Raw genomic sequence first — 115,343 nt, 5'->3', positions numbered from 1 at the left:
GCTTGCCGTGCTCGGCCACCGACTCGCCATTGGCGATCCGCAGCGACTGTTCGAACATCGGATACACGAAGGACGGCCGGTCCAGCTTGATCTTGATCTCGGCGTCACCGGCCATCGGCACGTCGTCACCCGCGACCTCGGGCATCGGCACGGAATTGTCCTGCTCGGTCCACACCAGCCGGCGACCCTGCTTCTTCAGGGCGTTGCGGGTGCGCCAGGTCTCGGCCGCCGAGATCAGCACGACGCCGGCGCGGCCCTGCTGGATGTCCAGGCAGGCCTGGTTGACCAGCGACTGCGGGGTGTTGCCACCGACGCTGCTGTAGCTCGCGGTGAACTTGGCCAGGCCCAGGCGCTCGCCCAACAGCAGCCCCGGGTTGCGGTAGTGCGCTGACAGCATGTGCACCACCCGGATGGAGACTGGGATAGTCCGCAGGGCCTCGATGACCCGGGCATCCGCGGCGTTCCGGGTAGCGGTGACCATCAGATCGACCGGCTCGATGGACGGTTCGCTGGGGTCGGGTTCGTCGCGGTGGTTGACCTGGCCGTAACCGATCAGCACCGGAGTCCTGGGGTCCACGGGCATGCGTCGAACCTATCGCGGCCGGGATGCAGCACCCCGAGGGTCCCCCACGCCCGGCGGAAAAGGGGCCCGGGCGGGTTGGGGTCAGGCCGGTCCCGTCCGGTAGATCGACTTCAGCGTCCGATAGGCCTCCAGGCCCTCGGGACCCAGCTCCCGGCCCATCCCGCTGGCCTTCACCCCGCCGAACGGCGCCCGCACGTCCAGCGCGTAGTCGTTGACGCCGATGGTGCCGGTGTGCACGGCCCGCGCGACGGTGGTGGCCCGGTCGACGTCGGTGGACCAGACGGTGCCGGCCAGGCCGAACTCCGTGTCGTTGGCCAGCGCGACGGCCTCGTCGTCGCTGTCGTAGGCGCTGATGGTCAGCACCGGGCCGAAGACCTCCTCGCGGGCCAGCCGGTCGGAGTTGTCGACGTCGGCGAACACGGTCGGCGCCACGAACCAGCCGCGCGACTGTTCCTTCGGTATCGAGCCGCCGGCGACCAACCTCGCGCCGCTGCTCTTGCCGACGTCGATGTAGCCCAGGACCCGCTCGCGCTGCCGCGAGCTGACCATGGGACCGATCTCGGTGCCGGGGTCCAGCGGGTCCCCCACCGCCATGCTCTCGGCCAGCGCCGCGACGGCGTCGACGACCTCGTCATAGCGGGATTTCGGCGCCAGGATGCGTGAGCTCAGGTGGCAGGTCTGGCCGTTGTTGACGAAGGAGGCGTTGCGCAGTCCGCGCATCGTCGCGTCCAGGTCGGCGTCGTCGAGGATGATCGCCGCTGACTTGCCGCCCAACTCAAGAGTGACCGGGCGCATCAGACGCCCGCAGGTCTCGGCGACCAGGCGCCCGGTCGCAGTGGAACCGGTGAACGCGACCTTGTCGACACCGGGGTGCGAGACCAGGGCGGCGCCGACGGCCGGACCGCCCGACACCACGTTGAGCACCCCGGGCGGTAGCCCGGCCTCCGCCGCGGCCTCGGCGAAAACCAATGCGTCCAAAGCGGTTTCGGGTGACGCCTTGAGCACCACGGTGCAGCCCGCGGCCAGGGCGGGCGCCACCTTCATGGCGGCCAGCGCCTGTGGGTAGTTCCACGGCACGATCGCGCCCACCACCCCGACGGCCTCGCGGCGCACGATCGTGTGCCCGGTCACGCTCGGCCGGATCTCCTCGACCGGGACCTCGGTGACCAGTTGCGCGTAATACCGCAGCAGCAGCGCCGGGAAGGCGCCGTTGGCGCCGCGAGACAGCCGGATCGGCATGCCGTTCTCGCGCGTCACGAGCTCACTGGTCGCCTTGGCGCGCGCCTTGAGCGCATCGGCCATGGCGTTCAGGATTCCGGCGCGATGCTCGGGTGAACTGTTGCGCCAGTCCGGCAGGGCCCGGCGCGCGCCGGCGACGGCGGCGTCGATGTCGGATTCGCTGACAACGGCGCCCTCGCCGAGCGGTTCGCCGGTCGCGGCTTCCACCACCGTTTCGGCGGCGTCGGCGGTGCGGAACTGGCCATCCACGAAAAACTGTGCGGTTGAAGATGTCACGGGCCTGCCTCCGGTTCGTCCGCTGCGAACAGTACGCCTTCGTCGATCCACCGCTGCACCTCGTCAGGGCTCATCCCGAGCAGCTGTTCGCAGATCGCCCGGGTGTCCTGACCCGGCTGCGGGGCCGGACGTTGGCGGGCCGGCGGGATATGCCGGAACGGAGCCGGACCGGTTTCGGCGGGCAATATGCGCGCGATGAGCGGATGTGTCATGTCGCTGAACAGGTTTCGGTGCAGCAGTTGCGGATCCTCCAGAATGTCGGGTGGCCGGTTCATCGGGCCCGCGGCCACCTCGGCGTCCTGCAGTGCCTGAGCCGCCTGCAGCGGTGTGCGGGTGCCGGTCCATCGTTTGAGCGCGGATATCAGCCCGGCCCGGTCTGGTTCTCCCAAAAGCGCTGCCACGGCGTCCCATTCGTCGTCCGAGCCGATAGAGACCACACACCATTCGTCGTCACCGGCGCACGGGCAGACGGCGTGCACGCTGGTGTCGGTGCGGACTTCGGCGACGCCGGCGGCCAGCGCGGCTTCGGTGACGAACAACGTGTCGAGTTGGTTGACCACCACCTCGGCCTGCGAGATGTGCACATGGGCGCCTTGAACAGCGCGTCCGCCGGCGCGGTCGCGGCGGATCAGCGCGGCCAGGGCCAGGGTGGCGGCGATGCGCCCCACCACGTGGTCGGGGAAGATCGTTGTCGCGTCATAGAACGCGTGCCGGGTGCCCTCGGTGGGAGCGTCATCGGACGTCCACGCCCGGGTGGCGCCTGTCGTCGCCCGCACCAGAGGGCCGTAACCCAGCCGGGTACTCCACGGGCCCGTATTGCCGAACGCGCTGCTGCCCGCGAGCACGATCCGGGGGTTCAGCGCAGCCAGCGTGTCGTAGTCAAACCCAAGCGAGGCAAGCGTTCCCGGTTTGAAGTTGGCGAACACCGCGTCGGCTTCGGCGACCAGACGGCCAAAGATCTCCTTGCCGTCCGCGCTGCGCAGGTCGATGCCCAGCGCGCGGTGGTTGCGGTGGGTCCAGGCGAAGGATTCACTCATCGCGTCGCCGGCCCGCGCCTGCCGTAGACCGTCGGGGTACTCGGCCGACTCCACCTTGATGACGTCGGCGCCCAGGTCGCCGAACAGTCGGGCCAGTTCGCCGCCGGCGACGATGATGCCGAGGTCCAGGATTCGAAGACCCTGCAGTGGATAGTCGCCGCCGGTGCCGGACGGTGACAGCGCCGGCGCCGGACCGGCCGGCCAGCGCGGTTCGTCATGCCCGACGGCAGGCGCCGGCGTCCGGAAGCCGCAGTGCGCGCCGTCGACGACGAAGTAACCGGTCGGCACCTGAGTGTGCACGCCGGGCACCAGTTCGGCGTCGGTGATGGCGCCGACCTCGTGAAAGTGCTCCGACTCCAAAATCCTGGCCGGGGTGAGCACCGCGGCGATCGGGACCCCGTGTGCCTGACCGGCGGCCACCAATTCCTTCATGGTCTTCCCGGCGAACAGCGCCTGCACCAGCACGCTGATCTGCGGCCACGCCGCGAACCGCGCGCCGATCGCCTCGTACTTGGGGTCCTGGAAGTCCTCGGGCTCCCCCAGCCAGCGGCGCAGCCCCCGCCATTGGCGCGGCGCCATTACGCACAGCCGGACGTAGCCGTCCTGACACGGATAGATCGGGTACGCGTCCTGGTTCTTGGGGCGGCCCCGCCACCGGCTGCCGCTGCGGACGCCGGCGGCGGCCTGGCCGTGCGCGCCGAACGCCGGGTCGAGCGCCATGACCACCGCATCGAACCGGGAGAAGTCGATGTAATCCCCTGTGCCACAACGTAATCGATTGTAGTAGGCGGCCAGGGCGGCCCACGCGGCCTGTGCCGCGGCTGTTGCCGAGGCGATCCCGGTCGGCGGCAGCACAGGGGTGCCCACGGTGGGGCCGGTGCGCGACAGCGACCCCGACATGGCGTACAGCACCGCGTCGGTGGCCCGCCAGGACGCGCGCGGACCCGTCGCGCCGAAATCGCTGATCGACAGCACGACCAGGTGCGGGTAGCGGTCGGCCAGTTCGGGCCCGGACGTTCCGTAGCCGGCGGCCTGACCGGTGTCGACGAGGATGTCCGCCGCGGCGACCAGCTCGTGTAATCGCCGGCGGTCGCCCTCGTTCGCCGGGTCGAGCACGGTGCTGCGTTTGTTGGCGTTGTGCACGGCGAACGGGATGCTCGCGCCGGCCAGGGTCGGCAGCGTTGTGCGGGCCGGGCTACCGCCGGGCGGCTCCACCTTCAGAACGTCTGCCCCCAGATCGGCCAGCAGACGGGTGACGGAGTCGGCGTCGCCGACGGACAAGTCCACGACCCGGACCGCATCAAGGAGCTTCTCCGGCATGGGCATCACCGTAGTCAAGCCAGCGTGCGGCGGTACCGCACCTCCTCCGCCGGCCGGCCGCCGTACACCCGGCTGCGCTGCGCCCCGTCGGGACGCCAGCCGTCGCGCGCGTAGAACTCCCGCGCCCGGTCGTTACCCCGCAGCACCCACAGGGCGGCGTCGGTGAAGCCGCGCTCCGCCAGGCGCTTTCGGGCGGCGGCGATCAACATCGTGCCGATGCCCGTCCTTAGCCGGCGCGGATCCACGTAGAGAGCCATCAGCTCACCATGATCGGCGAGGTCGTCATCCCGGCACAGGCCCACGCTGGTAAAGCCGCAGACGGCGTTCTCGCGGATGGCGACGAGGGTGGACGGGACCCGCAGGCCCACCCGACCGAAGTCGTACCGGGACACCCATGCTTCGGGCGACAGGGCGTCCAGGTAGTCCTGATCGATCAGGCCCCGGTATGCCGAGCGCCAGGATCGCACGTGTAGCTCGGCGACCTGGAGGGCATCGGCCGGGACGGCGTCGCGTACCTCCGTCATGGTTGCAGTATCCGGCGGCCTAACGTGTCTGCCATGACAGATTCGGGATCGGTCGGGTTGGGGCGTGCCGCAAAGGTCGGCGGCAAGGTCATTGTGGTGACCGGCGGCGCGCGGGGCATCGGGTTGGCGACGGCGACGGCGCTGCACAAGTTGGGCGCCAAAGTCGCCATCGGGGACATCGACGAGGCGACGGTCAAAGAGTCCGGCGCCGACCTCGGTCTCGAGGTGTACGGGAAACTCGATGTCACGGACGCCAATTCGTTCGCCGATTTCCTGGATCAGGTCGAGCGTCAGCTCGGACCGATCGACGTGCTGGTCAACAACGCCGGCATCATGCCGGTCGGCCGGATCATCGACGAGCCCGACGCCGTCACCCGGCGCATCCTGGACATCAACGTCTACGGCGTCATCCTCGGCAGCAAGCTGGCCGCCCAGCGCATGGTTCCGCGCGGGCAGGGCCATGTCATCAACATCGCCTCACTGGCCGGGGAAATGCACATCGTCGGGCTGGCCACGTATGTCGCCAGCAAGCACGCGGTGCTCGGCTTCACCGACTCGGCCAGGCTGGAATACCGCGCGGCGGGCGTGCATTTCTCGTCGGTGCTGCCCACGTTCGTCAATACCGAACTGGTCGCGGGGACCTCCGGGATGAAAGGCTTCCGCAACGCCGAGCCGGCCGAGATCGCCGAGGCCGTCGTCGGGCTGATAGCCCAGCCCAAGCCGCGGGTGCGGATCACGAAGATCGCCGGGGCCATGGTCACGTCGCAGAAATTCTGGCCGCGCCGGGCCGCCGAGGCGCTGAACCGTCTGATCGGCGGCGACCACGTCTTCACCGACCAGATCGACGTCGAGAAGCGCCGCGCCTACGAGGCTCGCGCCCGCGGCGAGGAATGAGCTCGTAAGGCGTAGTTCATTTGAGGGCTCGACAATCGGGTAGATGAGCCCCATGAGTCCACAGACCGCGACCGGAACCCTGTCCAGTGACGAGACCCTGTCCAGTGACGAATTGGCGTTGATCCACGCCTACTGGCGAGCCGCGAACTACCTCTCGGTCGGTCAGATCTACCTGCTGGACAATCCCCTGCTCGCCGAGCCCCTGGCCGCCGAACACGTCAAACCCCGGCTGCTCGGCCACTGGGGCACCACGCCCGGGCTCAACCTGATTTACGCCCACCTGAACCGCGTCATCCGCAACCGCGACGCCAACGTCATCTACATCACCGGGCCGGGCCACGGCGGACCCGGACTGGTGGCCAACGCCTACCTCGAAGGCACCTACAGCGAGGTCTACACCGGCATCGAGGAAAGCACCGAGGGCCTGCGCAAGCTGTTTCGGCAGTTCTCCTTCCCCGGCGGCATCCCCAGTCACGTGGCCGCGCAGACGCCGGGGTCGATCCATGAAGGCGGCGAACTGGGCTACGCCCTGGTGCACGCGTACGGCGCGGCGTTCGACAATCCGGATCTGGTGGTCGCCTGCGTGGTGGGCGACGGCGAGGCGGAGACCGGGCCGCTGGCCGCGAGCTGGCACTCGAACAAGTTCCTCAACCCGGCGGTCGACGGCGCGGTGCTGCCGATCCTGCACCTCAACGGCTACAAGATCGCCAACCCGACAGTCTTGGCGCGGATCCCGGAGCCCGAGCTCGACTCGCTGATGCGCGGCTACGGCTACCGTCCGATCACCGTGGCCGGCGACGACCCGGACAGCGTGCACCGGCAGCTGGCCGCCGCCCTGGACGATGCGTTCGACGACATTGCAGCCATACAGCAGGCCGCCCGCTCCGGTTCGACGACGGAGCGACCGGTGTGGCCGATGATCGTGCTGCGCACACCGAAGGGCTGGACCGGTCCCAAGGTGGTCGACGGCCATCAGGTGGAGGGCACCTGGCGCTCGCACCAGGTTCCGCTGGCCGCCACGCACGAGAACCCTGAGCACCGCGAGCAGCTGGAAGAGTGGCTGCGCAGTTACCGCCCCGACGAGCTGTTCGACGGCGACGGCAAGTTGCGGCCCGAGTTGAGAGCCATTGCACCGCAAGGTGATCGACGGATGAGCGCCAATCCGCACGCCAACGGCGGGGTGCTGCTGCACGACCTGGACCTGCCGGACTTCCGCGACTACGCCGTGGAGGTGGAGCGGCCTGCGGCCGCGACGCACGAGGCCACCCGCGTGCTCGGCACGTTCCTGCGCGACGTCATCAAGCGCAACCCCGACCGATTCCGGTTGATGGGCCCCGACGAGACCGCCTCCAACCGCCTGGACGCGGTGTTCGGCGCCACCGACCGGGTTTGGGTTTCGCGCACGGAGGCCGACGACGATCACCTCGCACCCGATGGTCGCGTGATGGAGGTGCTGTCCGAGCATCTGTGCCAGGGCTGGCTGGAGGGATATCTGCTGACCGGGCGGCACGGGTTGTTCAACTGTTACGAGGCGTTCGTGCACATCGTTGACTCGATGCTCAATCAGCACGCCAAGTGGCTGGCTACAACTTTGGACCTGCCCTGGCGGCGGCCAATCGCGTCGTTGAACTACCTGCTCAGCTCCCACGTGTGGCGCCAGGATCACAACGGCGCGTCCCATCAAGACCCCGGCTTCATCGACCTGGTCGCCAATAAGCGGGCCGAGCTGACCCGGGTGTACCTGCCGCCGGACGGCAATACGCTGCTGTCGGTGGCCGATCACTGCCTGCGCAGTCGCAACTACATCAACGTCATTGTGGCGGGCAAACAGCCCGCGCTGTCCTACCTCTCGATGGAGGATGCGGTCTTGCACTGCACCCGGGGTCTGGGGATCTGGCCGTGGGCCAGTACCGCGACCGCGGAGCCGGACGTGGTGCTGGGGTGCGCCGGCGACATTCCGACGCTGGAAATCCTTGCGGCAGCGGACATTCTGCGACGGGAACTGCCCGACCTGGCCGTGCGGGTGGTCAACGTGGTGGACCTGATGCGCCTGCAGCCGGATTCGGAACACCCGCATGGCTTGCCCGACAACGAATATGACGCATTGTTCACTCAGGACAAGCCGGTGATCTTCGCCTACCACGGCTATCCCTGGCTGATCCACCGCCTGACCTACCGTCGTGCCGGGCACCATCACATGCATGTGCGCGGCTTCAAGGAACGTGGCACCACCACAACGCCTTTCGACATGGTGATGCTCAACGACCTGGACCGCTTTCATCTGGTGATGGATGTGATCGATCGAGTGGACGGCCTGGCCAGCAGCGCGGCCGGCTTGCGCCAACGGATGGTCGACGCGCGCCTGTCGGCCCGTAACTACACCCGTGAGCACGGTGAAGACGACCCGCAGATCTCGGGATGGACCTGGCAGGCGGAGTGAAACCCCTCAGAAGGGTGGGGGTTCGTCGTCGGGTGGGCCGGTCGCGGCTATCCGCGCTTGACGGTTGGCGCGGCGTTCGGCGGTGACGCGGGCGGCGCGGGCTTGGGTGCGGGTGCGCCGGCGGGTGGGCATCATCGCGGTGCGCTCGGCGCAGTAATCCGCCGGTGGGGTTTGGGCTTCGGGGGCGGGCATCCCGCCCACCGCATGGCACAGGCTGGGAAACAGCAACGCGGATCCGGGGGTGGTGACGTGGGTGTCCCCACCCGGGGAGGTCAGGATCAAGGTGCCGTCGGCGAGTTGTTTCTCGGTCCAGCCCCAGAACGTTTTCATCAAATGATGCGTGCGGCAGTAGCACTTGAGGTTGCCCGCATGGGTGGGCCCACCGGAGGCGTAGGGGATGGTGTGGTCGACATCGCAGTGCGTGGCCGGCACATCACAGCCCGGCCAGCGGCACGTCAGGTCCCGGGCCCGCACGAAATCGGCGAGCGCTGGGGAGGGGTGGTAGTGCGGCTCGGGCGGGCTGTAGCCGGGGTGGATCAACGGCACCTGGCGGGCGGTCAACGCCAACTCGGCCAACACCTCGGGGGTGATCAGGTCCTCGGCGCCCAACAGGCACCCCGGCTGATCACTGTGGCCATTGAGGGTGGCCTGTTCGGCGACCACATGAATCACCACCGGCGAGGAGGGCTTGCGCCCGGCGGCGGTGCAATCGGGACGCCCGCACTCACAGCCCAGCCGGGTCGCGTTCGCGGCCAGCGCCCCCATGGCATCAGCGCGGCGCTGAGCCACCGTGCGCGGATCGTGGGGGCAGACCGTGGCCGCCAACGCCGAGATCCGCGCATCGAGGGCTTTGGCATCGGTGCTGCGCAGGCGTCCCTCCACCTGGCACAACCCGTTGAGCTCCTGGCTGATCCACACCTCCCGATCAGCCTGGGCCTCTGTGCGCCGCCGGACGGCATCGGCGTCGGCGTCGGCGACGATCTGGTCGATCTTCTGCGACAACCGCCCCCGGCTCAACGAGGGCCAGCGTGTCACCCGCGCGGCGATCTTGTCGTCCACCGCCGCCAGCACCTGGGGGTCCTCGATCAGATCGGTGCGGAACACGATCGTGGCGAACGCCTCCAGGTCGATGTCCCCGGCACACAACACCGCCGCGACCTGCGGTAGGCGCTCGCGCATCGCCCGGGCATAATGCAGCTTGGTCTCCGCGCGGCCCTGGCTGATCTTCAGCCCCGCGGCCACCTCCCCGGCCACCGCCTTGAACGTGTCGATCGCCCACTGACCCCTCTCAGAGCCCGCCACCGAGCGGTGGGAGAACAACTGCCCGATCCCCACCAACTCCGCGGCCTGGGCCTGATTGACCACCCGCGCCGCCGCACCGATCCGCGTCATCCAGCCCACCGAGTCTTCGGTCTTTTCTAGAAGTGCCCTGCGGTGGGCCACCACCTCCAGGTAGCCGTCATACCCTTCCATCCCGGGTGCGAGTGTCATCTCCCAGGACATCGGTGACAGTTCTGTGTCAGGACATCGGTGACAGTTCGGGCTGTGTTGGTGGTGACATTTCTGCCTCAGGGTTCGGGTGGTGGCTGTTAATGAACCGATCGATCCTCTGGTCCGGCTTGCTATCTCGCAGTGGCCCGATGACGCGCCCCGCGGGGCGGTTTCGACGTTCTGCGCCGAGTACGGCATCTCCCGCAAGTCGTTCTACGAGTTGCGTAAACGCGCCAAGGCCGACGGGCCGGCCGCGGTACTTGAACCCAGGACGAGACGACCCAAGTCGAGCCCATCGAAGTTGAGCGATGCGATCAAGGAGCAGGCTGTGGCAGTGCGTGCCGCACTGGAGGCCTCCGGCCTGGATCACGGGCCGATCAGTGTGCACGAAAAGATGCGCGCGATGGGCCTACAACCGGTACCTTCCACGGCATCGCTGGCGCGCATCTTCCGTGAGGCTGGCGTGGCTCGTCTGGAGCCGAAGAAGAAGCCCCGCTCGGCATGGCGGCGGTTCGTCTATCCGGCGCCGAATGCGTGCTGGCAACTCGACGCGACCGAGTACGTGCTGAGCGGCGGACGAAAGTGCGTAATCTTCCAGCTCATCGACGACCACTCCCGCTACGCGGTCGCTTCCCACGTCGCATTCAGCGAGACCGCCACGGACGCGATCGCAGTGGTGGACAAGGCCATCGCCGCCCACGGAGTGCCCCAACGACTGCTGTCGGACAACGGGCTCGCGCTTAACCCCTCGCGGCGTGGATATCTGGGCCAGCTCGTAGAACACCTCGCAAGCCTGGGCGTGGCGGCGATGACCGGCAAGCCCTACAAACCGACCACCCAGGGCAAGAACGAACGCTTCCATCAGACCTTGTTCCGCTACTTGGACAAGCAGCCTCTCGCGAGCACGCTGGCCGAGTTGCAGACCCAAATCGACGCCTTCGACGACATCTACAACAACGAGCGCCCCCACCAAGGGCTGCCTGGCCGCATCACACCCCGCGCGGCCTGGGAGGCCACCGAGAAGGCGCAGGCTCCCCGCCCCAAACCCGACCAGCCCTTCTTCGTCCAAGCTGCACTTAAGCGGCACCGGCCTGCACCCGCACCCAAAGACCTGCCCGCCGGCACCAGCGTCAGGACACTGACCACCGCCGGAACATTCATGCTCGCCGGGGTCCAGTACAAGGTCGATGGACGACGCGGCTTTGACCAGGTCCTGGTCGTCACCAACGGCGACAAGATCATCGTCGCCGACCTGGACGGCGAAGTCCTCATCGAGCACACAAGACCCGCACCCGGGGTGACTTACGTCGGCAACGGACGACCCCGCGGCCCACACCCCAAAAACGACAAAACGTCACCGAAGTCCTGACACACCAACTGGCACCGATGTCCTGACACAGAACTGTCACCGATGTCCTGAGACATCACACATCCCGGGTGCGAGGAACGGCAGTCTATCGAACATACTTTCGATTATAGCCTCTACCCCTGACCGCGTTGACTCGTCAGAAATGCGCGCGAAAGGGTGATTCGTTGCCTCATCGAGAATGCGCGCGTGGACGGCGCGCCTGCCTGGTCGGGTCAGCAATGAGTTCGGTAGGCCCGGTTGATGGGGTTGACATTGGCAGAGCGCAGGGCGGTGACCCAATCAGCGGCGACTCGTTATCAGCAGGCCGGTAAGCGCGGTAAGACCCGGATTCTTGACGAGTTGTGCGCCAACACGGGCTGGCATCGCAGCCCTGCCCGCAAGGCACTTAAAGCCGCGCTGGCCCCCAGGATCATGTCTGCACGAAGTCCGCGGCCCGTGAAATACGGCGAGGATGTGATTGCTGCGCTGACGATCTGCTGGACGGTGCTGGGCATGCCCGCCGGCAAACGGCTCGCACCCATGCTCACCGAGCTGGTAGCCGTGCTGCGCCACTTCCGGGAGCTGGTCATCAGTGACGAGACGGCGGCACTGCTGGTATCGATGTCGGCGGCCACCATCGATCGCCGCCTGGCCGATGAACGGGCCAGATACAAGATCAAAGGACGCGTGGGCACCAAGCCGGGGTCGCTGATCCGAAGTCAGATCCCGGTGCGCACCTGGGCCCAATGGGATGACGCTGTGCCCGGCTTCGTCGAGATCGACACGGTCTTCCATGACGGCGGCAATCGGGGTGGAGGCCATGCGTTCACGTTGACGGTCACCGATATCGCCACCGGCTGGACCGAAAGCCGCTCGCTACCGGACAGGACGGCCAAACACATCCTGGCCGCCCTCAATCAGATCGCCGCCGCGATGCCGTTCCCGATCCTCGGCGTGGACTGCGATAACGGATCGGAATTCATCAACGACGACCTCTTGGCATGGTGCCAAGACCGGCGAATCACCTTCACCCGGTCACGGCCGGGCAACAAGAACGACGGCTGCCACGTCGAGCAGAAGAACTGGGTGGTGGTCCGCACCGTGGTCGGCTACTACCGCTACGACACAGCGTCAGAACTCTTGCTACTCAACGAGATCTGGCGACTGCAGTCACAGCTGACCAACTACTTCCACCCCCAGCAGAAATTGGTATCCAAAGTCCGCAAAGGCGCCAAGGTATCCAGAAAACACGACACGGCCACCACCCCGTTTCACCGGGCGACCGACCACCCGAGTATGACCCTGGACCGCATCGTGGCGCTCAAGCGGACCTACTCACTGATCAACCCAGCCGCCACCCAACGCCAGATCCAGGCGTTGACCAACCAACTCTTCACCCTGACCACCAGCAAAGCCCCAGCCGGCGTCCCGACTCCACTCACCAAGCGCGCACGTTCACGTGAGGCAACCAACAACCCTTCGCGCGCATCTTGACATGAGCTCCATATCCCTTCCGGGGGACGCCTCGCGGGCGTGAAAATGGGGTCGGGTCGCCTGCCGACGCCGATCTTGCCTTGGGCGTGAGAGCCCGCACATGAGCTTGGCGCCGGGGCCCGACCTTGAAGGGTCACGCACTGTTGCTTCGAGCACGCCGGTCAGAATTTCGGTTCCCTTGACCGAGGCCCCCAGGCGACCCACCCGATGGAATGGATGGATCCGATTGGAGGGCAAGAGAAGTGGCAGAACAACGCAGGCGCAAGCAGAAGCCGGCGGTGGCGGCCGTGCCGGTGGAGATTGCCGACGCGGACCACGAGGTGGTGATCGAGCGGGCCGCGGCGATCGATGTTGCCAAGGCAACCGGCACCGTATGCGTGCGGCTGCCCGGCAAGTCCGGGCGGCGGTTTTCCCGGGTGTGGGAGGTGTCTGCACGCACCGGCATGATCGGTCAGCTGACCCAGCAGCTCATCGAGCTCGACATCGAGAAGGTCACCGTGGAGTCAACTTCGGACTATTGGCGGATCTGGTATTACCTGATGGAGGCGGCGGGGCTGGATGTGCAGCTGGTGAATGCGCGTGACGTCAAGAACGTGCCAGGCCGGCCCAAAACGGACAAACTCGACAGTGTCTGGCTGGCGAAGCTGACCGAGAAAGGCCTGCTGAGGCCGTCGTTCGTGCCGCCGGCGCCGATCCGGCGGCTGCGTGATTACACCCGGCTACGCGAGGACCTGACCCGCGACCGTTCTCGTTACTGGCAGCGGCTGGAGAAACTTCTCGAGGATGCGTTGATCAAGGTGTCGTCGGTGGCCTCGACGCTGGACACATTTTCCACGCGCGACATGATCGAGGCCCTCATCGCCGGGGAACGCGACCCGCGCCGACTGGCCGCGTTGGCGCGCGGGAGGATGAAGGCCAAACGCTCGGAGCTGATCACCGCGCTCGACGGTCGCTTCGATGATCATCACGCCGAGTTGGCGCGGATGCTGCTGGGCCAGATCGATGCGCTTTCCGCCCAGATCGACACCTTGACCGTGCGCATCGAGGAGTTGATCGCTGAGCTGCCCGCCGCGGCTGGGGCCATCGATCACCGCGACCCCGGCACGGGCCCGGGTGCGGGCATCGATGCCGATCGGGACACCAGCGGTAGCGATCCGGACACCGGCGACGGCACCCGGGTCGATCCCGTCACAGTGGCCCGCTGCGCGCCAAGCGTCATCGAGCGCCTCGATGAGATCCCGGGTATCGGCCAACGTGCCGCGCAGAGGATCATCGCCGAAATTGGACTGGAGATGACCCGTTTTCCCACACCCGAGCACCTGGTCTCCTGGGCGAAACTGTGTCCGCGCATCGTCCAGTCCGGTCCCATCAGCCGCGCCGGGAAGACCGGCAAAGGCAACCCCTACCTCAAAGGCGCACTCGGCGAGGCCGCGGCTGCGGCCGCCAAGACCAACACCTTCCTCGGTGAACGCTACCGGCGCATCGTCAAACGCCGCGGCAAACTCAAAGCCCTGGTAGCGGTCGCCCGCTCCATCCTCACGATCATCTGGCAGCTGCTTTCCGATCCCACCGCCCGATTCCACGACCTCGGACCCGACTACCACACCAACCGCACCGTCACCGAACGAAAGATCCGCAACCACCTCGCCCAACTAACCGCGATGGGATTCCACGTAACTCTCCAACCCGCCGCCTAGCCACCGAAATACACACCGCCACACCACCACCGGCCAGCAAGCTGCGCCGCGCCTGTCGCCTGCGCCACTCACCTTGGGTTTTTCCGGTCAGGCAACTTGCTGACACGCTGAACCAGCTCCTGACCTTCACCACCAGCAAAGCTGCACCCGACGCCAAACCGCCCATCAATAAGCGCGCACGTCTACGTGAGGCAACTGGCTGATCTGAGGTTCCTGGCGGGGTCGTGTCTTATGCATAGCCGCGGCGGGATTCGAGGGTTGGTGGTGTCGGTCGTGACGCACTGAAATCTCCGCCGAGAAGAGGTCCGCAGGTAGGCCCGACGAATCTGATGATCGCCGCCCACATCGGCTCGACGAATGCACCGTTCCTATCCGTGCAGGCAGGTGCGAGACTTTGCCGCGTGACGTCCGACAAGTCTCCCGTGGTCCTGCTGCACGGCATCCTGATGTCGGGCAACGGCTGGCAGGACGTCGTGCCACTGCTGGCCGACGAGCACCGCGTGCACACGTTCACCACTGCCGGGCACCGCGGCGGGTCGCCGGCTCCGCAGCGCCCGGCTACCGTCAGCGATCTGGTTGACGACGCGGAGCGATACCTCGACCAATGTGGTCTTGAGCGACCACATGTCGTTGGTCTCTCGTTGGGCGGTTGGATGGCCATCGAGTTGGCCCGGCGTGGTCGCGCGGCAACAGTGTGCGCGTTCGCCCCGGCCGGCTTCTGGTCGCCCGGGGATGCCGCACAGGCCCACGTGCTGAGGCAGATCCACAAATTCGTGGGAATAGGGCGCGTCGCCCGTCCACTGCGTCCGGTGGTCGCCCTCGCGATGAAGTCGGCGGCCGTGCGCCGGCTCGGCTTGCGCGACGCCGCGTGTCACGCCGATCGAATGACCACCGCGCAAAGCATTGACGCGATCGACGACATCATCGGTTGCACGGTCGACGTCGACGACTTTCTCGGTTCCAGTGAACAGATCGCATCGTTGGATCCCCTGCCCTGCCCGGTGACCATCGCCTGGTCGGGGAACGATGCGATTGTTCCAGTCCCGTTGTGCGACAAGATTGCCCGCGAGCGGATACCTCGGGCGTCATTCACGACCCTGCCCGGCGTCGGGCACGTTCCCATGGTGGACGACCCAGGCCTGGTGGCCGGGACGATCTTGGCGGTGACTGGCGCGAGATGAGGCGAGCGTCGGACTAGCGCCGCCCGGCACCCGGCTACTCTGACCAGGTGCCGAAAGTCTTGTCCGTCAACGTGGCCCAGGCCCGGCCCAACCCCGATCCGCGCGCCCGATCGAAGGTGACCGGCATCTACAAGGTCCCCACCGCCGAAGCGGTCATGGTCCAGGCGCCGGGCAAGACAGGCAGCGGGCTGGCCGGCGACGCTATCGGCAACCCGAAGTTCCACGGGGGCGACGATCAAGCCGTCTACGTCTACGCGCGCGAAGACCTCGACGACTGGCAAGCCCAGCTGGATCGCACCCTCACCGACGGGATGTTCGGCGAGAACCTGACCACCCAGGGCATCGACGTCACCGGGACGCTCATCGGGGAACGCTGGCGCATCGGCGCCGAGGGCCCGGTCCTGGAAGTCTCGGCGCCGCGCACGCCATGCCGCACCTTCGCGGCGATGCTGGAACAGCGCGGCTGGATCAAGACCTTCACCCAAGCCGGGATCCCCGGCGCCTACCTGCGGGTGATATCCCCCGGAAACGTCCGCGCCGGTGATGAAATCACCGTCGAGCATCGCCCCGACCACGACGTGACGGTGGGGCTCGTCTTCCGCGCGCGCATGTCCGAACCCACTCTGTTGTCGCGGATTGCCGTGGCCGATGCGCTCTCAGCAGAAATCAAAGCCGAGGTTGCGCAGCGCAGCCGCAGGTAGACTCGCGACGATGCCTGCCCAAACCCAAGCCCTGCCCACCGCGACCCGGCTGCGCCTTCATGCCGACATCGCCGTGGTCGTCGCCGTGCTGGTGCTGACCAACCTGGTCGCCCACTTCACCACGGCGTGGGCGGGCATCGCGACGGTCCCGCTGGCGGCTATCGGCCTGGTAGCCCTGGTTCGGTGGCGCGGGTTGGACTGGGCCGAACTCGGGCTCGGCCGCGAGCACTGGAAGTCGGGCGTGGGCTACGCGCTGGCCGCCGTGGCGCTGGTGGTGTCGGTGATCGCGGTCGGCGTGGCACTGCCGGTCACCCGCCCGATGTTCCTGAACAACCACTACGCGACCATTTCCGGCGCGCTGATCGCTTCGATGGTCATAATCCCGCTGCAGACCGTCATCCCGGAGGAACTCGTTTTCCGCGGCGTGCTGCACGGCGCGCTGCACCGCGCCTGGGGTTTCCGCGGGGTGGCCCTGGCCGGGTCGCTGCTGTTCGGCATGTGGCACATCGCCACGTCGCTGGGCCTGACCAGCAACAACGTCGGGTTCACCCGGCTGTTCGGTGGCGGCGTCTTCGGAATGATGGCCGGTGTGACGATGGCCGTGCTGGCCACCGGTGCTGCCGGTTTCGTGTTCAGCTGGTTACGCCGGCGCAGCGGCAGCCTGATCGCTCCCATCGCGCTGCACTGGTCGCTGAACGGCGTCGGCGCCCTGGCCGCCGCCCTGGTTTGGCACCTGTCGACCTAGACCCAGAGCACCTAGACCAACAGCACCGCGGCGCCCGCGATCTCGCCGGTGCTCAGGTCGGTCAGCGCGCGATCAGCCGCGGCCAGCGGATATTCCGGCGTGGTGACCTCGATGTGGTTCCGTCCGGCGAAGTCCAGGAAGGCGCGGGCATCGGCCCTGGTGTTGGACGTGACCGACCTGACCTGACGCTCCTGAAACAGATGCCGCTGGTAGTTCAGCGACGGGATGTCACTCAAATGAATACCCGCCACCGCGAGCGTGCCGCCCCGGTCGAGGGCTTCCATCGCCGGCAGCACCAGCTCGCCGACGGGAGCGAACAGGATCGCCGCGTCCAGCGGCACCGGCGGCGGATCGGCCGCGCCCTGTGCGGAAGCCGCCCCCAACTCCATGGCCAGCTCGCGCGCCCGGGCGCCGCGCGTCATCACGTGCACCTCCGCGCCCTGGGCCAGCGCGACCTGCGCGGTGATGTGGGCGCTGCCGCCGAAACCGTACAAACCCAGCCGCCCACCGGCGGGCAGCTCGGCCCGCAACAGCGACCGGTAGCCGATGATGCCGGCACACAGCAGCGGCGCCAGCTCGCTGTCGCTGTACCCGCTCGGTAGCGGGTGCGCGAAAGCCGCAGGCACCGTGGTGAATTCGGCATAGCCACCGTCGGCGTCCCAGCCGGTGTAGCGGGACTGCGGACACAGGTTCTCGTCGCCCCGCCTGCAGTACTTGCACACCCCGCAGGTGTGCCGCAGCCACGCGATACCCACGCGGTCCCCGACGTGGAACTCGTCGCCGGCATCGGCGCCGACCTCGATGACCTCCCCGACCACCTCATGGCCGGGAGTCACCCGGTCCCGGTGGACGGGTAGGTCGCCTTCGGTGACATGCAGGTCAGTCCGGCACACTCCGCAGGCAAGAACGGCGACCAGCAGGTCGTTAGGTCCGGGCCGCGGGACCGGGACGGTGACTTGCTCCAGCGGCCGGCTCGTCATCGGTCCGGGTTGGCGCACCTGCCACGCGGTCATGGTGGTGCTGGTCGGTGGGGCGGCCATCACCCCATCATGCCGCGAGGCAGCGCGCCGCGACGGGCCCGCCCGGCTACAGAGTCCGGGTGCGCGACGTGGCGAACTTGTAGATCAGCAGCAGGAGCACCGCACCGACCAGCGCTCCGAGGAACGAGTGGTTGATGGGCGGGGTGATGGTGAACTTGTGCGGCGGGAAGACGACGCTGCCCAGGGTGCCGCCGACGTAGGCGCCGACGATGCCGAGCAGCGCGGTGGCGATCCAGCCCATCGGCTGCCTGCCCGGCACGATGAGTCGCGCGATCAGCCCGACGATCAGTCCAAGAACGATCATTCCGATGATGTGCAGGACCATGACCAGCTCCTTCAGGGGTATTAACTTGTCGAGGGGACCTCGCAGTAATACCCGGTGCGGGTGCCGTCAATCGCGCCCGATCCGCGAATCCTCCCGCCGCGGGCGGGAATTCAGCGCCGCTGCACCATCCCGACGAGCCACAGTAGGATCACCGAACCCAGGATTGCGGTGAAGAAGGTGAACCACCAGCCGCCCGACGCGGTGTCAAAGGCGAAGCTGAGCAGGAATCCGCCGATCAACGCACCGACGATACCGATCACGATATTCATCAGGATGCCCGATCCGGCACCCTTGACGATCTTGCCGGCGATCCAGCCCGCCAGCGCGCCGATGATGATGTAGCCGATCCAGCCCACGCTGGTCAGCGTGGTTGAGCGAGCGAGAAATTCGGTGCTTGCGACGACGTCCATGAGGGTTCCTCTCCGCTGGCTAGGTCCAGTGCAATCACTGGACCGTGCTATCGGTATACGCCTTCCGCGTAACGAATAGAGGAACGATTCGGCCTAGTTTTCAGGGCGGGTTTCAGGCCGGTTTCAGGCCGGTTGGGTGCTCCGAGGTTGCGTCGACGCCGGAGTCTGAGCGGCCGGCGCCTGAGCCGGTGCCGGGGCCGGTGCAGGCGCCGGGGCACCCGGCTCGGCAGGCGCTGCCGGTGCAGGCGCGGGAGCACCCGGGACAGCTTCCGGAGCGGGAGCCGCTGGGGCGGCCGGAGCATTCCAGGGCCGGATCGACTCGGCCAGCGCCTTTGCGGCGTTCTTGTCGACCGGGTTGTTGGACGTGCCCAGCCACACCACGAACCAGCGCTGCGGCGGTCCGGCGGCAGGAGTGGCGCCCGCCGGGGTGCCGACCACGCCGGTCCAGATCTGGCCGTTGGGCTTGCTGGTGTCGCTGAACTTCACCTCGTAGTACGACGCGCTGCCCGAGACGCCGTTGGCGTTGAGGGGAACGGTCTCCTGGTTGACCCGGGTGCCGGGATACGGCATGAAGAACTCGCCCATGTCCGATCCCAGCCGCACGGCGGCCTTCGGGTTGGTGGCTTCGGCGCTGGCGTAGAGCTTCTGGTCCAGCCGGCCCAACACGATGCGGGTGTCGTTGGCCACCGGCTGCGGCTGTCCGGGCATCGGAGCCTCACCGGCTGCCTTGCTCAGTAGCGCCGAGCCGTAGTCCAGGTGCGACGCGTCGGACTCCACCCAGCCGGGCGGCACGATGAAGCTGAACCCGCCCACGGCGTTGGTCACCCGTCCGGCTTCCACCGCGTTGGGGTCCGGCGGCGGCGGTGCATTGGGATCGGCCGGTGGCGGTACCGCGTTGGGGTCGGCGGGCTGGGCGGTCGGCGTGGGACTTGCTCCCGGCGCAGGCGTGGGGCTGGCTCCTGGCGCAGGAGTCGCCGAGGGGCTGGGGGTCGCAGCCGGTGCGGGCGACGCCGGAGCGGGCGACGCGGGCGGCGCGACGGTAGGAGTCGGTGAGGGCGCCGGCTCGGGGTCGGCGCCGGCAGTTGCCGGCAACGCAATGGTGACGGCGGTCGCCGCGGCAATGGCCAGCGACGCCACTAATCCCTTGCGGCGTGTCGGGTTCGGGTCCTCCTGGTACATGGCGACGAACCTACCCTCTCGTCGGCCCGAAGCAAGGAAGGCCCAGCCGGTGTCTCGCAGATAAGGTCGCGGCTCTACCTGCCGTCCGGTGCCGGATACAGCGAAACCTCGGCGGCCTTGACGCTGAACCACACCCGCCGGCCCGGGGCGATGTGCAGCTCGGCCGCGGCGTCCGGGGTGATGCTGGCTGCCAGTCCGGGTGCTCCGTCTGCTTGGTCCGCCCCGCGCACCAGCACCGCCGGGCCGCGGGTGTCCAACTCCGCCACGGTCACCTCGACGGTGTTGCGTGGACTGCCGTGGGGGAGGTCAGGGTAGACAGCCACACTTGCCGGCGCGAAGGCCGCAACCGCCCGCTGGCCTGCCGCGAGCGGTACGTCGGTGGTGCCGTGCCAGCGCAGACCCGACCGGCTGTGCAGCGCGCCATCGGGGCCGATGGTCCCGCCGACCAGATTGACGCCCGCGATGCGTGCTCCGAAATGGCTCCTGGGCGCCGCCAGCACCTCCGCGACCGCTCCGATCTCGGCAACTTTCCCGGACTCGAGCACCAGCACGCGATCGGCCAGCGCGAACACATCGAGTAAGTCGTGAGTGATCAGGACGACGGCGCAGCCGGTACGACCGACCACGTCGCGCAGCACCGCGCGGATCGACGCCGCCGCTGCCACATCGAGCCCGGTCAGCGGCTCGTCGAGCAGCAAGAGTTCCGGTTCGGCGGCCAGGGCTCGTGCGATGGCGACGCGCTGCGCCTGACCGCCGGACAGCTGGCGCGGCCTGCGGTCGGCTAGCTCCTCGGCATCGACTTCCCGCAGCCAGTGCAGCGCCGCTTCCCGGGCCGGACCCGACGAGAACAGGCGGCGACGAGTCCGCGGCCCGAACGCCACATTGGCGCCCACCCGCAGATGCGGAAACAGCAACGGGTCCTGCATCAGCAGCCCCACCCGACGGTCATGGGTGGCCACCTGCACTCCCGCCGCGGTATCGGTCAGCACCCGGTCCCCCAGCCGCACCACACCGGAGTCCGGCCGGAGCAGCCCGGCGATGACATGCAGAGCCGTCGACTTGCCCGCGCCATTGGGGCCGAGGACGGCCAGTACCTCGCCGGCGGCCACCGAAAACTCCACATCCAGACCCCGGGCGGCCAGCACGGCACGCAACTGCAGATCGCTCATCGCCGGCTACCTCACGTCGGCCCCGGTGAGCCGGCGCGCGCCCAGCCCCAGCACCACCACCGCCGCGACCGCCACCAGCAGAAGCGACAGTGCCACAGCCGCATCCGGGTCCCCTACGCGCTGCAGGTAAATCTCCAGCGGCAGCGTACGGGTCACGCCCTGCAGCGAACCGGCAAACGTCAGCGTCGCGCCGAACTCCCCCAGCGACCGCGCAAACGCCAGCACCGCTCCGGAGGCCAGACCGGGCAGCAGCAGGGGCAGGGTGACCCGCCACCAGATCGTGGTCGGCCGTGCCCCGAGCGTGGCCGCCACCACTTCATAGTCGGCTCCCGCGCTGCGCGCCGCGCCTTCCAGCGAGATCACCAGAAACGGCAGCGAGACGAACGTCTGCGCCAGCACGACGGCCGTGGTAGTGAAGGCGATGCTGATGTCCGCCGCTTCGAGGTAGCGCCCGATCAGGCCGAGCCGGCCGAACGCATAGAGCAGTGCGATGCCGCCGACGACCGGGGGCAGCACCAGGGGCAGCAGGATCACCGGCCGCAGCGCCCGGACCAGGCGCAGCCCGCTACGGGCCAGGACCAGCGCCATCGGGACCCCGAACAGCACGCACAGCAGGGTGCTGGCCGCGGCGGTTTTCAGGCTCAGCAGCAAGGCCGTGGTGGCGGATTCGCTGCTGATCAGTGACCAGAAGTGCGGCCAGTCCACCTTGATCGCGACCGCCAGTAGCGGCAGTCCGACAAACAGCGTCCCCGCTGCGGCTGGAACGTAGACCCAGCGAGGCAGGTGGGATGGCGTGGGCATCGGAGCTCAGGGCTTGGCGAAGCCGGCCCGGTCCAATATCTCTCGGCCGGCCGGACCCGTCACCGCGGCCTGGAATTTCCCGGCCAGCTCGGCTTGCGGCGATTTCTTGAGCACCGCAATCGGGTAGACGTTCACCGCCTGCGCGGCTTCCGGGAAGTTGACCGTCGTCACCTTGCTTCCGGCATTCGACGCGTCGGTGACGTATACCAGTGCGGCATCGGCCTGCCCCGTGGTCACTTTGTTGAGAGCATCGCTGACGCTCGGTTCTTCGCTGACCGGGTGCAATTGCATGCCGGCGGCGTCCTCGATGCGGTGGGTGGCCGAACCGCACGGCACCGGTCGCTGGCACACCACCACGCTGAGCCCCGGCCGGGTGAGGTCGGCGAAGGAACCGATGTTCTTGGGGTTGCCGGGCGCTGTGACGATCACCAGGGTGTTGGCGGCGAAGTTGGTCGCGGCACCGGCCAGCAAGCCCGCCTGCGCCACCCGGTCCATCTGCGCGGTGTCTGCCGACGCGAAGACATCTGCGGCGGCGCCCTGGATCAGTTGCGTCGCCAACTCGGACGAGCCCGCGAAATTGAACGTGACCGTCGTACCCGGGTTGTCAGACTTGAACTGCTCGCCGATCGAGGTGAAGACCTGTTTCAGTGACGCGGCCGCGAACACCACGACCGCGCGGGAGTCCTGACCCTGCCGAGACCCCGAACTGCACGCCGTCAGGCTGCCCACCAGCAGCATCGCCACCAATCCGGCCAACACCCGACTGCGACGCATCGGTCAAACCTAGCGCTGCGGCGACGCGGTCGAATAGTTATGCAATTGATCAGCGCGTCGCCGCGGCGCGTGGTTTCGTCGAATAGCTACTGTCCAGTAACATGGACCGCGCTGACGCCATAGCACGAGGAGGTCGTGGCAGTGGAGGTTGTGGTCACCGGTGGAGACACCGATCTGGGACGCGCAGTAGCCGAGAGCTTTCGTGACGACGGACACAAGGTAACCCTGGTGGGTGCCCGCGGTGGCGACCTGGAGGTCGTCGCCAAGGAACTCGACGTCGACGCGATCGTCTGCGACACCACCGACCCGGCCAGCCTCCAAGAGGCCCGGTCGCTGTTCCCCCACCACCTCGACACCATCGTCAACATCCCCGCCCCCACCTGGGACGCGGGCGACCCGCGCACCTACTCGCTGTCCGACACGGCCACCGCATGGCGGCGCACGCTGGACGCGACCCTGCTGTCCGCCGTCCTGACGGTGCAGTGCGTGGGCGACCACCTGCGCTCCGGCGGCCACATCATCACCGTGCTGACCGAGAACCCGCCTGTCGGCAGCGTCGACGCCTCGATCAAGGCCGCCGTGTCCAGTTGGGTCAGCGGGCAGGCCGAGGTCTACGGCACCCGCGGCATCACGGTCAACGCCGTCGCAACCGGCCGCAGTGTGCAGGCCGGCTACGACGGCCTCTCGCGCACGCCGGCACCGGTCGCGGCGGAGATCGCCCGGCTGTCGCTGTTCCTGACCACTCCGGCGGCCCGCCACATCACCGGCCAGACGCTGCACGTCAGCCACGGCGCGCTCGCTCAGTTCGCCTGAACCGCGTCTCGAGCCGGACGCTACGGTAGACACCGTGGCTATTCGGCTTGGATTTCAGATTCCCAATTTCTCTTACGGAACCGGCGTAGAAAACCTGTTCCCCACCGTCATCGCGCAAGCCAGGGAAGCCGAAGCTGCCGGCTACGACTCGCTTTTCGTGATGGACCACTTCTACCAGCTGCCCATGCTGGGAACCCCGGATCAGCCGATGCTGGAGGCGTACACGGCCCTGGGCGCGTTGGCCACCGCGACCGAGCGGATGCAACTCGGCACGCTGGTGACCGGCAACACCTACCGCAACCCGACCCTGCTGGCCAAGGTGATCACCACCCTGGACGTGGTCAGCGCCGGTCGCGCGGTGCTGGGTATCGGGGCCGGCTGGTTCGAACTCGAACATCGGCAACTGGGCTTCGAGTTCGGCACCTTCACCGACCGGTTCAACCGGCTCGAGGAAGCCATGCAGATCCTCGATCCGATGATCAAGGGCGAGCGGCCCACGTTCTCCGGTCAGTGGTACTCCACCGAGTCCGCGATGGCCGAACCGCGTTACCGCGAACGCATTCCGGTGCTGATCGGCGGCGGCGGTGAGAAGAAGACGTTCGGCATTGCCGCGCGCTACGCCGACCACCTGAACATCGTTGCGGCGTTCGACGAACTGCCCCGCAAGATGGACGCCGTCAAGGCGCGCTGCACGGAAGTCGACCGGGACCCGGCCACGCTCGAGACCAGCATGATGCTGACGGTGATGGTCGATGAGAACGCGAAACCCGAACAGCTGCCGGAAAATCTGACGGCTCGCATGGCGATCGGCAGCCCCGCCCAGATAGCCGACCAGGTCGAGGCCAAAGTGCTGGGCGCCGGCCTGGACGGCGCCATCATCAACATCCCCGGCGGTCACATCCCGGGGGTCATCACCAGCGTCGCCGAGGCGCTGCGCCCACTGCTCGCCGGGTAGCGAAAGTGCGGCCACAGAACGCAATTCGCTGAGTGTGGCTAATTACACATGCTCGTGGTTGGGTTTGTGCGGGTGGGTTGACTAGGCTTTGGGTATTAGCTAACTGCAGTCGCCCGCGCAAGGAGATCCCGTCAGGAGCAGCGAGACATGAGCCCCAAACAAGAATCCACAGCTGAACCACGTCAACGGCATCGCGTCGTGATCATCGGATCGGGGTTCGGCGGGCTCACGGCGGCAAAGAAGCTCAAGCATGCCGACGTCGACATCAAGCTGATCGCCCGCACCACCCACCACCTCTTCCAGCCTTTGCTGTACCAGGTGGCGACCGGCATCATCTCCGAGGGCGAGATCGCGCCGACCACCCGCGTCATCCTGCGTAAGCAGCGCAACGTGCAGGTGCTGCTGGGCAATGTCACGCACATCGATCTGGCCCGCAAGGTCGTCATCTCGGAGTTGCTCGGCCACACCTACGAGAGCCCGTACGACAGCCTGATCGTCGCGGCCGGCGCCGGCCAGTCTTACTTCGGCAACGACCAGTTCGCCGAATTCGCCCCAGGCATGAAGACCATCGACGACGCCCTGGAGTTGCGGGGCCGGATCCTGAGCGCTTTCGAGCAGGCGGAACGGTCGAGCGACCCGGAACGCCGCGCCAAGCTGCTCACCTTCACCGTCGTCGGTGCCGGTCCGACCGGTGTCGAGATGGCCGGGCAGATCGCCGAATTGGCCGAGCACACCCTGAAAGGTGCTTTCCGGCATATCGATTCGACGAGGGCACGGGTGATCCTGCTCGATGCCGCGCCCGCGGTGCTGCCGCCGTTCGGCGAAAAGCTGGGTGAGCGGGCCGCCGCACGGTTGGAGAAACTGGGCGTCGAAATCCAATTGGGTGCCATGGTCACCGACGTGGACCGCAACGGCATCACGGTCAAGGACGCCGACGGCACCGAGCGGCGCATCGAATCCGCCTGCAAGGTGTGGTCGGCCGGGGTCGCCGCGAGCAGGCTGGGCCGCGACCTCGCCGAGCAGTCCGACGTTGAACTCGACCGGGCCGGCCGGGTGCAGGTGCTACCCGACCTGTCGATCCCGGGGCACCCGAACGTCTTCGTCGTCGGTGATATGGCCGCGGTCGAAGGCGTGCCCGGCGTGGCGCAGGGCGCCATCCAGGGCGGGAAATACGTCGCCAACAACATCAAGGCCGAGCTTGCCGGGGCCGACGCTGCCGAGCGTGAGCCGTTCCAGTACTTCGACAAGGGCTCGATGGCAACGGTGTCGCGCTTCTCCGCGGTCGCCAAGATCGGGCCGATGGAGTTCAGCGGGTTCATCGCCTGGCTGATGTGGCTGGTGCTGCACCTGGTGTACCTGGTCGGGTTCAAGACCAAGGTGGCCACGCTGCTGTCGTGGACGGTGACGTTCCTGAGCACCCGGCGGGGACAGCTGACCATCACCGACCAGCAGGCGTTCGCGCGAACGCGCCTGGAACAACTCGCCGAAGCGGCGGCCGAGGCGCAGAATTCCGGGGCCGTCACCCGAAAGGCCAGTTAGCCGGTCAGCCGATCGGCCTGCCAGGTACTCAGCGTCCCTCCGCCGGCCAGCGCCAGCACCGTCGAGCCGGGTTCGAATTCGGAACATGTTGCGGGATAGCATAATTCGCTGACCATGGCCCGGGGTGCGGACAGTTCGTCGTCGGCCGGAGACCCGGCGCCGAGTTCCAGCCGGTGCCGCAGCATGGGTCGGGAATGCCGGTCGGCCCGAATGGATCCCGACCAGAAGCCCTGGCCCTCGTTGCATCGGCCGATCTGGACGCGTTCGCGCAGCCGCACCCGGCCGTCTTCGTGGAGGCGCAGGTTCACCGTCGAGACATGCCGGGCTGCGGCGGCCACGACGGTTGGCTGCAGATCCAGGTCCAGCTCCCCGGTGACGTCGATCTTCCAATGCGTATGTGAGGTGTCGGTCTCGGTGCCGGGCAACGCCACAGTGGCGGCGGCGCTGCGCACCCGAAGCCGGGCACCGTCTTCGACGATCACCCGGATGTCGATGCGGTCGCCGCCCAGCGGGATCGCGGCGGTCGAAATCAGGTGCACCGTATCGGGATTGGTGCACCTGGCCTGGATACCACCCTGCCACTGCAGGCGCGGCAACCGATTGCGTGCAGCCACCAGCAGCACCCGCGATTCCATCAGCGGGCGGCCGCCAGTTGGTCGCGGACCCACGTCAGCACCTGGCCGGCCGCCGGGTCGTCGGTCAACGACTGCAGCACCGTGGGACGGCCGTCGCGCACGGCCTCGGCGTCGCGCTCCATTACCGTGAGGTCGGCGCCGACCAGCGGAGCGAGGTCAGTCTTGTTGACCACCAACAGATCCGAATAGGTGACACCGGGTCCGCCTTTGCGTGGCACCTTGTCACCCCCGGCCACATCGATGACGAAGATCTGCACATCGACCAGGCCGGAGGAGAAGGTGGCCGTCAGGTTGTCGCCGCCGGACTCCACCAGGATCAGGTCCAGGTGTTCGTGGGCGGCCTGCAGGTCGTCGATCGCGTCGAGGTTGGCGGTGATGTCGTCGCGGATTGCCGTGTGCGGGCAGCCTCCCGTCTGCACGGCGGCGATCCGGTCGTCGGGCAGCACGGCGTGGCGGCGCAGGAAGTCGGCATCCTCGGTGGTGTAGATGTCGTTGGTCAGCACCGCCACCGAGAGTTCGTCGCGCAGCTGGCGGCACAGCGCCGCCACGAGCGCCGTCTTGCCCGAGCCGACCGGGCCACCGACCCCGATGCGCAGCGGCTCACCCGGCCGGCGGACCCGCCTGGGCCGCTCGGTGTGGCTGTGTGTGTGGGAATGCGTTGGCATGGTTGACCTTTCAGGAGGCGAACAGGGGGCGCTCGCGTTGGGCGTGCTGTTGTGCCAGCGTGTCCAGTAGCGGGTCGGAGAGCTCGGCCAGTCCTCTAGTCGCCGCGGCGGCGGTGTCCTCACAGAGGGCGGACAGCCGGATCGTCAGCGCGGCCACTTCCGCCGGGTCGAGGGCAAGCAAACGCTGAGCGGCCGTCGCCGACCCGGTCATCGTCGTGTAGACGACGTGCAGCGCGTTGTGTTCGGCGGGCAGACCGCAGCGTGCGCCGACGCGCCCGGCGGCCACCGCCAGGTGCGGTTGACGGCCCAGCAGGTCCCAGCCGGGATCGGGCCAGACCAGTCGGGCCAGCCGGGTCAGACCGCGGCCCTGCTTGCGGGACGCCTCGCGAGCCGCGGGAGACGGTGTGCGGGCGTCGGTTTCGAGATCGGCGTCCTCGGTGGTGAGGTCCCCGCGCTGGACCGCGACGGCAATGGATGCGGTGACCAACCCGTGGGTGCGGATCCGTCGGGTGAGAAACGCCTCCAGGGTGCGCAGATTCGTCACCAGCCCGCTGCTGACCGCCTCTTCGAGACCACCGGAGTGCACGTGTGCGCCGGTGGGCAGCCGGGAGTCGGCAAGAGCGAGAAGCGTCGCGAGCGATGCCATCAGAACAGGAAATACCGTTGCGCCATTGGAAGTTCGGCGGGCGGCTCGGGTTGCCAGACCTCACCGTCGATGCGGACGGTAAATGTGTCGGGTTCCACCTCGATGCGCGGCATCGCGTCGTTCAGGGGCAGTTCGGCCTTGCCGACCGCGCGCACATCGCCGACCGGCACCAGCGGCCGGTTGATCCTCAGCCGGTCGGCCAGCCCGGCTTCCAGGGCCGCCGGTGCGACGAAGTGCACGGAGGATGCGGCCGCGGTCACCGGGGCGGCGCCGAACATCGGCCGCGGCAGCACGGGCTGCGGGGTCGGGATGGACGCATTCGCGTCACCCATTGCGGCCCAGGCGATTACCCCGCCCTTGATCACGGCGTGCGGGCGCACTCCGAAGAACGCCGGCTCCCAGAGCACCAAGTCGGCCAACTTGCCGACTTCCACCGAGCCGATCAGGTGGTCCATGCCGTGGGCGACGGCCGGACAGATGGTGTACTTGGCGACGTAGCGGCGCGCCCGCACGTTGTCGGCATCGCCATCGCCGGGCAGGGCCCCGCGGCGGCGCTTCATCACATGCGCGGTCTGCCACGTGCGCAACACCACCTCGCCGATGCGGCCCATCGCCTGGGAGTCGCTGCCGATCATCGAGATTGCGCCCAGATCGTGCAGCAGATCCTCGGCCGCCATCGTCGACGGCCGAATCCGGCTCTCCGCGAAGGCCAGGTCCTCGGGCACGGCCGGGTTGAGGTGGTGGCACACCATCAGCATGTCGAGGTGCTCGTCAAGGGTGTTGACGGTGTGCGGCCGGGTCGGGTTGGTGGAGCTGGGCAACACATTCGGATGCGCCGCAACGGTCATGATGTCCGGTGCGTGCCCGCCGCCCGCCCCCTCGGTGTGGTAGGTGTGAATCGACCGGCCGGCGATGGCCGCCAGCGTGTTCTCCACGAAGCCCATCTCGTTGAGGGTGTCGGTGTGCAGTGCGACCTGTACTCCCGCGGCGTCGGCGACGGTCAGACATGTGTCGATGGCCGCCGGCGTGGAGCCCCAGTCCTCGTGCAGTTTGAAACCCGATGCGCCGCCACGCAATTGCTCCCACAAACCCTCGGAGCTGACGGTGTTGCCCTTGCCCAGCAGGGCAAAGTTGACCGGCCAGCCGTCGAGGGCTTCGAGCATTCTGGCCAGATGCCAGGATCCCGGGGTGACGGTGGTGGCCTTGCTGCCCTCGGCCGGGCCGGTGCCGCCGCCGATGATCGTGGTGATGCCGGAGCCCAGTGCCTCTTCCATCAGTTGCGGGCAGATCAGGTGCACATGGCAGTCGATCGCGCCCGCGGTGACGATACGGCCGTTGCCGCCGATGATCTCGGTAGACGGGCCGACCACCAGCTCCCGGTGCACGCCGTGCATGATGTCGGGATTGCCGGCCTTGCCGATTCCGACGATGCGCCCGTCGCGAATCCCGATGTCGGCCTTGATGATTCCCCAGTAGTCGATGATCACCGCGCCGGTGATGACGGTGTCGGGCGCGCCCTGTGCCCGGGTGGTGCGGCCCTGCCCCATCGATTCCCGCAACACTTTGCCGCCGCCGAACACCGCCTCGTCGCCGGCCAGCCCCGGTCCCCCGCTGCGGTCTTCGATGATCTCGACCAGCAGGTCGGTGTCGGCCAGCCTGATCCGGTCGCCGGTGGTGGGACCGAACAGCTGCGCGTAGCGCTCCCTGGACAGTCGGGTCATGCCGGGTCCAGCCGGCCGGGGGGATCCAGGGTCAACCCGTGCACCTCGCGCCGGCCGCCGAGTGGCACGAGTGAGACAACCTGTGGCACACCAGGTTCGAAGCGCACCGCGGTGGCCGCGGGAACATCGAGCCGGTAGCCGAAGGCCGTGGTGCGATCGAAGGACAACGCCGCGTTGGCCTGCGGCAGGTGGACGTGACTACCGACCTGGACCGGGCGGTCACCGGTGTTGACGATCTCGATGTCGATGCGGTGCGCTCCCGCGTTGATGTCGATATCACCGGCGCCATAAAGGATTTCGCCGGGAATCATGCGATCGGGTGGTGGACGGTGACCAGCTTGGTGCCGTCCGGGAACGTCGCTTCCACCTGGACGTCGTCGAGCATCTCGGGCACTCCCTCCATTACGTCGTCGCGGCTCAGCACATCACACCCACTGGCCATCAGTTCGGCCACGGTGCGGCCGTCGCGCGCTCCCTCCAGGATGTGGTCGGTGATCACCGCAACGGCCTCAGGATGATTCAGCCGCAGCCCCCGGGCCCGTCGGCGACGGGCCAGTTCGGCGGCGTAGGACAACAGCAGTCGCTCTTGCTCGTGCGGCGTCAGACGCATGTCCTCGGATCCTGCCACGCTTGCGCCGATGACCGCATCCTGGACCAGCAGAACGCCACGGAAGCACCAAGGAGACTCACAGCGATCTCCAACCTAACTCGGGCCGATCTGGCTTGCGGACGCCGTGGCGGTCGGTAGTTTGAAACCAGGCGTGCCACCCCGGGGCCGCCCGGACGAGTTCGCCGTACCCGGACAGCGACAAGACGGTGAGTACTGGATGCCTGGCGCGCCGGCTCACCGAAACAACCTGGTATTTATCCGCTTAAAGGCCGGTAACCAAGGCATCCTCCGCCGTGAATCGACGAGAGGAAGCAGTGGTGTTCAATCCATTCGCTGGACAGGCCGACATACCCAACCGTGAGGGCAAGTGGGCGCAGGAGGCCGAAGCCGAACTGCCCACCCGCCGGCTGCGCGAAGAAATCGACCGGTGTCTCTCCCATGGGTTGGAAGCCGCGCCGACGATCAACGACCGCACGCTGTCGACCTTCGCGCGCGGCGAGCTGCCGCACTTCGCCGGGGAACGCGGAACCTTCCTGAAGGCGCCGTTCCTCGAGGATGTGAATGACGTCGCGGACGCCGAAGTGGCCGTCTTCGGGGCGCCGCTGGATGCCGGAACCACCTACCGGCCTGGAACCCGCTTCGGCCCCACCGGGATTCGCAGGTCCACCAACCTGTTCGGCACCTACTGCTACGAACTCGGAGTCGACCTACGGGAACAGCTGAACATCGTCGACATCGGCGACGTGCTGACCATCCCCGCCAACATCGAGAAGTCATTCGACCAGATCAGCCAGGCCATGGCCCACGTGGTTTCGAAAGGCGTGTTCCCGGTCGTACTCGGCGGCGATCACTCGATCGGCTTCCCCACCGTGCGCGGGCTGGCCCCGTACCTGGACGGCAACGTCGGCATCATCCACTTCGACCGCCACGTCGACACCCAGGAAACCGATCTCGATGAGCGGATGCACACCACGCCGTGGTTCCACGCCACCAACATCAAGAACGCCCCGGCCACCAACCTGGTGCAAATCGGGATCGGCGGGTGGCAGGCTCCGCGCGCCGGCGTTCAGGTGGGCCGCCAGCGCGGCAGCACCGTGATCACGGTCGGTGACATCGAAAGAGTCGGCCTGGAGAAGGTCGCCGAGATCGCGCTGGAGACGGCGTGGAAGGACGCCAAGGCGGTGTACCTGTCCTTCGACATCGACGTGATCGACGCGGGATTCGTGCCCGGCACCGGCTGGCCCGAACCGGGTGGTCTGCTGCCCCGCGAAGCGCTGAACCTGATTCGCATGATCTCCGAGCCCGGTCTCGACGGCATCGAGGTGGTGGAGTGCTCACCACCGTATGACTGGGCAGAGCAGACGGCGCTAATGAGCAGCCGGATCATCCTGGACAGTCTGGCCGTCATGGTGCGGGCCGGAAAACTCGGCAAGAAGCCGGCGTCGCTCAAACGGCACGCCTGGGGACCCTTCGCGGACTGACACAGAGAGCTTGCTGATAGACGCAGGGCAACATCAAAAGCTCAGTTGTAGCGCACTCTGGCTATGCATGTGAAGCCAGCCGATGGGCGCGGAAATGCCACGAACATCTCTTCAATCGCCGGGGGCGGGGCCGAATAGGCTCCGCCCCCGGCGGCATTTCGTTGCTCGGTCAATACTCCAGTCAGGAACCGTATTTCGGCGGCCTTTAACAGGGCTTTTGGCTTCAGCTTATTTCGCCGCCGTCACCGCCGACCGGTCATCGTCCGGTTGTCGCGCCCGACGACGAAATGGCAGTACAGCAAACGAAATACTTGATTACCAGCAAATTACCAGCTATTAACCAGTGCGGTTTCAGCCAGCGGACCGACTATTAGTTCGGCCCGGCGATTGCACGCCTTCTCAGCGCTCAAACCGGGCCGCTTGTTAGGGGGCTTAAACGGTGGATTTTGCGGTGTTGCCGCCGGAGATCAACTCCGGGCGGATGTACGCGGGCGCCGGCTCGGGGCCGCTGGTCGCTGCGGCAGCCGCGTGGGAGGCGCTGGCGGCCGAGTTGGACTCGACCGCGGCGGCCTACCGCGCGGTGATAGCGGAGCTCACCGGTGGGCCGTGGGTCGGCCCGTCGTCCACCTCGATGACCGCGGCCGCAGTCCCCTATGTGTCCTGGATGAGTGCGACGGCCGCCCAGACCGGCCAGACCGCCGCCCAGTTGAAGTCGGCGGTGGCGGCCTATGAGGCCGCGTTCGCAGCCACGGTGCCCCCGGCGGAGATCGAGGTGAACCGGGCACTGCTGGCGGCGCTGGTGGCCACCAACCTCCTGGGCCAGAACACGGCGGCGATCGCAGCCACCGAGGCGCAGTACGCCCAGATGTGGGCGCAGGATGCCGCGGCGATGTTCGGCTACGCCGCCGCCTCGGCGGTGGCAACGACCCTGGCCCCGTTTGCGACGCCGCCGCAGAACACCAACCCGTCCGGATCGGCGACGCAGGAGGCGGCGGTCGGTCAAGCCGCGGCTGCGCCCGCCGGCTCCGCCCAGTCGACGCTGGCCCAGATGGCGGCGGTACCTAATCTGCTGCAGGGGTTGGCGGCCCCCGGATCCATCGACCCGCTCACCTTGCTGCACACCTTCGCGACGAGTCCGCTGGGCATGGCGATCAACAGATTTGGCACCGATGTGGGCAACGTCGCCACGGAATTCAGCGGCTTCGCATTCGTGGCTTCCGGCATCACACCGTTCTTCGTCTCCCTGTACCCGCTGGCGTTGCCGCCGTCGGCCGCCGCCGCGGCTTCGGACGTGTCTGGTGGCGCGACCGGCCCGGCACTGGTGGGATCGGGTGCGCAGGAGGGTCCGGTGGCCGCCGGCGTCGGCGAGGCGGCCACAGTCGGCAAACTGTCGGTGCCGCAGAGCTGGGTCGAGAACCCGAATATCCGCCTCGCCGCCACTGCCCTGCCGACCGCCGGCGCCGCCGGCGCGCCGCAGGCAGAAGCCGCCGGCGTCGGCTCCGGCTTCGGCATCCCGCCGGTGGGCAGCTGGGTGAACGCGCCGCGCGGCACCGGCGAACCCGCCTCCCGCGCGGCCGCGCGCAGCAAGATGCTCCCGCCGTGGGTCACCGAAACCGGTGGGCGGTCGGCGGGCCCGGCCACGCCGGAGCGGCCGCCAACCGTGGCCAGCGCTCTGAGCGAGCACGAACGCGACGAGATGGCTCAATTGCGCAGGGAGCTCAACGAATTGGCGACCGAACGCGACGCGGCAGCCCGGTTGATCAAGGAAGCGATGCTGTGATCCCGGTCCTGGATTTCGCGGCGCTGGCACCGGAGATCAATTCCGGCCGGATGTATGCCGGCGCGGGCCCGGGGTCACTCGTGACCGCGGCGGCGGCCTGGTCGTCGTTGGCTGCGGAGTTGAAGGCGACCGCGGCTTCGTATTCCGCGGTGATCGCCGAGCTGACCGGCGGACCGTGGGTGGGCCCGTCGTCGGCGTCGATGGCGGCCGCGGCGGCGCCCTATGCGTCCTGGATCACTGCCACCGCAGCCCAGGCCGAGCAGACGGCCGGGCAGATGGGCGCGGCCATCGCGGCCTACGAGTCCGCGTTCGCCGCAACCGTGCCGCCGGCCCAGATCGAGGTGAACCGGGCGTTGCTGACGGCATTGGTGGACACCAACATCCTGGGGCAGAACGCGGCGGCGATCGCGGCCACGGAGGCGCAATACGCCCAGATGTGGGCCCAGGATGCCGCCGCGATGCTCGGCTATGCCGGCGCCTCCGCGGCGGCCACGACGTTGTCGCCGTTCACCACACCGCAACAGAACACCAACCCGACCGGAACCGCCACGCAAGCCGCGGCGGTCAGTCAGGCCGCGGCCGCCCCGACCCAGTCGACCGCCGCCCAACTGGCCGCCGTCCCCGATCTGCTCAATCAGCTCTCCACCGGTACATTTCCCGGATCCAACGCGCTGCTCGACTTCTTCAACAGCTATCCCGTTCAGGCGTTCGAACAGGCCAGCGAGGACACCCTGGGCCTCGGAATCCTTTCCTACGGTTTGAATTTCGCCATATCCGGGGTGCTGCTGACGGCCGCGCCGATGGTCGCGGTGGCGTTCAACCCGCTCGCCGATTCGCTGAGCGCGCCGGCGGCCGCGGCGGCCTCGGACGTCACCACCCCGGCCACCGGCGCCCCGGCGGGCAGCGCCGCCACCGGGACATCGGCCGGCCTCGGTGAGGCGGTCAATGTGGGCAAGTTGTCCGTGCCCCCGTCCTGGGGCACGACGCCGGCGGTCCGGCTGGCGGCAACGGCACTGCCCGCGGCCGGCCTCGATGGCGCACCGCCGGGCTCGGTCGCGCCCTTCTACGGCGGCATGTCCGGGTTCGGCGGTCCGGTGGCCAGCGTGGTCAATGCGCCGAGAGGCGACCAGCCGCGTTCCCGGTCGCGGCAGAAGGTGATCCCCGCAATCGCGCGGGAGCCGGAGTTGGTGCAGGACGGGCTTGATGACGGTCCGCTCGGCGAACGGGACGAGCTCAACCAACTCCGGCGAGCGGTGGCCGATGTGACGCGGCAGCGGGACGTGCTCAAGCGCACGGCCGCGACGCTGATCCAGGAGGCGGCCCACAAGTAGCACCTAGTTGCGTTACGGCGCAACAGCTTTGGAAGTTTCGACGATGGGAGGGTCATATCGTGGTGTTTGCTGGTACGGGGAAACCCCAAGAACGCGAGGTGCCGGTCGGCCCGCCACCGGCTGAGGATGCGGATCAGGCCCAACTCGAGGCGCTCGGTTTCTCCTCGGAGTTCCGGCGGGACATGAGCCCGTGGGCGAACTTCTCGCTGGGCTTCACCTACCTGTCGCCCGTCGTCGGCATCTACACGGTGTTCGCGTTCGCGCTGGCCACCGCCGGTCCGGCGATGATCTGGAGCCTGCTGATCGTCGGCGCCGGCCAGATGCTCGTCGCGCTGGTGTTCAGCGAAGTGGTCGCACAGTTCCCGGTGGCCGGCGGCGTCTACCCGTGGGCGCGCCGGCTGTGGGGCCGCAAATGGGCGTGGATGACCGGCTGGGTGTACATGTTCTGCCTGTTGGCGCTCATCGCGGACGCGGCGTTCGGCGCGGGTCCCTACCTGGCGGCCATGGTCGGATTCCGTCCGACGGCGCAGGCCAAGATCTATTGTGCGCTGGCGGTTTTGGCGGTCGCCACGCTGATCAACCTGACCGGGACCAAGATACTGGGCTATTTCGCGATCTTCGGTTTCACCGCCGAACTCATCGGCGCGCTGGTGGTCGGCATCTGGTTGCTGATCTCCCACCGGCACCACGGGCTGGGAGTGCTGTTCCACAGCTTCGGCGCCCAGGGTGAACACAGCTTTCTGTACGCGTTTCTCGCCGCCAGCCTCATCGGTCTCTACCAGTTTTTCGGGTTCGAGGCGTGTGGCGACGTCGCCGAGGAGGTCCGCAACCCGGGGATTCAGATACCGAAGGCGATGCGTCGCACGATTTACATCGGCGGTGCGGCATCGACGTTCGTCTGCCTGAGCCTGGTCCTGTCGGTCACCGACTTCGGCGCGGTGATCCGCGGCGAGGACACCAACCCGATCTCGACCGTCCTGAGTTCGGCCTTCGGCGACCTCGGGTCCCGGGTGGTGCTCGGCATCGTGCTCATCTCGTTCGTGTCCTGCGCGCTGAGCCTGCAGGCCGCGGCCAGCCGGCTGATCTTCTCCTACGGCCGTGACGACATGATCCTGGGTTCTCGGTTGTTGGCGCGGTTCGACCACAAGCGGCACGTGCCGCCGTACTCGCTGCTGGCCGCTGTCATCATCCCGGCGGGATTGATCATCGGGACCATCGTCTCCGAGCACCCGCTCAACAAACTGGTCAGCTTCGGCACCGTGGGGGTGTACCTCGGGTTCCAGATGGTGGTGCTGGCCGCCCTGCGCGCCCGGTCCAAGGGCTGGAAGCCTTCGGGGAAATACCGGTTGGGCCGATGGGGATTGCCGATCAACGTCGGGGCGTTGGCGTACGGCGTCGCGGCGATCGTGAACATCTGCTGGCCCCGGTCCCCCGACGCGCCCTGGTACGACAACTATGTGGTGTTGCTGATGGCGGGACTGGTGATCGGCTTCGGACTGCTCTACATGGCGAGTACCCGGGCGCACACCAAGAGCGATGCGCCGTATGCCGACGCCATCCCGGAGCGGTGAGTCAGGCCTCCAGGTTCTGCAGGCGTACCTGGCCGCGCGCCACCAACCGGTCGTCGTCGTCGGTGATGGTGACCAGCCACAGCTGCTGCAGGCGGCCACGGTGGATGGGCTCGGCCTTGCCGTACACCGTTCCCGACTTGATGGCGCGCAGGAAGTCGGTGCTGTTGTTGACGCCGACCACGTTTCCGCCGGCGCCCTGGGTGTTGAACCAGGTGTAGGCGGCCACGCTGGCCATGCTCTCGATCATCGAGCAGTAGACGCCGCCGTGGACGATGCCCATCGGCTGCAGCAGTTTCGGCTTGACCTCGAGTTGCGCGCGGGCGCCATCGGGAGTCAGTTCGGTGAACTGCAGACCCAGCTCACTGTCGAAGGGTGCAACGAATTCCTGCTCAGGCGCTGACGACACGTCTTGTGTCTACACCATCGGCGTTTCGGTCCCCGAAAACAGGCGAGCCCCGTACGCAAGGCACGGGGCTCGCCGATCGAGGAGGCGCGGGGTCGCTGCAGCCCTCAGGACTCTCCGCGGCCGTCTTCGCTCGACCGGATTTAGCATAGGCAAGGCTGCCCTAATTTCGCAAGCCTTCGTTGCGTAAAGTGACGAAGGGGTTCGTTGTGGGTACGACACTCGGTAGTAAGCCGGAGTACGCTGGTTCTAACGCTCAGGAGATGAACTATGGCCAAGCTGACGCGGCTGGGGGATCTGGAACGCGCCGTGATGGACCACTTGTGGTCGATGGCGGAGCCCCAGACCGTTCGCCAAGTCCACGAGGCGTTGTCGGCGCACCGCGACCTTGCCTATACGACCGTCATGACCGTGTTGCAACGGCTGGCGAAGAAGAACCTGGTGTCCCAACTCCGGGACGACAGGGCGCATCGCTATGCGCCGGTGCACGGCCGCGACGAACTGGTGGCCGGGCTCATGGTTGACGCGCTGGCCCAGGCGGAAGACTCCGGCGGCCGGCAGGCCGCGCTGGTGCACTTCGTCGAGCGGGTCGGCGCGGACGAGGCCGACGCACTGCGCCGGGCCCTCGCCGAATTGGAAGCAAACCAACGCAATTCGCTATCTGCTGGACCTCCGGCCGACGACTGAGGGAGACTATCAGCGTGTCCGCGCTGGCCTTCACCATCCTTGCGGTGCTGCTGGCTGGCCCTACACCGGCAGCATTGGCACGCGCGAAGTGGCCGCTGCGCGCTCCCCGGGCGGCGATGGTGCTCTGGCAGGCGGTTGCACTGGCCGCCGTCCTGTCCACGTTCAGCGCGGGAATCGCCATTGCCAGCCGGCTGTTGATGCCCGGCCCGGACGGGCGGCCCACCGCAGGCATCGTCGATGCCGAGAGTCGCCTCGGGTGGCCGCTGTGGGCGGCTTACGTGACCGTCTTCGCGCTGACCGTGCTGGTCGGGGCGCGCCTGGTGGTGGCCGTGGTGCGGGTGGCCATCGCGAACCGGCGGCGCCGGGCGCACCACCGGATGGTCGTCGACCTGGTCGGGGTGGGACACGATTCCGCGCTGAGCCAGCCGTGCGCGCGGACCCGGGACCTGCGCGTGCTGGACGTCGAGCAGCCACTGGCCTACTGCCTGCCCGGAGTGCGCAGCCGGGTCGTGGTCAGCGAAGGGGCCCTGAGCACGCTCGCCGATACCGAAGTGGCAGCCATCCTGTCCCACGAGCGGGCTCATCTCCGGGCCCGCCACGATCTGGTCCTGGAAGCGTTCACGGCGGTCCACGCCGCGTTTCCGCGCCTGGTGCGCAGTGCCAACGCCCTGGGTGCGGTACAGCTGCTGGTCGAGCTGCTGGCCGACGACGCCGCCGTCCGCACGGTTGGTCGCACTCCCCTGGCCCGCGCTCTGGTGGCCTGTGCTTCCGGTCGTGCGCCGTCGGGCGCACTGGCCGCGGGCGGTCCCAGCACCGTGGTGCGGGTCCGGCGGTTGTCCGGCCGGGGCAACAGCCCACTGCTGTCCGCCGCCGCCTATCTGACCGCGGCGGCGGTGCTGGTGGTGCCCACTGTCGCGCTGGCCGTACCGTGGCTGACGGAGCTGCACCGGTTGGTCACCGCCTAGGCACTGAGCCGAGCGCCTTGGAATGCCGGGGAACGCCGGTGCGGCCGTTGTGCGAAGGTATTTCCCAAGATTCCTCAACTGCTGGGCCCGACTGAGAGGCAGGAAATGAGTTCGTCGGATTCGAAGACTGCGACCGCACAGATCGGGGTGACCGGGCTGGCCGTGATGGGCTCGAACCTGGCCCGGAACTTCGCCAGGCACGGCTACACGGTGGCGCTGCACAACCGGTCGGTGGCCAAGACGGACGCGCTGCTGGACGAGCACGGCTCCGACGGCAACTTCGTGCGCAGTGAGACGATCCCGGAATTCCTTGCCGCACTGGAAAAGCCGCGGCGGGTGATCATCATGGTCAAGGCCGGCGACCCCACCGATGCCGTCATCAACGAACTCGCCGACGCCATGGAAGAGGGCGACATCATCATCGACGGTGGCAACGCCCTGTACACCGACACGATCCGCCGGGAGAAGGCGATCCGTGAGCGTGGGCTGCACTTCGTCGGCGCCGGCATCTCCGGTGGCGAGGAAGGGGCGCTGAACGGGCCCTCGATCATGCCCGGCGGGCCCGCCGAGTCCTACGAGTCGCTGGGACCGCTGCTCGAGGAGATATCCGCGCACGTCGACGGCGTGCCCTGCTGCACGCACATCGGACCCGACGGGGCCGGCCACTTCGTCAAGATGGTGCACAACGGCATCGAGTACTCCGACATGCAGTTGATCGGCGAGGCCTACCAACTGCTGCGCGACGGGCTGGGTAAGTCGGCGGGTGAGATCGCCGAGGTGTTCGACGAGTGGAACAAGGGCGACCTGGACAGCTTCCTGGTCGAGATCACCGCTCAGGTGCTGCGCCAGACCGACGCCAGGACCGGCAAGCCGCTCGTCGACGTCATCGTCGACGAGGCCGAGCAGAAGGGCACCGGCCGCTGGACGGTGAAGTCGGCGCTGGACCTCGGCGTGCCGGTGACGGGCATCGCCGAGGCCGTGTTCGCGCGGGCGCTCTCGGGTTCGGTGGCCCAGCGCAAGGCGACCACCGGACTGGCCTCCGGCGACCTGGGCGAAAAGCCCGGCGATGCAGCGCAATTCACTGAAGACGTCCGGCAGGCCCTGTACGCGTCGAAGATCATTGCCTACGCCCAGGGCTTCAACCAGATCCAGGCCGGCAGCGCCGAGTACGACTGGGGAGTCACGCCCGGCGACCTGGCGACCATCTGGCGTGGCGGCTGCATCATCCGGGCCAAGTTCCTCAACCGGATCAAAGAGGCATTCGACGAAGACCCCGACCTGCCCTCGCTGATCGTCGCGCCGTACTTCCGCAGTGCGATCGAAGCGGCCATCGACAGCTGGCGGCGCGTGGTGGTGACGGCCACCCAGCTGGGTATCCCGATACCGGGGTTCTCTTCGGCGTTGTCCTATTACGACGGCTTGCGCACCGAACGGCTGCCCGCCGCGCTGACCCAGGGTCTGCGCGATTTCTTCGGCGCGCACACCTACGGGCGCACCGATGAGGAACCCGGCAAGAAGTTCCACACCCTGTGGAGCGGAGACCGAAGCGAAGTTCCTGCCTAGCGAGCGACGATGAAGTTTCTGGACGGGCACCGCCCGGCATTCGACCTGACCTACAACGACGTGTTCATCGTGCCCAACCGGTCCGACGTCGCGTCGAGGTTCGACGTCGACCTGTCCACGGTTGACGGCTCCGGCACCACCATCCCGGTTGTCGTCGCCAACATGACCGCGGTGGCGGGAAAGCGGATGGCCGAGACGGTGGCCCGTCGCGGCGGGCTCGTGATCGTCCCGCAGGATCTGCCCATCCCGGCCGTGCAGCAGACGGTGGAGTTCGTCAAGAGTCGAGACCTGGTCCTCGACACTCCGGTGACGCTGGCGCCCGACGATTCGGTGTCCGACGCGATCGCGCTGATCCACAAGCGCGCGCACGGGGTTGCGGTGGTGGTCTTCGAAGGCCGCCCCATCGGGCTGGTCCGGGAATCGGCCTGTGTGGGTGTGGACCGCTTCACCCGGGTGCGCGACATCGCCGTCACCGATTTCGTCACCGCGCCGGCGGGCACCGAGCCGCGCAAGGTCTTCGACCTGCTCGAGCATGCGCCGGTCGGCGTGGCGGTGCTGACCCACACCGACGGGACCCTGGCCGGCGTGCTGACGCGCACCGCCGCGGTCCGCACCGGGATCTACAGCCCCGCCCTGGACAGCACGGGCCGGCTGCGGGTCGGCGCCGCCGTCGGCATCAACGGCGAGGTCGCGTCCAAGGCGCAGGCGCTGGCCGAGGCGGGTGTCGACGTCCTGGTCATCGACACCGCGCACGGGCACCAGAGCAAGACGCTGGAGGCGATCAAGATGGTCGCCTCGCTGAACCTGGGCGTGCCGCTGGTGGCCGGAAATGTGGTGTCGGCGCAGGGAACCCGGGACCTCATCGAGGCCGGAGCCGGCATCGTCAAGGTCGGCGTCGGGCCCGGCGCGATGTGCACCACCCGGATGATGACCGGCGTGGGCCGCCCGCAGTTCTCTGCCGTGGTCGAATGTGCTTCTGCAGCAAGGGAACTGGGTGGCAACGTCTGGGCGGACGGCGGCATCCGGCACCCGCGCGATGTGGCGCTGGCGCTGGCCGCCGGTGCGTCGAACGTGATGATCGGGTCGTGGTTCGCCGGCACCTACGAGTCGCCGGGCGACCTGATGCGCGACCGCGACAACCAACCGTACAAAGAGAGCTACGGCATGGCGTCCAAGCGGGCGGTGGTCGCCCGCTCCGGTGCGGAGAGCCAGTTCGACCGCGCCCGCAAGGCGCTGTTCGAGGAAGGCATCTCGACGTCGCGGATGGGTCTGGACCCCGACCGCGGCGGGGTGGAGGACCTCATCGACCACATCACCTCCGGCGTGCGCAGCACCTGCACCTACGTGGGCGCCGCGAACCTGGAAGAGCTGTACGAGCGGGCGGTGGTCGGTGTGCAGTCCCCCGCCGGCTTCGCCGAAGGGCATCCGTTGCCCACCGGCTGGTGAAGGACTCATGAACCACTCCGGCACCGTGCTGAGCGTGCTGGCCATCCTGGCGCTCACCTTCGGCACCGCGATCTTCGTCGCATCCGAGTTCTCCCTGACCGCGCTGGACCGCAGCGCCGTGGAAGCCAACGCACGCAGCGGCGGCGGCCGGGACCGGTTGATCCGCCGGGCCCACCGCAGGCTGTCCTTCCAGCTCTCGGGTGCGCAGCTGGGCATCTCGATCACCACGCTGGCCACCGGTTACCTGACCGAGCCGTTGGTGGCGGCGCTGCCGCATCCGTGGCTGGACGCGATGGGTGTCTCCGACAAGATGGCCGACACCATCACCACGGTGCTGGCGCTGATCGTCGTGACGTCGGTGTCGATGGTGTTCGGCGAGCTGGTGCCCAAATACCTCGGCGTTGCGCGGCCGTTGCGGACCGCCCGTGCCGTCGTACTGCCGCAGTGGTTGTTCTCCGTGCTGTTCACCCCGGCCATCCGGATGACCAACGGGGCGGCGAACTGGATCGTCCGCCGCCTCGGCATCGAACCGGCCGAAGAGCTGCGCTCGGCACGTACGCCCCAGGAACTGGTGTCGCTGGTGCGCACCTCGGCACGTCGCGGGTCGCTGGACGACGTCACCGCGGCGCTGATGCACCGCTCCCTGCAGTTCGGCACGCGTACCGCCGAGGAGCTGATGACCCCCCGCTCAAAGATCGTCGCGCTGCAGACCGACGACACCGTCGTCGACCTGGTGGCCGCCGTCGCCGCCACCGGATTCTCGCGTTTCCCGGTCGTGCAGGGCGACCTGGACGAGACCGTCGGCATCGTGCACGTCAAGCAGGCCTTCCAGGTGCCGGCGGCGCAGCGGGCGCACACCCTGCTGCGGACGGTGGTCAAACCCGTCGCCGTGGTGCCCTCGACGCTCGACGGCGACGCCGTGATGGCTCAGATCCGCGCCAACTCCCTGCAGACCGCGATGGTGGTGGACGAATACGGCGGCACCGCCGGCATGGTCACGGTCGAAGACCTGATCGAGGAAATCGTGGGTGACGTGCGCGATGAGCACGACGACGCGACCCCGGATGTGGTCGCCTACGGCAGTGGCTGGCGGGTGTCGGGGCTGCTGCGCATCGACGAAGTGGAGACCGCTATCGGTTACCGCGCGCCGGAAGGGCCGTACGAGACGATCGGCGGCCTGGTACTGCGCCAGCTGGGTCACATCCCGATAGCCGGCGAGACGGTCGAGCTCCCCGCCCTGAACCGGAACGGCCTGCCCGATGAAACCATCCGCTGGCAGGCCAAGGTGGTGCAGCTGGACGGGCGCCGGCTGGACCTGCTGGAGCTCAAGGAACTCCCCCGATTGTCCGGGGACGAGCGATGAACTCGATCGTGGCGGTGCTGCTGGCGATCCTGCTGATCGCCCTGAACGCCTTCTTCGTCAGCGCGGAGTTCGCAATGATCTCGGCCCGCCGCGACCGGCTCGAAGCGCTCGCCGAGCAGGGCCGGGCCAGCGCCGTCACCGTCATCCGCGCCGGCGAACAGCTGCCGGCGATGCTGGCCGGCGCTCAACTGGGCGTGACGGTGGCATCGCTGCTGCTCGGGCGGATCGCCGAGCCGGCGGTCGCCTCGTTGCTGCAGTCGGCGTTCGAGCTGACCGGCGTTCACCCGGCGCTGGTGCACACGCTGGCCTTCATCCTGGCGCTGGGCCTGGTGGTGACGCTGCACGTGCTGCTGGGCGAGATGGTGCCCAAGAACATCGCGCTGGCCGGTCCGGAACGCACCGCGATGTTGCTGGTCCCCGCATATCTGCCCTACGTGCGCGCCGCCCGCCCGGTCATCGTCGTCTACAACAAGTGCGCAAACGGGATACTGCGGTTGCTGGGCGTGGAACCCAAAGACGAACTCGACATCACGGTGTCCACCGCCGAACTGTCCGAGTTGATCGCCGAATCGCTCTCCGAAGGCCTGCTCGACAAGGAGGAGCACGTCCGGCTGACCCGCGCGCTGCGGGTGCGCACCCGGGTGGTCGGCGACGTCGCGGTTCCGCTGGCCAAAGTCCACGCGGTTTCGGTGGCCTCGGCGGGCTCCGGGCCGACGATCGGCGCGGTCGAGCAGGCCCTGGCGCAGACCGGGTACTCCCGCTTCCCGGTGGTGGACCGCGAGGGCAACTACATCGGCTACCTGCACATCAAAGATGTGCTCGCCCTCGGTGATAATCCGCACACGGTGATCGGCCGGGCGCTGGTGCGTCCGCTGCCGACGATTCCGCAGGCGCTGGGGTTGCCCGACGCCCTGTCGCGGATGCGCCGCAGCAACAGCCACCTCGCCCTGGTGACAGCCGACAACGGCGAGGTGGTCGCGCTGGTGGCGCTGGAGGATCTGGTGGAGGACCTCGTCGGCAGCATGCGCGACCGCGCGCCCCGGGAGTGATCGAAAAGCCCGTATGATCTGAGCGGCCGCGGGTACCAGACAAGTGCTGCAGGGAACGAAATCTCATGTGTCCGCGTTGCCAGAAAGCGATTCACGAGGCCCGCCGCGTTGCTGCGGGCGAAGCAGTCAGCGCGCCGTGACCTGGCATTGCGGGTCGGCCGGGCTAGGCTCGTCGAGCTACCCATCGGTAGTCTGACGGTAGCTAGTCGGCGGGTCCGGAGATGGTTCGGCGAGGTTGGTGAGGGGCCGGTAAGGCCATTACGGAGGAGAACGATGACTGATCGGGTGACCGAAGGCAACCTGCGCGTGGCTCGCGTGCTCTATGACTTCGTGAACAACGAGGCGCTGCCCGGCACCGGTATAGACCCGGACAGCTTCTGGGCCGGCGTCGACAAAGTCGTCACCGACCTCACCCCCCGCAACCAGGAACTTCTCGCGACCCGCGACGAGCTGCAGGCCCAGATCGACAAGTGGCACAAGCAGCGGGTCATCGCACCGGTCGACCAGGACGCCTACCGGCAGTTCCTCACCGACATCGGGTACCTGCAGCCGGAACCGGACGACTTCACCATCACCACCTCCGGCGTCGACGACGAGATCACCACCACCGCAGGTCCGCAGCTGGTGGTGCCGGTGCTCAACGCCCGCTTTGCGCTCAACGCCGCGAACGCGCGGTGGGGGTCGCTGTACGACGCGTTGTACGGCACTGACGTCATCTCCGAGGAGGACGGCGCCGAGAAGGGGTCCAGCTACAACAAGGTGCGCGGCGACAAAGTCATCGCCTACGCCCGCGAGTTCCTGGACGGCGCAGTGCCGCTGGCGTCGGGCTCGTGGGCCGACGCCACCGGCCTGAGCATCGAGGATGGCCAGTTGCAGGTTGCGCTCGGCGGCGAGTCCACCGGCCTGGCCAGCCCGGAGAAGTTCCTCGGGTACTCCGGTGAGCTCGGCTCGCCCAGCTGGTCGGTGCTGCTGGTCAACAACGGCCTGCACATCGAGATCCTCGTCGACCCGGAGTCGCCGGTCGGCAAGACCGACCGGGCCGGGATCAAGGACGTGGTGCTGGAGTCCGCGATCACCACGATCATGGACTTCGAAGACTCGGTGACCGCCGTCGACGCCGACGACAAGGTGCTCGGCTACCGCAACTGGCTCGGCCTGAACCGCGGTGACCTGTCCGAAGACGTGAGCAAGGACGGCAAGACGTTCACCCGCGTGCTCAACCCCGACCGCACCTACGCCACCCCGGACGGCGGGGAGCTGACGCTGCCCGGCCGCAGCCTGCTGTTCGTCCGCAACGTCGGCCACCTGATGACCAACGACGCCATCGTGGACGCAGAGGGTAACGAGGTCCCTGAAGGCATCCAGGACGCGCTGTTCACCGGGCTGATCGCCATCCACGGATTGCGCACCGGCGACGACAACGGTCCGCTGCAGAACAGCCGCACCGGTTCGGTGTACATCGTCAAGCCGAAGATGCACGGCCCCGAGGAGGTCGCGTTCACCTGTGAGCTGTTCAGCCGCGTCGAGGACGTGCTCGGATTGCCGCAGGCCACCCTCAAGGTCGGCATCATGGACGAGGAACGGCGTACCACGGTCAACTTGAAGGCCTGCATCAAAGCCGCGGCCGACCGTGTGGTGTTCATCAACACCGGCTTCCTGGACCGCACCGGCGACGAGATCCACACCTCGATGGAAGCCGGCCCGATGATCCGCAAGGGCGCGATGAAGAACAGCACCTGGATCAAGGCCTACGAGGACGCCAACGTCGACACCGGGCTCGCCGCCGGTTTCAAGGGCAAGGCGCAGATCGGCAAGGGCATGTGGGCGATGACCGAGCTGATGGCCGACATGGTCGAGCAGAAGATCGGCCAGCCGAAAGCGGGCGCCACCACGGCGTGGGTGCCCTCGCCCACTGCGGCGACGCTGCACGCGATGCACTACCACCAGGTGGACGTTGCCGCCGTCCAGGACGAGCTCGCCGGCAAGAAGCGGACCGCGCTCGACGAACTGTTGACGATTCCGCTGGCCAAGGAGCTGGCCTGGGCGCCGGAGGAGATCCGCGAAGAGGTCGACAACAACTGCCAGTCGATCCTGGGCTACGTGGTGCGCTGGGTCGAACAGGGCGTCGGTTGCTCGAAGGTGCCCGACATCCACAACGTCGCGCTCATGGAGGACCGCGCCACCCTGCGCATTTCCAGCCAGTTGCTAGCCAACTGGTTGCGCCACGGCGTGATCACCAGCGAGGACGTGCGGGCCAGCCTGGAGCGGATGGCGCCGCTGGTGGACAAGCAGAACGAGGGTGACCGGGCCTACCGGCCGATGGCGCCCAATTTTGACGACAGCATCGCGTTCCTGGCCGCGCAGGAGCTGATCCTGTCCGGCGGCCAACAGCCCAACGGCTACACCGAGCCGATCCTGCACCGCCGGCGTCGGGAGTTCAAGGCTAGGGCCCGCTGACGATGCGGGCCGCTTGCGGCCCGAGGAGGAGGCGGGCAAGTCGGGCACAGCGGGTGCCTGATCTGCCCACGCGGGCAGTGACCTGACCACGATTTGACGGAGAGGACTCAGACACCGGCATGGGTAGGCACAGCAAGCCCGACTCCGGGGATTCCCTGCCCGATCGCGAACCGGAGCCGTTTGAGGCGGCGTCCGATGAGCCTCATGAGGAGTCTTTCCAGGAGCCTTCCGGGGGTTCGGGGCACGAGGCGCCTGCCGCTGAGCCGCCCGCCGATACCTGGGGTGCCGGTCGCTTCGGTGACGAGTACGGGGAGCCTGCCGCCGACGACTACCCCGACTTCGGGTTCCGCCCGGCCGACGCGGAGCACCCGGCCGACGCGGAGCACCCGGCCGACGCGGAGCCGCCGGCCGAAGAGCCGTCGGGGATAGCCCCCCCGCCGCCGCCGTTCCGGGCCAGCCACCGCGGACTGCGGGATTGGCAGGGCGGGCACCGCAGTGCCGGTGGCCGGCGCGGTGTCAGCATCGGCGTCATCGTCGCCCTGGTCACCGTCGTCGTCGTAGTCGCCGGAGTGATCCTGTGGCAGTTCATCGGTGACGCGCTGTCGCACCGTTCGCACACGGCCGCCGCGACCTGCGCGGGCGGCAAAGACGCCGTCGCCGTCCTGGCCGACCCGTCGATCGCCGACCAGGTGAAGGAGCTCGCGGACGGCTATAACAAGCAGGCGGGCCCGATCGGCGACCGCTGTGTCGACGTCACCGTCAAAGCCGCCAACTCCGACGCCGTCATCAGCGGCTTCATCGGCAAATGGCCGTCCGACCTGGGTGCCCAGCCTGGCCTGTGGATCCCGGGAAGTTCGATCTCCGCGGCCCGCCTGTCCGGTGCCGCCGGGCAGAAGATCATCAGCGACAGCCGCTCGCTGGTGACCTCGCCGGTCCTGCTGGCGATCCGGCCCGAGTTCAGCCAGCCCCTGTCCAAACAGAACTGGGCGGCACTGCCTGGCCTGCAATCGAACCCGACGTCCATGGCGAACTGGGGATCGTTGCGGCTGGCACTGCCGGTCGGCGGCAACGGCGACGCGTCATTCCTGGCCGGTGAGGCCATCGCGGCGGCGTCGGCACCGGCGGGCGCGCCGCCGACGTCCGGCAGCGCCGCGGTGCGCACCCTGGTGAGCGGGCAACCCAAACTGCCCGACGACTCGCTGAACGAGGCGATGAACGCTCTGCTCAAGCCGGGTTCGAAGGCAGAGGAGGTCGCGGCCGCGCCCGTGCATGCCGTCGTCACCACCGAGCAGCAACTGTTCGCCCGCGGCCAGTCGATCTCGGATGCCAAGAGCAAGTTGGGTTCCTGGACTCCGCCCGGCCCGGTTCCGGTGGCCGACTACCCGACCGTGCTGCTCAGTGGCTCCTGGCTCAAGCAGGAGCAGACCACCGCCGCCAGCGCCTTCGCGCGGTACATGCACACACCCGAACAACTCGCGAAGCTGGCGAAGGCGGGATTCCGGGTCAACGGCGTCAAACCGCCGAGCAGCCCGGTGACCGGCTTCGCGGCCTTGCCCTCCACCCTCTCGGTCGGAGACGACGCCATGCGAGCGACGCTGGCCGACACCATGGCCACCCCGTCGACCGGGGTCGCCGCCACGATCATGCTCGACCAGTCGCTGCCCAACGACGACGGCGGCGGCAAGACCCGGCTGGCCAACGTCATCGCGGCTCTCGACAACCGGATCAAGGCGTTGCCGCCCACGGCGGTCATCGGACTGTGGACGTTCGACGGCCACGAAGGACGGGCCGAAGTGCCGGCCGGGCCGCTGGCCGACCAGGTCAACGGTCAGCCGCGCTCGGCGGCGCTGGCGGCGGCGCTGGACAAGCAGTATTCGTCCGGCGGCGGCGCGGTCTCGTTCACCACGCTGCGCATGATCTATCAGGAAATGCTGGCGAATTACCGTGCCGGACAAGAGAACTCGATTCTGGTGATCACCGCCGGACCGCACACCGACCAGAGTCTGGACGGCCCCGGGCTGCAGGATTTCATCAAGAACAGTGCCGACCCCGCCAAGCCCATCGCGGTCAACGTCATCGATTTCGGTGGGGACCCGGACCGGGCCACCTGGGAAGCGGTTGCCCGGCTCAGCGGCGGCAACTACCAGAACCTGCCGACCTCCGCCGGGCCCGACTTGGGCACCGCAGTCAGCAATTTCCTGAGTTAGCCGTAGCCGCACACCGGCGGCAACAGCGCGGTCTGCGTCGCGCCAACGTCCACACCGACTTCGCCGACTGGATGGCAGAAAGAATGCCGAAGCGCCGCGGCGGATTCTCACCAGCCGGGGCAGATGCCATTGACACGGAGTGAGCGCCGGCCCGGTGTCCCCGCTCAATTCCGATTGAATTCGCGCGCTTTATTTCGAATGTCTGGTGTGACGGCAGTCGGAGTCCTAGCATGTTTGCGCGGAGGATGTTGATTCGTTTCGGCTGTGCTGGTGCATTAAGTGTCGGCTACTTGCTAGGAGGTTCGGATCGTGAATTTTTCGATACTGCCCCCGGAAATCAATTCATTGTTGATGTTCTCGGGTGCCGGTTCGGGCCCGATGTTGGATGCGGCAGCGGCCTGGGAAGGACTGGCTTCGGAGTTGGGTTCGGCGGCGTCGTCGTTCGGGTCGGTGACGGCGGGGCTCGCTGGTCAGGCCTGGCAGGGCCCGGCGTCTGCCGCCATGATGCGTGCGGCGGCCCCGTATTCGCAGTGGCTGGGCGCCGCGGCCGCCCAAGCCGTGGCCGCGGCTGGTCAGGCCCGGACGGTGGCATCGGCCTTCGAGGCAGCCAGGGCGGCCACCGTGCATCCGCTGACGGTCGAACTCAACCGCAATTCACTGGTACGCGCTGTGCTGACAAATTGGTTCGGTCTCCAAGCGCCGGCTATCGCCGCGCTGGAAAGTGATTATGAACAGATGTGGGCGCGGGATGTGGCCGCGATGTTCGACTACCACGGGGAAGCGTCAGTAGCGGCGGCTCAGTTGGCGCCGGCGCAGAGTTTGCAGGACATCCTGCAAACTCTGCCTAACCTGGGCATCGGTAACACCGGCAACGCCAACCTTGGTAACGGCAACATCGGCAGTGGCAACGTAGGTAGTGGGAATACCGGCAGCTCCAACGTGGGCGGCGGAAACATCGGGAACAACAACTTCGGCTTCGGGAACGGTTCCATCGACCCCGACAAACCCACGATCACCCTGCAGAGCAATGGAAACGTAGGCGCCGGCAACGTGGGCAACAGCAATTTCGGCTTGGGGAATGTCGGCAACAGCAACGTCGGACTAGGGAATACCGGCAGCGGTAACTATGGCGGTGGCAACTCCGGTAACGGCAACATCGGTGCCGGAAACAATGGCACGTCCAATTTCGGTTTCGGCAATACCGGTAACAACAACATCGGAATTGGCCTTACCGGCAACAATCAGGTGGGCATAAACCTCCTGGGTTTGCTGAATTCCGGCGGCGGCAACCTGGGATTCGGTAACTCCGGGCACAACAACATCGGATTCTTCAACTCCGGCGACGGCAACGTCGGCATCTTCAACTCGGGCGTCAACGCCACTATGCCAGGACATCTCAACAATATCGGGGTCGGGAACTCGGGCCAGGTGAACTTCGGCATCGGCAACTCCGGCGGATTGAACACCGGTCTCGGAAACGGCGGAATTTTCAATACCGGCTTCGGTAACGCGGGCGGGGGTAACACCGGGTGGACCAACACCGGACTGATCAATACCGGAGGCGGTAATTCGGGTACTGCCAACACCGGTTTCTGGAATTCGGGAGACGTAAACACGGGATTTGGTTACACCACCGATTCCGGCCTCGCCAATTCCGGGTTCGGAAACACCGGTAACACGACGTCAGGTTTCTTCAATAAAGCCACCGGCGCCGACCCGACGGGCGACAGCGGGTTCATGTCCGGCTTCTTCAACAGTGCCACCGGCATGAACAACAAGACCGTCGGCGTGACGTCGGGCATCGGGAACGCGGGAGTCCCGATCGGTGTTCAGGACTGGGCCGGCGGCAACTCCGGCTTGTTCAACCTCGGCAGCAGTTTCGTATCAGGATTGTTCGGCCTGAGGAGTCTGCTGCCGTAACCGCGCATCTCGGGACCTCGTTCTCAGCGACCGCGGCGCCCCTTGACTACCATCACGGGCAGACCTCTCCAAGGAGCGCGCCATCACCATCGATTTCCTTCCGGACCCCACGCTCTACCCGTTCGAGTCACGCTGGTTCGACAGCTCCCGGGGCCGGGTCCACTACATCGACGAGGGTGACGGTCCGCCGATCCTCTTCTGCCACGGCAATCCCACCTGGAGTTTTCTCTACCGCGACATCATCAAGGCGCTGCGGCACCGATTCCGTTGCATCGCACCGGATTATCTCGGCTTCGGTTTGTCCGAACGCCCGGCCGGCTTCGGGTACACGATCGACGAGCACGCCGGCGTGGTCGGAGAGTTCGTCGACCACTTGACCGCCGAGGAGGGCCTAGGCGGATTTCTGACCGTGGGACAGGACTGGGGCGGTCCGGTCAGCATGGCCGTCGCAGTCGAGCGGGCCGACCGGATCCGCGGAGTCGTGCTGGGCAACACCTGGTTCTGGCCGACGGACGTGTTGACCACCAAGATCTTCAGCCGGGTGATGTCCAGTCCGCCCATGCAGTACGCGATCCTGCACCGCAATTTCTTTGTGGAACGGATGATCCCCGCCGGGACGGCGCGCCGGCTCAGTCCGGCCGTGATGGAGCACTACCGGGCCGTGCAGCCCGACCCCGACGCGCGCAGAGGTGTCGCCGAGATGCCGAAACAGATCCTGGCCGCCCATCCCCTGCTGGAACGGTTGGGCCGGGTAGTGCCGGCCAAGCTGGGCGGCAAACCCGCCCTGTTCGTCTGGGGCATGAAGGATTTCGCGTTCCGGCCCGGACCGTCGCTGCCGCACATGCGCGCGGCGTTCCCCGACCATGTGCTGGTCGAGTTGCCGAACGCCAGGCACTTCATCCAGGAGGATGCCCCCGACGAGATCGCCGCGGCCATCCTCGACCGCTTCGGCTGACCCTGACAGCCCCTTACGCGAACGCTTCGACGGGCGGGCAGGAGCAGACCAGGTTGCGGTCGCCGTAGGCGCCGTCGATCCGCCGTACCGGCGGCCACACCTTGGGCCGGAATGCCTTGCCCAGCGGATAGGCGGCTTCTTCCCGCGTATACGGATGGTTCCACTCGGAGTCCACCAGGCACTCGGCGGTGTGTGGCGCGCCGCGTAGCGGGTTGTCGTCCACCGGCCACTGCCCGGACCCGACGCGGTCGATCTCGGCGCGGATGCCGATCATCGCCTCGCAGAATGCGTCGACCTCGGCCAGGCTTTCACTCTCGGTGGGCTCCACCATCAGCGTGCCGGCCACCGGGAAGCTCATGGTTGGCGCGTGAAAACCATAGTCCGCCAATCGCTTTGCCACATCATCGACCGTCACGCCGGTGGCCTTGGTGATGCCACGAAGATCCAGGATGCACTCGTGGGCGACCATCCCGTTCTCGCCGGTGTAGAGCACCGGGAAGTACTCGTCGAGGCGGCGCGCGATGTAGTTGGCCGAGGCGATCGCGGTCAGCGAGGCGGCCCGCAACCCGTCGGCGCCCATCATCCGGATGTAGGCCCAGCTGATCGGCAGAATCGACGCCGAGCCGTAGGGCGCCGCGGACACCGGGTGCCCCTGTGGCAACTCGGGTGCGTGCGGGTGTCCCGGGAGGAACTCCGCCAGGTGCGCACGCACCGCCACCGGGCCGACGCCGGGACCGCCCCCGCCGTGCGGAATGCAGAACGTCTTGTGCAGGTTCAGGTGGCTGACGTCGCCGCCGAACTTGCCCGGCCGGGCCAGACCCACCAGTGCGTTCAGGTTGGCGCCGTCGACGTAGACCTGTCCGCCGGCGTCGTGCACGGCCGCGCAGATGTCGGCGATGTCGTGCTCGTAGACACCGTGGGTGGACGGATAGGTGATCATCAGCGCCGACAGCCGGTCGGCGTGCTCGCCGACCTTGGCCCGCAGATCGTCGAGGTCGACGTCGCCGTTCTCGTGGCAGCCCACGACCACCACCCGCATGCCGGCCAGTGCGGCCGAGGCGGCATTGGTGCCGTGCGCACTGGACGGGATCAGGCAGATGTCGCGATGCGGTTCGCCGCGGCTCGCGTGATAGTCGTGGATCGCCAGCAGTCCCGCGTACTCGCCCTGGGAACCCGCGTTGGGTTGCAGCGAGACGGCGTCGTAGCCGGTGATGGCGACCAGCCAGTTCTCCAGGTCGACGATCAACCTGCGCAGCCCCGGGGTGTCGGCCGCCGGCGCGAACGGGTGCTGACGTCCGAATTCCGGCCAGGTGATCGACTCCATCTCGGCGGCCGCATTGAGCTTCATGGTGCAGGAGCCGAGCGGGATCATGCTGCGGTCCAAGGCGATGTCTTTGTCCGCCAGGGTGCGCAGATACCGCATCATCGACGTCTCGGTGCGGTACCGGTGGAACGCCGGATGAGTAAGGAATTCCGATGTGCGCGTGGCGATTTCGGTCCGCCTCGGCTCGGTGGACGGCACACCGAACGCCGCCAGCACCGCGGTGACGTGGGCGTCGGTGGTGGTTTCGTCGCAGGCCACCGACACGTGGTCGGCGTCGATGCGCCACAGGTTGATTCCGTCGGCTTTCGCCGCGGCCACCACCTCGTCGGCGCGGCCCGGCACACGGGCCAGCACGGTGTCGAAGAAGGTGTCGTGCACCAGTGCCTCGCCCAGGGCGCCGGCGATGGTTGCGGCCTGGGAATGCACCCGGCGCGCGATGGCGGTCAAACCCTCGGGGCCGTGATAGCTGGCATACATGGCGGCCATCACCGCCAGCAGCACCTGCGCGGTACAGATGTTGCTGGTGGCCTTGTCGCGGCGGATGTGTTGCTCGCGGGTCTGCAGCGCCAGGCGGTACGCGTCGCTGCCGTCGGCGTCTTTGGACACCCCGACCAGACGTCCGGGCAACTGCCGGGCGTGCTTGGTGTGCACCGCCAGGTACCCGGCGTGCGGGCCGCCGAATCCCATTGGCACGCCGAACCGTTGGGTGGTGCCGAACGCCACGTCGGCGCCGATCTCACCGGGGGGCGTCAGCAGCGTCAGGGCCAGCAGGTCGGCTCCGATGGCCACCAGTGCCCCGCTGTCGTGCGCCTGGCGCACCAGCACGCTCCAGTCCGTGATCCGCCCGCTAGCGCCGGGCAGTTGGGCGATCACCCCGAAGAAGTCGCCGTCGGGCAGGCCGTCCCGGAGGTCGGCGGTGACGATCTCGATGCCCAGCGGCTTGGCCCGGGTGGCCAGGATCGCGGCGGTCTGTGCGAAGACATCGACATCGACCGCGAGCCGGTTCGTGGCACCCCGGAAGGCGCGGTGCATCAGGGTCATGGCCTCGGCGGCCGCGGTGCCCTCGTCGAGCATGGAGGCGTTGGCGATCTCGAGGCCGGTGAGGTCGGTGACCATCGTCTGGAAATTCAGCAGCGCCTCGAGCCGGCCCTGGCTGATCTCGGGCTGATACGGCGTGTAGGCGGTGTACCAGGCCGGGTTCTCCATGATGTTGCGCAGCAGCACCGGCGGCGTGAGCGTGTCGTAGTAGCCCTGGCCGATCATCGACACGGCGACTGTGTTGCTATCTGCCAGCGCGCGCAGTTCGGCCAGCGCCTCGGCCTCGCTGGCGGCCGGCGGCAGCGAGTCCAGGCCCGGGGCGAGACCGGTGTCGGTCACCTTGTCGAGGATGCCGCTGGGCACTGCTTTGACGGCCAGCTCGTCGAGCGAGTCGACGCCGATGACGTCGAGCATTTTCGTGACGGCCGGGCTGTCCAGACCGATGTGCCGGTCTGCGAACGTGAAATGGTCGGACACGAGGGATTCTCCTGACGTAGGGCACCACTGAAGACGGGGCCCTCTCCCTCTGTCTTCACCCGTGCGTCGGGCGCCTGAGAGATTCGGCGCGTGCGGCGCCTTTCCCCATCGGCGGGTGGCGACCGGCAAGGTCGACACCGCTTTCCAGAGGCATCGTTAGCTCGGGCGGTCCGGGTGCCTGAGAGGTTGACGGAGAGGTATTGCTCCTTCGGCGTCCGTAGCTGGCGGCCACGGAACTCTCCCGCGCGAGGTCGATGCGGCTACCAGTTTACGCCGCCGGGTAGCTAGCCGATCTTGCGGTCGCGGTGCTTGCGGCGCGAGGCCAGCTCGTCCTCGGGCGCGGCGATCGATTCGCCGCCGTCGGCCCGCTCGCCGGGGAAGTCGGCGATGACGCCGGTCAGCTCGCGCATCGCCCCGGACACGGCGATGCCGAACACGCCCTGGCCGCCCTGCAGCAGGTCGACGACTTCTTCCGCCGAGGTGCACTCATACACGCTGGTGCCGTCGGAGAACAGGGTGATGTTGGCCAGGTCCTGCACGCCGCGCTGGCGCAGATGGTCGACCGCGACCCGGATATTGTGCAGCGAGATCCCGGTGTCCAGGAGCCGCTTGACGATCTTGAGGACCAGGATGTCCTTGAACGAATAGAGGCGCTGGCTGCCGGATCCGGCCGCGCTGCGGATGGACGGCACCACCAGCGAGGTGCGGGCCCAGTAGTCCAGCTGGCGGTAGGTGATCCCGGCGATCTGACATGCACTCGGACCGCGGTAACCCACCAGCTCGTCGGGCACCGAATCGTCCGGGAAGAGTCCGGGTTGCACGGCTTCGGCCGGTTTGTTGTTGCCCTTCGGCGCGGTGGCCGGGTGGTCAGCAAGATCCAGCTGTCCTTGACGTGGCTGCTCGCTCACGGTGCGTCCTCTCGCCGATCGCGCTGTTGGCACTAGCTGCGGCACTGGCTGCCCCAACAGCCACGTTATCTCAGGTTCGAGTGCTTGAGAGCATACGCTGTTCGGTGGCTGCTGTGCGGGTGGTCGATCATCAACTCGTCAACAAAGTATGGCTGCCGCCCGGATCAGTCGGCGATATCTGCCAGGCGTGTCGACAATCCGTTGTGTGATATGAGACGCATCCGTGACGTAAGGCGGGTACCCGGCGGGCACGGGTGCGTGCCGGTCAGGTCGCCTTGAAGTCGTCCGGGGAGACGCTGTCGAGAAACTCCTTGAACTTCTCCACCTCGTCCTCGCGGACGGCACTGCTGGCCTCTTCGTCGCCCTCGTCGGGAATCAACAGGCCGGCCTGGGCGAGAACGGCCTCCTCGACATAGATCGGCACCCCCACCCGCAGGGCGATCGCGACCGAGTCCGAAGGCCGCGCCGACACCTTGATGTCGCGGTCGAAGATCAGGTCGGCGTAGAACGTGCCCTCCTGCAGATCGACGATGCGCACCTCCTTGAGCGAATGCCCAAGCGCGGCAATGAGATCCCTGATCAAGTCATGGGTCAGCGGCCGGGGCGGCTCCACCCCCTGCTGCTCGAGCGCGATGGCCGCAGCCTCCGACTGGCCGATCCAGATCGGCAGGTAGCGGTCACCGTTCGCTTCGCGCAGCAACAGCACCGGCTGGTTCTGGGGCTGCTCGACGCGAATGCCGACAACACGAACTTCACCCATCTGTGTCTGCCCTCCGCACGCGCTGCTGTGACAATTCGCCGAATACCAGCTGTCGAAGGAAGTCTAGTCCTCAGCGGTGCAGTACGTCGCGAACGGCGGACTTGATCAGTGAGGTATGCAACGTGATTGCGAGCGCGGCCACCTCTCGGGCCAGGTCGTCGGCGCGGTCACGCGCCCCCGCCTTGTCGGCCTTGACCAGCGGCCCGGCGATCTGGGCGATCAGGTCCGACTGGCGGTCGGCCGCAGAACGAAATGCCCGCAGATGTCTGGGTTCGACGCCGTAATCGGCCAGCGCACGCGCACACTGCAGAATCACCACGGCGTGTTCGTCGAAGAAACCGGCCGGGCCGGTGGTGATCACGCCGGCCTTCAGCAGGCCGGTCAGTAGCTCGCCGTCCACCCCCGCGCGCTCCAGCAGGTCTTCGCGACTGAGCCGAATACGGGTGGGTGCCACGGCGTCGGAGCCCGCTTCGGATCCGGCGCCGTCAGCGACCGTCACCAATCGCGGTACACCGTAGGGAGATCCGACTGCCGGCAGTTCCCCGTCGGGCAGGGCGTCCAGCTGCGACCTGATCACCTTCAGGGGTAGGTAGTGATCGCGCTGCGCGGTGAGGATGAAGCGCAGGCGCGCACAGTCGTATGCCGTGAATCTCCGATAACCCGACGCCGCACGCTGTGGCGTCACCAGCCCTTCGGCCTCCAAGAAACGAATCTTGGAGATTGTGACGTCGGGAAAATCGGGTCGCAGCAAGTCCAGGACCGCCCCGATCGACATCCCGGCGAGCGCGGGGCTATCGGGCGCGGTCACTGGCCCCCGGATCCCCCGTCGTCGTCGCCCTTGGGTCCGGTCAGGAACACCAGACGGAACTTGCCGATCTGAACTTCGTCGCCGTTGGCCAGCACCGCGGAGTCCACCGGCTCGCGATTGACGTAGGTGCCGTTCAGGCTGCCCACGTCGACGACGCTGAACTCGCCGCCCTCCAAACGGAATTCAGCGTGGCGGCGGCTCACCGTCACGTCGTCGAGGAAGATGTCGCTGTCGGGATGCCGGCCGGCGGACGTGATGGCCTGGTCCAGCAGAAAGCGGGACCCGGCGTTGGGTCCGCGTTTGACGACCAGCAACGCCGAGCCCGCCGGGAGTCCCTCCACCCCGGACACCGAACTCTCGGTACCCGACTGAGCGGGCGCGTCCAGTTCGTTGAGGAAGTCGGCGCGGAAGACCGAGGTCGTTTCCACGGTGACTTCGTCACTCTGGTCGTTATCCATTCCCGTCACCCGCTGCTCCTCACTGGCCGCTGTGGCGTTGTCTGACCGGGCCGTTCGGCCGGTCGCCCACTCGGATCTACCGCCTGTACTGCGCTGCTGTCCACTGCTTGAAATTACTGATGTCTTGACCGTACCGCGCACGGGTCGGCCGTGTGCCAACCCCTGCAGGATCCTAAGCCCGACATCCCGGCTTCTCCTAGATCTACCGAATCCCCCGACCGGTCCCGCATCCTGCCTCGCAACGCTTTCGGGACCTTAGCAACCGTCATTCAGTGAGCGTGCCGCGGTACGCCTCAGCGTCGAGCAGGCCGGCGATCGCCGCATCGAGTTCGCTGACGGCGGCACCGTCGACCTGGAGCTCCAGCAACCAGCCTTCGCCGTAGGGATCGGAGTTCAGCAGCTGCGGTGTGCTCTCCAGGTCGCCGTTGACCGCAGACACCTTGCCCGAAATCGGGGCGTACAGATCGGAGACCGATTTCGTGGATTCCACTTCACCGAAGGAATCACCGGCGCTCAGTTCGGCGCCCACGTCCGGCAACTGAACGAAGACGACGTCACCCAGCGCGGACTGAGCGAAATCGGTGATCCCGACCCGGACGGTGTCTTCCGCGCTGCGGCGCACCCACTCGTGCTCGGTGGTGTAGTGCAGATCGGACGGGATATCGGTCACGGTGATCCTGTTCTGGTCGGGGGTGGTTCACTTGCCGGGCTGAGCGTATTGGTGCGGTTTTGGTTGCCGCAAGGTGGTCACTTCGACGCGGTCGGCCTGCTGCACCGACATTCGTCCGCCCACCCGCTTGACGCTGTCCTCGGCCCCGCCCGGAATGTTCATGGCCGCGGCCAGCGTGGGCGGATCACCAATCGCCAGAATGGAATACGGCGGGGAGAACGACTTGCTGTCGATGGTAAGGGCACCCGCCGAACCGGTGACCCAGGTGTCGACGCCGACCCGCACGGACTGGCGGGTGTCGTTGATCTCGATCGCTTCGGAACCCGCCGCGCGCAGCTCGTTGATCACGTCGAGCATCACCTCCGGCGCGACGCCGGGCCCGGGATCTTCGATCTTGACGGTGACACCCGGGCCGGTTGCGCCCACGGCGCCGGCCAGGATGGACAACGCGGCCAGCCTCGCCTGCGCACTTTCGATCGCGGCCTGGTCGGTGTTCCCCGAGGCCTGCAACGCGTTGAGGGTGTTCTGCAGATCGGCCACTTCCGTGCTCAGCGTCGCTTCGCGCTGCCGCAGCGAATCCAGCAGCACCAGCAGGTCCGCGGGACGAGCGGTTTCCAGCGAGTCGCCGGATTCGTTCTGCCGCACCTGGGTGACGATCGCGATCCCCAGGACCAGGCACAGCAACACCGCCAGAGTGCCGAACATGAGTCGGGACCGGCCGCCGGTCAACGCGGCCCGCAGGCCGGTCCGGCGAACCGGCCCGATCTCGGGGCGCGGACGGTCCGACGGCAGTTCGTGCCGGCCGCGGTGTGCGGACTTCTCGTCCTTGTCGCTGGGGTTCGGCTCGTCGTCGGACATCTTCTCGGACACAGGCGTCACGCTCCGAACAGCCGGCGGCGCAGCGCGGCCGCGTTGCCGAAGATCCGGATTCCCAGCACCACGATGATCGCCGTCGACAGCTGGGTACCGACCCCCAACTGGTCGCCGACGTAGACGATCAGCGCGGCCACCAGGACGTTGAACACGAACGAGACAACGAATACCTTCGGATCGAAGATGCGTTCCAGGTAGGCGCGCAGCCCGCCGAACACCGCGTCCAGCGCGGCGACCACCGCAATCGGCAGGTACGGCTGGATGACCTCGGGCACGCTGGGATGGAACACCAGCCCCAGCACGATGCCGATGACGAGCGCGGCGATACCGATCACTTGGGCCCAATCTCTCTGGCGAACTTGATGTCCCGGATCGCTCCGGCCGGCAGAGCCAGACTGTCGCCGAGGTTCACGCTGACGCCTACCCCGTAGGAGGCCTCCAGCAGCCTAAGCCGACGCAGTCCGGGACTGCGGTCGAAGGTGTCCCGCATCGCCTTCGACGGCCCGACCGCCAGGATGGTGTACGGACTGGTGGTCGGGTTGTTGTCGACCAGGATCGCTCCCCCGGCCTGCCGGATGGTCACGTTGGGCCCGATTCTGGCTCCGTCGACCGAAATGGCCTCCGCGCCACTGGCCCACAACGAATTCACGACGAGCTGCAGGTCACGGTCGAGGATGATCTGCTGACTGCCACTGACCCGCTGCTTGGACGCATCGGACAGGTTCGGGCCGGCACCGGGGTCGGTCACGGTCACGGTCAAGCCGGGGCCGGTCACCGGCGTGCTGGCCGCAGCCAGGCTCAGCGCGTCCAGACCGTTCAACAGCCGTTGGCCCTCGGCGTCGTCCGCCAGGGCGAGGCGCTGCACCTGATCGACCTTGGCCGCCAGCGCGCTGCGTTGCTGGGCCAGCCGGGTCGCCGTGGCCTGCGTCAGACGCACGTTGGTGGCCAGCAGTTGCTGCGCCGAGCGCACCCCGGGAGCCACCGAGCGGGCCTGCGCGACCGCGGCCGCGAACACGGCGGCCACCAGCGTCGCCGCCAGTGCCTGCCACAGCCAGCCGAACGCGCGGTCGCGCCGGCTCTCGGGTTCGTCGCGACGCTGGCGTTCGGCGGCCGCCGCCGCGTATCCGGGGTCGAGATGTTCGGACAGCAGCGCGCGCAACAGCGACGGCACCGGAATGCGCTGAGGGCGCGCCGCGTCGTGGGTGCTGTAGCCGGCGTTGGGGTCGTAGCCGCCCAGCAGCCGGTCGGGTTCAGCCATGGGTGACCTTCGGCATCCGGCGCATCACCAGGACCATCTGCACGATGTACAGCACGAACGCCCACAGGTACATGTACAGGCCCCAGGCCAGAAACGCCCAGCCGCAGGCCAGTACGACGCGGCTCCACAATGCGTGCCACTGTCCCAGCAGAACCAGCGGGAACCCGGACATCAGTGCGAACGTCGCGGCCTTGCCGACGTAGGAGACCGGCAGCGCCGACAGTCCGCGGCTCCACAGCAGCGGCAGGGTGCCGGCCAGCGCCGCGTCGCGGGCCAGCAGCGTCAGGACGAACCACCAAGGGGCGATGCCGCTGATCGCGAACACGATCGGCACGGTCACCATGTAGAGCCGGTCGACCGCCGGATCCAGCAGCATGCCCAGCCGCGACTGCTGATTCAGCAGCCGGGCAATCTTGCCGTCGGCCCAGTCCGAGACCCCGCTGAACATCAGGATCGCCACTGCCCAGCTGAGGGTGTGGGTGACCAGCATCAGGTACACGAAGACGGGGATCAGCCCGAGGCGGACGACGCTCAGCACGTTGGGCACCGTCAGTACCCGGTTCTGCGCGAGCACTGGCTCCATGTGCCGTGACATTAGCCGGGCAACCGCGTGCTGCGCACGACGGGACTGGCGCTCCAGGTCAGCGGAAGACGCCGGGCAGGCTCAGGGTGGACAACGTGTCGTCGGACAGCGGGTTGTCATTGACCATGTAGGTCCACGTGGACGTCGGGCGGGCCAGCTTCGACAGGTCCAGCCCCGGCTCGTCCTCGAGGATGTTCGCGGTCTCGAACGTCTGCTGAGCGGCCTCGATGGCGTCGGCAGCCAGCGATGCGAACGCGTCGACAGCCATCCGGTGGAACTCGTCGAGCGGATTCTGCCGCCCCAGCGCACGCAGGTGGATGCTCTCCCGGATGTCGGCCAGGTAGGCCAGGTGATCGGCCCAGCCGCGGTCGAGGTGATACAGCATGATCAGCCGGCAGATCTTCTCCAGGCGCTCCTCGGAGATCTCCTCGCGCAGCTCCTTGTACCGCTTGGGCGCCAGTTCCTCCAGCTCTTCACTCGCAGTCGGCGTGCGCAGCAAGGTGTTTCGCCGATCGACGATGATGGCGCGCTGCTGGGCGATGAGCTGGTTGTAGCGCCAGGTGTTCGCGTGCACATCGAGCAGCCGGCCTTCGGCGACCCGCTGCGCATGGTCGAGCAGCGTGTTGGTCTTGGGGCTGACGATCCGGCCGTCCTCGTCGGTTTCGGTGGGCAGCTTGTTGCTGTCGAGGTTGGCCGCCACCACGTCGTCTTCCCAGCTCGAGAAGAACACCGACGACCCCGGGTCCCCCTGCCGCCCCGCCCGGCCGCGCAGCTGGTTGTCCAGACGCTCCGTGTGATGCCGGCCGGTACCGACCACATGCAGGCCGCCCAGTTCGGCGACGCGGTCGTGGTCGGATTCGTCGGACCCGCCGAGGCGGATGTCGGTGCCGCGCCCGGCCATCTGGGTGGACACGGTGACCGAGCCGTAGGTGCCGGCCTCGGCGATCACCTGGGCTTCCTCGGCGTCGTTCTTGGCGTTGAGCAGCACCGCGGGCACGTTGCGCCGGGTCAGCCGCTCGTAGAGGTCCTCGGATTCCGCGACGTCGCGGGTGCCGACCAGGACCGGCTGCCCGGTCTCGTGCACTTCGGCGATGTGCTCGACGATCGCGTCGTTCTTGGCGGCGGCGGTGATGTACACCCGGTCGGTCTCGTCCTCGCGGATGTTCGGGGTGTTGGGCGGTATCGGCGACACCCCGAGTTTGTAGAACTGGCGCAGCTGCTCACCGGCGGCCAGCGCGGTGCCGGTCATGCCGCAGACGGTGGTGTAACGGTTGATCAGCGCCTGCACCGTGATGGTGTCGAGGACCTCGCCGGTCTCGGTGGTCTCGATGCCTTCCTTGGCCTCGACCGCCGCCTGCAGGCCATCCGGCCAGCGCTGCAGCTGGGCGATGCGGCCGCGGGAGGAATTGATCAGGTGCACGGCGTCGTCGCGCACGATGTAGTGGACGTCGCGCTGCAGCAGCACATGGGCGTGCAGCGCGACATTGATCTCGGTGAGCGTGGTGCCGACGTGCTCCTCGGAGTACAGATCGATGCCGCCGAGCGCCTTCTCGAGCTTGCGGGCGCCCATCTCGGTCAGGTGCACATTGCGGCTGTCGGCGTCGGTGGCGAAGTAGTCGTCGGCGTTCTTGTGGTGGACGAGCTGGCCGACCAGCTTGATGATCTCGAGCCGCGGCGTCTCCCGGTGGGTGGTGCCGGCGAGTACCAGCGGCACCAGCGCCTCGTCCACCAGCACCGAGTCGGCCTCGTCGATCAGCGCGACGTCGGGGTTGGGCGACACCAGGTCGTCGACGTCGGTGACCAGCTGGTCGCGCAGCACGTCGAAGCCGATCTCGTTGACCGAGGCGTAGGTGACGTCGCAGCCGTAGGCCGCCCGGCGTTCCTCGCTGGTCGACTCGGCGGTGATCCAGCCGACGGTCAGTCCCATCGCCTCGATCAGCGGTCCCATCCACTCCGCGTCGCGGCGGGCCAGGTAGTCGTTGATGGTCACCACGTGTACGTGCCGTCCCGCCAGCGCGTAGCCCGCGGCCGCGATGGCTCCGGCCAGCGTCTTGCCCTCGCCGGTGGCCATCTCGATCACGTCGCCGGCCAGCATCCGCAGCGCTCCGAGCAATTGAACGTCGAACGGACGCAGCCCGGTCGCGCGCTCGGCCGCTTCCCGCGCGATCGCCAGGAATTGCGGAATGTCGGCTGAGTCGGCGAGATCGTCCAGCTTGAGCAGCCCCGCCGCCTTGCGCAGCTTCTCGTCGCTGAGGTCGGCGGCTTCCTTCTCGTACTCGTCGGAATCGGTCACCACGGCCATCGAACGGCTGCGGTTCTTCTCCGTCGTGGCGCCGAGCAGGCGCCAGAAGCGGCTGCTCAGCCGTCCGGGCTGGGAGCGGGTGGTCTTCGGCACAGCCCCACGGTACGCGGTTGGCATCAGGCCAGGTTGGATCGGCGCGGGTAGGCGACGCTCGGGTCGGTGAGCACGTTGACGACGGCGGGCAGCCCGCTGGCGAAAGCCCGTTCCAGCGCCGGACGAAGCTCCGCGGGCGCCGACACCAACTCTCCGTGGCCGCCCAGCACGCGCGCCACCTCGTCGTAGCGGGTGCCCGGCCGCAGCTCGGCCACCACGGAATAGCCGTAGAGCGCCTCCATGGGGTGCTTCTCCAGACCCCAGATGCCGTTGTTGCCCACCACCGACACCACCGGAACGTTGTGCCGGACCAGGGTGTCCCACTCCATGCCGCTGAACCCGAACGCGCCGTCGCCCTGCAGCAGGACCACCTGGCGGTCGGGGTGGGCCAGCTTGGCCGCCAGCGCGTAACCGGGGCCCGAGCCCAGGCACCCGAACGGTCCGCTGTCCAACCAGCAACCCGGTTGGTAGCTGTCGATCACCCGGCCGGCGTAGGACCCGAAGTCGCCGGCATCGATGACGACGATGGCGTCGCGGTCCAGCAGCGGAGCCAGTTCGGCATAGACCCGCATCGGGTGCAGCGGGATGCGGTCTTCGGCGAGTTCGGCCCGTTCCAGATCCCGGGCGGCGGTCTCGGCCGTGCGCAGTCCGCCGGTCCAGTCCTGGTGCGCGGACGTGCCGGCGCCGGCCAGCGCGGACAGGATCCCGCTCAGGTCGCCATAGAGTTCGGCGGCGACCGGACGCGGATGGCTGCGCTCGGGGCGGGCGCGGTCGACCACGATGAGCTGAGTATCCGCGCCGAAGACCCCGCCGAAGCCGAGCCGGAAATCCATTGGCACCCCGATGATCAGGGCGACGTCGGCGCCGCCCAACGCCTTCGAGCGGGCCCGCGAGAACGCCAGCGGATGGTCGGCGGGCACCGCGCCCCGGGCCATCCCGTTCATCAACACCGGGATGCCCAGCTGTTCGGCGAGTCGCAGCAGCGCGGTTTCGCCGTGTCCCCACCAGACATTGGTGCCGGCCATGATCACCGGGCGCTGTGCTTTCGACAGCAGTTCGACGGCCCGATCCAGCGCGTCCGCGTCGACGGCGGGCGGTTGCGGTAGGTCACTGAGTGCGCCGGGGCGGCCGTCGTCCTCGGACATGGAGAAGACGTAGTCCATCGGGAAGTCGACGAATCCGACGCCCGACGGGGCCCCGACCGACGCCTGCAGCGCCCGGTCGAGGAGCTCTCCGGCATCCTGGGCCGACTGTGCGGTAGCGGCGAAGCGGCACAGTGGCGCGACGAACGGCACGTGGTCGATCTCCTGCAGCGAACCCATCCCCCAGCGCAACGCCGGCGCCCGCCCACCCAGCACCACCAGCGGCGACTGATTCTGCTGGGCCGCGGCCATGGCGCTCATGCCGTTGGTGATGCCTGGCCCGGCGGTCAGTGCGGCGACTCCGGGCACCCGGGTCACCTTGGACCAGCCCTCGGCGGCGAACGTCGCGGTCTGCTCGTGGCGGGTGTCGATCAGCCGCACGCCCTCGTCGCGACAACCGTCGTAGATAGAGAACAGGTGGCCGCCGGACAGTGTGAACAGTGTGTCGATGCCGCTCGCCTTGAGCCGGCGGGCGACGAGTCGGCCGGCGTGCACGGTTTGGGTGGGAAGGGCTTCAGCACTCATTGACGCAGCCTATCCACCGGCCGTCCGGTACCTTCGCCGGAGGATTTCTGTTGCGCAGCCGTTCGACTCTGAGGAGACACCGCCGTGGGTCCCAAGCCGTTTACGCCGTCGATCGACTGGTCTCATGCGTTGCTGGATTCGCTGCGGTGGACGGCGATCGCATGGGCGATCAGCGCGGTCTGCGTCCTGGCCGCGCTGGTGCTGTTCCGGTTCATCACCCCCTGGGGCCGCCAGTTCTGGCGGATCACCGGGGGCTACTTCACCGGCCGGCACAGCATCCGGGTGTGGCTGATGTTCGGTGTGCTGCTCTTCTCGGTCGTGCTGGCGGTGCGGCTGAATGTGTTATTCAGCTACCAGGGCAACGACATGTACACGGCCCTGCAGAAGGCCTTCCAAGGCGCTGCCGGCGACAACGACGTCGTGAAAAACTCTGGCGTGCACGGTTTTTGGATGTCGATCGGAATCTTCAGCATCATGGCCGTCATTCACGTGACCCGGGTGATGGCCGACATCTACCTGACGCAGCGCTTCGTGGTCGCCTGGCGGGTGTGGCTCACCGACCACCTCACCGGGGACTGGCTGGAGGGCCGGGCGTACTACCGCGACCTGTTCATCGACGAGACGATCGACAACCCCGACCAGCGCATCCAGCAGGACATCGACATCTTCACCGCCGGGACGGGCAACGGCCCGAACCAGCCGGGCACCGGAACCGGCAGCATTCTCTTGTTCGGTGCCGTGCAATCGGTGATCTCGGTGGTGTCCTTCACCAGCATCCTGTGGAACCTGTCCGGCACGCTGACGTTCTTCGGCGTCTCCTTCCCGCGCGTCATGTTCTGGACCGTCATCATCTACGTGCTGGTGGCCACGATCATCTCGTTCATCATCGGTCGTCCGTTGATCTGGCTGAGTTTCCGCAACGAGAAGCTCAACGCCGCGTTCCGTTATGCGCTGGTTCGGCTGCGCGATGCCGCCGAGGCGGTGGGCTTCTACCGGGGCGAGCGGGCCGAGCGCACCCAGCTGCGCAAGCGTTTCGCCCCGGTCATCGACAACTACCTGCACTACGTCAACCGCAGCGTCGGGTTCTACGGCTGGAACCTCGCGGTGAGCCAGGCGATCGTGCCGTTGCCGTGGGTCATCCAGGCGCCGCGATTGTTCTCCGGCGCAATCGATTTCGGTGACGTCAGCCAGACGGCGTCGTCATTCGGCAACATCTCGGATTCGTTGTCGTTCTTCCGTAATGCCTACGACTCGTTCGCGTCGTACCGCGCCGCCATCATCCGGCTGCACGGACTGGTGGAAGCCAACGAGCAGGGACGCGCTTTGCCGTCGGTCCTGGCCTTGCCGAGCACCGACGGCTCGGTGCAGATCGACAACGTCGAAGTGCGCAAGCCCGACGGCGACCGGTTGATCGACCCGTTGGATGTGCGGCTGGAAACCGGCGATTCGCTGGTGATTACCGGGCGCTCGGGATCGGGCAAGACCACCCTGCTGCGCAGTCTGGCCGAATTGTGGCCGTTTGCCACCGGCACGCTGCACCGCCCCGGCGGGGAAAACGAGACCATGTTCCTGTCCCAGCTGCCCTACGTGCCGCTGGGCGATCTGCGTTCGGTGGTCTGCTACCCGCTGGCGACGCGGGAGGTCTCCGAGTCCCAGCTGCATGAAGTTCTGACCAAAGTTGCTCTGGCCCCGCTCATTTCGCGTCTCGACGAGGACCAGGACTGGGCCAAGGTGCTCTCACCGGGCGAGCAGCAGCGGGTCGCGTTCGCGCGGATCCTGCTCACCAAACCCAAGGCGGTGTTCCTCGATGAGGCCACCTCGGCGCTGGACCCCGGCCTGGAGTATGCGCTGTATTCCCTGGTGCGCACCGAGCTGCCGGACACCATCGTGATCAGCGTCAGCCACCGCCCCACGGTCGAGCAGCACCACGAGCGGCACCTGGAACTGCTCGGGGAAGCTCAGTGGCGGCTCGGTCCGGTCGACAAACAGTCCGTGGCTTCGGGCAGTTCCTAGGTGTGGCTCTGGACGGCTTTACTGGGCGTTGCCGCCGAGATTGCCGCGAGGGCTGTGGATTTGGCCAGATCACTACCGTAGCGGCAATCTCGCGAGGGGTGCCTACGCTTCCGCGGCCCGTCGGGCCGCGTGCGCTCCGCGGTGTCTGACGGCGCCTACGCTTCCGCGGCCCGACGGGCCGCGTGCGCTCCGGCGCGGCGCCCGAAGAAGGAGCCCTCACCCAGCTGCGTCCCGCTCGCGTACCCCTTGCCGTCCTGGGCGATGTTGGAGGCGCAGGCTCCGGTCGCGTACAGCCCGGGGATGACGCTGCCGTCCGCCCGCTGCACCTCTCCGTCGAGAGTGACCGTGAGGCCGCCCATCGTGAATCCGGAGTACATCGCCCGTCCCAACGACAGATCGAACACCGCCCAGGGGCTTTTGTCCTGCGGGGCAACGTATTCGGGCTGCTTGTGGAAGTCGGGGTCCTCGCCCTTGCTGGCGAATTCGTTGTAGCGCTGCAGGGTTTCCGCGAGGTTGCCCGCGGGGATGCCGAGCGCCGTCTCCATTTCGGCGATCGTCTCGTACCCGTCGAGAAACTTGATCAGCGGCATCTCCGGCATCTTCATGTGCGCCTCGTCGACGATCAGGTACGCGGTCTGCTCCGGCTGCTCCAGCACGAACGCCGACGTGCGCGAATGGTAGGAGTCCTCGGTGACGAAACGTTTGCCGTCCTTGTTGACGATGATGCCGGTCAGCAGGATCTCCGGCGGATAGGCCGCCGCGGTGATGAACAGCTCGTCCATGTTCCTGGTGGCGCCGCCGGCCGACTCGCCCAGCCGGATGCCCAGTCCGTCGTCGTACGGGTTGCCCAGGATGTACGGCGCCACCAATCCATGATGTTTGGTGCGCCGCGGCTGACCCAGCGCCGGCGTGTGCTCGGCGACCATATCGGGGTTCATCGCGAAACCGCCGGCCGCGATGACGACGGACTTGGCCCGCACCGCTCCGGTCTCGGAGAACCGCTTCCAACTGACGCCCACGACCGCTCCGTCGTTGTCGACGACGAGGTTGGTGACACCGGTCTCGTACTGCACCTGCACGTCGAGTTCGTCGGCGCGCTTGACCAGTAGGTCGATCACCATCGCCGCACCGCCCAGTTCGCCGGGCACCGGCACCGAGTGCCCACGCGGTGCCGGCTTGGCCTGCTCGCAGTACGGCCACACCTTTTCGTTGCCGGTGTAGCTGAGCCCTTCGGTGCCCGGCGGCACCACGACCTTGCCGGGGTAATAACTGCGCTCGAATTGAAAGCCAAGTGCCTCAAGCCAATTGAAGTGCTCGACGCTGCCGTCGCAGTAGGCGCGGATCTTGTCGAGTTCGGGCTCGCGGGACACCGCGACGAGGTACTTGTACATCTCCTCGGCAGAGTCGGCGTGGCCGGTCGCCTCCTGGACGGCGGTGCCGCCACCCAGATAGAAGTGACCGCCGGCCATCGCAGTGGTGCCACCCGCCGCGGCCGCGCGTTCCAGCACCAAAACCCGGGCGCCCGCGGCAGCCGCGCTGACCGCCGCACACCCACCGCCGATGCCGAAGCCGATCACGAGCACGTCCACGTCGTCCGACCAGGACTCGACCGTGTCTGCGTTGACCGTCGTGGGGATGTCGGTGCTCACCGCTGCTCCTGTTTTATGTAGTCGTAAAACGCTTTGATCTCGGGCGACAGGTACGCGATCTCCACAAACGGAACACCCGCCTGTGGCGCGCTGACGTAAGCGAAGTGGATGCCACCGGGCATCACGCCCTGCTGCACCACCTCGGCGTCATGCCGGGCCGCGTCGGCCAGTGCGGCGTCGAAGGCCTCGAGCGATTCCGCCTCCATGCAGATGTGGTGCAGACCCGGGCCGTGATCGCGCAAAAATTCACTATAGATATTCTCCCCGCGGACCGGCGCGATCAGCTCCAGCTGCATATCGCCGAGGTAGCTCAGTGAAATGCTCGCGACGAAATCGGCCGGCTCACCGCGCAGGCGGCAGGTGTCCGGTGCGAAGTGGACATCAGGTATCCGCACCCACTTGCGAGCTCCTAAAAGCCCGGTGAGAGCCGTTTCCGTGGCGTCGAGGTCCCGCGTCACCCAGGCGATCTGGATCGGCGACGCAACAAGAAAGTTCATCGTCTCGCAGACTAGCGCAGCGCGGGGTCAGCAGAAAGAACGGGGAAAAACTTTGCCGTCACCGTCCTCGCCCGGCCCGTAACGGCCCGCTGAACATGTTCTAGTTCGGCTGGCCGAACAGGCCGATCAACAGCCGCACCTGGGTGTCGAACACACTTCTGGGATCGGTCACGGTGTCGGCGCCGTATTGCTCGAATACCTCCATGCTGATCGCACCCAGCACGCCGGCCCACAACAGAAAGCATCTCGCCATCACCCGGTCGTCGCCGGGAAAGCCGAACTCCTGCCGGATGCGTTCGAAGTCCGACGACATCGGTTGCGGCGCGGCATCGCTGGTCAGCATGATGTCGCCGGTGGTGATTCCCGCCGCGATGGCGTCGAACAGGTCGGCCACCACGCGGGTGCCGACACCCACGGTGCGGTCCGGTGGCGCGTGGTACCCGGGTACCGGGCTGCCGTACAGCAGGGCCCAGCGGGCCGGGTGCGCGATCGCCCAAACGCGCACCGCGTGCGTAATGGCCAGCACGTCCTCACTCCAGGAGTCGCTCTCGGTGCTGTCGCGGGCTTGACGCACCGCCTCGGCCAGGTCGGAATAGGCGTCGATCAAAAGCAGAGTCAGTAGCTCGTCGCGGTTGGCGACGTAGCGGTAAACAGCTGAGGAGACCATGCCCAGCTCGCGGGCGATGGCGCGCAGCGAAAGCCCGGCCGCGCCGTGCTCAAGCAGGTGCCGACGCCCGGTCTCGACGATCTTCGACTCGATCTGCTCCCGCGACTCCTGGCGTTTGCCCACGGGGTCAAGTCTGGCAGGACCGAGATCACCGCTCTTGCTTTTTGGTCACGGTTGTGACACGGTAATCGACAATTGAGAGCAGTGCTCTCGTATCGATGTCCCGGGAGGTCAGCAATGTCAACGCAGTACCAAGACCCGACCAAAGCCGCCCGGTTCGCCAACACGGTCATTCGTTGGCTCGCGGAGTCAGGCATCAGCATCGCCGGCACCCGGGCGCTGCGGGTGCGGGGGCGCAAGACCGGCCAGTTGCGCGGCGTGGTGGTCAATCTGCTGGTCGCTGACGGCGCCGAGTATCTCGTCTCGCCGCGCGGCAATACGCAGTGGGCGCGCAATGTCAGGGCTGCCGGGGTCGTCGAGACCGGCCCACGCTGGCGGCGTCGACGCGCCACCGTCACGGAGGTTGCCGACGACGACAAACCCGAGATACTGCGCCGCTATCTGGCGCGGTGGTACTGGCAGGTCAAGGATTACGTCGGTGGTGTGACGCCGGAATCCGGCGATGACGAGTTGCGCGCCGCCGGAGCCCAGATACCGGTGTTCGCTCTGACGACTACGGATTGAAACCCGTGTCTTCGCGCACCTGCTGGCTGACCGCCTGCCAGGAGACCGCCGCGGGCAACGTGCCCCACACGCTGTTGAAGATCCCGACGATCTGGCCGGACCCGTCTCCGGCCAGGTAGATGGGTCCTCCCGAGTCACCTTGCTGGGTCTGGACGCCGTTGGTCATGGTGAACCAGCCGTTGTTGACGCTTTCCACCGTTCCGCACGTCTCGCCGGTGATGATGCCGAAATGGCAGACCGCTTGGCCCGGACTCACGGTGCCCGGCCCGGACCGTAACTGGCGTCCACCCGGCAGCGCGTTGCTCACCGTCACGTTGTCGGCCAGGGCGATCGCCTCGTAGTCGGCGATCATCTGGTCGGTGGCCACCGTCGAGCCCGTCGGCGTGTTGTCACGGAAGGTCGTCATGTGTCCGATGACGTTGTTCGCCTGGTCGGTGACATTGCCGCCACCCCGGCAGTGCCCGGCCGTGTAGGCCATGTGCATCCGCACATCGACGAATCCCAGCGTGCAGACCCGGTTCTCCTGGTGGATCTCCATCCCCGGATACACCACCGTGGGATCCGCGCTGGCCGTGGCCGGCGCTAGCGCCGACACTGGCGCGAGGAGCATCAGGGACGCGGTTATCGAACGCAACACCGTGCGGCGCACCATCGGACTCCGATCCATCTCCGGCCGACTCTGCGCCGACCTCCCCTATCGAGGTTACGGATTGATAACCCCGTAGTGGATTTCGCGTCTCGTGACCGATGCGTTACCGAGACGCCGCGAGCGGGGTGTTTTCCCCGGTCTGGCCGGCCGTGCGTGGCGCCCAACCGGGCGGCCCGAACACGTAGCCCAGCCGGTCGCGCAACCGGCTCGCCGAACGGACGTCGCGGGCGATGGCCACGTATTCGTGCGTCTGCAGCTTCCAGATGTTGAACGTGTCGACCTGCTTGGTCAGGCCGTAATGCGGCCGGAACAGCTCCTTCTGGAAGCTGCCGAACATGCGGTCGAAGATGATGAAGATGCCGCCGTAGTTCTTGTCCAGGTAGATCTGGTCCATCCCGTGGTGCACCCGGTGGTGCGACGGGGTGTTGAAGATGAACTCGAACCAGCGCGGCAGCTTGTCGATCCGCTCGGTGTGCACCCAGAACTGATAGATCAGGTTCAGCGACCAGCTGAAGAAGATCAGCCACGGCGGGAGCCCCAGCAGCGGCAGCGGCAGCCACATCAGGATTTCGCCGCTGTTGTTCCACTTTTGGCGCAGCGCGGTGGCGAAGTTGAAGTACTGGCTTGAGTGGTGCGCCTGATGGGTAGCCCACATGAGCCGGATGCGGTGGGCGACGCGGTGATAGGCGTAGTACAGCAGGTCTACGCCGACGATCGCGGCGACCCAGGTGTACCACTTGGTCGCAGGGAGGTGCCAGGGAGCGACGTAGACATAGATCGCGGCATACCCGACCAGCGCCAAGGTCTTCCAGGCGGCAGTCGTGGCTATCGACACCAGTCCCATCGAGATACTCGCCATGGAGTCGCGGGTGAGATAAGCACCCGATGACGGCCTGTCCTGCGACGGGTTTCTCGCAGCGGCGGCATCAAGCTTCTCCAGCTTGCGGGCCGCGGTCCACTCCAGGGTCAACAGCAAGAGGAAGAAGGGAATGGCGAACAACACCGGATCCCGCATCTCGGCGGGTAGTCCCGAAAAGAAGCCCGAAATAGCACTCACAGCTGACAGGCTACTGATAGCGCGGGCGGTCTGCGCCGGAATATGGCCCGGAATATCGCTAGGTAGGCACTGGTGAGGACCCTGGCGCGCCCGGTGCACAAACCGCACGTCACTCAACGCCTGCTGCGCGCGTCCGGCGTCCGGAACCGGATGTTCCCGCCGGCGAAGCTGGCAAGCTGGGCCGCCAACCCCCGTCCGCCCTACTGCGGCCTACCGTCCAAGCTGGTGCTCAAGAAGGTCGACGTGGTGCGCGAGGATCTCAACGGCCGGCCGGTCTACCAGGTCACCCCGCGTCATGTCGATTCCCGCGGCCACGCCGGTCACCTCATCTACCTGCACGGCGGCGCTTACGTGCTGGACCTGCTGCCGCATTTCCACTGGCCGGCCATCGCGCGGCTGGCCACCATGCTGAACCGCACGATCACGGTGCCGATCTACCCGATCGCGCCCGAGCACAACTACCGCCAGGTCTTTCCCTTCCTGCTACAGCTTTACCGCGGCATCCTGGAGACCCGCGACCCGGAGTCGGTGGCGTTCATCGGAGATTCAGCCGGCGGCGGGATGGCCTTCGCGTTGTGCCACGCGGTGCGCGACGCCGGTCTGCCGCAGCCCACCGACGCCGTGTTGCTCTCGCCCTGGATGCACCTCGGGCTGCCGGACCCCGACGTGCCCAAGGTCGCCAAGATCGACCCGTTCCTCAACCTCGACGACCTGCGCGCCGCGGGCATCCGCTACGCCGGCGGCGATCCGCTCGACACTCCCCTGCTCAGCCCCAGCGTCGGACCGCTGGACGGGCTCCCGCGATTGACGGTTTTCACCGGGACCCATGATGTACTCAACCCCGACGCCCGCGCCTTCCGCCGGCGAGCGAAGTCCGAGGGCCTGGACATCGGCTGGTACGAACTCGAAGGAGGCATGCACACGTGGATGCTCCTTCCCGGCCACAAGGCCAAGATGACCCTGGGCCAGATCCGCGACGTGCTGACGGGCCGGCCCGGGTCCTGATCGTCGGGTCCGGTTTTGCCGGGCTGTGGACCGCGCTGGGCGCTGCGCGGCGCCTCGACGAGCTCGGGGTTCCCGCGGGGAGCGTGGAGGTCACGGTGCTCAGCGCCCAACCGTTCCACGACATCCGGGTGCGCAACTACGAGGACGACCTGAGCAGCTGCCGCATCCCGCTCGCGGAGCTGCTCGACCCCGTCGGCGTCGCGCACGTCACCGCCGAGGTGACGCGTATCGACGTCGACGCCCGCACCGTCACGACGTCGGCCGGCGCAGCGTACGGCTACGACCGCCTGGTGCTCGCGGCCGGCAGCCGGGTCAACAAGCCCGACCTTCCGGGGCTGCGGCAATTCGGATTCGATGTCGACACCTACGACGGCGCCATGCGCTTGCGCCGCCACCTGGAAACGCTGTCCGGCGGCCCGGCCGCGGCCACCGTGGTGGTGGTCGGGGCCGGGCTGACCGGGATCGAAACCGCCTGCGAACTGCCGCACCGGCTGCGCGAACTGGGCATGACGCCGCGCGTGGTGCTGGTGGACCGTAATCCGCTGGTCGGCTCGGACATGGGCGCCTCGGCGCGGCCGGTGATCCAGAAAGCCTTGTCGGACAACGGAGTTGAGTGCCGCACCGATGTCGGTGTGACGGCCGTCGGACCCGCCGGCGTGTCGCTGACCTCGGGCGAGCAGCTCGACACCGCCACCGTGGTGTGGTGTGCCGGCATGCGGGCCAGTGCGCTGACCGAGCAATTGCCGGTGGCCCATGACCGGTTGGGGCGGGTAGCGGTCGACGACAACCTGCGGGTGATCGGGGTGCCGGCGATGTTCGCCGCCGGCGATGTGGCCGCGGCCCGGATGGACGACGAGCACCTGTCCGTCATGTCGTGTCAGCATGGCCGGCCGATGGGCCGGTACGCGGGTTACAACGTCATCAGCGACCTGTTCGGCGAGCCGTTGCTCGCACTCCGAATCCCTTGGTACGTAACGGTTCTCGACCTTGGTCCGGCGGGCGCGGTGTACACCGAGGGATGGGATCGGATGGTGGTGGCACAAGGCGATCAGGCCAAGACCACCAAGCGCACGATCAACACCAAGCGCATCTATCCGCCGCTGACCGCCAGTCGCGCAGACCTGCTCGCCGCCGCCGCGCCGGAGCTGCAGGCCCGACCCTGATCATTCGGGCTGGGCGCTGGGCAATATGGGGCTGGTCTGCTCGCCCGCATACCAGTGCACCGCATAGATGCCGGGCTGCAGCGACAACTCGGCCACCAGCCGTTCCAGCTTGGCTAGTTTAGCCGTGGAGTGACCGCCCAGCAGGACGTGCGCGGTCAGCGTAACGTTTTCCAGGGCCTGTTCGGGGGCCTGCTCGGGGGCTTGGCCGGTGTGGATACCGCGCAGGATGATGTCGTTGCTGCGGGTGTGCTGCACGATCTGAGCCCGCGCATACTTCGCTGACTTCGGCCGGCACACCACTTGGACCAGGTAGGGCTCCAGTCCCTCGTCGTCGTCGCCGGGATCGTCGTGGTCGATGAGCCGCCCCAGCGGGCGTCCCAGCAAATGGACGGCGACGACCGTGCCGGTGGCGATCAGGGCGAACACCAGGTGACCGGAGGCGGCCAGCACGCCGACGGCGGCCGAGCACCACAGCGTGGCCGCCGTATTGAGCCCACGGACGTTGGCGCCCTCCCGCAGGATGACGCCGCCGCCCAGGAACCCGATGCCGGACACCACATAGGACGCGACCCGGGTGGGGCTGCTGTCCTCGGTGGCGGCGGCGTAGAGCACGAACAGCGTGGCACCGGTTGCCACAAGTGCATTGGTGCGCAAACCCGCCATGCGGGCGCGCCACTGGCGCTCCAATCCGATCAGCGCGCCGCATCCCACGCCGACGGCCAGGCGGAGCGCGAAGTCGGCGATGCTCAGGGTGTGCACGGCGCTACTCCTCTCCTCGCGGACCGATACGGCAGCCAATCAGAAGCGGGTTAACACTCGGTGCCGGCCAGGCAAACCGGGCTCCCGCTAGAAGTAGCCGCCCTCAGATTGGCCCAGGTGCTCGGGACAGTAGGTGTTCGACGCGATCGCCGTGAACAGGGCGGCGCCGTCCAGGGTCAGCCCGGGATTCTGTTTGCGCACGTCGGTGAGTACCTGTAGGCCCGTTTCGCCGTTGCGCATCAAACCGCAGACCGCCTGAGCGGACGTGATGGCCCGACTCGCATCGGGAACGGTGATGCCCGCTTTGCTCAGTGCGGCAAGGAACGCGGCGTCGTCACCTGCGGGGTCGCCGTGGGCGGGAGCGGCCAGACCGACTATCGCGGCGGCGCCCGCAAGAACCGCGGACAGGAGTTTCATCCGCCACCCTGCCCGGGCTCGGGCGCCATGATCTTGGGCTTGTCGCTGTTGGAGACATGCACGGCGTGGATGCCCGGTTTCTTCGACAGCCGCTCGAGAAGCCCGTCCAGCCCGGCCTTATCGACGTTCCAATGTTGTACCGCGTCGGGTTCCTGCTGCAGCTTAGCGATGACCTGGTCCAGCTTCACCGGTTCCACCGGGCCCTCCCCGCCGTTGGCGCGGGCCCGGGCCCCGCTTCCGCTGTAGACCTGGGCGCCGACCGTGCCGGCGGCACCACCGGTCAAGCTGCCGAGCGCCGCCTGGTTGATGAGCTCGGCCGGCATCGCGGCGGCGGGCGCCGCGGCGATGCTGGTGGCCGGCAACGTGTTGGACACCATCCGGATGGCCGGGGTGGCCGACGCCCAGCTGGGCGGAACCGACAACTTCCCCACCACATTGGCCCCACCCACGCTTGCCGATGCCGCGCTGGTCGATGTCGCACTGCTCAGGCCGGCAGCCGTCGTCGGAGCCATGCCCAGCCCCGCTCCCAGCGCCGACTTCGGGATGTCCTCGAGCGGGGGTTTCCAGAACAGCTTGAACTCGGTCATGCCCAGGTTGGGCGCACTCATCGAGTCGTTCGCGACCGTGCTGAATCGGCCGATGTCAGCGAAGATTCCGAAGGTGTTCTCCCAGGTAGAGGCGGCCAACGGGGTGCCGGTCAGGGCGTTGAGCAGCTGGCCCATGGCCTGGATGTACGCGGTGCCGCCGCTGCCGAGAGCCTCGAAGACCTGCAGGACGATGTCGAATGGGAACACCGGGGCGGCCGTCGCGGCAGCGGTCGCCGCCCCGGTACCGGCGGCCAGCGCACTGGACTGTCCGACCGCCGCTTGCTGGCTGGTCAGGCCGGCCGCATTGGTGACCTGCGGTGGTTCGGTGTAGGGCGTCAGCCTGGCGGCGGCCGCTGAGGAAGTGGTGTAACCGAACATCGCCGCGGAGTCCTGCGCCCACATCTCCCCGTACTGCGCCTCGAGAGTGGCGATCGCGCCGGTGTTCTGCCCGAAGATGTTCGTCGCCACCAGCAAGGCCAACTGGCTGCGATTCATCGCGATCTGCATCGGCGGAACTACTGCCGCAAAAGCCGCCTCGTAGGCGCTCACTGCCGCCTTCGCCTGATCTGCGGCGGCCTTCGCCTGTGCCGCGGTCGCTGACATCCAGGCCACATACGGTGTTGCGGCCGCAGCCATCGCGGCAGCCGAGGGACCCGTCCACGATTCGTTGGCCAACCCGTCGACGACCAAGCCGTATGCGGATGCAGTGGCCTGCAATTCGGCTGCCAGGTTGTCCCATGCCGTGGCGGCCGCAATCATCGGACCGGCGCCCGGACCGGTATACATCAAACCGGAGGTTATCTCCGGTGGTCGCACCGCGAAGCTCATGAGCCGGGCCTTTCCGTTACGAACACCATCGTTCAGTCCGCCGGTATAACGATGATGGTCGCCGTGGCGGCGACGTCTTCGGCGGCCGTCGCGCCGCCCGAAACTCCGGCGGTGCCGTTGCTGACGGTGCGCACGGTGGCGCCGGCCAGCGCGCGTCCCGCCAGACTCGCCATCGCCATTTCGCCGAACACGCCACCCTCGGCCGCCGCGGGGGCCGCAGCGAGCGCCTCGGGGCTGGCGGCAGGCAGCACTGACGCCATGGTCCTCATCACGGGAGCGGCCGTCACCCAGCCCTGCGGTACCGACAGCGAGCCGACCAGAGTCGAGTGCCCCATCGACCCGGCCACGCCGGTCCCCGGCGCGACCGATGACACGTAACCTCCGCGTAGCGGCGACAGGCCGGCCAGCGGCTTTCCGCCGGTGCTCAGCAGCGAGGCGACCCCCGGCGCGTTCTGCGACAAGCCGAGGATCTGCAGGGCGAAGAGCCACCAACCCCCGAACAGGACGAACCCGACGATGGGGCTGTAAGCACCGGTGATGGCGGCGAAGAAGGGCCGGATCCCTACGACATAGGGATTGATCGCTTCGATGACCGAGCCGATCGGTGTCGCAGCCGCCGGTGCGGCCGCTGCCGGACCCACCGTCTGCAGCGCGTTGGGCACCGCGTTCATCAACTGCGACAGGCCAGCCTGGACTTCGGAGGCGCCGACTGCCTCGGTGACTGCCGCGGTCTGTCGTCCCACACCCGAGGGGTCGGTGGTCTCTGGGGGCTCGGCGAACGGAGTCAGCTCCGTCGCGGCGGCCGACGATGCCGCATACCCGTACATGGCGCCGGCGTCCTGGGCCCACATCTCCGCGTACAGCGCCTCGGTGGCGGCTATGGCGGCCGTGTTCTGCCCGAGCAGATTGGTGGCGATCAACGCGATCAGCAAATTTCGGTTGGCCTCGATGATCGGTGGAGGCACCGTCGCCGCAAACGCGGCCTCGTATGCGCCCGCGGCGAGTTTGGCCTGCGCTGCCGTTTGCTCCGCGCGGGTGCCTGTCTCGGTGAGCCAAGCCACGAACGGCGCAGCTGCGGTCGCCATCGACATGGCCGCTGGGCCGTGCCATGACCCGACGGTCACGCCCTGGATCGTCGAACCGTAGGACGACGCAGTGCTGTGCAACTCGGCTGCCAGCGCATCCCACGCCGCCGCGGCGGCCAGCATCGGCCCGGATCCCGCCCCCATGTACATGCGTCCCGAGTTGATTTCCGGTGGCAACGCCCCGAAGTCCATCTATTCCCTCCGGTCCCCATTGTGGGCGCCATGGTAATCGCCGAGGTGCCGTTGCGCGGGTAGGTCCGGCGGATCTCATATGAAGTCCACCAGATGCCCCAATGACACTCCGCGTAATTCCACGTATTTCCGGATTTGGGGATACCGGGTGTGCGAAGGTTCGCCGCCTTGATGAGAGGCGAAAAGGGATCCGTCAGCTCTTCGAGAGGTGTTGGGGGCAGTAGAACTTCGAGGAGATGACGGCGAATTCGGCGGCGGCGTCCAGATTGAACGCCGGGTTGTGGGTCTGCACGTCGTGGACGAGCTCCAGACCCGATTCGCCGTTGTTCAGGCAGGTGCATACCGCCTGAGCGGATCGAACGGCTTGCGACGGCGAGTTATAGCCGATGTCGGCGGTGTGCAGCGCCGCGAGAAACGCCGCGTCGTCTCCCCCGGGCGCATCCGATGGATCCGCGTACGCAGGGGCGGCGAAGCCGATCGCGGTGCATACGCCGATCAGCGCGAGAAGCAGTTTCACGTCGATACCTTTCCTGCGTTACCTTTCCTGCGTTCGAGATGCCCGATTTCGTCTTGGCGGTCAGCCCAATTGCGCATCCGGCGGCACGACCGCCTTGTCGCCTTTCGACAGGTGCACCGCATGAATGCCTGGTTTCTTGGCCAGTTGTTCCAACAGACTGTCGAGGCCTTCCTGATCGACCGTGTGGTGCTGAACGCTGTCCGGCCGTTCCGATATCTGGGCGACCATCCGCTTGAGCATTTCCGGTGATTTGAGGTCTTTGAGGTCCTTGACGGGAGTGAGGCGGCTGCGGGATCCCGTTCGTCCCGCCGGCACGGGCGCCCCGGCGCCGAGGGCGGCTCCGGTCATGCCCGCCAGCGACATCGAGCTGAGCAGTCCGCCCTGACCGAGTTCGGCGGCCGGGACGGCTTCGGGCCCGGCCGCCGACAGTGCGGCGGCAACGGTCCGGATGGACGGTGTGTTCGCGGCCCAGCTCGGGGGCACCGTCAAGGCGCCGACCAGGGTGCCCCTTCCGAAGTTGGCGGTGGGCGCTGAGGTGGCGCCCGTCAGCCACCCACGCCCCCAGTGCGGCGCCGCCAGACCGCCGCCGAGCGCGTCCTTCGGCAGCTCGCTCAGACCGGCCGCCGAGTGCGGACCGAATTTGAGGAACTGCGATACCGGGAAGTTGATGAGCAGGCCGATGTCGTTGAACTGGGTGGTGAAGCCCAGCGGCACCTTGAGGGCCGAATACAGCGTCGTGTAGGTCGATGCTCCGGCCGGCCCGAACATGCCGTTCAGCAGGCCGTTGATGGTGGCGGTGTAGTCGGTGCTCAGGTTGGCCAGCGTCTGCAGCAACCCCGACACCGGGTCGCCGGTCGCCAGGATCGATTGCGCGACAGTGCCACCGGATGTGCCTGCGGACTGTGCGGCCGCAGCGGCCTGGTTGACCAAACCGCCCGCGTTGACGATCTGCGGCGGCTCGGTGAATGGCGTCACCTTGCTCGCGGCCGCCGACGAACCGGCGTAGGTGTCCATGGCGAGGGCATCCTGCGCCCAGAACTCGCCGTACTGAGCCTCGGTCGCGGCGATCGCCGCGGTGTTCTGCCCGAACAGGTTGGTGGCCATCAGAGCCGCCAACTGGGCACGGTTGGCCGCGATCTCCTCCGGCGGGACATGCGCAGCGAACGCGGTCTCATAGGCGGCCGCCGCCGCGGTGGCCTGATTCGCCGTCTGCGCGGCTTGTGCCGAGGTGGCGCTTACCCAGGCCACATACGGTGTGGCCGCCGCGGCCATCGCGGCCGACGACGGACCGACCCACGGTCCGCTGGTCAGACCGGAGATCGCCGCCGTCAAAGACGCAGCGGTGGATTGCAATTCGGCGGCGACCCCGTTCCAGGCCGCCGCCGCGGCCAACATGGGTCCGGCGCCCGGGCCGCTGTACATCCGGCCGGAGTTGATCTCCGGCGGAAAGGCTGCATAAAACATGGCGGTCTACCCCCTGCTCCGAGGAAACGTCTGAATCGTCTGTGCCGGAATGTGATTCGTCGCTCTCACCGAGTCATTCCTCCAGCGCCGGGAGGACGAAGATCATCGCCGCGGCCGGGTCGGCTTCCGCGACCACACCACCCAGCGAGGCGGCCGCCGCGCCGCCGCCTCCCGAACTCGTCGTGGTGGCGGCCAGGGCCCGGCCCGCCAGGCTGGACAGCGCCATCTGACTGAAGACGCCGGACTCCCCCGTCAGGGAGGCCGCCGGAGCCGCCGCCAGATTGGCGGAGAGCGTCGCGGCAACCGTTCTGATGGCCGGGGCGGCGGTGGTCCACCCCTGCGGCACCGACAAGCTCCCCACCAGCGCCGCGCGTCCCATCGCACCTGACGCGCCGACCGAACCGGCACTGGTCAGGTGCGGCGGAATCGACTGGGCGATGGGGGCGAGCGCACCGGTGATGGGCTGCGGAGGCGCGAAGAAGGACGCCAGGCCCTGCCCGTTCTGGCCGTATGCGTACACCTGCCCGAAGGACAGGAATGGACCGCCGGGAATCGACGTCAGACCCTGCAGCGAGAACGGCCCGGTGAGCGTGCTCATGATGGTGTTCCAGTTCGCGAGGTTGCTCGAGAGCCACGGCGGCAGTGACGCGTTGGCCAGCTGCGGCACGGCCAGGCCCTGCAGCAGCGACGTCGAGCCCGTCGTCGGCGCGGCCCCGACCGTTGTCGCCAGGTTCTGCAGGGCCGTCGGCACCGAGGTGACCAAATGCGATAGCTGCGTCGCCACGTCCGAACCCGTTGCGGCGCCGGTGACCTGGGTGACCGCAGCCGACTGCAGGGCCGGCCCCGAGGCGTTGGTGGTCTGCGGCGGCTCGGTGAAAGGCGTCAATTGAGTTGCCGCCGAGGATGATCCGGCATACCCGTACATCGCGACGGCATCTTGAGCCCACATCTCCAGATACTGGGCCTCAGTCGCGGCGATGGCGGGCGTGTTCTGCCCGAAGATATTGGTAGCGATCAGCGACAGCAGCAGTGCGCGGTTCGCCGCGATCACCGGTGGCGGAACCGTTGCGGCGAAGGCGGTTTCGTAGGCTCCAACCGCGATCTTGGCTTGCGCGGCCGCCTGATCGGCCCGGGCGGCCGTGGCCGAGATCCATGACACGTAGGGGCCGACCGCGGCCGCCATCGCGATCGCCGTCGGGCCGTGCCAGGTTCCAGCGGTGAGGTTCTCGATCGCGGCCGCGTATGAGGCTGCGGTGGAATGTAATTCGGCGCCCAGTGCATCCCAGGCCGCGGCTGCGGCCAGCATCGGACCCGGGCCGGGCCCGGTGTACATGCGACCGGAGTTGATTTCGGGTGGCAATGCCCCGTAATCCATACGTATTACCTCTTCATCCCCTGGATGGCCGCCCGGGCCGAGCTGCAGCGGGCGATCATCTACTCCCTGACTAGAAATGCTTGGCAAGCGTGCAGTGATTCGCTATTGCAGGCCCCCCTGCCTGATTCGAACACCATCCTCAGTGGAAGTTATTTTCGTCGCGTTCCCGTAATGTAATGACAACGTAAACAAGAACTCTCGCCGATCTATTGGCCTGTGTGATCAAAAGCTACTAGCTATGGCCTAGAATCTAGGTATATACAGCTCACAGCCCAATGTGGATTACACAGCAAATTGTGATGAGTAAATCTATATGACAATTAAATGACGCACAGAAATGTGTCAATTGCCCATCGGTAATCGGGCGAAGTCGGCGTTCAGGAATTGCGGCCGATGTTATAGGTGCGGTGCGACTAGCTCGCGGTCAGATCGAGATTGTCAGCCAAACCGTTTTCGTCTGCGAACCGTGCCGTCGGCGGATCGTGACCTGACCCGCCTGGAATCGGCCGAGCACGCCCGGTCAGCACGGACCGCCCTGCGGGGGGCGATGTCGCCCGGTGACCGATCGGCCGTCATGAGTTGTTCTCCCAACGTTAGGAATTAACCTACGTAAGACGTTAGGGAACGGTAGCCGCGAACACCTGTATCGGAACTGGCCCTTTCCTGACGGTTTCCTGAAAGGCCCGTTCTTGCAGGTCGATACGGGTGCCGTCACCCGGCAGCAGGGGGCCGCGCGACCACGGTGGGGCGGAAACCGTACTGCGGTACGGCCCGTCCGTAGGGTTGTCCTGCGACGTTACCCAGTGGGACACCGGGCATTCCGGGTGCGCCCGCCGGCGGCGGCGCCACCATCGGGGTGCCGCCCAGCGCCGAATGCAGCGGACTGGTCAGCGGAGTGGCCGCCGTCCAGGCCGGCGGCACCGAGAGCCTCCCGGCAGTCCCCGCATTGCCCGCACCGGCCGACACGACGCCGGCCAGGCCGCTCGTGGATCCTACGGATTCCGAAACGGCGTTACCGGCCGCTGCCACGGCGCCGTCCGTCGCGGCACCGGCGCCGCCGCCGAGCATGTCCAGAAAGGGGCCGAACGTGCTGCCCGGCACCAGGAGTCCGGTGGACGCGATCGTGTTCCACACGTTGGCGTTGGGTCCCCAGTCGGACCAAAAGCCCTGTCCCGCAGGCCCGCTCGTTCCCGAGAGTCCCTGAAGCGCGCTCGGCACAGCCGAAATCAGTTGCGCGAGAACACTTTGCTGACCTGCCGCGCCGGAAGCCTGGGCGACCGACACCGCCTGTGCCGCCAGGCCGCTCGGGTTGGTGGCTTCCTGCGGTTCAGCGAACGGGCTCAACTCGGCAGCGGCAGCCGACGAGCCGGCATAGCCGTACATGGCCGCCGCGTCCTGCGCCCACATCTGGAAGTACTGAGCCTCGGTGGCCGCGATCGCAGGGGTGTTCTGCCCCAGGATGTTGGTGGCGACCAGCGCCGCCAATTGGGTCCGGTTGGCCGCGACCAGCGGCGGCGGCACCGTTGCCGCGAAGGCCGCCTCGAAGGCGGCCGCGGCGGCCGCGGCTTGCGCGGCGGTCTGCTCGGCCTGCGCCGCGGTTGCACTCAGCCAGGCGACCTGTGGCACGGCAGCGGCTGCCATTGATGCGGACGCGGGACCCAGCCACTCCGCACCGGTCAGTGTCGACAGCACCGCGTCGTAGGACAGCGCGGTGGCCCGCAACTCGGCGGCCAACCCGTGCCACGCCGAGGCTGCGGCCAGCATCGGACCGGAGCCCGGCCCGGTGTACATCCGCGCGGAGTTGATCTCGGGCGGCAACGCTGCAAAATCCAGTGCGGCAGTCATCGGACGCCTCCTTGGCTGACTGTTTTGTGGCAAGATGAAATCCGATTTCGGGCAGCATTGATCGCAATTCGCGCAGCGATATTCTGCGCAGGAGAATGACGCGCGACGGAAAACTCAGCGCGCGCGGGAAACTATCGGAAATTCCGACTCAAAGTGCGAACACGGTGCCCGGGTCGGATCGAAACGAAATGATCGTCGATCTCGGATAGGGACTGTCGTCGGGACTCACTCCGCTCTCACCTCCTCTGGGCCGGGGCACGCAGGGGTGCCGGGTGCACGCCACAGAGATGAGACCAGCGGCCAAAACCACTGGGCCAGCACCTCTCTCGACAGAGCTTTGGCACCACACGGCGTATCCGGCCGAAGCCGGAAGCCACTTGGGCTCAACCCTTAAGCCGGGAAGAGCTGTCCTGACCCTGGGCGTCTTTCGACGTTCGAGGTCAGTGGCCTGTGTCCGTGCAGACGCCTCACCTAGCGAGGTGCATGCAAAGTCATCGTGGCACTCGACAGGATAAGAGTCAACTCAACGACCGGAATTTGCCAATATTCGCCAAATTCGGGCGGACGAAAATTCTTATTCGCCACGGTGGCAATTAATGCGAGAACGCGTTGCGGGTTCAGCCCGCCGCCACCGGCCGCGGCATGATCGTCAGCTTGAACCCGTAGCGCGGACCGTTGCCCCAGTTGCGGGAGTAGGCGGCGGGCGCGGGCATGCCGGGCATGCCGGGCATGCCGGCCCCGGCTTCTGGTGCGGCGGTGACGGCCGCACCGGAGGCGGGTACCGCGCGGTTTGCGACCTCGACCGCCGTGGTCCAACTCGGCGGCACGGACAGCCGGCCGACGAAGGAAGCCTGATTGACTCCGGCGCCCACACCGCCGGACTGCGAGGCGGTCAGGCCCGCCGTGGCGGACGAGGCATCAGCGGCGGCAGGGGCGGCCTCGGCTGCCCCGTCGGCCACGGCCTCGACGTCGGCGAGCGCGTCGGTCGTGGCAGGGAAGATGATTGTGGGCGAGATGAATTGGGCCGCGACGATCCCGTTCACCAGATTTGAGTTGAGGAAGATTCCGTAGGGGTTACCGTCGTTGCCGTCCAGGAAGTTCAGGATGTCGGCGAGCAACCCGGTCTGCGGGATGTTGTCGAATGGCGAGGCGGCTGCCGGAGATGCCAGTTGCTGCAGGCTCCCGGGCACCGTGGACATCAGTTGCGGCAGCTCAGTCTGCGTGACGGCGGAACCCGACGCTTGGGAGACGGCTGCCGCCTGGGCCGCCGGGCCGCCCGGATTGGTGGTCTGGTCGGGTTCGCGGAACGGCGTCAGCGTCGCAGCCTCCGCGGCGTTGGCGGCATACACGTACATCGCCGTCGCATCCTGGGCCCACATCTCCGCATATTCGGCTTCGGTAGCCGCGATCGCGGGCGTGTTGATGCCCAGGAAGTTGGTGGCCACCAGCATCAACAGCTGTGCCCGGTTGGCGGCGACGACAGCCGGCGGCACCGTCATCGCGAATGCCGCTTCATATGCGGCCGCGGCCGCGGCCGCCTGACCGGCGGTCTGCTCTGCCTGCAGGCCGGTCGCGCTCATCCACGTCACGTACGGAACGACGGCGGCGGTCATCGCCGCGGACGCCGGCCCCAGCCAGCCGTCACTGACCAGAGCCGAAATCACCGACTCGTAAGCCGTTGCGGCCAAGCGCATTTCATCGGCGATTTCATTCCAGGCCGTCACAGCGGCAAGCAGCGGCGCTGAACCGGGCCCGGTATACATTCGCAGCGAGTTAATTTCAGGTGGGAGTGCTCCAAAATCCAATGCCAGCACCTCCTTTCGCCAACCGTGATCGTGTTGTCGGCATCGGCAGCCGCAACTGAGCGGAACCGATCACACGCGGCGGTCTCCCTCCTGTCATCCAGCGGCGGGCGGGCGCCCCATGATCGTCGGCCGGAACCCGTAGCGCGGAGGATTGCCGAAGTTGTTGCCGTACATGCCGGCAGCCGGCATACCGGGGAAGCCGGGCATGCCCGCGGCGGCCTGCGGCGCAACCGCGGTACTGGTCCACCCGCCACCGGGTGCGGCCGTGCCGGCGTGGTTGGCCACCGCGGTGGCTGCCGTCCAGGTCTGCGGAACGGATAACCGCCCGACCACCGCCGATTGGTTGATTCCGGCCGTCACCCCGCCCCCCGTGGTGAACGAGGCCTCGGCCACATCCATCAGTGGGGGGAGGTTGGTGGGGTTGGCCGGAGAATTCGCCGGTATCCAGGAAGCGTTTCCCTCACCGGACCCCATCGGGGGTATCGCCTGCTGCTGTGCCCCGAGGGCCACCGCGTTGATGTCCGCCAGCCCCGCGAAGGCCGCCGGGGCCACGATCGCGGGGCTGACGTAGCCGGCCGAGACGAACCCGTTGACCAGCGAGGAATTCAGGAAGATTCCGTACGGATTGCCGTCGTTGCCGTCCAGGAAATTCAGCAGGTCAGCGAGCAGTCCGGACCCCGGAAAGGCATCCAGTGCCGCCGCCGGCGCCGAAAGCCCTTGCAGGGCAGACGGAACCGAGGACATCAGTTGTGGGAGCTGCGATTGCACGGTGCCCACCGCGGTACCGGCCGCCTGCGTCACCGCGGTCGCCTGGCCGGCCTGCCCGGCCGGGTCGGTGACCTGTGGTGGCGCGCTGAACGGTGTCAGTGTCGACGCGGCCGCCGAACTGGTGGCATAGCCGTACATCGCCGCCGCATCCTGAGCCCACATTTCGCCGTAAGCGGCCTCGTTCGCCGCAATCGCCGAGGTGTTCTGGCCGATCAGATTGGTTGCCACCAGCAGTTGCAACTCGGCGCGGTTAGCGGCGACGACCGGCGGGGGCACCGTCATGGCGTATGCGGACTCGTATGCTCCGGCCGCGGCCGCCGCCTGGGTGGCGGCTTCCTCTGCCTTGACCCCGGTCAGGGTCATCCAGGTCAGATACGGGGTGATTGCGGCCAGCATGGCCTCCGAGGCGGGCCCCCGCCAACCGTCGTCGGTCAGAATCGAGACGACGGTGTCGTATGCGGCGGCCGTCGACTGCAGTTCGGTGGCTAACCGCTCCCAGGCCGATACCGCGGCCAGCATCGGTGCCGACCCGGGCCCGGAGTACATGCGCAGCGAGTTGACTTCCGGTGGGAATGCGCCAAAATCCATTGTCACCGCCTCCTCAGCCGATCACAGTAACGTGGGTAACAGCGGAATATGTTGCAGCGCAAGCGATTCTAAGATTAGACATCGGACTTCTCCTGTGGGATAGTCCGACCCGGCTACGGGACTTGGCCGCTGAGGTGGTGTCGGGGTGCTGCCGATAACACTGGCGCCGTGGGCGCCGCGTGTCCGGATTGTCGCGCCAGCCGATTCCGACGACGGGAAAGCGCCGTGACCGGATCGGGAAGAATGGTCATCGAATTCGCAGAGACGTTCCCGGTTGGTTCAGTGCGGCCCCACCTCCCGTCACCGTCGGGCACACGGGAGCGCCGCCGTGGCCAGGTACGCCTACCCCTCTCGCCTAGCTCGAGTTGCACACAGCGTATCCGGCCGAAGCCTCACCGGCAGGGCATTAACCACAACGTATTCGGCGCGCCGCGGACGTTTCCGGGGCGCGCCGCAGCTGACGGGGTCCTACTTGTTCTTGCGCTCCTCGGCGACCGCGGCGCTGAGTCCCTCGGCGAGGTCGTCGCGGGTGAGCTCACGGAAACGGCGCAACTGGGCTTCGCTGAACTCGGTGAAGTCACTGTTGAGCACCGCGTCCAGGTCCTCGTCATCAAGCCGGAAGCTGCGGTGGTCGCGCGCCTTCTCCACCACATTGCGGACGAAGCCGGCGTTGCCGAGCATGTCGATGCCGCGAATCAGGTCGCCGTCCTCGGAGTACGTCTCGTCGTTGTAGAACTTGGTGTAGGACGGCAGCAACACCGAGGCCTCTTCCTCGGTGATGACGTCCTCGTTCTCCCGGCCCATCAGCACGGTCAGCGCGACGAGTTCCTCGGGCGTGTAGCTGAAGAACTCGATGACGGTCGAAAAGCGCCGTCGCAGACCCTGATTGACCTCGAGCATCTTTTCCATGGCTTTGGCGTATCCGGCGCCGAACACCACCAGCTCGTCGCGATGGTTCTCCATGTACAGCAGCAGGGTGTTGATGATGGCGTTGCCGTACGGGTCGCCCTGCTGGTAGCCCTTCTCGTGCAGGGTGTGCATCTCGTCGAAGAACACCGCGCCGCCCAGCGCGCCCTCGAGCATCTCCTCGGCGTTCTTCTCGGCGTCGGCCATGTAGCGGCCCAGCAGCTTCGTGCGGCTGGTCTCCACGACCAGCGGTTTGCGCAGCACCGTGAGGCCGCACAACTGCTTGGCGAACGCCCGGGCGACCGATGTCTTGCCGGTGCCGGGCGGCCCGAGCAACAGGGTGTGCCGGGACGTCAACGGAACCGGGAGTCCCATCTTCGCCCGCGCCAGATTCACCTTGGTGGTCGACTTGATCAGCTTGATTTCGCGCTTGGCCTGCTCCATGCCCAGCATCGCGTTGAGCTCGGCATCGCCCTCGGCCAGATACTTCGCCGCTTCCACGGCATGGCGGGCGGCTTCGGTCTGGGCGCGCGATGGTGCGCTCTCCGGATCCCAGGGATCGGTGCGCGCCTCGATCGTCTCCGGGTCGGTCAGGACCAGGCGGAAGTTCGGGTTGTCCAGCGCTTCGCGGGCCGGGGTGAATTTCGCGTCGCGCGAATACACGCGGCGCAGCAGTTCGACGGCTTCCTCTTCGCGGCCCACGTGCCGCAGGCACATGCCCTGGGTGTACAGGGCGATGTTGGCCGCACCCGGCACCCGGTCGCCCTCAATGGCGTCCTGTCCGCGCCGGAAGGCCTCCTCGAAGACTCCGAGCGAAGCCAGCGCGGTGGTGGCCATGGCCGCCCCCGCCGCCTTCAGCTCGGGGTGCCGCCAGGGTGTGGCCTCCGGGAACTGCGTCAGCACGTCCGGCCAGCGCTTGGTGCGGAAGTAGAGCACGCCCCGCACATACGTCACCAGTTCCGTGTCGAACGGGTGCCGGGGCTCGGTCGAGTCGAGCAGCTCGGCGGCTTCCTTGTAGCGCTTGTTCTCGGCCAGCACCGCGGCGTAGGCGCAGGCCAGCGAATCCACACTGGTGACGGCCAGACGCAGGAACAGCCCGTCGGACACCTCGGGACGGAACTGCAGGTCAGTGACGCCGAGCCGGCGGGTCTCCCACCCGAAGGTCCTTACCGCCGCCCAGGCTCCGGCCAGCACCTCGAGGCTCTGGTCACCGGCCAGGATGCGCGCCAGCCACGCGTCGCACATACCTGGGTCGAGCTTGGTGGCGGTGGTGAACATCTGCGCCGCGACCTGCGGGTTATGGCTCGGCTGCAGTCCGTTGACCGAGATGCCCGAAGCCAGGAGTCCGGCGACCATAGCGTTTCTGGCATCTTCGGCGGCTGACTGCGCGCGGGTCATGGTGCTGATGAGCTTGTTGCGTGCTCCGGCTCGTGACTCACTGGCAACTCCAGCTCGTCGTGGTCGCGCAGGTCGCGGCCCGGTATGACCAGGGGGGGACGGGAAGACGGCGCAGGCAGGCTGGCCCGCACCGCCGCCAGCTGGCGTCCGGTGAGGCGGTTGAGCCCCGCGGTGAGATCCCGGGGCAGCCGGGACTCACTGTGGTAGCGCACGAACGCCGACAGTTGCGGCCGTCTGGCGCGAGTCGTCAGTCGCATGGTGAGAACTGTAGCGCCCACCTCCGGGGCGTCCGAAAGCCAGAGGCTTTCCAGCGTTTCGGAGTCGATATCGGCAGGCGTCACCCAGAAACTGGTGACGAAGCCGTTGAAGTGCTTGAGGTGCCGCCAACCAGGCCGGCTCCAGGTCGGCTCCAGGTCGGCCAGCACGGCGGAGTCGACCTCCGCCAGCTCATCGGCCGTCAGCGGGCGGGCCGTACACGTCAGCCCATCCAGATCCTGAACCAGCCGCTCGGTGGCTGCGACCAGCGTCGCGGCCAGCGAGTCACGGCACACCACGGCTGCGACGTTGCGTTGCGGGTTCATCCGCAACACCAGCCAGGTGCGGCGCCGGTCCGCGGCCGGCCGATCGCCGGCGCCTTCGTTCGCCTCCCAGCCTTCAGGCTGCCACTCCTCGAGCGAGGCCGAGGCCCGGGCGACTGCCGCGCCACCGCGCACCTGAACCGACACGATGTCAATGCCGTCCAGGTGAATATCGAACTGGCGCAACCCATCTGCGACGGCAGCCACCGGCAGGAACGGGGCCGCTCCCCCGGCGACGGCGCGGTGCCGGTGGCGGCCGGACGGGTCGCCGTCGCCGCCGTCCACCTCGACCACGGCAACCAGTTGCCCGCGGTACTCGCGGACGCCTACCGTGTCACGGCCGAAGCGACGCTTGAAGTCGGTGGCCGGCGTGCACCCGGCGCCCAGGGCGGTGCCGGGATCGGCGGACCAGTCCCACAGCCAGGCGGCCACACCGGAGGCCACCGTGATGCCGTGATAACTGACGATCGACAGCAGCGTCACCAGGACCGCCAGGCCGACGCCGACCCACCACGCCACCCGGTTCTCGCCCTGCCACGAATCCGGGGCGTGGCTGGCGAGTACCAGGATGAGCAAGTCGACCAGGAAGACCGAGGTCAGACGCGGCCAGGACAACGACAAACCTAACTTGCGCTGCGCCTTCATCGTTGTTTCCGCGATCGTCGCATCAAAGAAGCTGTACCGAACACTGCTCCGCCTATCAGTAATGCCGCAGCCAGGCCCCCGGTGGCCACCCACACCGGCGCCATGTTGCGCGGGGCGGGCGGCTTCGGCAGCGACAGCGGCGCCGAGAGTTGTTTAGGTGCCTGCGACGGTCCTTGCGGGACGTCCCATGTCAATGCCGCGACCGGGTCGACCACACCGTAACCGACCTGATTGTCGACGCCCCGGGCGGGCGGCCTGGCCGTGTGGATCAGCCGCTGCATCACCTGATACGACGACAGTTCAGGGAACTTGGCCCGCACGAGTGCGGCCACCCCGGACACGATCGCGGTCGCGAAGCTGGTGCCCGCGGGAACCAGCAACGTGTTGTCCGGACCGTCGATCGCGTTGATCAATCCGTCGTCGCGGGGCGAGAGCCCCATGACGTCGGTCCCGGGTGCCGAGATCGACACCCACGGCCCGGCGATGCTCATCTGCGACAGCGGTTGACCGCTGGTGTCGACGGCGCCGACGGTGAGCACGTAGTCGCTGAACCACGAGGGGGTCACCACCGTGGTCACGGCGTTCCAGGCGCGGGGGTCGTTGGGCGACAGCGGGTCGAAGATGGTGTTCTGCTTGCAGTCCTTCTTGCTGCTGTCGCCGGCCGCCGCCACGATCAGTGCGTTCTTGTCGACCGCGGCGTAATGCACCGCGGCACCCAGCGTGCGCTGGTCCACCACGTTGCGGGCACTCATGCAGGTCACATCGGAGATGTTGATCACCGAAGCTCCCATGTTGGCGGCGTGCACGATCGCGCGCGCCATGGTCTCGACGCTGTCGATCTTGGCCACCGTCTGCGGGTCCTCGTCTCCGGTATAGGCGTCCTTGAGGCCGAAAGCCTGGCTGGACTGCCGGATCGAGATCAACTCCACCTCCGGTGCGATCCCACTGAACGCGTCCGGGGGTGCCGCATTGGGACTCGGCGGCGGTGGCGGGGGCGGGGTGGACGAGGAAGACGAGGTAGACGGCGCCGGGCTGGTGGTCGTCGACGGAGCCAGCGGGTGCGGATTGCGCGGATGGTCCACGGGAAGCACCTTCCCGCCGCCCGCATAACCGGGGATTGTCACCGTGCCGCCCCCGCGGTTGCCCGAGGGAGCCTGCCCCGGACCGGGAGCCGGGCCGGGCCCGGCCCCTTCCGACGGCGATGGCGGTGGTGCCGGAATCATCGTGATGGTCGGGCCGGGCACCGGTGACAGCGTCACGGTCTGCGGTGGCGGCGGCTTCTCGGTGGTCGGAATGGTCACCGGCCGGCGCGGCGACGCCGGCGGAGGCGCGGCCCCGTTGGCGGGCGCCCCACCGATCATCGAGGCCACCAAGGTGCCGTGGGCGTCACAGTCAGACAGCCCGTCTCCGCCCGCCATGACGTAGTCGCCACCCGGAATCAGGCGCGGCAACCTCGGGTGCGGAGTGACCCCGGTGTCGATGACGGCGACCTTGATCCCCTCGCCGCGGCCGAACTGCCACGCCTCATTGAGATTCAACATCTCCATGTACTTCGGCGGCACCTTGAAGTCGGTGCCGGGCATTACCCCGACCTCCGTGCAGTAGGAGTTCTGCTTCATGGGTGCGACCGGCCCGGGCGGGCTGTCAGGAGGAAGCGCCCCCGGATCGATCGTCGGAGGCGCAATCGCATATGCAGGAGGCATCCCGGCGAGCGCGCCGGAGGTCAGCAGCATCGCGGCGACGGTCGCGCTGAACGCGCGACCGCGCCGCGAGCGGCTGCTACCGGTATCGGATCGCTGCATAGACATTCATCAACCACAATGCCAGCGGGAAGATCGGCATGAGGCAGAGGTACTCGAGCCATTCCACGAACTTGCGGAACAGCGGGCTGTAGATGGTGTTCGGTACGACGGCGGCAGCCGTCAGACCGGCGGCCGGCAGCGCCACCAGGATTGCCGCGGAAATCGACACCGACAGCGGCGAGGCGAGCACGAGCGCGTAGCGCACCAGCACCGCCGCGATGATCAGCACGCCGGTAGTGGCCAGGGTGATGGCCTGCCAGCGGTCCACGTAGGAGCGGCCGCGCAGCAGCAGGAACCCGGCGCTGAAGCTGGCCAGCAGCAGCGGCAGCCACCGCTCGTGGGTGTGCGGGTTGGACAACGCGGTCAGGCACACGACCATCAGGACACCGAGGCCCACCAGCAGGCCACTGAGGAACGACCGTGCCCGCTCGGCCTGCAGCAGCACGTCGCGAACCGAGGCCGGTCCCTCCAGGGTCGGCGGGCCGCCCTCGGAGCGCACCACGGTGGTCGGCAGGTCGGGCCGGGCCTCGAACACCCAGCGGCTGGTCGCGGAGGGGAACACCGGCAGCCGGATCCCCGCCAGGCGCCGGGACAGCGCCGGAGCGGCGTGGTAGAGGATCACGCAGGCCAGCACCAGGCAGGACAGCATGGTCACAGCACTGGTGGCCGCCACCATCCTGGCCAGGCTGGCGATGGTCACCAGCGAGGCCACCGTCACGATCGCGGTGTAGATGGACAGCCGGCGCCCGGTGAACCGCAGCGCCAGCGCCGCCGCCACCGTCAGGACACCGAAGCCGAGCACGGCCTGCGGAGACCCGACCGGCCCGGGCGGCGCCGCAGCGGCCGCAACCGTCACCGGAACCAGGCCGCTCATCAGCATGATGTCGGCGGCCCGGCGGTCCGCGTCCGTCTTGGCGCGCATCAGGAGCATCACCGAAACGGTCAGCACCAGGGCGGCGACGATCGCGGTGAAGATGGTGGTCAGCCAGGTGTTGTGGTGCCAGCGCCACCAGCCGAGCACTCCGGAGGCCAGAATCACGCCGGACGCCACCATGGTGGCACCGACCTGAACGGCGACGACCGGGTCGATCGCCGCGAACCGCTTGCTGAGGTTGGCCGAGACGGCGGTCGAAATGTGCTCGATGACCTGTGACCGGTGCTCGGTGTCGTTGACGAACCGGATCCACAGCCGGTCGCCGTCGTAGACATCCTGCTCGGTCAGCGACTGGGTGGCGCGCAGCGGCGTGCCGTCAACCAGGCACAGCGCCCACCGGCCGCGGCCGGTGGCCTCCAGCGGGGTCTCCCCCAGCTCCCGGAGCCGGCTGTTGATCACCTTCAACAGTGGGTCGGTCATCACCGAAACCGGGGCGTTGGCGTCCAACAGAACGCCGATCTGCACCCCCTCGCCGGCCATGATTCCGACGACCACAGCCCGGGGCGACGAAACGCCCTCAATGTCAGTCTGTGGCGCATCAGCTACTGCGGTCATCGTCCTGCACCCCCTGCCTCAGCGAATGAATTGGTTGTCGACGGCGTGCGGGGCTGTGCCGGTGCAGTGGCCGGGGCGGCTGCGACTCTGCAGCCCCCGTAGCGCTGCGGCTGGACTGACTCCGACTTCATTTGCCTCGCCTCGCGGTTATCGGTTGTGGTTGACGTATTGCGTTTCTGTTGTGCAGCCCGTTCCAGAGCAGTATGCCGTGTTGGCATCTCGCTCGCATTTTATGTTCAAAAATGGTGTTGCACTGCGCGTTTGGTAACGGCGCTGTTAAACCCTGCTGTGTGATTTCCACTCGCCGTACGGCAAAGTGTCCAAAACTGTCTTCACGCCAACTTGGACCAACTGCGGGGTGGCCGGGCAAATAGCTAGCCACGCCTCGCCGGAACCCGCCGTGCGGGCCTGTTGGTAGAGCGCGATACGGCCGCCGGACCCGTCCTTCAGGGACAGGACGGAGGCGCTCGGGCCCTTGGCGTCGTCCCGGTACTGGCGCGCGTACACCGCAACCTCGGCAGCGGGGTCGGACAATGCCTGACCCAGCGCGGCCACCGTGGAGGCGCTGATGCCCATGCGTCGCAGATCGCCGCCCGAAAAGACGTTGAAGCCGGACTCCTGCCACGACTTGGTGGCCTCCAGCATTTCTTCCAGGGGCACGTTGACGGCGTTGATCGCCGCCGGGTCGGCGTGATGGATCGACTCGAGACCGTCGATCACCAGCGCAGCGATCGAGGCACTGTCCGAGACGACGACGTCGTCCACGGTGATGTCGTTGCCCACCCGCACCGCGGAAACCCAGTGGTTGGCACGGCGGGCCAACACCACCCGGAACTCGTTCTCGGGGATATCCCGCGAGCCGGGGGGCTGGTTCTCGTCGTCGACCACGCCGTAGAGCAGCTTGCCGCGCGACAACAGCGCGACGACCTCGATGTCCGGCGCGGCAAGCACCTTCATCCGGGCGGCCACCTGCTCGTTGACCGTGTCGCCGACGACGATGCCCTGCTCGCGCATGACCGCCATACCCGGGTGCTCGTTGAGCCAGTCATTGTTGTCGGTGGATACGTAAGGCCGGCACCTCAACTCCGGCGCGACATGCCGGATATCCAGCAACGCCTGAAGCATCCAGAAGCCGTCAACGTTGACGGTGATGTCGGTGCGGGTGCTCTGTTGATCCATCCCTACCTCAATGATCTTTTCTTATTCGGACTTCCAGTTAACTGCAGGACACGGCAGCACACCAGTGATTGGTGTGCTGCCGCGCCTGGAGTTCGGTTTTAGGCCCAGCTGGAGCCGACGGCGCTGTCGGTCTGCGCCATGTTGTTGCCGGCTGACTGAACCTTCTGGCCGTGGGCGTTGGCCTGCTCGTAGATCACCTGGAAGTTGCGGCCCAACTGGGCGATGAACTCCTGGCAAGCCACCGAACCGGCGCCGCCCCAGAAGTCACCGGCAGCCAGCACATCGCGAACGATGGACTGGTGCTCGGCCTCCAAGTTGGCGGCCTGTGCGCGGATGAGCGCACCGTGGGCGTCGACGTCGCCGAACTGGTAATTGATCGTCATTTTCCGAAGTCCTTTCCTGGGTCCCGTACTTAGCTGCCGAGGATCTGCTGGGAGGCCTGCTCTTGCTGCTCGTAGTTGTTCGCGTCGCGGATCAGTCCGTCACGAACGCCGTGCAGCATGTTGACGATGTTGCGGAAGGCCGTGTTCATCTGGCCCATGGTGTCCAGCGAGGTGGCCGAGGCCAGACCGCTCCAGCCCGCACCCGAGATGTTCTGCGAGGACGCCCACATGCGACGGGCCTCGTCCTCGACGGTCTGGGCGTGGGTCTCGAACCGGCCCGCCATGTCGCGCATCGCGTGCGGGTCGGTCATGAAACGTGCAGTCACCTGATTTCTCCTTTAACTCGTTACTGCTGATCGGTTAGTTAAGGCACGATGGCCGATCGGCTACACGCGGACGTATCCGCCGACCGGTAGTACTGCGAATCTCCCCTTTCGGTCAGCCGGCGGCCACCGGGTGCTCCACGGTCGGAAAGGTGTCGAACCCGGACGCCGATGTCCAGGTTGACGGCGAATGCAGGTGATCAGTGAGTGATGGCCCCGACCGGCCGTCAAACTCCGAAATCACCGCCTGGTGGGACGACGCAGTGGAACTCACGTTCGCGGCTGTCCGTCCCCAAATCTCAAAGTGCCGAGCCGGTCACTGGGCGGCTGCGGCGTTGGCGGCCTCGGTGGCCGCGTAGGAACCAGAGCTGGTCGACAAGGTGTTGACGAACATCTCGTGGATGGCCGCGGCCTGAGCGCTGACGGCCTGGTACATCTGGGCGTGCGCGGCGAACTGAGCCGCAGTCAGTGCTGAGACCTCATCGGCTGCGGCAGGAACCACCCCCGTGGTCGGTGCCGCGGCGGCAGCGTTCTGAGCGCTCATCGTGGTGCCGATACCCTGCAGGTTTCCGGCCGCAGCGGCCAGCGCCTCCGGCTGTGTAGTCACGAACGACATGCTGTTTCCTCCCTAAATTCATCCCAGCAACCGCTCCCTGGACGAGAGTAGATGACTGCATGGTGCCAGGTCGCCTTCGACGCCGCCTGGTCGACATTTGTTCACTAGACGGCAATACGAGTTGACCCCTCGTAACGACACAGTAACAGCGCCTGACCTGCTCCGGAGGTCACTCGCGGCAGTTCACGGGAACCTCTTGGCCCGCTGCCGGGTCCTGCGCCGCGAGCTGCGTCTATGACCGCCGGTGCCCCGGCCTCAGGCGGCGGGCAATTCGGCTTTGTGGCGGGGGCAGTAGGCGTCGATCGCCGCACCGACGAAGAAGCCGGAGTGGTAGGCGGGCATGCTGCTGCTGTTCAGCACGTCGTTCGCAACATCGCTGGGTGACATGCCGTTGTCGAGTTTGACGCAGACGAAATGCCCGGCCTCGATCGCGTGCGCATTGGAAACGTGGTCGATGATGCCTTCGGACTTCAGTTCGGCGATGAACTTGTCGTCAGTCGTATCGGCGTGTGCGGTCGCAACCGCCAGCGGGCCGAGCAAAGCGAGCAGCACTGCCGGCACGATACGACGCGAATACATTCGGCGGCTCCCACCACTTCGGCTTTATCTGTGCCTCAATTTTCGCGAGTCGCGGACCCGTGTTCCAGTTGAGCGGTAGTTGTACTTTTTTTGTTTACCCGCCGGCTACTTCGGCGCCGCGGCGGGCGGTGGTCGCCGGGATGCGCCGCTGGTAGTCATCCGTTCACATGCGAGTTGCGGCGCCGCCACTCGCCATTAATTTCCGGCCGACGCAATTCCAGTAGGGTTTTTTCCTGCGCTCCGGCAGAAACGCAGTTTATGGAGTTACTTTGTCGAATATGAGGAACTAATTGCTCAACAATCGATTCCGCCCTTTCTGGATCGTGTTTGCTGTCGCCGTTCTGCTGACCTCTGGATGTGGGGGTCAGGATCGGCCGGGCGCAAAGGGACCCGATGGTGGTTCCCCGGTGAGATGTGGTGGGAAAAAGACCCTGACGGCCAGCGGGTCAACGGCGCAGGCCAACGCGATGACCCGGTTCGTCAAAGCGTTCGAGCAGGCCTGTCCCGGGCAGACCACGCATTACACCGCCGACGGGTCCGGAGCGGGAATTCGTGCCTTCCTGGACAACCAAACCGACTTCGGTGGCTCGGACTCGCCGTTGAGCCCGGATGAATATGCCGACGCCCAACGCCGTTGTGCTGCGCCGGCGTGGAACCTGCCGGTGGTGTTCGGGCCGGTCGCGATCACGTATCGCGTGAACGGGGTGCCGGTGCTGACCCTGGATGGACCGACCGCGGCCAAGATCTTCAACGGATCCATCGTTACCTGGAACGATCCCGCGATCGTGGCGCTGAATCCCGCCGCCACGTTGCCCGCCGAGCCGATTCATGTGGTGTTCCGCAGTGACGAGTCAGGTACGTCGGACAACTTCCAGCGGTACCTCGACACGGCCGGCGGCAAGGCCTGGGGCAAGGGCGCCGGCAAAGAGTTCAGAGGCGGAGTCGGAGAAGGGGCCGTGGGCAACGAGGGCACCGCGACGGCTGTCCAGCGCACCGAAGGGGCGATCAGCTACAACGAATGGTCGTTCGCGCAGGAGCAGCGGCTGGACATGGCCAGAATCGTCACGTCCGCCGGTCCGGAACCGGTCGCCATCAGCGCCGAATCGGTGGCGAAGACGATCGCCTCGGCCGGCATCGTCAACAAGAGCAACGACCTCGTTCTGGACACGATCTCGTTCTATCGGCCCACCCAGCCCGGTTCGTATCCGATCGTGCTGGCAACCTACGAGGTGGTCTGTTCGAAGTACCCCGATGCCCAAGTGGGCGAGGGGGTCCGGGCATTCCTGCAGAGCACCATCGGACCGGGTCAGCAAGGGTTGGCGGACAACGGTTACATCCCCATCCCGGACGCGTTCAGGTCGCGACTGTCGCCCGCGGTGAACGCCATCTCCTGAGGAACGAACGCGCTTCAGCCCACCGGCAGTTGGCGCGGCATCACGGTGGGTTTGAACCCGTACCTCGGGGCCGCGCCCGCCCCCCGGGCATTGCCGCCGCCACCAACAGGCATGCCGCTCAACACATTTCCGCCTCCGGACCCGGCGGACTCGGCGGCGGTGATCGGTTCACTGATCATCTGTACGGCCGGGCGAACGGTCGGTGCCGCCGACGCGCCCGGCCACGACGACGGAACGGCCAGGTGCCCGATGTGAGCGCCGTTGCCCAGGCCCGCCGCCACCTGCCCGCCGGCGCCGAGACCGGCGGTGAGTGGGGGCACCGGCACAGCAGCCGCCGCGGACGGAGCCGCCCCGCCCAGCAGACCCGCCGACTTGGCCATCTGAACACCGAAGTTGCCCATCCCGACGCTGAAGTACGGAAGCCCTTCGGTGTTGTAGAAGAAGCTCGCGTAGTTCGAGTAGCCCTGCATGAACGTGCCCAGGTTGTTGGGCAGCGTCGTCTGTCCGGTCAGCAGGAACCAGATTTCGGTGAGGATCGGGAACTGGGTTGCCGTCTCGGTCAACAGTTGCTGCGTTCCCGCCGGGGTGGCCAGCAGGCCCAACTGGCCGGTGACCTGATTGAAGAAGCTCTGCAGCGACTCCTGGACGGAAGCCGCAGGGGCGGCTTGCGCGGCGGCTACCGCCGCGGCCTGCGTACTGGTACCCGCGCTGATCTGCGGAGCGGAAGTGAAGGATTCCAGCTTCGACGCGAGCGCCGACGACGACGCGTATCCGTACATGGTCAAAGCGTTCTGCGCCCACATCTCCGCATATTGGGCCTCCAGCTGGGCGATCAGGCCGTTGTTCAAGCCAAATATGTTGGTCTGCAACGCTTCTGCCAATTCGGCACGGTTGGCCGCCACCAGCGGTGGTGGCACGATCGAGGCGAAAGCCGTCTCGAAGGCGGCCGCGGCCGACTGCGACGCGACGGCGGCACGTTCGGCCTGTCCGGCGGTAACGGTCAGCCAGTCCACATACGGCTCCGCGGCCTGCGCCATCGTTGCCGAGGCCGGACCCAGCCACTCCTCGCTGACCAGCCCACCGAGTACGGCTTCGTAGCCCTGCGCCGTCGACGTGAGTTCGGCGGCCAGGGCGTTCCAAGCCGACGCCGCGGACGCGAAGGAGGTCGCTCCCGGACCGGAATACATCATCGCCGAGGTCACCTCGGGCGGCAGCGCGCCAAAATCGGTTGCCATGTTGCGACTCCTCAATCACTCTGCGAATCAGGAAGATTCATCCGGCTGACGGTGGTCGGGTGAGAACGGTGTACCGCAGTCCGTAGCGGACGCCCAGGTTGCCCGTGCGCTGGCCGCCGCGTGCTCCGGACGGGAATCCGCGCAGCGCGGCGTTCACGCCGTTGACGTGGCCGGGCTCGCCCGTTGACGACGCGAAGTGGGCGCCCGTCATGTTCGGCGCGGTGTGTTCGGCGGCGGGCGCACCGGCCCAGCTCGCCGGAACCGAGAGCCCGCCGACCTTGGTGGACGAGGCGATGCTGGCCGACAGGCCCGCTCCGCTGTGGTAATTCCAGCCGCCGGCGCCGAGGGCGGCAAACTGCGGCGTCGGATACCAGGCGCCACCCGAACCTGCCGTCGTACCGAGGCCCGGCTGCAGCTGTTGAGCGATGGACCAGCCGAAGTTGCCGATGCCGACGCCGAAGTAGGCCTGCAACGTTTGCCTGATCGCCGTGTACATGCCCGGATACAGTCCCGCCCAGTTGTTTTCCGGCGTCGGCAGCCAGCCGAGCAGGGGGACGGCGCGAATCGGCGTGTCGGCGATGATCAGTACGTCGGAGGTGCCGGCCGCCTCGGCCACTGCGAGTTGGTGCGCGGCCTGCGGGAGCGCGGCCGAGGAGAGCAACTGCGGAATCGTCGGTGCCGTGCTCTGCGCGGCAGCGTCGGCCGCCACCGGATTGGTGGTGTTTGGGGGCGTCGAGAATCTGCGCAGCTCGGTGGCCAGCGCGGACGACGCGGCGTACCCGTACATCGCGGCCGCGTCCTGGGCCCACATCTCGAGATAATCGGCTTCGGTCGCCGCGATCGCCGGTGTGTTCTGTCCGAAGAAGTTGGTTGCGATCAGCGCCAGCAACAAGACTCGATTGGCAGCGATCACCGGTGGCGGCACCGTGAGGGTGAACGCGGTCTCGTACGCCGCCACCGCCGCCCGGGCCTGGGCGGCCGCGCTCTCGGCCTGCCCCGCGGCAGCACTGAGCCAACTCACAAAGGGTGTCACCGCGGAGAGCATCGACCGGGACGCCGGCCCGACCCATGGGGAGCTGGTCAGTTCGGTGATGATCGACTCGTAACCTGTTGCAGCCAAGAATAATTCGCCGGAGATACCATCCCAGGCCGTAGCCGCGGCCAGCAGCGGACCGGGTCCCGGGCCGCTGTACATGCGGCCGGAATTGATCTCAGGCGGCAACGCCCCGAAGTCGAACAACACCCCTCCTGACGAATGGCGTCGCTATCGCGCGGAGCAGCCTCACGAATCTGGGCTGATTGGAATTTAAAGGCGGGGTTGTGGCTTTGCTTCGGGCAATGCCAACTATTCATTGCCCGTCGACGTCTGTTAATCGAAAGTTCAGACGTCAGTCCGTTTCCAGGATGATCGCCATCTCCGGGCAGGAGGCGGCGCCGTCGCGCGTCAGTTCCTCGTCCCCGGTTGCTACCTCGTGTTCTTCGAGGGTCGAGTATCCCGACTCGTCGATCGGGAACAGATCTGGGTCCACCGCGTAACACTGTGCGTGTCCAACGCATTTCGACCGGTCGAGACGAACCTTCACCGGGCAGAGCTTAGTCGCCGCCCACGGCGCTGCGGGGCATGGAAGACTTCGCCTCATGAGCGCTCCGGGTGGCGACCGGTCAGGGTCCTTTCACCTGCCGCGCCTGGAGTACTGCTCGCTCCCGCTGACCGATGACCGGGGCGCCGGCTGGCAGATGCTGCGAGACGCCGGCCCGGTAGTGTTCATGAACGGCTCCTACTACCTGACGCGGCGCGAGGACGTACTCACCGCGTTGCGGAGTCCGGAGCTGTTCTCATCGCGGCTGCTGCAGCCGCCCACGAATCCGCTTCCAGTGCTGCCGCTTTCGTTCGACCCGCCCGAGCACACCCGATACCGCAAGATCTTGCAGCCCTATTTCAGTCCGCAAGCCCTCAGTCAGGCGCGGCCGGTGTTGCAGCGCCACGCGGCCGCGATGATCGCCGGGCTTGCCGATCGCGGTCGGTGCGAGGCGATGGCGGATTTCGCGCGCCTGTACCCCTTCCAGGTGTTCCTCGACCTCTACGGGCTGCCGCTGGCCGATCGCGATCGGCTGATCGCGTGGAAGAACTCCATCATCGGGGACAAACCCTTCCTCAGCATGGCCGAGGCGCAGGAGGGTCAACTCGAACTCTTGAATTATCTGACCGACGCGATTCAACAGCGCCGGCGCCAACCGGGCCCAGACATGTTGTCCGCGATCATGACCGGCCCAGGTGACCTCTCCGATCTGGAACTGCTGGGCATGAGCCACCTGCTGATCCTGGCAGGTCTCGACACGGTGACCGCGGCCATCGGATTCGCCTTGCTGGAACTCGCCCGTAGACCGCAGTTACGCACGGATCTCCGCGACGACCTCCGGCAGATCAGAGTCTTCGTCGAAGAAGTGGTTCGGCTGGAGCCGTCGGCGCCGGTGGCCCCGCGGGTCACGACCGGATTCGTCAACGTCGGCGGAATGACGTTGCCCCCCGGGTCCCAGGTGCGGCTGTGTCTGGCCGCTGTCAACCGCGACCACAGCGACGCGACATCCACCGACGATCTGGTGCTGGACGGAAAGGTGCACCGCCACTGGGGTTTCGGGGGTGGACCGCACCGTTGCCTGGGATCGCATCTGGCCAGAATGGAACTGACCGTGATCGTCGCCGAATGGTTGTGCCAGATCCCCGATTTCGGGCTTGCGGACTCCTATCGGCCCGAAATCGCGTTCCCGTCCAAGACGTTTGCGCTCACCTCACTGCCGCTGGTCTTCGGTTAACCGGCAAACGGCGGTCGCGCCATCACGGTCGGGCGGAATCCGTACTTCTGTCCCCCGGCGGCGGCAGCGCCGGCCCCGAGCCCACCTAAGGGCATGCCGCCCAACAGGTTTCCCGTGGTTTCCGGGGTAGCGCTGACCGTGTTGATCGGAATCGGCGCCGCGTGACTGACGGCCGGACCGAGCGTCGCGATCGCGGGCGGCACCGACAGCTTGCCGACCGACGCAGCCTGCCCGAGACTCGCCGCAACCTGTCCGCCACCGCCGCCCAGCAGGCTCCCCAGCCCGCCCAGGCCGTGGGCAGCGCCGGCGGCGGCCGACGAGGCCGCCGGGGCAAGTCCCTTACTCAGCGACAGCAGCGTGTTGGCCATACCGGTGGAGAAGTACGGCAAACCCTCGATGTTGTAGATGGGACCCGCGAAGTTCCGGAACGCGGTGATCAGCCACTGGGGGTTCAGCGTGGCGTTGCCACCGATGCCGGTGAGCGCCGAGCCGAGCACGGAGTTCGGGTTGAACACGATTCCGGTCAGCGATTCGCTGGTCGGATTCAGCCCGAGCAGGGCCATGTTCCCCGGCGACGCCAGATTGCTCAGCTGGCTCTGGATTCCGCCGAGCAGGTCCGACAGCGTCTGCTGTGCCGACCCGGCGGCGGTCCCGGCGGCCTGCGACACGGCAGCTCCCTGGATGGCCGAGGCGGCCGGGCTGGCCGTCTGCGGGGGCGCGGCGAACGGGGTCACCTTGGCCGCCGACGCCGACGAGCCCGCGTACTGGTACATCGCCGCGGAGTCCTGGGCCCACATCTCGCCGTACTGCGCTTCCAGCGCCGCGATCACGCTGTTGTTCTGGCCGAAGACGTTCGTAGTCATGGCCTGCGCCAATTCGGCGCGGTTGAGCGCAACGAGCTGCGGAGGAACCGTGGCGACGAAGGCGTTCTCATAGGCGGCCGCCGCGGCGGCGGCCTGGCCGGCAGCCTGTTCGGCCTGCGTCGCGGTAGTGCTCATCCACCCGACGTACGGCGAAATCGCCTCTGCCATCGAGGCCGAGGCCGGACCCATCCACTCCTCGCTGGCCAGCCCGGTGACCACCTTGTCGTAGGCGAGCGCGGAGGCGTTCAGTTCCGCGGCCAGCCCGTTCCAGGCGGACGCGGCGGCCACCATGGGCCCGGAGCCGGGCCCCGAATACATCAGTGCCGAATTGATTTCCGGCGGCAATGCCCCGAAATCCATTGCGTGTCCCTATCTGCTCGCGGCCGCGTTGGCGGCCTCGGTGGCTGCATACGATCCGGCGCTGGTGCCCAGGGTGTTGACGAACATCTCGTGGATGGCCGCGGCCTGGGCGCTGACCGCCTGATACATCTGGGCGTGTGCGGCGAATTGGGCTGCCGTCAGCGCTGATACCTCATCGGCGGCGGCCGGAACCACTCCGGTGGTCGCGGCGGCGGCAGCCGCGTTCTGGGCGTTCACGGACGAGCCGATACCTTGCAGGCTGGCCGCGGCCGACGACAGTGCTTCCGGTTGCGTGGTTACGTATGACATCTGATTTCCTCCTCGAATGACGCTGCGAATCAACACTTTTCGGTGCGGGTGAACGTTTGTTGGGACTCCTTCGGGTTATCCGGCCGACGGCGATCGGGTCAGCACGTTGTATTTGAACCCGTATTTGTTGGTGTAGCCGCCGGCGGCGCGACGGCCCATCCCACTGCCCGGCAGTCCGCTGAGCATGCCGTTGGTGGTGGCTTTGGACGCCGTGGCACCGAGGCCGTCGAAACCCGCGGACCCCGGTGGCAACGGCGTCACCTGCGAGACCGTGTTCGCGGCCCAGGTCGGCGGCACCGAGAGCTTGCCGATCGCGCTGGCCTGCCCCCAGCCCGCGGACACCGGTGTCCCCCAGGCGCCGATGGCACCCGGTGGCGGCAATGCACCGCCCAGCGCCGGGTTGGGCGCGGGTGCGCCGGGAAGCATGCCGCCGCCCCATGCGACGAGTGAATTCACCGAGCCCAGTGCGAAGTACGGGTAGTTGGTGACCGAGTTCCAGATGTTCGTGGAGTTTCCGAACGCGGTCGCGATCAGCCCGTTCGGGCCCAGGAACCACGGCGGAAGCGCGACGGAACCCGGCGTGAATGAGAATCCCAGCCCACTCAGAATCTGCTCGATGCCGGTGACCGGGGCAGCGGTGGAGACCGAAGACCCGAGCGCAGTCAACATGGGAGCCAACGCAACAGCCGGTGCGACGGATGCCGCGGCGTTGCCGGCGGGAGTCGCAGCCGCCTGGCCGACAGCGGCCGCCTGCCCGGCCTCCGCGGCGGCGCTGGTGGTCAGCGGCGGTGGCGTGAACGGATTCAGTTGCAGGGCCGTGGCCGAGGAGGCGGCGTAGCTGTACATCGCGACCGCATCCTGAGCCCACATCTCGGCGTAATGCGCCTCCGTCGCCGCAATGGCCGGCGTGTTCTGGCCGAAGAAGTTAGTGGCGATCAGCGCAGCCAGTAAGGCCCGGTTGGCCGCGATGACCGGCGGCGGCACCGTCATGGCGAATGCGGCGTCGTAGGCGGCGGCCGCGGCCCGGGCCTGCATCGCGGCCTGCTCCGCGTGCTCTGCGGTGGCGGTCATCCATGCCACGTATGGCGCGGCCGCGGCCACCATCGACTGGGACGCCGGCCCCACCCACGGTGAGCCGGTCAGCTCGGTGATCACCGAGCTGTATCCCGTTGCGGCCGTATCCATTTCGGCGGCGAGTCCATCCCAGCCGGCCGCAGCGGCCAGCATCGGCCCCGAGCCTGGGCCGGTATAGATCCGTCCCGAGTTGATTTCGGGCGGTAAAGCTCCGAAGTCCAACACCACCCCTCCTCAGCCAGCCGGGACCGCGGTGGCGGTCTCGGTGTTGGCATTGGCATTGTTCGGGCCGTATCCGGCCCATGCAGCTGCGTTGCTGCAATTGCTCCCCCATGCGGTGACCCGGCGAAGTGCTGCGGGTCGTCAATTCAGCGCCGGCCCGGTGAAAATCCACCTCCGCCAAACGAAACGCTCCTCCAACCTGCGAAAAGGTGGAAGATATTAGCATCGTCAGCGATTGTTCGGTTCGTTTTCGTACCGGCACATAGAAAACACATTAGAACCTGAAATCGGTCCGAGATACCGATGACACCGACTATTCACTCCCGGCAAACCGTTGTTCAGCCGGCGTTAAACAATCGATTCGGCACACACGCCTGAGCTGGGCGAATCGCTCGGCTCATCGGGCGAGGAATAACCTAGCGACACTGTTGCCGAGCGCAATGTTCACCCAGATGTCGCTGAAGCTCCGTACGAACTCTGCAACGAACAACGCCGCCGCGTCGGAGCGAACCCCGGCGGACCGGGACTCGCCACCGATGCGGCGGCGTTGATGCGGCTACTGAGGACTCGAAGTGCTGACCGGGACTACTTGCGCACCTCGGTCGCCGCAACCTGAACGAACACGCCGGTGTCCTCGGCCATCAGCAGGCCTCGACCACGGGGCAGCGGACCGCCCTTCATCTTGCCGCGGATGAAGCCCTCGTCCGGGTCGGCGTCCATCACCAACAACGGTGCGTTGGCTTGATGCAAGGCACGCAGCATCGGGTCGCTGCCGGCCGACGACCAACCACCGAAGGTGCGCGTGACGATCACGTGCAACCCGACGTCGGCGGCCCGGTTCACGAACGGGACCACCTTGTGCAGCGGCGAATCGAAGCCCGGCGGAAGCTGCTGGATGTCGTCCACGATCAGGAAGATCTCCGGACCGCTCCACCACGACCGCGACAGCAGCTCCTCGGCGGACAGGCCGGGCGGGGGCTCGCGTCCCGCCAGGGCCGCCGCCAGCTCACCCATCATCGCGACCACACCATCGAGGTTGTAGGCGAACTTCTCCACGTAATCGGAGCCCAGTGCGGTGAGCAGCTGACGACGCGGGTCGATCAACCACACCTGCGCCGACGGCCGTCCGGGTGGAGGTGGTGATGCACTGCTGGAACCGGGCGCATACAGCCGCGAGATCTCGGACATGATCGTGGCCAGCGTCGTGGTGCGACCACACTCGCGGCGCCCGGTCACCATCAGGTGCGAGTTCTCGGCGAAGTTGAGATAGACCGGCTGCAGGTCCAATTCGGAGATGGCCCAGGCGATTCCGCCGGCGCCGACACCCTGGCGGGTGTCGCGTGCCGCCAGTTCGCGCACCTGTTCCACGCCGAACCGTGCCGGCAGGCGCCGCACCGGCGGGGCCGCCGCGGTGGTGAGCCGGCTGACGGCCGCGACGACGCTGTCGCACTCGAAGACGTTGTTCGGCGTGCTGGCCAGAGCCGGACGGGCCACCAGCGTGTGCAGGCCGGCCTGCGGGTCGCTGTCCAACCGCACGTAGTTGACCGCCACCATGCCGCGCCCGGGCTTGACCGGAACGTCCTTGGCGAAACGCGAACGCACCAGCTTGGCGTCTTCGACTGCGGCCAAACGCAATTCGACGCGGGAACCGAATCCGCTCCGCACCGGCGGGCGCAGCTCGGATTCGCGGTCGGCGGTGACGATGACGTGCACACCGAACGAGGGACCCTGGTTGATGATCAGGTTGACCTGGTCGATCAAGACCTCGTTCTCCTCGGCCAGCGCCCGGTAGTTGTCGATCACCAGGAAGACGTCGCCGAACCCGTCGTTGGGCACCGGGCCGGCTTCCCCACCGAACTTGCGCCGGCGGAACATCTCCATCGACGCGATGCCGTATTCGAGGAAGCTGCGCTTACGCTCGCGCACCAGCGCCAGCAGTTCGGCCACCGTACGGCGCACACCGTAAGGATCGGTGGGGCCGGCCACCTCGCCGACGTGCGGCAACTGCGCGACCGTGGTCAGGGCGGTGCTGCTGTAGGCCAGGCAGTAGAACTGAACCTGCTCGGGCGTGTGGGTCAGGGCCGCGGAGCAGATCAACGTCTGCAGAGCGGTGGTCTTGCCGGACCCACCCGCGCCCAGGATCAACACGTTGGCACCTGGACCCGAGCAGTCCACCGTCCACGGCGGCTGGTCGTGCTTGAACGGACGGTCGATGATCCCGATCGGGAACACGAGGTTGCGCGCCGTGCCGTAGTCCTTGTTCCAGGGATGGCCGAGCAGACGGTTGACCAGCTCGTCGATGGCGACCGGCTCGGTCAGCGGTGGCTGCCACAACCGGTACGGCTCGAAATTGATCTTGCGGAGCTGGTCGATGATCACGGTACCGACCTTCGGTGTCCGGATCGCTTCCTCTTCCTCCTCGACCTCTTCGCCGGCGTCGACGACCTCGCCGTTGGCGTAGTTCGCGATCACGTCGACGCTGGGGCCGCCCACGCTCACTTCCATCGGCGTGAAGGAGTTGGTGAACAGTTGCGGTCGCACGTAGTCGATGGTGTTCACCAACACCGGCGCTTCCTCACCGTCGACGGAGGAAATACGCAGGTAGTCCCTCCAGAGGAACTCGGCCTGGAACCGGATGATGTCCTCGAGGCTCTTGCGGAAGTAGCCCAGACCGGCCTGGGCCGGCAGGTTCACCGCATTGGGCACACCGGCCGCCTGCGCCGCACCGGCCGTCCGCGCCTTGAGCACCAGGCGGTAACCCATGTTCTCCATCAGCTTTTCGGCGCGGCTCTCGATGGTCTGCGAGGCCATCATCAGGTGGATCCAGTAGGCACGACCCTGGCGACCGATGGAGTCGAGCACGTCGACCGCAGTCGGCATGATCCGGAACCACTCGTAGAACTCGTCGATGACCACCACGAGCATGGGCAGCGGGGCCATGTCCTGGCCGCGGGCCCGCATCCTGGTCCGCACCGAGTTGTACTCTTTGGCGTCGTCGACGCCGGCGCTGTCACAGATCGCCTTGCGGCGTGCGATCTCGCCCCAGAGCGCGTCCAGGAAGCGCTCCATCAGCGCCTGGTCTTCTTCGAGGTCGGTGATGATGCGCGAGACGTGGGGCACGCCGGCGAACGGCTTCACCGCCGACCCACCCTTGAGGTCCGCCAGCACGAACTGCAGCTCTTCGGGCGGGTGACCGAGCATCAGCGACTCGATCACGGTTCGCACCAGCGTCGACTTACCGGAACCGGTGGTGCCCGACATGACGCCGTGCGGGCCGTCCCCGCCCTCGTCCAGCGACTTCATGTCGAGGAACAGCAACTCTCCGTTGTCGGAGCGGTTACCGAACGGGACACGCAACCGGGAGCGTCCCATGGTGTCGGTGCGGCTGCCCCACAGGTCCTCGAAGTCGATCGCGGACGGGTCGCTGATCCCGTAGTACGACAGGATGTCCCGGGCGCCGATGTGGGCGACACGTTGGCCGATCTCCTCGTACGCTTCGGCCAGGCGCCACTGCGCCAGCTTCTGCGCGAACTCTTCGGCCTCGGCGGTGGTCATCTGGTCGGTCAGCGCGAAGAACCACGCCTTGTCGTCGATCACCATCCAGGTGTCGCGGTCGCGGGGCAACGCCTCGATCACACCGATCTTGTCGAACGCCAGCTTGCGTTCGGGGACCTCGGTCCACATCTCGGAGCCGGTCAGGTCGAAGAACGTGACACCGTCGACGCCCTCGGCACTGATCACGTACTCCCACTGCGGGTCGTCGACGTCGGCGATGATCACGTGGTGCGGGGTGGGCGTCTGCGCCGACGAACTCGCGTGCCGGGGTGTGAACGACCCGCGGCCGGCGAACAGTTCGGCCTGCTCGGCGGCGAACTCGCGCACGGAGCTGTACACCATGCGGGCGCTGCCCGCGGCGTCGGTGCGCCGTGAGTCACCGAAGTGCGGCAACCATTTCACCCAGTCCCACTCGTCGAGGTCGGAACTGACGACGATCATCCTGATGTGGTCGGGACCGTGCGAGAAGGCCAGCTGACAGACGATGGACCGCATCAGTCCGAGAACCTGCGGGCGATCGCCGACCAGCGCATACCAGGGCTCCACCAGCACGGAGATCATCTTGGGCAGGTTGTAGACGACGCTCTGGTAACGGCCGAACTCCTGCAACGCCTTACCGGTCACCGGCTCCAGCTCGATGTCGGTGGGCATGTTCTGCGGCTCACCCCAGGTCACCTCGGGGCGCGTCATGCCGACGCCGACGCGGACGACCCCGAAGTTGAGGTCTTTGCCGTCGGGCTTGCGCTCCCACATCCGCTGGGAACCGACCGCGGCCGCCAGGGTGTTGGGCGCCGGGTGGAACCACCGGTAGTTGGCGTCCATGCTGTCGGCCGACTCCTGCGCGGTCTCCCGCAGCATGTCCAGCATCAGCATGAACTGGGCGCGCATGGCGTCCAGCTTCGGACGGCTCATCTGCTGCTGACCACCGCCGACGCCGCGGAACATCATCAGCATCATGCCGCCGACCATGAAGATCGGGAAGATCGAGCCGACACCGCCGAACACGTGCGATCCGCTGGCGAACGTCATGGCCACCATGCCGCCCAGCAGCCCGATCACCACGACGCCGACCACGATCAGCCACCACGGTTTGCCCTCCGGCGGCGGAATGCTCAGCGGAGTCGGCAGGACGATGTTCTCCGGCTTGATTACCGGCGGCCGCTCCGGTGTAGGCCGTGCGAATCCACGTTTCACTTCGGTACCACCAACTCTGCAGGGGTCATATCCATCGGTAGGGTGTCGTGCTCCACCAGGGCGTCAGCTCGCGACAAGGTCGGGCCCTGAGGCAGCAACCGCAGCGCCACCCACGGCGCCATGCTGGGCTGCAGCGTCAGACCGAGCGCGTCGCGGGCTTCCTTGGAGTCATCCACCCCGAACCGCGCGCCGGCGTTGGTGAGCCACCACAGCGACTCCGCCGTCTGGGCGCCCGGGTTGTTGCCCGTGACTGCCACGAAATTCGAGTAGTTGGGGCCGAAGTAGACCTGGTCGGCCTCACGACCGGACAGATCGGACTTCACCAGGCTGACCACATTCTTCATTTCGCTGTTCTTGATCGGGATGGTCGGTCCGGAGACCACCTGGACGCGGGCCCGGTTCTCTCCATTGGTTCGCTCCCACCACCAGCACGTGGACGGGTTCTCCCGGATGTCCAGCACGTTCAGCGGGTCGTTCGGGTACGCCGACAGGTCCAGCCGATTCACCACCGGCATCTTGGCCAGCGCGGACGGTTCCACCGTCACCGGTTTGGTGTTGCCCGGGCGTCCCGCGTTCTGCAGGATCTGAGCCACCAGTGGCGGCAGCGTCTGGACGCCGTCTTCCAGCACCAGCGAATACTGTTGCGGCCCGCTGATCTGCGGGGTGACGAGGATCGTGCCGACCGGGCCCGGCGCGCCCTGGAAGGTCGCCGGGGCACCCGCCTTCGGGACCTCGGGGACCAGCAGTTCGGGACCGACCGGCAGCGCGTCGTACAGCGCGTGACTCATCGGGCGCGCCTGACTGACCTGCTCGGGGGTCAGGCCGAGCGGCAACAGCACCGAGCGGTCGGTGGCGTCGATCTTCGACCGGCGGCCCTCGCGGATGACCCAGGTGTTCCCGCCGTAGCTCAGCACCACGGCGTCCGACCCGTTGAGCACGCGGCGGTGGCCGCTCATGTCCGGGGTGCCGTCAATGACCGTCACGGTGACGCCCGCCGGCGACGGCATGCCGGAGGGGCCCGAGGTGCCGCCCACCGTGTCGCAGACCAGCCACGACGACGTGCTGGGACTCTTCGGCGCGAATTCCGTGGGTGCCCCCGGGATGCCGACCAGTGGTCCGTGCGGCATGTTGGCGATCTGGCTTCCCTTGACCAGGTGCGGGTTGTCGGCCCGCCCGGTGATCAGGCGCGCCGACGCCAGATTCAGCGCCGGGTAGAGGCGGTCCCCGACCTTGACGTACAGCGCGCCCGAATCGCGGTCGGCGATGATCGGCGACTCGTTGATCTGGCCGGCGGGGCTCAGGAAGGAATAGAGCAGCGCGCCGAGGCAGATCACCAGGGCAGCGGACACCGATGCGACGACCGCCAAGGTCTGGCGGCGGCCCGGCTCGATCTCCATGCGCACCCGCCAGCGGGTCAACGCCATCGCGGTACGGCGGGCCAGGAACTGATAACCCGTCACCTGGGTGCGCGTCGACAACCCGAGGCCGTAGCCCGACCCCCGCTGTCCGCGGCTATGTTCAGCCACGCTTGATCACCTTTCGGTCGAAAATCCCGGATATGAAACGCCCGCTGATCGGTAAGCGCCAAATCACATCGACAACCGTAGGGCACCTGCGCAGACCTTGCCAGGCGGAAGCGACCCGCCTGAATCCGCGCGCTCCAATCCCCCATGGAGTCGTCGTGACTTCATTGGGCATGTTAGCTGCGATTCATCAACTCGGCGCGCTATGTCGCGCAGTGTTCACATAGCCGCCCGGGTAGGTGTTGCGGGCCCCGCTGAGCTGCGTGCGCGGGAGCGGGACGTAACGGTGTTCATCCATGGCTGACAATGTTCTTCCATGAGTTCTTCCCTGAGTTCTTCAATGACCGAGCTTGCGCCGTCGCTTGTCGAACTCGCCCGCCGGCTCGGCATCGCCACCAGCTACCAGGACTGGAGCGGACAGCAGGTCTTGGTGCCGGAAGCCACGCTGGTCGCCGTCCTGGGCGCCCTCGGCGTTTCCGCAGGCACGGAGCACGACCGCAACGCTGCGCTGAGCGCACACCTGCGCTCCCACTGGGCCCGATCGCTGCCGCCCACCATCGTCGGACGCGCCGGCACCCAACTGCGGTTCTGGGTGCACGTGACGCACGGCGCTCCCGCCGAAGTGTGGCTGCAGCTCGAGGACGGGACGGAACTCAGCGGCCCGGAAAGTCGCATCGTGCAGGTCGACAACTTCACTCCCCCGTTCGATCTGGACGGACGTCAGGTGGGCGAGGCCAGTTTCCTGCTGCCGGGCGATCTGCCGCTGGGCTACCACCGCGTGCACCTGCGGTCCGGCGACCACCAGGCCAGCGCCGCACTCATCGTCACGCCGGACTGGCTGGGGCTGCCGGAGGCGCTGGGGGCCCGCCGCGCCTGGGGGCTGGCCACCCAGCTCTACTCCGTCCGCTCGCGGCGGTCCTGGGGCAGCGGCGACCTCTGCGATCTGGGTGATCTCGCGTTGTGGTCCGCGTGGGCGCACGGCGCCGACTATCTGCTGGTCAATCCGCTGCACGCCGCTTGCCTCCCCGGTCCCGGCGGGCGCGGTGGGCGGATCGAACCGTCGCCGTACCTGCCGACCTCGCGGCGCTTCGTCAACCCGCTCTACCTGCGGGTCGAAGCCATCCCGGAGTACGCCGAGCTGCCCAAACGCGGCCGGGTCCGGGCGCTGCGCGACCGGGTGCAGCGGCGGGCAGCACGGATGGACACCATCGACCGCGACGGCGACTGGGCCGCCAAGTGCGCGGCCCTGCAGCTCATCCACGCCGTGCCGAGATCGGCGGGGCGGGAGCTGGCCTACGGCGCCTTCCGCGCCCGGGAGGGCCGCGCGCTGGACGACTTCGCCACCTGGTGTGCGCTGGCCGACAAGCACGGCACCGACTGGTATGAGTGGCCGAAATCGGTGCGACACCCCGACGCCCCCGGTGTCGCGGCTTTCGCCGCCAAGAACGCGGCCGCCGTCGATTTCCACCGGTGGCTGCAGTGGCAGCTGGATGAGCAACTCGCCGCGGCGCAGTCGCAGGCCGTCCGGGCCGGCATGGCGCTGGGCATCATGCACGACCTGGCCGTCGGCGTGCATCCCACCGGTGCCGACGCGTGGGCGCTGCAGGACGCGCTGGCGCTGGGGGTGACCGCGGGCGCCCCACCGGACGAGTTCAACCAGCTGGGCCAGGACTGGTCGCAGCCTCCGTGGCGGCCCGACCGGCTCGACGAGCTGGAGTACCGCCCGTTCCGCGCGCTGATCCAGGCGGTGCTGCGGCATGCCGGCGGAGTCCGGATCGACCACATCATCGGCCTGTTCCGGTTGTGGTGGATCCCGGAGGGCCGGCCGCCGACCGAGGGCACCTACGTGCGCTACGACCATGAGGCGATGATCGGGATCGTTGCGCTGGAGGCTCAGCGGGCGGGAGCGGTCGTGGTCGGTGAGGATCTGGGCACCGTCGAACCGTGGGTGCGTGACTACTTACTCTTGCGCGGCCTGCTGGGCACCTCGATCCTGTGGTTCGAGAAGGATGAGGCGACCGGCGCGCCGCTGCCCGCCGAACGCTGGCGGGAGTACTGCCTGTCCTCGGTCACCACCCATGACCTGCCGCCGACGGCCGGTTACCTGGCCGGCGACCACGTCCAGCTGCGGGAATCGCTGGGATTGCTGACCCGGCCCGCTGAGGTCGAGCAGGAGGCCGCCGGCTGCGAACGGGCGGGGTGGCTGGCCGAGTTGCGCCGGGTGGGCCTGCTCGCCGACGGCGAGGACAGCCCGGAGGAGCTGATCCTGGCCCTCTATCGCTACCTCGGCCGGACACCGTCGCGGTTACTGGGCGTGGCGCTGACCGACGCCGTCGGCGACCGGCGCACCCAGAACCAGCCGGGCACCACCGACGAGTATCCGAACTGGCGGGTCCCGCTGACCGGTCCGGACGGCCGGCCGGTGCTGCTGGAAGAGCTGTTCACCGATCCCCGCGCCGCCGAACTGCTTGAGGCAGTGCGCGCCGTGATACTCCCCGCGCACCCATGCTGAGCGCTCGCGCTGCCCTCAGCGATCTGGTGCACCGGTATGCCGCGCTGGTCGACGATCGCCAATTCGATTCGGTGGCAGGACTATTCACCGACTCGGCGGAGCTGGTGGTGGCTGACCCACCGTCCGCGCTGACTCCGGTGCATACCCACCGGGGACGCGACGCCATCGCCGCGGCGGTGGGCGCGGTGGCCCGGCTCGCCCGCACCGAGCACGCGATCGTCGGCGAAGTGTACGACGAGGGCGCAGAACCCGACCTCGCGCGGGGGCGCATCACCGGTGTCGCCCACCACTGGAGTCAACGGGCGGCCGACGGTGGCGGGACCGAAATCGTCGACTTCGTCTGGCATCTGCGCTACGACGACGAATACCGGTTGACCGAAGCCGGCTGGCGGATCAGCCGGCGGGCGCTGACCGTCAATGCCATCGAAACCCGGCCGGTGCGTCGGCTGCGGTCGCACGAATAGCCGAACCTGTTTGTTCAGAGGGCATTTCGGGTAGGACTTGAAGAGGCTCGAAATGGCCGTTCGGGACGGCCGGCTGCGATCGACTGTAGAGGGAGAACGCTGATGGCCGAGATCGCCCACCTGCCTCGCGCGGCGCGCGAATTGGGTGAATTGGAAGATGCCGCGGAGCGCAGACCGGTTTTGGTGGCGATGGCCGGAGCGGTTCTCGCTTTCGTAGTGTCGGTGGCAGCCTTCGCTTTCGGGCAAGCGGGTGTGGGGGTGTCCGTTGCCAGTGGTGGGATGCTGGTCTTCGGCGCTGGGCTGTCCTGGTTGAGCATGGAGCGCCGACGGGTCAGGGACGCCGAACGCGAAGCGCTGCTGCGTAATTCGCGCCGCTGAGACTCGCTGCAATCCCGGTGAACCGCGGTATGGACTTAGCGCAACTCGGCCAGGTTCTCGACGGATTTCTTCACATCGGAGCGCAGCATGCGGGCGACCAGCCGTCCCACCGGTCCGCTGAGCACGCCGCCGGACAGGTCGGCGGTGAGCTGAAAATCCGACCCGGGGTCTCTGGGGGTGACTTCCATCGCGACCGTGAGCCGGACGCCGCCGCGCCCGCGGCCTTTCAGCTCAATCGATTTCGGCTCGTCGTAGTGCGTCACTTCCCAGTAGATGGTGTTGCGAAAACCCTTCACCTTGATCAGCGACGCGACACAGGTGCCCTCTTCGATCGTGGACGGCACCTCGCTGCGCCAGCCCCCGAAGATGGTCATCCACTCGTCGAATCGCTGCAGGTCCGACGCCAGCTTCCACGCGGCTTCCGGCTCCACCTCTGATGTGGTCGAAACCTCTACCTTTGCCAACGGAATCCGCTCCTCTGTGCCTCGGGGTCAGTGCGGTTACATACCCGGGTGTCATGGGCGGGTAAACAACGCCGTCGTCCGCGAACACATGAGTTTGGCATTGTTTCTAATTTATACAGTCGCCATGGTGTAAATTTGCTCAGCGTGAGTAGATCCATTGACGCGGGGTCGGCCCCCCGTACTGGAGCGTCGGACGGGCAGTCGGGCCCGGACCTGGAAGTCGATTACGCGAGCGAGGTGCACACCGCCGAGGACGTCGTCGACGTCGAGTCCTACGGCGGTGGTTTCGACCTCACCCGACGTGCCACCGCCCCGCGCCTGCGAGTCGGGCGCGACAAGTGGTTCAACCTGCTCTGGCTGATTCCGATCGGATTCGTGGTGATGCTGGCGGGCGTCGCGATCGGCAAGGGACTGCACAACATGCCGGCGGTGCAGTCGTTCATCGAGCGCTATCCCGGCACCGATGAGCATTCCGGTGCCGTCGTCGGACGGCCCGCCTGGATCGGCTGGACCCACTTCTTCAATCTCTTCATGATGACGTTCATCATCCGTTCCGGGATCCAGATCCTGTGCGATCACCCACGGCTCTACTTCAGCCGCAACGCCACACCCGGCAAGGACGAGTGGCTGCGGGTCGGACCGCCCGTCCCGGACGACCCGTTGTGGACGGCCAACTCCGACACCGTCGCTCTCCCACCGCAATTCGGTCTGCCGGGGTTCCGGCACTCGATCGGGCTGGCCCGTTGGTGGCACCTTGGTGTCGACGTGCTGTGGTTGGTCAACGGCGCCGTTTTCTACGTGCTGCTGTTCGCCACGGGGCA

99 protein-coding genes and 4 riboswitches (2 of these 103 running past the window's edge) are annotated in these 115,343 nt (G+C 67.4%); of the genes, 35 read left to right on the top strand and 64 right to left on the bottom strand.

Annotation, left to right across the window (positions count from 1 at the left end):
- From C0J29_RS15840 to C0J29_RS15825, 4 genes are all read right to left on the bottom strand, one after another.
- Positions 1 to 583: the beginning of an acetyl-CoA acetyltransferase gene (locus tag C0J29_RS15840; RefSeq protein WP_120792890.1), read on the bottom strand. Its footprint begins 917 nt before the window's first position; only the first 583 of its 1,500 coding nucleotides appear in the window; it begins with the start codon at positions 581 to 583; the stop codon falls past the left edge of the window.
- Positions 584 to 664: 81 nt separating this feature from the next.
- A complete protein-coding gene (locus C0J29_RS15835; RefSeq protein ID WP_120792889.1) occupies positions 665 to 2,098 on the bottom strand; it encodes an aldehyde dehydrogenase in 1,434 nt (477 codons plus the stop codon).
- Complete coding sequence (locus C0J29_RS15830) at positions 2,095 to 4,461, bottom strand: CoA transferase (protein WP_120792888.1); 2,367 nt, start codon at positions 4,459 to 4,461, stop codon at positions 2,095 to 2,097. Before C0J29_RS15830 ends, C0J29_RS15835 begins: the two co-directional genes overlap by 4 nt.
- 8 nt (positions 4,462 to 4,469) lie before the next feature.
- Positions 4,470 to 4,979, bottom strand: coding sequence for a GNAT family N-acetyltransferase (locus tag C0J29_RS15825; protein WP_120792887.1), 510 nt, complete (start codon positions 4,977 to 4,979; stop codon positions 4,470 to 4,472).
- A 33-nt stretch (positions 4,980 to 5,012) separates the two neighbouring features.
- Between C0J29_RS15825 and C0J29_RS15820 the strand changes: the two genes are divergently transcribed.
- The gene (locus C0J29_RS15820; protein ID WP_065044280.1) at positions 5,013 to 5,873 is read left to right on the top strand and encodes an SDR family oxidoreductase; all 861 of its coding nucleotides are present in this window, start codon (positions 5,013 to 5,015) and stop codon (positions 5,871 to 5,873) included.
- A 52-nt stretch (positions 5,874 to 5,925) separates the two neighbouring features.
- Positions 5,926 to 8,313, top strand: a complete 2,388-nt coding sequence (locus C0J29_RS15815) for a phosphoketolase family protein (protein WP_065163045.1) — start codon at positions 5,926 to 5,928, stop codon at positions 8,311 to 8,313.
- A 6-nt stretch (positions 8,314 to 8,319) separates the two neighbouring features.
- Here C0J29_RS15815 and C0J29_RS15810 read toward each other — a convergent pair whose 3' ends face one another.
- Positions 8,320 to 9,786 carry an HNH endonuclease signature motif containing protein gene (locus C0J29_RS15810; protein WP_174814900.1) on the bottom strand — a complete coding sequence of 489 codons (1,467 nt, stop codon included), beginning with the start codon at positions 9,784 to 9,786 and terminating at the stop codon, positions 8,320 to 8,322.
- A 106-nt stretch (positions 9,787 to 9,892) separates the two neighbouring features.
- On the opposite strand from C0J29_RS15810, the gene C0J29_RS15805 reads away from it, so the two are divergent.
- The 6 genes from C0J29_RS15805 to C0J29_RS15775 all read left to right on the top strand — a co-directional run bounded on the left by C0J29_RS15805 (position 9,893) and on the right by C0J29_RS15775 (position 16,970).
- The gene (locus C0J29_RS15805; protein WP_120791892.1) at positions 9,893 to 11,173 is read left to right on the top strand and encodes a DDE-type integrase/transposase/recombinase; all 1,281 of its coding nucleotides are present in this window, start codon (positions 9,893 to 9,895) and stop codon (positions 11,171 to 11,173) included.
- Positions 11,174 to 11,413: 240 nt separating this feature from the next.
- Positions 11,414 to 12,646, top strand: coding sequence for a DDE-type integrase/transposase/recombinase (locus tag C0J29_RS15795; RefSeq protein WP_120792886.1), 1,233 nt, complete (start codon positions 11,414 to 11,416; stop codon positions 12,644 to 12,646).
- Positions 12,647 to 12,888: 242 nt separating this feature from the next.
- Entirely contained in the window at positions 12,889 to 14,343 is a 1,455-nt protein-coding gene (locus tag C0J29_RS15790) for an IS110 family RNA-guided transposase (RefSeq protein WP_242460444.1), read from the top strand.
- A 401-nt stretch (positions 14,344 to 14,744) separates the two neighbouring features.
- Positions 14,745 to 15,524, top strand: a complete 780-nt coding sequence (locus C0J29_RS15785) for an alpha/beta fold hydrolase (protein WP_242460443.1) — start codon at positions 14,745 to 14,747, stop codon at positions 15,522 to 15,524.
- A 47-nt stretch (positions 15,525 to 15,571) separates the two neighbouring features.
- The gene (locus C0J29_RS15780; RefSeq protein ID WP_120792884.1) at positions 15,572 to 16,225 is read left to right on the top strand and encodes an MOSC domain-containing protein; all 654 of its coding nucleotides are present in this window, start codon (positions 15,572 to 15,574) and stop codon (positions 16,223 to 16,225) included.
- Between the two features lie 10 nt (positions 16,226 to 16,235).
- A complete protein-coding gene (locus C0J29_RS15775) occupies positions 16,236 to 16,970 on the top strand; it encodes a CPBP family intramembrane glutamic endopeptidase (RefSeq protein ID WP_120792883.1) in 735 nt (244 codons plus the stop codon).
- Between the two features lie 11 nt (positions 16,971 to 16,981).
- Here the strand turns inward: C0J29_RS15775 and C0J29_RS15770 are convergent, their stop codons facing one another.
- The 7 genes from C0J29_RS15770 to modA all read right to left on the bottom strand — a co-directional run bounded on the left by C0J29_RS15770 (position 16,982) and on the right by modA (position 22,668).
- Positions 16,982 to 18,010, bottom strand: coding sequence for a zinc-binding alcohol dehydrogenase family protein (locus C0J29_RS15770; protein ID WP_120792882.1), 1,029 nt, complete (start codon positions 18,008 to 18,010; stop codon positions 16,982 to 16,984).
- Positions 18,011 to 18,056: 46 nt separating this feature from the next.
- A complete protein-coding gene (locus tag C0J29_RS15765) occupies positions 18,057 to 18,335 on the bottom strand; it encodes a GlsB/YeaQ/YmgE family stress response membrane protein (protein ID WP_065049707.1) in 279 nt (92 codons plus the stop codon).
- Positions 18,336 to 18,445: 110 nt separating this feature from the next.
- On the bottom strand, positions 18,446 to 18,745 hold the full coding sequence (locus C0J29_RS15760) for a GlsB/YeaQ/YmgE family stress response membrane protein (RefSeq protein ID WP_055576795.1): 300 nt from the start codon (positions 18,743 to 18,745) through the stop codon (positions 18,446 to 18,448).
- A gap of 123 nt (positions 18,746 to 18,868) precedes the next feature.
- Positions 18,869 to 19,924: an alanine and proline-rich secreted protein Apa gene (locus C0J29_RS15755; RefSeq protein ID WP_120792881.1), complete on the bottom strand. Its 1,056-nt coding sequence runs from the start codon at positions 19,922 to 19,924 to the stop codon at positions 18,869 to 18,871.
- Between the two features lie 74 nt (positions 19,925 to 19,998).
- A complete protein-coding gene (locus C0J29_RS15750; protein ID WP_120792880.1) occupies positions 19,999 to 21,093 on the bottom strand; it encodes a sulfate/molybdate ABC transporter ATP-binding protein in 1,095 nt (364 codons plus the stop codon).
- Positions 21,094 to 21,099: 6 nt separating this feature from the next.
- A complete protein-coding gene (locus C0J29_RS15745; protein WP_120792879.1) occupies positions 21,100 to 21,894 on the bottom strand; it encodes an ABC transporter permease in 795 nt (264 codons plus the stop codon).
- A gap of 6 nt (positions 21,895 to 21,900) precedes the next feature.
- The gene (gene modA, locus C0J29_RS15740; RefSeq protein WP_120792878.1) at positions 21,901 to 22,668 is read right to left on the bottom strand and encodes a molybdate ABC transporter substrate-binding protein; all 768 of its coding nucleotides are present in this window, start codon (positions 22,666 to 22,668) and stop codon (positions 21,901 to 21,903) included.
- A gap of 135 nt (positions 22,669 to 22,803) precedes the next feature.
- Between modA and C0J29_RS15735 the strand changes: the two genes are divergently transcribed.
- The 3 genes from C0J29_RS15735 (at position 22,804) to C0J29_RS15725 (ending at position 25,975) form a co-directional block, all read left to right on the top strand.
- Positions 22,804 to 23,481: an SDR family oxidoreductase gene (locus C0J29_RS15735; RefSeq protein ID WP_065049697.1), complete on the top strand. Its 678-nt coding sequence runs from the start codon at positions 22,804 to 22,806 to the stop codon at positions 23,479 to 23,481.
- A gap of 34 nt (positions 23,482 to 23,515) precedes the next feature.
- Positions 23,516 to 24,436: an LLM class F420-dependent oxidoreductase gene (locus C0J29_RS15730; RefSeq protein WP_120792877.1), complete on the top strand. Its 921-nt coding sequence runs from the start codon at positions 23,516 to 23,518 to the stop codon at positions 24,434 to 24,436.
- Between the two features lie 147 nt (positions 24,437 to 24,583).
- Positions 24,584 to 25,975 carry an NAD(P)/FAD-dependent oxidoreductase gene (locus C0J29_RS15725; protein WP_065049692.1) on the top strand — a complete coding sequence of 464 codons (1,392 nt, stop codon included), beginning with the start codon at positions 24,584 to 24,586 and terminating at the stop codon, positions 25,973 to 25,975.
- On the opposite strand, the gene C0J29_RS15720 is transcribed toward C0J29_RS15725, so the two are convergent.
- Genes C0J29_RS15720 through C0J29_RS15695 form a run of 6 tightly spaced genes read right to left on the bottom strand, consistent with a single transcriptional unit; the run spans position 25,972 to position 30,252 of the window.
- Positions 25,972 to 26,610, bottom strand: coding sequence for an urease accessory protein UreD (locus C0J29_RS15720; protein ID WP_120792876.1), 639 nt, complete (start codon positions 26,608 to 26,610; stop codon positions 25,972 to 25,974). The two genes, C0J29_RS15725 and C0J29_RS15720, sit on opposite strands and share 4 nt — an antisense overlap.
- Positions 26,610 to 27,275, bottom strand: coding sequence for an urease accessory protein UreG (ureG, locus tag C0J29_RS15715; protein WP_120792875.1), 666 nt, complete (start codon positions 27,273 to 27,275; stop codon positions 26,610 to 26,612). Before ureG ends, C0J29_RS15720 begins: the two co-directional genes overlap by 1 nt.
- A 10-nt stretch (positions 27,276 to 27,285) precedes the next feature.
- On the bottom strand, positions 27,286 to 27,921 hold the full coding sequence (locus tag C0J29_RS15710; protein ID WP_120792874.1) for an urease accessory protein UreF: 636 nt from the start codon (positions 27,919 to 27,921) through the stop codon (positions 27,286 to 27,288).
- Complete coding sequence (locus C0J29_RS15705; protein WP_120792873.1) at positions 27,921 to 29,642, bottom strand: urease subunit alpha; 1,722 nt, start codon at positions 29,640 to 29,642, stop codon at positions 27,921 to 27,923. The genes C0J29_RS15710 and C0J29_RS15705 overlap by 1 nt, the downstream gene beginning before the upstream one ends.
- Positions 29,639 to 29,953, bottom strand: coding sequence for an urease subunit beta (locus C0J29_RS15700; RefSeq protein WP_120792872.1), 315 nt, complete (start codon positions 29,951 to 29,953; stop codon positions 29,639 to 29,641). Before C0J29_RS15700 ends, C0J29_RS15705 begins: the two co-directional genes overlap by 4 nt.
- The gene (locus C0J29_RS15695; RefSeq protein WP_065049684.1) at positions 29,950 to 30,252 is read right to left on the bottom strand and encodes an urease subunit gamma; all 303 of its coding nucleotides are present in this window, start codon (positions 30,250 to 30,252) and stop codon (positions 29,950 to 29,952) included. The genes C0J29_RS15700 and C0J29_RS15695 overlap by 4 nt, the downstream gene beginning before the upstream one ends.
- A 148-nt stretch (positions 30,253 to 30,400) precedes the next feature.
- A riboswitch (guanidine-III (ykkC-III) riboswitch) is annotated at positions 30,401 to 30,465 on the top strand.
- Between the two features lie 104 nt (positions 30,466 to 30,569).
- Here C0J29_RS15695 and C0J29_RS15690 point away from each other — a divergent pair.
- The 4 genes from C0J29_RS15690 (at position 30,570) to C0J29_RS15675 (ending at position 36,415) form a co-directional block, all read left to right on the top strand.
- On the top strand, positions 30,570 to 31,733 hold the full coding sequence (locus tag C0J29_RS15690; RefSeq protein WP_174814845.1) for an agmatinase family protein: 1,164 nt from the start codon (positions 30,570 to 30,572) through the stop codon (positions 31,731 to 31,733).
- Between the two features lie 439 nt (positions 31,734 to 32,172).
- A complete protein-coding gene (locus tag C0J29_RS15685; RefSeq protein WP_120792871.1) occupies positions 32,173 to 33,513 on the top strand; it encodes a PPE family protein in 1,341 nt (446 codons plus the stop codon).
- A gap of 50 nt (positions 33,514 to 33,563) precedes the next feature.
- Positions 33,564 to 34,844, top strand: coding sequence for a PPE family protein (locus C0J29_RS15680; RefSeq protein WP_425272134.1), 1,281 nt, complete (start codon positions 33,564 to 33,566; stop codon positions 34,842 to 34,844).
- Positions 34,845 to 34,903: 59 nt separating this feature from the next.
- Positions 34,904 to 36,415: an APC family permease gene (locus C0J29_RS15675; RefSeq protein ID WP_242460442.1), complete on the top strand. Its 1,512-nt coding sequence runs from the start codon at positions 34,904 to 34,906 to the stop codon at positions 36,413 to 36,415.
- Position 36,416: 1 nt separating this feature from the next.
- On the opposite strand, the gene C0J29_RS15670 is transcribed toward C0J29_RS15675, so the two are convergent.
- The gene (locus tag C0J29_RS15670) at positions 36,417 to 36,821 is read right to left on the bottom strand and encodes a PaaI family thioesterase (protein WP_065049675.1); all 405 of its coding nucleotides are present in this window, start codon (positions 36,819 to 36,821) and stop codon (positions 36,417 to 36,419) included.
- Positions 36,822 to 37,088: 267 nt separating this feature from the next.
- Here C0J29_RS15670 and C0J29_RS15665 point away from each other — a divergent pair, with 267 nt between their 5' ends.
- The 10 genes from C0J29_RS15665 to C0J29_RS15620 all read left to right on the top strand — a co-directional run bounded on the left by C0J29_RS15665 (position 37,089) and on the right by C0J29_RS15620 (position 51,430).
- Positions 37,089 to 37,505 carry a BlaI/MecI/CopY family transcriptional regulator gene (locus C0J29_RS15665; protein ID WP_055579092.1) on the top strand — a complete coding sequence of 139 codons (417 nt, stop codon included), beginning with the start codon at positions 37,089 to 37,091 and terminating at the stop codon, positions 37,503 to 37,505.
- A gap of 14 nt (positions 37,506 to 37,519) precedes the next feature.
- Positions 37,520 to 38,470 (top strand): M56 family metallopeptidase, encoded by a 951-nt coding sequence (locus C0J29_RS15660; RefSeq protein ID WP_065049671.1) that lies wholly within the window; start codon positions 37,520 to 37,522, stop codon positions 38,468 to 38,470.
- A 105-nt stretch (positions 38,471 to 38,575) separates the two neighbouring features.
- Positions 38,576 to 40,033 (top strand): NADP-dependent phosphogluconate dehydrogenase, encoded by a 1,458-nt coding sequence (gndA, locus tag C0J29_RS15655; RefSeq protein ID WP_120792870.1) that lies wholly within the window; start codon positions 38,576 to 38,578, stop codon positions 40,031 to 40,033.
- 9 nt (positions 40,034 to 40,042) lie between these two features.
- Entirely contained in the window at positions 40,043 to 41,479 is a 1,437-nt protein-coding gene (locus tag C0J29_RS15650; protein ID WP_120792869.1) for a GuaB1 family IMP dehydrogenase-related protein, read from the top strand.
- Between the two features lie 7 nt (positions 41,480 to 41,486).
- Positions 41,487 to 42,842 (top strand): hemolysin family protein, encoded by a 1,356-nt coding sequence (locus tag C0J29_RS15645; RefSeq protein WP_065165213.1) that lies wholly within the window; start codon positions 41,487 to 41,489, stop codon positions 42,840 to 42,842.
- Positions 42,839 to 43,891 (top strand): hemolysin family protein, encoded by a 1,053-nt coding sequence (locus C0J29_RS15640; RefSeq protein WP_065165211.1) that lies wholly within the window; start codon positions 42,839 to 42,841, stop codon positions 43,889 to 43,891. Before C0J29_RS15645 ends, C0J29_RS15640 begins: the two co-directional genes overlap by 4 nt.
- A 273-nt stretch (positions 43,892 to 44,164) precedes the next feature.
- Entirely contained in the window at positions 44,165 to 46,348 is a 2,184-nt protein-coding gene (locus tag C0J29_RS15635) for a malate synthase G (RefSeq protein WP_120792868.1), read from the top strand.
- 119 nt (positions 46,349 to 46,467) lie between these two features.
- Complete coding sequence (locus C0J29_RS15630; RefSeq protein WP_120792867.1) at positions 46,468 to 48,555, top strand: substrate-binding domain-containing protein; 2,088 nt, start codon at positions 46,468 to 46,470, stop codon at positions 48,553 to 48,555.
- A 306-nt stretch (positions 48,556 to 48,861) separates the two neighbouring features.
- The gene (locus C0J29_RS15625) at positions 48,862 to 50,475 is read left to right on the top strand and encodes a PPE family protein (protein ID WP_120792866.1); all 1,614 of its coding nucleotides are present in this window, start codon (positions 48,862 to 48,864) and stop codon (positions 50,473 to 50,475) included.
- An 82-nt stretch (positions 50,476 to 50,557) separates the two neighbouring features.
- On the top strand, positions 50,558 to 51,430 hold the full coding sequence (locus C0J29_RS15620) for a haloalkane dehalogenase (RefSeq protein ID WP_120792865.1): 873 nt from the start codon (positions 50,558 to 50,560) through the stop codon (positions 51,428 to 51,430).
- A gap of 13 nt (positions 51,431 to 51,443) precedes the next feature.
- Here C0J29_RS15620 and gcvP read toward each other — a convergent pair whose 3' ends face one another.
- From gcvP to C0J29_RS15560, 12 genes are all read right to left on the bottom strand, one after another.
- Complete coding sequence (gcvP, locus tag C0J29_RS15615) at positions 51,444 to 54,269, bottom strand: aminomethyl-transferring glycine dehydrogenase (RefSeq protein ID WP_120792864.1); 2,826 nt, start codon at positions 54,267 to 54,269, stop codon at positions 51,444 to 51,446.
- A gap of 39 nt (positions 54,270 to 54,308) precedes the next feature.
- Positions 54,309 to 54,425: riboswitch (glycine riboswitch) on the bottom strand.
- A riboswitch (glycine riboswitch) is annotated at positions 54,426 to 54,523 on the bottom strand.
- Between the two features lie 30 nt (positions 54,524 to 54,553).
- Positions 54,554 to 55,177 carry a MerR family transcriptional regulator gene (locus C0J29_RS15610; RefSeq protein WP_065049657.1) on the bottom strand — a complete coding sequence of 208 codons (624 nt, stop codon included), beginning with the start codon at positions 55,175 to 55,177 and terminating at the stop codon, positions 54,554 to 54,556.
- 265 nt (positions 55,178 to 55,442) lie between these two features.
- Positions 55,443 to 55,937 carry a bifunctional nuclease family protein gene (locus C0J29_RS15605; RefSeq protein ID WP_036360273.1) on the bottom strand — a complete coding sequence of 165 codons (495 nt, stop codon included), beginning with the start codon at positions 55,935 to 55,937 and terminating at the stop codon, positions 55,443 to 55,445.
- Positions 55,938 to 56,007: 70 nt separating this feature from the next.
- Positions 56,008 to 56,745 carry a transcriptional regulator FtsR gene (ftsR, locus tag C0J29_RS15600; RefSeq protein WP_120792862.1) on the bottom strand — a complete coding sequence of 246 codons (738 nt, stop codon included), beginning with the start codon at positions 56,743 to 56,745 and terminating at the stop codon, positions 56,008 to 56,010.
- Entirely contained in the window at positions 56,742 to 57,203 is a 462-nt protein-coding gene (garA, locus tag C0J29_RS15595; protein WP_120792861.1) for a glycogen accumulation regulator GarA, read from the bottom strand. The genes ftsR and garA overlap by 4 nt, the downstream gene beginning before the upstream one ends.
- A gap of 265 nt (positions 57,204 to 57,468) precedes the next feature.
- Positions 57,469 to 57,873 carry a glycine cleavage system protein GcvH gene (gene gcvH / locus C0J29_RS15590; RefSeq protein WP_065049653.1) on the bottom strand — a complete coding sequence of 135 codons (405 nt, stop codon included), beginning with the start codon at positions 57,871 to 57,873 and terminating at the stop codon, positions 57,469 to 57,471.
- A gap of 27 nt (positions 57,874 to 57,900) precedes the next feature.
- On the bottom strand, positions 57,901 to 58,731 hold the full coding sequence (locus tag C0J29_RS15585) for a DUF881 domain-containing protein (protein ID WP_120794753.1): 831 nt from the start codon (positions 58,729 to 58,731) through the stop codon (positions 57,901 to 57,903).
- A gap of 17 nt (positions 58,732 to 58,748) precedes the next feature.
- A complete protein-coding gene (locus C0J29_RS15580) occupies positions 58,749 to 59,081 on the bottom strand; it encodes a small basic family protein (protein ID WP_055579108.1) in 333 nt (110 codons plus the stop codon).
- Positions 59,078 to 60,004, bottom strand: coding sequence for a DUF881 domain-containing protein (locus C0J29_RS15575; RefSeq protein WP_065049649.1), 927 nt, complete (start codon positions 60,002 to 60,004; stop codon positions 59,078 to 59,080). The genes C0J29_RS15580 and C0J29_RS15575 overlap by 4 nt, the downstream gene beginning before the upstream one ends.
- Positions 59,997 to 60,587, bottom strand: coding sequence for a CDP-alcohol phosphatidyltransferase family protein (locus tag C0J29_RS15570; protein ID WP_065049647.1), 591 nt, complete (start codon positions 60,585 to 60,587; stop codon positions 59,997 to 59,999). The genes C0J29_RS15575 and C0J29_RS15570 overlap by 8 nt, the downstream gene beginning before the upstream one ends.
- A gap of 58 nt (positions 60,588 to 60,645) precedes the next feature.
- Positions 60,646 to 62,982 carry an accessory Sec system translocase SecA2 gene (secA2, locus tag C0J29_RS15565; RefSeq protein ID WP_065049775.1) on the bottom strand — a complete coding sequence of 779 codons (2,337 nt, stop codon included), beginning with the start codon at positions 62,980 to 62,982 and terminating at the stop codon, positions 60,646 to 60,648.
- Positions 62,983 to 63,005: 23 nt separating this feature from the next.
- Positions 63,006 to 64,649, bottom strand: coding sequence for an acetolactate synthase (locus C0J29_RS15560; RefSeq protein ID WP_120792860.1), 1,644 nt, complete (start codon positions 64,647 to 64,649; stop codon positions 63,006 to 63,008).
- An 84-nt stretch (positions 64,650 to 64,733) separates the two neighbouring features.
- Between C0J29_RS15560 and bacA the strand changes: the two genes are divergently transcribed.
- Complete coding sequence (bacA, locus tag C0J29_RS15555) at positions 64,734 to 66,662, top strand: vitamin B12 ABC transporter pemease/ATP-binding protein BacA (protein ID WP_120792859.1); 1,929 nt, start codon at positions 64,734 to 64,736, stop codon at positions 66,660 to 66,662.
- 155 nt (positions 66,663 to 66,817) lie between these two features.
- Here bacA and C0J29_RS15550 read toward each other — a convergent pair whose 3' ends face one another.
- The 3 genes from C0J29_RS15550 to C0J29_RS15540 all read right to left on the bottom strand — a co-directional run bounded on the left by C0J29_RS15550 (position 66,818) and on the right by C0J29_RS15540 (position 69,598).
- A complete protein-coding gene (locus C0J29_RS15550; RefSeq protein WP_120792858.1) occupies positions 66,818 to 68,311 on the bottom strand; it encodes an FAD-binding protein in 1,494 nt (497 codons plus the stop codon).
- Positions 68,308 to 68,808, bottom strand: a complete 501-nt coding sequence (locus tag C0J29_RS15545) for a VOC family protein (RefSeq protein ID WP_120792857.1) — start codon at positions 68,806 to 68,808, stop codon at positions 68,308 to 68,310. The genes C0J29_RS15550 and C0J29_RS15545 overlap by 4 nt, the downstream gene beginning before the upstream one ends.
- Before the next feature lie 100 nt (positions 68,809 to 68,908).
- Positions 68,909 to 69,598: a TetR/AcrR family transcriptional regulator gene (locus C0J29_RS15540; protein ID WP_120792856.1), complete on the bottom strand. Its 690-nt coding sequence runs from the start codon at positions 69,596 to 69,598 to the stop codon at positions 68,909 to 68,911.
- A gap of 114 nt (positions 69,599 to 69,712) precedes the next feature.
- On the opposite strand from C0J29_RS15540, the gene C0J29_RS15535 reads away from it, so the two are divergent.
- Complete coding sequence (locus tag C0J29_RS15535; protein WP_065164879.1) at positions 69,713 to 70,159, top strand: nitroreductase/quinone reductase family protein; 447 nt, start codon at positions 69,713 to 69,715, stop codon at positions 70,157 to 70,159.
- On the opposite strand, the gene C0J29_RS15530 is transcribed toward C0J29_RS15535, so the two are convergent.
- Entirely contained in the window at positions 70,149 to 70,811 is a 663-nt protein-coding gene (locus tag C0J29_RS15530) for an Rv1815 family serine proteinase (protein WP_065049633.1), read from the bottom strand. The two genes, C0J29_RS15535 and C0J29_RS15530, sit on opposite strands and share 11 nt — an antisense overlap.
- Before the next feature lie 100 nt (positions 70,812 to 70,911).
- Positions 70,912 to 71,865, bottom strand: coding sequence for a sterol desaturase family protein (locus tag C0J29_RS15525; RefSeq protein WP_065049631.1), 954 nt, complete (start codon positions 71,863 to 71,865; stop codon positions 70,912 to 70,914).
- 72 nt (positions 71,866 to 71,937) lie between these two features.
- Here C0J29_RS15525 and C0J29_RS15520 point away from each other — a divergent pair, with 72 nt between their 5' ends.
- Both C0J29_RS15520 and C0J29_RS15515 read left to right on the top strand, forming a co-directional pair.
- Positions 71,938 to 72,870, top strand: coding sequence for an alpha/beta hydrolase fold domain-containing protein (locus C0J29_RS15520; protein ID WP_082978348.1), 933 nt, complete (start codon positions 71,938 to 71,940; stop codon positions 72,868 to 72,870).
- Positions 72,867 to 74,033: an NAD(P)/FAD-dependent oxidoreductase gene (locus C0J29_RS15515; protein ID WP_242460650.1), complete on the top strand. Its 1,167-nt coding sequence runs from the start codon at positions 72,867 to 72,869 to the stop codon at positions 74,031 to 74,033. Before C0J29_RS15520 ends, C0J29_RS15515 begins: the two co-directional genes overlap by 4 nt.
- Here C0J29_RS15515 and C0J29_RS15510 read toward each other — a convergent pair whose 3' ends face one another.
- From C0J29_RS15510 to C0J29_RS15415, 19 genes are all read right to left on the bottom strand, one after another.
- Positions 74,034 to 74,792 (bottom strand): MgtC/SapB family protein, encoded by a 759-nt coding sequence (locus C0J29_RS15510; protein WP_065049630.1) that lies wholly within the window; start codon positions 74,790 to 74,792, stop codon positions 74,034 to 74,036.
- A gap of 87 nt (positions 74,793 to 74,879) precedes the next feature.
- Positions 74,880 to 75,209, bottom strand: a complete 330-nt coding sequence (locus C0J29_RS15505) for a DUF732 domain-containing protein (protein WP_065049628.1) — start codon at positions 75,207 to 75,209, stop codon at positions 74,880 to 74,882.
- A complete protein-coding gene (locus C0J29_RS15500; RefSeq protein ID WP_065049626.1) occupies positions 75,206 to 76,624 on the bottom strand; it encodes a PPE family protein in 1,419 nt (472 codons plus the stop codon). Before C0J29_RS15500 ends, C0J29_RS15505 begins: the two co-directional genes overlap by 4 nt.
- 32 nt (positions 76,625 to 76,656) lie before the next feature.
- The gene (locus C0J29_RS15495; RefSeq protein WP_065049624.1) at positions 76,657 to 77,901 is read right to left on the bottom strand and encodes a PPE family protein; all 1,245 of its coding nucleotides are present in this window, start codon (positions 77,899 to 77,901) and stop codon (positions 76,657 to 76,659) included.
- 193 nt (positions 77,902 to 78,094) lie between these two features.
- Entirely contained in the window at positions 78,095 to 78,418 is a 324-nt protein-coding gene (locus C0J29_RS15490) for a DUF732 domain-containing protein (RefSeq protein WP_065049622.1), read from the bottom strand.
- A 60-nt stretch (positions 78,419 to 78,478) separates the two neighbouring features.
- A complete protein-coding gene (locus C0J29_RS15485) occupies positions 78,479 to 79,882 on the bottom strand; it encodes a PPE family protein (RefSeq protein ID WP_120792853.1) in 1,404 nt (467 codons plus the stop codon).
- 73 nt (positions 79,883 to 79,955) lie between these two features.
- Positions 79,956 to 81,257, bottom strand: coding sequence for a PPE family protein (locus C0J29_RS15480; RefSeq protein ID WP_120792852.1), 1,302 nt, complete (start codon positions 81,255 to 81,257; stop codon positions 79,956 to 79,958).
- 711 nt (positions 81,258 to 81,968) lie between these two features.
- Positions 81,969 to 83,102, bottom strand: a complete 1,134-nt coding sequence (locus C0J29_RS15475; RefSeq protein WP_162951481.1) for a PPE family protein — start codon at positions 83,100 to 83,102, stop codon at positions 81,969 to 81,971.
- A 314-nt stretch (positions 83,103 to 83,416) separates the two neighbouring features.
- Positions 83,417 to 83,588, bottom strand: a riboswitch (M-box (ykoK) riboswitch).
- Positions 83,589 to 83,719: 131 nt separating this feature from the next.
- Positions 83,720 to 84,907, bottom strand: a complete 1,188-nt coding sequence (locus tag C0J29_RS15465; RefSeq protein WP_120794750.1) for a PPE family protein — start codon at positions 84,905 to 84,907, stop codon at positions 83,720 to 83,722.
- Positions 84,908 to 85,000: 93 nt separating this feature from the next.
- Positions 85,001 to 86,263: a PPE family protein gene (locus C0J29_RS15460; RefSeq protein WP_120792851.1), complete on the bottom strand. Its 1,263-nt coding sequence runs from the start codon at positions 86,261 to 86,263 to the stop codon at positions 85,001 to 85,003.
- Between the two features lie 468 nt (positions 86,264 to 86,731).
- The gene (gene eccA, locus C0J29_RS15455; protein ID WP_065049612.1) at positions 86,732 to 88,567 is read right to left on the bottom strand and encodes a type VII secretion AAA-ATPase EccA; all 1,836 of its coding nucleotides are present in this window, start codon (positions 88,565 to 88,567) and stop codon (positions 86,732 to 86,734) included.
- Entirely contained in the window at positions 88,564 to 89,790 is a 1,227-nt protein-coding gene (eccE, locus tag C0J29_RS15450) for a type VII secretion protein EccE (RefSeq protein WP_065164898.1), read from the bottom strand. The genes eccA and eccE overlap by 4 nt, the downstream gene beginning before the upstream one ends.
- Positions 89,787 to 91,592 (bottom strand): type VII secretion-associated serine protease mycosin, encoded by a 1,806-nt coding sequence (gene mycP, locus C0J29_RS15445; protein WP_120792850.1) that lies wholly within the window; start codon positions 91,590 to 91,592, stop codon positions 89,787 to 89,789. The genes eccE and mycP overlap by 4 nt, the downstream gene beginning before the upstream one ends.
- Positions 91,570 to 93,081 (bottom strand): type VII secretion integral membrane protein EccD, encoded by a 1,512-nt coding sequence (gene eccD, locus C0J29_RS15440; RefSeq protein ID WP_120792849.1) that lies wholly within the window; start codon positions 93,079 to 93,081, stop codon positions 91,570 to 91,572. Before eccD ends, mycP begins: the two co-directional genes overlap by 23 nt.
- A 276-nt stretch (positions 93,082 to 93,357) precedes the next feature.
- Positions 93,358 to 94,260 carry an ESX secretion-associated protein EspG gene (locus C0J29_RS15435; RefSeq protein WP_065049604.1) on the bottom strand — a complete coding sequence of 301 codons (903 nt, stop codon included), beginning with the start codon at positions 94,258 to 94,260 and terminating at the stop codon, positions 93,358 to 93,360.
- 98 nt (positions 94,261 to 94,358) lie between these two features.
- Positions 94,359 to 94,643, bottom strand: a complete 285-nt coding sequence (locus C0J29_RS15430; protein ID WP_065049602.1) for a WXG100 family type VII secretion target — start codon at positions 94,641 to 94,643, stop codon at positions 94,359 to 94,361.
- 29 nt (positions 94,644 to 94,672) lie between these two features.
- The gene (locus tag C0J29_RS15425; RefSeq protein ID WP_120792848.1) at positions 94,673 to 94,969 is read right to left on the bottom strand and encodes a WXG100 family type VII secretion target; all 297 of its coding nucleotides are present in this window, start codon (positions 94,967 to 94,969) and stop codon (positions 94,673 to 94,675) included.
- Between the two features lie 313 nt (positions 94,970 to 95,282).
- A complete protein-coding gene (locus tag C0J29_RS15420) occupies positions 95,283 to 95,582 on the bottom strand; it encodes a type VII secretion system ESX-5 target PE19 (RefSeq protein WP_065049600.1) in 300 nt (99 codons plus the stop codon).
- A 255-nt stretch (positions 95,583 to 95,837) separates the two neighbouring features.
- On the bottom strand, positions 95,838 to 96,134 hold the full coding sequence (locus C0J29_RS15415; RefSeq protein ID WP_231513378.1) for a DUF732 domain-containing protein: 297 nt from the start codon (positions 96,132 to 96,134) through the stop codon (positions 95,838 to 95,840).
- A gap of 317 nt (positions 96,135 to 96,451) precedes the next feature.
- Between C0J29_RS15415 and pstS the strand changes: the two genes are divergently transcribed.
- Entirely contained in the window at positions 96,452 to 97,555 is a 1,104-nt protein-coding gene (gene pstS, locus C0J29_RS15410; RefSeq protein WP_120792847.1) for a phosphate ABC transporter substrate-binding protein PstS, read from the top strand.
- A gap of 14 nt (positions 97,556 to 97,569) precedes the next feature.
- Here pstS and C0J29_RS15405 read toward each other — a convergent pair whose 3' ends face one another.
- The 3 genes from C0J29_RS15405 to C0J29_RS15395 all read right to left on the bottom strand — a co-directional run bounded on the left by C0J29_RS15405 (position 97,570) and on the right by C0J29_RS15395 (position 100,373).
- The gene (locus C0J29_RS15405; RefSeq protein WP_120792846.1) at positions 97,570 to 98,790 is read right to left on the bottom strand and encodes a PPE family protein; all 1,221 of its coding nucleotides are present in this window, start codon (positions 98,788 to 98,790) and stop codon (positions 97,570 to 97,572) included.
- A gap of 37 nt (positions 98,791 to 98,827) precedes the next feature.
- Positions 98,828 to 100,030 carry a PPE family protein gene (locus C0J29_RS15400; RefSeq protein ID WP_120794749.1) on the bottom strand — a complete coding sequence of 401 codons (1,203 nt, stop codon included), beginning with the start codon at positions 100,028 to 100,030 and terminating at the stop codon, positions 98,828 to 98,830.
- Positions 100,031 to 100,178: 148 nt separating this feature from the next.
- Positions 100,179 to 100,373 (bottom strand): ferredoxin, encoded by a 195-nt coding sequence (locus tag C0J29_RS15395; protein WP_065049594.1) that lies wholly within the window; start codon positions 100,371 to 100,373, stop codon positions 100,179 to 100,181.
- A gap of 55 nt (positions 100,374 to 100,428) precedes the next feature.
- On the opposite strand from C0J29_RS15395, the gene C0J29_RS15390 reads away from it, so the two are divergent.
- Complete coding sequence (locus C0J29_RS15390; protein ID WP_120792845.1) at positions 100,429 to 101,604, top strand: cytochrome P450; 1,176 nt, start codon at positions 100,429 to 100,431, stop codon at positions 101,602 to 101,604.
- Here the strand turns inward: C0J29_RS15390 and C0J29_RS15385 are convergent.
- From C0J29_RS15385 to eccB, 5 genes are all read right to left on the bottom strand, one after another.
- Positions 101,601 to 102,827, bottom strand: a complete 1,227-nt coding sequence (locus tag C0J29_RS15385) for a PPE family protein (protein WP_120792844.1) — start codon at positions 102,825 to 102,827, stop codon at positions 101,601 to 101,603. The genes C0J29_RS15390 and C0J29_RS15385 overlap by 4 nt on opposite strands.
- Positions 102,828 to 102,836: 9 nt before the next feature.
- Positions 102,837 to 103,136: a PE family protein gene (locus tag C0J29_RS15380; protein WP_065049588.1), complete on the bottom strand. Its 300-nt coding sequence runs from the start codon at positions 103,134 to 103,136 to the stop codon at positions 102,837 to 102,839.
- 75 nt (positions 103,137 to 103,211) lie between these two features.
- Positions 103,212 to 104,435, bottom strand: coding sequence for a PPE family protein (locus tag C0J29_RS15375; protein ID WP_277950722.1), 1,224 nt, complete (start codon positions 104,433 to 104,435; stop codon positions 103,212 to 103,214).
- Between the two features lie 582 nt (positions 104,436 to 105,017).
- Entirely contained in the window at positions 105,018 to 109,181 is a 4,164-nt protein-coding gene (gene eccCa, locus C0J29_RS15370) for a type VII secretion protein EccCa (protein WP_065049586.1), read from the bottom strand.
- A complete protein-coding gene (gene eccB / locus C0J29_RS15365) occupies positions 109,178 to 110,707 on the bottom strand; it encodes a type VII secretion protein EccB (RefSeq protein ID WP_065049584.1) in 1,530 nt (509 codons plus the stop codon). Before eccB ends, eccCa begins: the two co-directional genes overlap by 4 nt.
- Positions 110,708 to 111,044: 337 nt before the next feature.
- Here eccB and malQ point away from each other — a divergent pair, with 337 nt between their 5' ends.
- The 3 genes from malQ (at position 111,045) to C0J29_RS15350 (ending at position 114,058) form a co-directional block, all read left to right on the top strand.
- Positions 111,045 to 113,216 carry a 4-alpha-glucanotransferase gene (gene malQ, locus C0J29_RS15360; RefSeq protein ID WP_120792843.1) on the top strand — a complete coding sequence of 724 codons (2,172 nt, stop codon included), beginning with the start codon at positions 111,045 to 111,047 and terminating at the stop codon, positions 113,214 to 113,216.
- Entirely contained in the window at positions 113,210 to 113,680 is a 471-nt protein-coding gene (locus tag C0J29_RS15355; protein WP_120792842.1) for a nuclear transport factor 2 family protein, read from the top strand. The genes malQ and C0J29_RS15355 overlap by 7 nt, the downstream gene beginning before the upstream one ends.
- Before the next feature lie 102 nt (positions 113,681 to 113,782).
- Positions 113,783 to 114,058, top strand: coding sequence for a LapA family protein (locus C0J29_RS15350; RefSeq protein ID WP_162951480.1), 276 nt, complete (start codon positions 113,783 to 113,785; stop codon positions 114,056 to 114,058).
- A gap of 35 nt (positions 114,059 to 114,093) precedes the next feature.
- Here C0J29_RS15350 and C0J29_RS15345 read toward each other — a convergent pair whose 3' ends face one another.
- Positions 114,094 to 114,522, bottom strand: coding sequence for a type II toxin-antitoxin system Rv0910 family toxin (locus C0J29_RS15345; RefSeq protein WP_082993925.1), 429 nt, complete (start codon positions 114,520 to 114,522; stop codon positions 114,094 to 114,096).
- Positions 114,523 to 114,903: 381 nt separating this feature from the next.
- Between C0J29_RS15345 and C0J29_RS15340 the strand changes: the two genes are divergently transcribed.
- Positions 114,904 to 115,343 carry the start of a molybdopterin-dependent oxidoreductase gene (locus C0J29_RS15340; RefSeq protein WP_240748664.1) on the top strand. The gene runs 1,120 nt beyond the window's last position, so the window shows 440 of its 1,560 coding nt (coding positions 1–440); it begins with the start codon at positions 114,904 to 114,906; its stop codon lies beyond the right edge, outside the window.

It is taken from the genome of Mycobacterium paragordonae (assembly GCF_003614435.1).
Taxonomy (GTDB): Bacteria; Actinomycetota; Actinomycetes; order Mycobacteriales; family Mycobacteriaceae; genus Mycobacterium; species Mycobacterium paragordonae.
Note: the sequence above shows the minus strand (reverse complement) of the source record. Positions and strands in the feature narration are given on the sequence as shown.

Bases quoted from the DNA above. Each gene is read 5' to 3' on its own strand.
- C0J29_RS15830 (WP_120792888.1), bottom strand. From the start codon at position 4,461: ATGCCCATGCCGGAGAAGCTCCTTGATGCGGTCCGGGTCGTGGACTTG.
- C0J29_RS15825 (WP_120792887.1), bottom strand. From the start codon at position 4,979: ATGACGGAGGTACGCGACGCCGTCCCGGCCGATGCCCTCCAGGTCGCC.
- C0J29_RS15820 (WP_065044280.1), top strand. From the start codon at position 5,013: ATGACAGATTCGGGATCGGTCGGGTTGGGGCGTGCCGCAAAGGTCGGC.
- C0J29_RS15815 (WP_065163045.1), top strand. From the start codon at position 5,926: ATGAGTCCACAGACCGCGACCGGAACCCTGTCCAGTGACGAGACCCTG.
- C0J29_RS15810 (WP_174814900.1), bottom strand. From the start codon at position 9,786: ATGGAAGGGTATGACGGCTACCTGGAGGTGGTGGCCCACCGCAGGGCA.
- C0J29_RS15795 (WP_120792886.1), top strand. From the start codon at position 11,414: ATGGGGTTGACATTGGCAGAGCGCAGGGCGGTGACCCAATCAGCGGCG.
- C0J29_RS15775 (WP_120792883.1), top strand. From the start codon at position 16,236: ATGCCTGCCCAAACCCAAGCCCTGCCCACCGCGACCCGGCTGCGCCTT.
- C0J29_RS15770 (WP_120792882.1), bottom strand. From the start codon at position 18,010: ATGGCCGCCCCACCGACCAGCACCACCATGACCGCGTGGCAGGTGCGC.
- C0J29_RS15765 (WP_065049707.1), bottom strand. From the start codon at position 18,335: ATGGTCCTGCACATCATCGGAATGATCGTTCTTGGACTGATCGTCGGG.
- C0J29_RS15760 (WP_055576795.1), bottom strand. From the start codon at position 18,745: ATGGACGTCGTCGCAAGCACCGAATTTCTCGCTCGCTCAACCACGCTG.
- C0J29_RS15755 (WP_120792881.1), bottom strand. From the start codon at position 19,924: ATGTACCAGGAGGACCCGAACCCGACACGCCGCAAGGGATTAGTGGCG.
- C0J29_RS15750 (WP_120792880.1), bottom strand. From the start codon at position 21,093: ATGAGCGATCTGCAGTTGCGTGCCGTGCTGGCCGCCCGGGGTCTGGAT.
- C0J29_RS15745 (WP_120792879.1), bottom strand. From the start codon at position 21,894: ATGCCCACGCCATCCCACCTGCCTCGCTGGGTCTACGTTCCAGCCGCA.
- modA (WP_120792878.1), bottom strand. From the start codon at position 22,668: ATGCGTCGCAGTCGGGTGTTGGCCGGATTGGTGGCGATGCTGCTGGTG.
- C0J29_RS15725 (WP_065049692.1), top strand. From the start codon at position 24,584: ATGAGCCCCAAACAAGAATCCACAGCTGAACCACGTCAACGGCATCGC.
- C0J29_RS15720 (WP_120792876.1), bottom strand. From the start codon at position 26,610: ATGGAATCGCGGGTGCTGCTGGTGGCTGCACGCAATCGGTTGCCGCGC.
- ureG (WP_120792875.1), bottom strand. From the start codon at position 27,275: ATGCCAACGCATTCCCACACACACAGCCACACCGAGCGGCCCAGGCGG.
- C0J29_RS15710 (WP_120792874.1), bottom strand. From the start codon at position 27,921: ATGGCATCGCTCGCGACGCTTCTCGCTCTTGCCGACTCCCGGCTGCCC.
- C0J29_RS15705 (WP_120792873.1), bottom strand. From the start codon at position 29,642: ATGACCCGACTGTCCAGGGAGCGCTACGCGCAGCTGTTCGGTCCCACC.
- C0J29_RS15700 (WP_120792872.1), bottom strand. From the start codon at position 29,953: ATGATTCCCGGCGAAATCCTTTATGGCGCCGGTGATATCGACATCAAC.
- C0J29_RS15695 (WP_065049684.1), bottom strand. From the start codon at position 30,252: ATGCGTCTGACGCCGCACGAGCAAGAGCGACTGCTGTTGTCCTACGCC.
- C0J29_RS15680 (WP_425272134.1), top strand. From the start codon at position 33,564: ATGTATGCCGGCGCGGGCCCGGGGTCACTCGTGACCGCGGCGGCGGCC.
- C0J29_RS15665 (WP_055579092.1), top strand. From the start codon at position 37,089: ATGGCCAAGCTGACGCGGCTGGGGGATCTGGAACGCGCCGTGATGGAC.
- gndA (WP_120792870.1), top strand. From the start codon at position 38,576: ATGAGTTCGTCGGATTCGAAGACTGCGACCGCACAGATCGGGGTGACC.
- C0J29_RS15650 (WP_120792869.1), top strand. From the start codon at position 40,043: ATGAAGTTTCTGGACGGGCACCGCCCGGCATTCGACCTGACCTACAAC.
- C0J29_RS15645 (WP_065165213.1), top strand. From the start codon at position 41,487: ATGAACCACTCCGGCACCGTGCTGAGCGTGCTGGCCATCCTGGCGCTC.
- C0J29_RS15640 (WP_065165211.1), top strand. From the start codon at position 42,839: ATGAACTCGATCGTGGCGGTGCTGCTGGCGATCCTGCTGATCGCCCTG.
- C0J29_RS15635 (WP_120792868.1), top strand. From the start codon at position 44,165: ATGACTGATCGGGTGACCGAAGGCAACCTGCGCGTGGCTCGCGTGCTC.
- C0J29_RS15630 (WP_120792867.1), top strand. From the start codon at position 46,468: ATGGGTAGGCACAGCAAGCCCGACTCCGGGGATTCCCTGCCCGATCGC.
- C0J29_RS15605 (WP_036360273.1), bottom strand. From the start codon at position 55,937: ATGGGTGAAGTTCGTGTTGTCGGCATTCGCGTCGAGCAGCCCCAGAAC.
- garA (WP_120792861.1), bottom strand. From the start codon at position 57,203: ATGGATAACGACCAGAGTGACGAAGTCACCGTGGAAACGACCTCGGTC.
- C0J29_RS15585 (WP_120794753.1), bottom strand. From the start codon at position 58,731: ATGTCCGACGACGAGCCGAACCCCAGCGACAAGGACGAGAAGTCCGCA.
- C0J29_RS15575 (WP_065049649.1), bottom strand. From the start codon at position 60,004: ATGGCTGAACCCGACCGGCTGCTGGGCGGCTACGACCCCAACGCCGGC.
- C0J29_RS15570 (WP_065049647.1), bottom strand. From the start codon at position 60,587: ATGGAGCCAGTGCTCGCGCAGAACCGGGTACTGACGGTGCCCAACGTG.
- C0J29_RS15560 (WP_120792860.1), bottom strand. From the start codon at position 64,649: ATGAGTGCTGAAGCCCTTCCCACCCAAACCGTGCACGCCGGCCGACTC.
- C0J29_RS15545 (WP_120792857.1), bottom strand. From the start codon at position 68,808: ATGAACTTTCTTGTTGCGTCGCCGATCCAGATCGCCTGGGTGACGCGG.
- C0J29_RS15535 (WP_065164879.1), top strand. From the start codon at position 69,713: ATGTCAACGCAGTACCAAGACCCGACCAAAGCCGCCCGGTTCGCCAAC.
- C0J29_RS15530 (WP_065049633.1), bottom strand. From the start codon at position 70,811: ATGGTGCGCCGCACGGTGTTGCGTTCGATAACCGCGTCCCTGATGCTC.
- C0J29_RS15505 (WP_065049628.1), bottom strand. From the start codon at position 75,209: ATGAAACTCCTGTCCGCGGTTCTTGCGGGCGCCGCCGCGATAGTCGGT.
- C0J29_RS15500 (WP_065049626.1), bottom strand. From the start codon at position 76,624: ATGAGCTTCGCGGTGCGACCACCGGAGATAACCTCCGGTTTGATGTAT.
- C0J29_RS15495 (WP_065049624.1), bottom strand. From the start codon at position 77,901: ATGGACTTCGGGGCGTTGCCACCGGAAATCAACTCGGGACGCATGTAC.
- C0J29_RS15485 (WP_120792853.1), bottom strand. From the start codon at position 79,882: ATGTTTTATGCAGCCTTTCCGCCGGAGATCAACTCCGGCCGGATGTAC.
- C0J29_RS15480 (WP_120792852.1), bottom strand. From the start codon at position 81,257: ATGGATTACGGGGCATTGCCACCCGAAATCAACTCCGGTCGCATGTAC.
- C0J29_RS15475 (WP_162951481.1), bottom strand. From the start codon at position 83,102: ATGACTGCCGCACTGGATTTTGCAGCGTTGCCGCCCGAGATCAACTCC.
- C0J29_RS15460 (WP_120792851.1), bottom strand. From the start codon at position 86,263: ATGGATTTTGGCGCATTCCCACCGGAAGTCAACTCGCTGCGCATGTAC.
- eccA (WP_065049612.1), bottom strand. From the start codon at position 88,567: ATGACCCGCGCGCAGTCAGCCGCCGAAGATGCCAGAAACGCTATGGTC.
- eccE (WP_065164898.1), bottom strand. From the start codon at position 89,790: ATGAAGGCGCAGCGCAAGTTAGGTTTGTCGTTGTCCTGGCCGCGTCTG.
- mycP (WP_120792850.1), bottom strand. From the start codon at position 91,592: ATGCAGCGATCCGATACCGGTAGCAGCCGCTCGCGGCGCGGTCGCGCG.
- eccD (WP_120792849.1), bottom strand. From the start codon at position 93,081: ATGACCGCAGTAGCTGATGCGCCACAGACTGACATTGAGGGCGTTTCG.
- C0J29_RS15435 (WP_065049604.1), bottom strand. From the start codon at position 94,260: ATGGATCAACAGAGCACCCGCACCGACATCACCGTCAACGTTGACGGC.
- C0J29_RS15430 (WP_065049602.1), bottom strand. From the start codon at position 94,643: ATGACGATCAATTACCAGTTCGGCGACGTCGACGCCCACGGTGCGCTC.
- C0J29_RS15420 (WP_065049600.1), bottom strand. From the start codon at position 95,582: ATGTCGTTCGTGACTACACAGCCGGAGGCGCTGGCCGCTGCGGCCGGA.
- C0J29_RS15405 (WP_120792846.1), bottom strand. From the start codon at position 98,790: ATGGCAACCGATTTTGGCGCGCTGCCGCCCGAGGTGACCTCGGCGATG.
- C0J29_RS15390 (WP_120792845.1), top strand. From the start codon at position 100,429: ATGAGCGCTCCGGGTGGCGACCGGTCAGGGTCCTTTCACCTGCCGCGC.
- C0J29_RS15385 (WP_120792844.1), bottom strand. From the start codon at position 102,827: ATGGATTTCGGGGCATTGCCGCCGGAAATCAATTCGGCACTGATGTAT.
- C0J29_RS15380 (WP_065049588.1), bottom strand. From the start codon at position 103,136: ATGTCATACGTAACCACGCAACCGGAAGCACTGTCGTCGGCCGCGGCC.
- malQ (WP_120792843.1), top strand. From the start codon at position 111,045: ATGACCGAGCTTGCGCCGTCGCTTGTCGAACTCGCCCGCCGGCTCGGC.
- C0J29_RS15355 (WP_120792842.1), top strand. From the start codon at position 113,210: ATGCTGAGCGCTCGCGCTGCCCTCAGCGATCTGGTGCACCGGTATGCC.
- C0J29_RS15350 (WP_162951480.1), top strand. From the start codon at position 113,783: ATGGCCGAGATCGCCCACCTGCCTCGCGCGGCGCGCGAATTGGGTGAA.